The organism is Shewanella sp. 125m-7, from assembly GCF_052977045.1.
Map to the genome: position 1 here is coordinate 1 of NZ_JBRILQ010000016.1, position 84551 is coordinate 84551.

Sequence of the window (84551 nt, forward strand, 5' to 3'; positions counted from 1 at the left end):
TCTCTACTTAAATGACGAGTTTAAATGAGCGCATCAATAAGCTGTTAACCGCGTTTATCTAAGTCGACAAAGTCACGCTTAGCATCACCGGTATAGAGCTGGCGAGGACGACTGATCTTATGACCAGGCTGATCTAGCATCTCTTTCCAGTGAGCAATCCAACCGACTGTACGCGCTAACGCAAACAATACCGTGAACATACTTGTTGGAATACCAATCGCTTTCATGATGATCCCTGAGTAGAAATCAACATTTGGATAAAGCTTCTTAGAGACGAAGTACTCGTCTTCCAGTGCTATACGCTCTAGCTCCATTGCCACATCTAGCAGCGGATCGTTCACTTTTAGTTCAGCAAGCACTTCATGACAGGTCTCACGCATTACCTTAGCGCGAGGGTCGAAGTTCTTGTAAACGCGGTGACCGAAGCCCATTAGACGGAATGGATCTTCTTTGTCTTTAGCACGTGCAATAAACTCAGGAATGCGATCAACAGTGCCGATTTCTTCCAGCATATTTAAGCATGCTTCATTAGCGCCACCGTGTGCGGGCCCCCATAGTGATGCGATACCTGCAGCAATACATGCAAACGGGTTAGCACCTGAAGAACCGGCTAAACGAACGGTAGACGTTGACGCGTTTTGCTCGTGGTCAGCGTGTAGGATGAAAATACGATCCATTGCGCGTTCTACGATTGGGTTAACCTTGTATTCTTCACATGGTACAGCGAACATCATGCTTAAGAAGTTACCCGCATAGCTTAACTCGTTACGTGGATAGACAAACGGCTGGCCGATTGAATATTTGTAACACATCGCGGCAATTGTTGGCATTTTTGACACCAAACGATAGGCCGCAATTTCACGGTGACGCTCGTCATTTACATCCAAAGAGTCTTGGTAAAATGCCGATAAAGCCCCTGTTACACCACATAGCATTGCCATTGGATGAGCATCAGGTCTGAAGCCTGCAAAGAAAGCAGACAACTGCTCATTCACCATGGTGTGCGTTTTTACTGTGTATACGAATTCATCGTATTGTGCTTTATTTGGAAGCTCACCATAAAGCAATAAATAACATAAATCTAAGTAACTAGATTCTACCGCCAGCTGGTCAATTGGGTAACCGCGGTGAAGCAGTATTCCTTGTTCGCCGTCGATATAAGTAATTGCAGATTCACAAGATCCGGTCGCTAGAAATCCTGGATCGAAAGTAAAGTAACCTTTGCTACCTAGCTTACTGATGTCGATTACATCAAAACCTGCCGTACCTTCTTTAATAGGCAGTTCGATTGAATCATTCCCTGGTAGTTCTAATGTGGCTATATTATCAGCCATACCCCATTCTCCTTACTTCATTCTTATTGAGTGCGGCTTATCAAACGTCAACACTTTACAGTGAATCTAGATCACATTTCAATTTAAATAAGCGTTTAAATTTGTTAGACCATGGTCTTAAATCATCTTAAGTACTTGTGTGAACAGCGGCTTGGCAGATTTTTTTACCAAAAAAACAATTTTTGCATAATGTGATGTTTGTATTTGACATTTCACCCACGTATACTTGCCGCAGCTCAGAAGAGCTGCATACATTGGCGATTAGTTATCACTAGTTTGCATGCTTAATTAGTGATTGCTAAAACTGTTAAATGTTTGTTTAAGTTTTCTTTTGTAAAAGTTCTAAACCGTGATCTAAATCACTGATTAGAATTTAAGCAAAAGCGGTTCGTATAACAAAAATTAGCTCAATTGAGCAGAGTGAGCAGAACGTGAAAAAGCAAAGACCTGTCCATTTAGATCTGCAGACCATACGCTTCCCTGCAACAGCGATCGCGTCGATCCTCCATCGTGTATCGGGTGTCATCATGCTGTTTGCCGTCGCTATTCTTATCTGGTTGCTTAATGAATCATTAGCATCAGCCGAGAGTTTCGCTGGCGTCCAATCTCTTTTTGATAACTTTGTTGTTAAGTTCATCGTTTGGGGAATTCTTACCGCGCTGGGTTATCACTTAATAGTGGGTATTCGCCACTTAGTGATGGATGCTGGCTACTGGGAAGAACTTTCTTCTGGTGTAACTTCGGCTAAAGTCGCTATTGCCTTGTCAGTAGTGTTTTCAATCATTGCGGGGATTTGGGTATGGTAACTAACGCAGCAAGTCTTGGACGCAGCGGTGTCCATGACTTTATTCTTATACGTGCAAGTGCAGTAATCCTAGCCTGTTATACCATTTTCTTGGTTGGGTTTATCGCATGTAGCTCTCCACTAACTTATGACGCATGGCATGGCTTATTTAGCACATTGCCAATGAAAGTCTTCACCGTACTCGCGCTAGTAGCAGTGTTGATACATGCCTGGATTGGGATCTGGCAGGTGCTGACTGATTATGTAAAGTGTGTTTCTCTACGTGGTGTACTTCAGTTTGTTTTTGTCGTAGCAGCCTTCAGTTATTTGGTCGCAGGCATTTTGATTGTGTGGGGTGTTTAAGTGGGTATTCCAGTTCGCGAATTTGACGCGGTTGTAATCGGTGCTGGTGGCGCCGGTATGCGTGCCGCTCTACAGATTTCTAAAGAAGGTAAGAGCTGTGCGCTGTTATCTAAAGTATTCCCAACTCGTTCTCATACGGTATCAGCACAGGGTGGTATTACTGTAGCCCTTGGTAATGCGCACGAAGATCACTGGGAACAACACATGTACGATACCGTGAAAGGTTCCGATTTTATCGGTGACCAAGAAGCGATTGAGTTTATGTGTAAGACCGGTCCTGAAGCCGTTATTGAGCTTGAGCATATGGGTTTACCTTTCTCGCGTTTCGAAAACGGCACTATCTATCAGCGCCCATTTGGCGGCCAATCTAGAAACTTTGGTGGCGAGCAAGCGGCGCGTACCGCAGCTGCAGCAGACCGTACCGGTCACGCATTATTGCATTGCCTTTACCAGCAAAACGTTAAACATAAGACTGAAGTCTTCTCTGAGTGGTATGCACTCGACTTGGTTAAAAATGAAGACGGTGTGATTGTTGGTTGTACAGCCATTGAAATTGAAACCGGCGAAATTGTTTACTTTAAAGCGAAAGCAACAGTGCTAGCGACCGGTGGAGCAGGGCGTATTTACGCCTCTACTACTAACGCTCATATTAACACTGGCGACGGTGTGGGTATGGCAATGCGCGCTGGCGTGCAGATGCAAGACATGGAAATGTGGCAGTTCCACCCAACGGGTATCGCTGGCGCAGGTGTTTTGGTTACTGAAGGCTGTCGTGGTGAAGGCGGATACCTGCTTAATAAAGACGGCGAACGTTTCATGGAGCGTTACGCACCTAATGCAAAAGATTTGGCATCTCGTGACGTGGTAGCACGTTCAATGATGACTGAAATTCGCGAAGGTCGTGGTCTCGATGGCCCATTAGGCCCGCACTGTTTACTTAAGCTTGATCACTTAGGTAAAGAAACCCTTGAAGCACGTCTTCCAGGTGTTTGTGAATTGTCTCGCACGTTCGCACATATCGATCCAGCTGATGGTCCAATCCCCGTTTTGCCGACTTGTCACTACATGATGGGTGGCTTACCAGCTAAAGTCAGTGGTCAAGTTGTTCGTCAAAATAGCGATGGCAGCGAAGAAGAAGTCACCGGTCTTTTTGCCGTTGGCGAAATAGCGTGCGTATCGGTGCATGGTGCTAACCGATTGGGTGGTAACTCATTGTTAGATCTTGTAGTATTTGGTCGAGCAGCGGGGCAACACCTAGGTAAAGCATTGGACGAAACGCCAATCGCTAAAGATGCAACACAAGCTGATATTGATGCGTCACTTGCTCGCCTAAATCGCTGGGAAAGCAACAAAGATGGTGAAGACCCAACGGTTATCCGTAAAGACTTACAGCTTTGTATGCAGCTTAATTTCTCAGTATTTAGAAGTGGTGATGCGATGGCTGAGGGCTTGAAAGAGCTTAAAGCCATTCGTGAACGTTTAGCTAATGCAAAACTATCTGACAACTCCACTGAATTTAATACTCAACGTATTGAATGTTTAGAGTTAGATAACTTGATGGCGACAGCGATTGCCACGGCAACGGCGGCTAACTTCCGTACCGAAAGCCGCGGCGCGCATTCACGTGAAGATTACTTAGAGCGTGATGATGAAAACTGGTTATGTCACAGTATTTATGACCCAGTAACCGAGCTTATGACTAAGCGTGATGTGAACATGGAGCCTAAACTCCGCGCCGCATTCCCGCCAATCAAGCGTACCTACTAAGGAGAAGCCCCGATGAAATTGGAATTTGCAGTTTATCGCTACAATCCCGATGTAGACACTAAGCCATACATGAAGGATTACAGTTTAGAAGTGGATGAAGGTACCGATATGATGGTCCTTGATGCACTGCTTAAGCTAAAAGAGTTAGATCCAACACTCGCGTTTAGACGTTCATGCCGTGAAGGTGTATGTGGCAGTGATGGTATCAACATGAATGGTAAAAATGGTCTAGCGTGTATCACGCCCGTTTCTACCTTCAAAGGTAAGAAAATCGAAATCCGTCCGTTACCAGGCATGCCTGTGGTGCGTGACTTGATTGTCGACCTAACTCAGTTCTATACCCAGTACGAGAAGATTAAGCCTTTCTTGATTAACGATGAAAAAACACCTGCGCGTGAACATCTGCAATCACCAGAAGAGCGTGAGCATTTAGATGGACTCTATGAGTGTATTATGTGTGCATGTTGTTCTACGGCTTGTCCTTCATTCTGGTGGAACCCAGACAAGTTCATCGGTCCAAGTGGTTTGCTACATGCTTATCGCTTCTTGATTGACAGTCGTGATACGGCGACTGAAGAGCGTTTATCTGGGCTTGATGACGCTTACAGCGTGTTCCGCTGTCACGGCATTATGAACTGTGTTGACGTTTGTCCTAAAGGGCTTAATCCGACAAAAGCAATTGGACACATTAAGTCTATGCTTCTGCAGAGAGCCGTTTAGATGCAGTACCAAGAGCCGATATTGATATAGCTCTATATGAGCCACTTCTCTAGTGGAGAGTGGCTCTTTTTTGTGTCATGGAAGACAAATATAACGATAATCTGGAACTCTAGGGGCTACAGAGATTACAAATCCTTTGAGGTTTGCTCAAAGAATCTGTATTTATGACTTTGGCTAAGCACGTGTATACAGTTTGAAAGGAATAGAAATGCACCAAGGCATCATGAAAGCCTGGCTCGAATCGTCACACCTTAATGGCGCGAATTCGACCTATGTAGAAGAGATGTATGAAGCCTATCAAGTCGATCCACAGTCGGTTACTGAAGACTGGCGTGTCGTGTTTGATAACCTCCCTCTAGTTAATGGTTCATCAGCGGATGTACCAGAAGCTGCCCACTCTAAAGTACGCGACTATTTTCGTAGTCTTGCATTAGATGGACGTCAGAAAGGCTCACCTAAGGTGACCGATCATGAAGTCGATGCAAAACAAGTTAAGGTCCTACAGTTAATTAACGCTCACCGTTTCCGTGGTCATCAGAATGCCAATTTAGATCCGCTTGATATTTGGAAGCGCGTTAAGGTATCTGAGTTAGACCCAGCATTTCACGGCTTAGATAGCGATGATATGCAGCGTCAATTTAACACGGGTTCATTTGCTCATGGTGGCGAAACCATGAAGCTGGTGGATCTCGTTAAAGCACTAAAGGCCACCTATTGTGGTTCTATCGGTGCTGAGTATATGCACATTACCGATACGGATGAGAAACGTTGGATCCAACAACGTCTTGAACCATCTCTGGGTGCTGCACAATACTCAAAAGAAGATAAGACACGAATTCTTGAAGGGCTCAACGCCGCTGAAGGTATGGAAAAATACCTAGGTGCTAAGTTCCCTGGAGCAAAGCGCTTCTCGCTAGAAGGCGGTGATGCACTGGTTCCTATGATGCGTGAAATTATTTATCGCGCAGGTGATGCCGGCACTAAAGAAGTCGTTATTGGTATGGCGCACCGTGGCCGTTTGAACGTACTCGTTAACATTCTTGGTAAGAAGCCATCAGAATTGTTTGACGAATTCGCTGGCAAGCACAGCGATGAGCTAAATGGCTCGGGTGACGTTAAATATCACCAAGGTTTCTCGTCTGATTTCGAAACGCCAGGTGGCAACGTTCACCTAGCTCTCGCCTTTAACCCATCTCACCTTGAAATCGTTAACCCTGTAGTTATCGGTTCTGTGCGTGCGCGTCTTGACCGTCGCGGTTGCGATACGGGTCTGCAGGTGATGCCAATTACCATTCATGGTGACTCGGCAATTACCGGGCAGGGCATTGTGCAAGAAACCTTTAACATGTCACAGACCCGTGGCTTTAAGGTTGGCGGCAGTATCCGCATTGTAGTCAACAACCAAGTTGGTTTTACCACTAACTTAACCGAAGACGTACGCTCTACAGAGTACTGTACTGATATCGCTAAGATGGTACAGGCACCGATTTTCCACGTGAATGCCGATGACCCAGAAGCGGTCACGTTTGTTTCACAGTTGGCTGTTGATTACCGTAACGAATTCAAGCGCGATGTGGTTATCGATTTGGTTTGTTATCGTCGTCATGGCCATAACGAAGCCGATGAGCCGAGTGCCACTCAGCCATTGATGTACGCGAAAATCAAGAAGCATCCAACACCTAGAAAAATCTACGCTGACAGACTCATTGCTGAAAATGCAATGGGTAGCGAAGACGTAACGTCTATGGTGAATGCTTATCGTGATGCACTTGATGACGGTGATTGCGTTGTTAAAGAATGGCGCCCAATGACATTGCATTCAGTCGACTGGAGCCCTTATATCGGTGCCGAGTGGAATGATGAATACGATGCACATATGTCGCTTGACCGCATCAAGAATCTAGCCGATAAAATCAGTTATGTGCCTGAAAGCCATAAGCTGCAATCACGAGTAGCTAAGATTTATAATGATCGTTTAGCCATGGCAGCGGGTGAAAAACTACTGGATTGGGGCTTTGCCGAGACATTGGCTTATGCATCGATATTAGAAGATAACAAGCGTATTCGCATTACTGGTCAAGATTCTGGTCGCGGTACCTTCTTCCATCGTCATGCAGTGCTTCATAATCAAAATGATGCCACGGCTTACATGCCGCTACGCAACATTGCTGAAGAGCAGGGACCAATTGATTTAATTGACTCTGTGTTATCTGAAGCATCGGTGCTGGCGTTTGAATATGGTTATGCAACGGCAGAACCTGGTGGACTGACACTATGGGAAGCACAGTTTGGTGATTTCGCTAACTGCGCTCAAGTGGTAATCGATCAGTTCTTATCATCGGGTGAGCAGAAGTGGGGCCGTTTATGTGGTCTAACTATGCTATTGCCACATGGTTACGAAGGCCAAGGCCCAGAGCATTCAAGTGCACGTTTAGAGCGCTTCTTGCAGCTTTGTGCTAACCACAACATGCAAGTGTGTGTGCCGTCGACGCCAGCTCAGGTTTACCATATGTTGCGTCGCCAAGTTGTACGTCCTATGCGTCGTCCACTTGTGGTGATGTCACCTAAGTCTTTACTGCGTCATCCGTTAGCGGTTTCAAGCTTAGAAGAGTTAGCCCAAGGTACGTTCCAAAATGTAATTGGCGAAATCGATGAATTGAATGCAACTAACGTCGATAGAGTCGTATTTTGTAGCGGAAAAGTTTACTTTGAGCTACTTGAGCGTCGTCGCAAAGAAGGCTTAGAAAACGTTGCGTTAATTCGTGTTGAACAATTGTACCCGTTCCCACATGAAGAAGCGGCTGCGGCACTTCGCGATTATGCTCACGTTACAGATTTTGTTTGGTGCCAAGAAGAGCCACAAAACCAAGGTGCTTGGTATTGTAGTCAGCACCATTTCTGGAACGTCATTCCGTCTGGAGCTCAATTGAGCTACGCCGGACGTGAAGCGTCAGCTGCACCAGCATGCGGTTACCCTGCATTGCACGCTCAGCAACAAGAATCATTAATCAGCAGTGCGTTAAAACTGTAGTAATAGACATTATATAAAAGGATCGTAATCCATGAGTATCGAAATTAAGGTACCCGTTTTGCCAGAATCAGTTGCTGATGCAACTATTGCTACATGGCATGTTCAAGCTGGCGAGCAAGTTTCTCGTGATCAAATCCTTGTTGATATTGAAACTGATAAAGTTGTACTAGAAGTTGTTGCACCAGAAGATGGCCAAATTGCTGAGTTTTTAGCTCAGGAAGGCGACACCGTTCTAGGTGAAGCTGTTATCGCAAGCTTCGTGGCAGGCGCTGTAGCCGGTCAAGAAGTCACCAAAGCAGAAGCAGAAGCGGCTGCACCAGCAGGTGATGCATCTGACGAGTCAAATGACGCACTAAGCCCATCAGTTCGTCGTTTAATTGCAGAGCACAATGTTGATGCTAATGCTGTTAAAGGGTCGGGTGTTGGTGGACGCATCACTAAAGAAGACGTTGAGGCTTTTGTGAAAAATAAGCCTGCGGCTTCAGCTCCTGCTGCGAGCGTTCCTGCTGTGGTTGCTCCATTAGCTGAACGCAGCGAAAAGCGTGTGCCAATGACACGCCTTCGTAAAACGATTGCTAATCGTCTGCTAGAAGCGAAAAACTCGACGGCTATGCTAACGACGTTTAACGAAGTTAACATGAAGCCAATTATGGATATCCGTAAGCAATATCAAGAGATTTTTGAGAAGCGCCACGGCATTCGTCTAGGTTTCATGTCTTTCTATGTTAAGGCTGTTACTGAAGCGCTTAAGCGTTTCCCGGAAGTTAACGCTTCAATAGATGGTGATGAGATTGTTTATCATAACTATTTCGACATCAGCATTGCAGTATCGACACCGCGTGGTCTAGTGACACCTGTTCTGCGTGACACTGACAAAATGAGCCTTGCTGATATCGAGCGTAACGTTCGTGAATTAGCGATTAAGGGCCGTGACGGTAAGTTAACGGTTGAAGACATGACGGGTGGTAACTTCACCGTGACTAACGGTGGTGTATTTGGCTCATTGATGTCAACTCCAATTCTGAATTTGCCACAAAGCGCAATCTTAGGCATGCATGCCATTAAAGATCGCCCAATGGCAGTAAATGGTCAGGTTGAAATCCTGCCTATGATGTACCTCGCACTTTCTTACGATCACCGTATTGTAGATGGTCGTGAATCAGTTGGTTACTTGGTTGCTATTAAAGACTTCCTTGAAGATCCAACTCGTCTGTTACTTGACCTTTAGGTCAAGGCAGGCAATACCCTCGTTGCAGGCCCTTTTGGGCCTGTTGAAAAATTTATAAGAAGTAGAATGGATAGATCATCATGAATTTGCATGAGTATCAGGCAAAAGCTCTATTTGCCGAATATGGTTTACCAGTGTCAGAAGGTTTTGCATGTGATACTGCCCAAGAAGCAGTTGAAGCAGCAGGCCATATTGGCGGTGATATGTGGGTTGTTAAGTGTCAAGTACACGCTGGCGGCCGTGGTAAAGCAGGTGGCGTTAAAGTCACCGGTGATAAAGAAGAGATCCGCGCTTTCGCTGAACATTGGTTAGGTAAGAACCTTGTTACTTACCAAACTGATGAGAAAGGTCAGCCAGTAGCTAAAATCTTAGTTGAAAGCTGTACTGACATTGCAAATGAATTGTACTTAGGTGCAGTTGTAGACCGTTCAACACGACGCGTTGTGTTTATGGCATCTACTGAAGGCGGTGTTGAAATTGAAACTGTGGCTGAAGAAACGCCAGAGCTGATTCACAAAGCTATCATCGATCCGCTAACGGGTCCTCAACCATACCAGGCTCGCGATCTTGGCTTCAAGTTGGGTCTAAACCCGACTCAAATGAAGCAGTTCACTAAGGTCTTTATGGGCTTAGCGAAGATGTTTGAAGATCATGATTTCGCGCTACTTGAAATCAACCCTCTTGTTATCACTGAAGAAGGCAACATTCACTGTCTAGATGGCAAGATTGGTATCGACGGCAACGCACTGTTCCGTCAGCCTAAAATCCGTGAAATGCACGACCCATCACAAGATGATGCTCGTGAAGCTCACGCGGCTAAGTTTGAGCTTAACTATGTTGCACTAGACGGCAACGTTGGCTGCATGGTTAACGGTGCTGGCCTTGCAATGGGTACGATGGATATCGTAAACCTTCATGGTGGCAAGCCTGCTAACTTCCTAGACGTTGGCGGCGGAGCAACCAAAGAGCGTGTAGCTGAAGCATTTAAGATCATCTTGTCTGATTCTAACGTTAAAGCGGTTCTTGTTAACATCTTTGGCGGTATCGTTCGCTGTGACATGATTGCTGAAGGCATCATTGGCGCAGTTAAAGAAGTGGGTGTACAAGTACCGGTTGTTGTTCGTCTTGAAGGTACAAACGCTGATCTTGGTCGTGAAGTTCTTGCAAACTCAGATCTAGATATTATCGCTGCTACAAGTCTAACTGACGCGGCTGAGCAAGTAGTTAAAGCTGCGGAGGGCAAATAATGTCTGTATTAATTAACAAAGATACCAAAGTTATCTGTCAAGGTTTTACTGGTGGTCAAGGTACGTTCCACTCTGAGCAAGCCATCGCTTACGGCACTAAGATGGTTGGTGGTGTTTCTCCAGGAAAAGGTGGTCAAATTCACCTAGGTCTTCCAGTATTCAATACTGTTAAAGACGCGGTTGAAGTAACCGGTGCTACAGCATCAGTTATCTATGTACCTGCACCTTTCTGTAAAGATGCAATCCTAGAAGCAATCGACGGTGGCATCGAGCTAATCGTATGTATTACTGAAGGGATCCCAACGTTAGATATGCTTCAAGTTAAAGTTAAACTTGAAGAAACTGGCGTACGCATGATTGGTCCAAACTGCCCAGGTGTTATCACTCCTGGTGAGTGTAAGATTGGTATCATGCCTGGTCACATTCATAAGCCAGGTAAAGTCGGTATTGTTTCTCGTTCAGGTACGTTGACGTACGAAGCGGTTAAGCAGACGACTGACGAAGGCTTTGGCCAATCAACTTGTGTTGGTATTGGTGGTGACCCAATTCCTGGTACGAACTTCATCGACGTATTGGAAATGTTCCAAAACGATCCGCAAACAGAAGCTATCGTTATGATTGGTGAAATTGGCGGTACTGCTGAAGAAGAAGCGGCTGATTACATCAAGGCTAACGTAACTAAGCCTGTTGTTTCATACATTGCTGGTGTAACTGCACCTGAAGGCAAGCGTATGGGCCATGCTGGCGCAATTATCGCTGGTGGTAAAGGTACGGCAGAAGATAAGTTTGCAGCGCTAGAAGCCGCAGGCGTAACGACTGTACGTTCACTTGCTGATATCGGTAAGGCACTACGCACTAAAACAGGTTGGTAATTTCTAACCTTGTTTAAAAAAGGCGCTTTTAGCGCCTTTTTTGTTGCCTGCTCTTCATGCTTACAATAAAGGTAAGTGTAATTTTTCAATTTTGTCAGTTTGTTTTTAGAGTTTAATTCTACCAAGAGGGGCAAAACTAGAACTATTGGCGATAAATTCGCCTTATTTTGTCAAAAATATGGCGTAGTTTTAACAATCTGTTATACCTAATTTATCTATAGGGAACTTGTAGGTAACTTTTATGTCGATGGTTAGTGCAAAAGAATTTTCTGATTGGCTGCGAATGAGGTTTGGTGAACTCAACGAAGGTGTTTCGCTCACCCGTAAAGATATCAATCAGTTAACGGGTCGCCAAAACTTTTCTGCGGATTTTGTTAACGATATCCACTTTGAGCTAATGCGTCATGGGTTAGCCTTTGTAACAGATACGTCTAGAGAGCATTTTTACCTAGTGCCAATTAACAAGCAGTCATGGCGCGATCGCTTAGAGCAGCAGTTCGAGAAGGAGATCTTCTGTAATATTATTCCGCTTAATGTGTCTAGTAAGTAGTATGCTCTTGCTTTAAAGTTCTGCTTTTTATATCTGAATATCTTTATGTTAGGGACTAAGTTATTTCGATGTGGCTAACGCTTCGAGATGACATGGTGTCGCTATGATTTTTATTTGGTGTCAATTTAGCTTTGCCGGTAAAAGGTTTTAGATACATTTTTGACCTAAAAACCAAGAAGTTCCAATCTTGTTAACACAACCACCTGTACTCTGCTATTATCCCTGCGCTCAATCTCGCTCTAGCTTTCTTTATAGCGATCGCTATTCTCCACGCTAGCAAGCCTTTATTTATAAAGGTATTAATTTGTTAAGGGATTTAACTTGATGTCGACGATTACTATCATCTTTCCATTACTTTTTATGGCGAGCTTAGGCTATTTGCTGACGGCCAAGGGGCCGTTGACTAAAGAAAGTATCGGTGGCATAAGCCTATTTACCTTTTATCTATCCATACCGGCTTTTTTGTTCATTAATATGTACCAAGCCGATCTGGCTAAGAGTTTTGAGCTTAAAAACTTAATGGCTTTTTATCTGCCTGTGCTTGGGGTTTATGGGGTCGGTGCGGGATTATATTGCTGGCTAATGCGAGGGCGTAAAGCTTTACTCACAAGTAGTGCTGTTTATGGATTAGGGTGTAGCTATTCCAACACGATTCTTGTTGGTTTGCCCGTTATCGTAGGCGCGCTGGGTGAGAAGATGATGGGCAACGTGTTTGCGATTATCACCTTTCATAGCGCCATGCTTTTCTCATTAACCTTTCTTTTGAGTTATAAGCAAAATACCTCTGGATTCAATGGATGGCAGTTTATAAAAGGCATAGTGTTCAACCCGATTGTATTGGGGATTTCTGCGGGATTACTGTTAAATTTACTCGCGATTAAAGTAGAAGATAACTTATTTAATGGTTTGCGCCTGCTCAGTGAGCCGGCTTTGGCATGTGCCTTGTTTGTGCTTGGGGCAAACCTGAGTTTTTATAAGATAACCAGTCATTGGCAATTAGCACTTGTCGCATCGATGGTCAAACTCTTGCTACTGCCATTTTTAGTATTTTTATGTGGATCTAAGCTGTTGTCGATCGATGGTGATAATTTAGCGGTCTTGGTTCTACTCAGTGCTTCACCTTTGGGGGTTAATGCCTATCTAGTTGCGATGCAAGTTCAAGCGCAACAGGCTGTAATCGCCAGTACCGTAGTGTTATCTACGGTACTGTCTGTATTAAGCATGAGCTTGTGGTTGGCGGTGTTACTGTAATCGATTATTAAATGTCACTAAACAGCATTTCTAGGTCGCGACAGCTCCGCTGGCGACAGTATATAAATATCTTCAGAATAGAAGTCCTCAGTCTGTGCCATGCGCCACCATTCACTCCATGGTCCCTCTATTTGATTTTCATTGATAAGGTCATTAGCTTGTAGCGGCTCAATTAAGCTGCCAACCGACATCAGTAAGCCGTAGGGGGTACGACGTTTCAGCATATGAGGCTGAAGCTTTTCTGGTGTGTCGAGCCCCATACTTCCGACGAGTTCAAAAAAGCTGTTAAGCGTATTATTATGGTAGTTCTTTACCCGTTCACTCTTATTGGGCACATCGACCGCTTTACTTCTAGCAGGATCTTGGGTAGCGATACCTGTTGGGCACATATTGGTGTTGCAATGCCTAGATTGAATGCAGCCTAACGACATCATCATGGTTCTAGCGGCGTTCACAGTATCGGCGCCCATGGCAATTTTAGCTAACAGGTCGAAACTTGAGGCCGTTTTTCCAGATGCGATAATCTTAATCCTGTCTCTTAGACCCGCACCGATTAAGGCATTATGTACAAAATAAACACCTTCTAGGCACATCATGCCAAGGCGGTTGCTAAATTCTACTGGTGCTGCACCTGTCCCCCCTTCGGCGCCATCGACAGTAATAAAGTCAGGTGTTATGCCGGTTTCAATCATCGCCTTACATAGGCCTAAGAATTCAACGGGGTTACCAATACAAAGTTTAAAGCCAACAGGTTTACCTCCGCTAAGATCACGCAGAGTGTTGACAAAGTTGAGTAGATCTTTGGGGGTTGTACACTCAGGATTAACCGCTGGAGAGACACAGTCCCTGTCTTTGGATATATGGCGGATTGCGGCAATCTCGTCGGTAATTTTAGCGGCAGGCAATACCCCTCCATGGCCCGGTTTAGCGCCTTGAGACAGCTTTATCTCAATCATTTTTATTTGTGGGCGACTAGCCATGGCTTTAAAAGTAACAGGATTAAAATTACCAGCATCATCACGACAACCAAATAAACCAGAGCCGATTTGCCAAACAATGTCACCTTGATGTTTTAGATGATAAGGGCTAACTCCGCCTTCGCCTGTATTGTGGTAACAACCTGATTTTAATGCCCCAAGATTAAGAGATTCGATTGCGTTGGCGCTAAGAGAGCCAAAACTCATGGCTGAAATGTTAAAATAGGATGCCTGATAAGGTTTTAAACAGTCTGGCCCACCAATGAGTACACGTTTAGCACTGTCATCAATCTCTTTTGGGTGAAGTGATTGCCAAAGACTTAAATAGTTTTCTTCAAGTAGGTTTCTTTGGGTACCAAAAGCGATGGTGTCGCGTACGTTTTTTGCACGTTGATAGACCAAGGAGCGTTGTTCACGATTGAAGGGGGTTTCTTCGGTATCATTTGCAATGAAGTACTGCTGGATCTCGACTCGGTAGGATTCTAGAAAGTAACGTAAGTAAGCGACTACGGGGTAGAGTCGGTTAAGTGTGTGTGGGCTGTGGTAGATATCAAAATAACCGACCGCAGTATAGAAAATGGTAAAAATCAAGACTAAGCTTGGGAGCAGCCCAGTTTGGTTTAGCACATAATTGATGGCAAGTAGGTTACCTAAGGTTGCGATAACCCAATAGACCTTTTGCATAATAGTCATAAAGCATTCCTTTGTTATTGACTCTATTACTTTATTGAACGCTATCGGCGTCATTTAAGCAAACATGTTTTAATACTTTCTAAATTAGACGAAATATGGGTATATTAGTGAGTTATTGGGGCCAGAATAGAAGGGGTTAATTGTGATTATTACTGAGACTGACAGGCTGATATTAAGGCATTTTGAGCCTAAAGATACCAAAGCTATCTTCTTATTGAATAGTATTCCTGAAGTCCTAACTTATATTCCTGGCGAACCCATGACGACAATATCTCAGGCCACGCAGATTCTTGAAAACGTTATTTTACCGAGTTATCAGCAAAGGGGCTACGGCCGCTGGGCTGTAGAGCATAAAGCCGATGCCAAAGTCATTGGTTTTTGTGGACCAACCTTTATTACTGAATTTAATGAGGTGGAGTTGGGATATCGGTATTTACCACAATATTGGGGTAAGGGTATAGGCTTTGAAGCGGGGGCTGCTGCACTTGAACGGTTCAAGGATTATGACATTCATGAAGCAATCGCACTTATATTGCTGGGTAACAAAGGCTCCGAGGCGTTGGCGCGTAAAGTGGGTATGAAACAGCGTAACCGCGATAAATTTATGGGACACAAAGTGAATGTGTTTCATAAAGTGTTATAGATTTTAAAATAGGCACAAAAAAACCAGCATAAAGCTGGTTTTTTAGTGTTGAACGCATAGTTTATGCGTCGCCGTGTTCGCACTCATCGTTGGTGCAAACTCCGTATAGATACAAACTGTGATTGGTCAGCTTGATATTATGTTTCATGGCGATTTCGTCTTGACGACGTTCTATCATCTCATCAGAGAACTCGATAACTTTACCACATGTTAAGCAAACTAAATGGTCATGATGATGTTGAGATGAAAGTTCGAAAACGGCTTTACCGCTTTCAAAGTGATGGCGCGTCACAATACCGGCATCGTCAAACTGGTTAAGTACACGATAGACAGTTGCAAGACCGATCTCTTCACCTATTTCGAGTAATTTCTTATAGAGATCCTCAGCACTGATGTGTTGATTCTCTGGCGCTTGCATCAATTCTAAAATTTTGACTCGTGGTAAGGTCACTTTCAAACCCGCTTTCTTTAGTGCTTGATTTCCATCTGTCATTATTGGTCTCTTGATTGCAGAACGATTAGCTATAAGTTAATCAGTTCATTTGTGGGTATTGAAGCCATTATATGTGCACAAATTGAAAACTTAAACCTTTGATCTTGCAATAAAGCATCTTAAGTAAATAAAAGCTATTAACTAGATATAAAACAAGCAATTTAAGCATACTTTTTGTATTGTTATTGCCCATTTATACTAACGCCTAATGTCATATATAACTATAAAAAGGCAAAATAATAAAAAGACCAATAAAAAAGGACTGTAGATGTACAAGCAGATTGTAATACTGACCGGGGCAGGGATCTCTGCTGAATCTGGGTTACGTACCTTTAGAGATCAAGATGGTTTATGGGAAGAACATAAAATTGAAGAGGTTGCGACTCCTGAAGGCTATGCCAATAACCCACTACTAGTAGAGGGCTTCTATAATGAACGGTGGCAACAATTTCATAATGGCTCTATCGAACCCAATGCCGGCCATATTGCACTCGCTAAGCTTGAAACAGAGTTTAAAGGCGAGCTGTTAGTCGTAACACAAAATATTGATGACTTGCACGAAAGAGCGGGCTCAAGGCGCTTGCTTCATATGCATGGTGAACTCTCTAAGGGGCGTTGCCCGCGCTCTCAACAGACTTTTTTGTTAAGAGAACCCTTCGGTCCGGGGCATACCTGTACTTGTTGTATTCCGGCACAAAGACTCAGGCCACATGTCGTTTGGTTTGGTGAAATGCCTTTTGGTTTAGATAGAATTCAACACGCGTTAGACACGTGCGATCTGTTTATCGCCATCGGGACATCGGGCACCGTTTATCCGGCGGCAGGTTTTGTTGATACGGCCAATCATCATGGCGCTCAAACGATTGAGGTTAATCTAGTCGCAGCAGATCGCCACAGTCAATTTCAATATCATTTAGAGGGCAAAGCCAGTGAGTTAGTGCCAAAGCTTATTGATGACATTCTCAGTGGGAAAATAGTGAGCAATATACTTTAGCAAATTTATACCAATCATATATTTAGTACGATTGGTATTACTTGGGTGTTTGATACCAAGCGGTATTATTCACCTTGACGCGATTAATCGAGTTAAGGGAACTGTAAATGCAAAAGAATATAGAGATTGGCGGCACAGCCATAATTATGCGTGGCTTGCCTGGAAGTGGTAAAAGTTACTGGGTCGAACAGTACACCAAGACATTACCGAAATCTAATAGCGATGAGCAGTTTAAAGTCTGTTCGACGGATGAGTTCTTTTATAGCGATGGTGAGTATCATTTTAACCCAAAAGACTTGTCTAAGTACCATCAACTTAACTTAACGCGATTTATCCACGCAATTGCCAGTAAGGTTCCTGTGGTCATTTGTGATAACACGAATATGGCACTGTGGGAGTTTGAGGGATATTGTGCTGCAGCGAGAGCGGAAGGTTATCAAATACAGATCCAACAGATTGGTGAGCCAAAGGATAAGACACATCAATTGCTATGCGCTGATCGCAATAAGCACAGAGTGCCGCTGGCTAGCATAATGAGAATGGCTAAGGCGTTTGAGTCAAAACAAACTGATTAGAACCGATCTAATACTGATCACATCTTGAGTTCGATTGCTATTATCTCCTCGTTCAAATCACTTTTGCTAATGCCTATGTATCGTTAATAAAAAAGCCTATAGATTTTCATCTATAGGCTTTTTTTAACGTTTAGAACTCAAAGAGTCATAACTAAATAACTAGTTACTTCTTAGCGGCTTCTGCTGCTTTTCTCTCTTTAACTTGAGCGATAACTTTCTCTGAAACGCTGTTAGGACATAGGCTGTAATGAGCAAATTCCATAGAGAATTGACCACGACCAGATGTCATAGTACGTAGTGAACTGATGTAACCGAACATTTCTGATAACGGTACGTCAGCCTTAATACGAACACCTGAAACGCCAGCCATTTGATCTTTGATCATGCCACGACGACGGTTAAGGTCACCAATTACGTCACCAACGTTGTCATCTGGGCTGAATACGTCAACAGCCATGATAGGCTCAAGAAGCTTAGGATCAGCCTTTGGAATTGACTGACGGAAAGCGCCTTTAGCAGCGATTTCGAACGCGATAGCTGACGAGTCAACTGCGTGGAAAGCACCATCAAGAAGTTCAAGTTCAACGTCAAGTACTGGGAAGCCAGCAAGTGTACCCGTATCCATCAAGCTCTTGAAACCTTTCTCAACAGCAGGCCAGAATTCTTTAGGAACGTTACCGCCAACAACTTTAGACGTAAATACGAAACCAGTGTTAGCTTCACCTGGCTTGATCACATAGTCAATCTTACCAAACTGACCTGAACCACCAGACTGCTTCTTATGTGTGTAACTATCTTCAACTACTTTAGTGATAGTTTCACGGTATGCAACTTGAGGCTCACCAACAATTAGGTCAACGCCGTAAGTACGCTTAAGGATATCAACCTTAATGTCTAGGTGAAGCTCACCCATACCTCTAAGAATTGTTTCACCTGAATCTTCATCAGTTTCAACACGGAAAGTAGGATCTTCAGCAATCATCTTACCGATAGCTACGCCCATCTTCTCAGATCCACCTTTATCTTTTGGTGTAACAGAGATAGAGATAACTGGCTCTGGGAATACCATGGCTTCTAGAGTACAAGGGTGCTTAACATCACACAAAGTGTGACCAGTTTGCACGTTCTTCATACCCACGATAGCGATAATGTCACCCGCTTGTGCAGTATTTAGTTCTGTACGCTCATCCGCTTGCATCTCAACCATACGACCAATACGCTCAGTCTTACCGGTAAAGCTGTTTAGGATGGTATCACCTTTGTTGATGCGACCAGCATAAATACGTACGAAAGTAAGAGCACCGAAACGGTCATCCATGATCTTAAATGCAAGTGCTTTTAATGGCGCTTCAGGGTCAACGATAGCGAATTCACCAGTAGGCTCGCCTTCTTCGTCTGTAAGCGGCTGTGGATCAACTTCTTGTGGTGCTGGTAAGTAGTCAACAACAGCGTCAAGAAGAAGCTGCATACCTTTGTTCTTGAACGCAGAACCACAGTATGTTGGGAAGATTTCAATCTTACGAGTACCAATACGGATACAACGCTTGATGTCTTCGATAGATGGCTCTTCGCCTTCCATGTACTTTTCTAGCAAATCATCGTCTTGCTCAAGAGCAGTTTCGATTAGCATTTCACGGTATTCTTCAACTAGGTCAACCATGTCAGCAGGTACATCTTCGATTACGTAGTTCTCAGCTTGACCAGAGTCATCCCACTTCCAAGCCTTACGAGTTAGCAGGTCAACAACACCTGAGAATTCGTCTTCGATACCGATAGGTAATACCATGATGATTGGGTTAGCACCAAGTACGTCTTGAGTTTGCTTAACAACACGTAAGAAGTCAGCACCCATACGGTCTAACTTGTTTACGAAGATGATACGAGCAACTTCTGATTCGTTCGCATAACGCCAGTTAGTTTCTGATTGTGGCTCAACACCACCAGAACCACAGAATACACCGATACCGCCATCAAGCACTTTAAGAGAACGGTAAACTTCTACTGTAAAGTCAACGTGGCCAGGGGTGTCAATAACGTTAAAACGGTGATCGTTCCAAAAACAACTTACAGCAGCAGACTGAATGGTAATACCACGCTCAGCTTCCTGTTCCATGAAGTCAGTTGTTGATTCGCCGTCATGCACTTCACCGATCTTATGGATCTTACCGGTAAGCTTTAGGATACGCTCAGTTGTAGTAGTCTTACCCGCGTCAACGTGAGCAAAGATACCAATGTTTCTGTACTTTGATAAATCAGTCATTTTTCTACTCTATTGGAGTTACGTTCTAAAATTCCGCGCAAGTATAGCAATACTTTTCGATTTATTTTATCGATTTTTGTCATTCAGGGCTAAATTAGGCGAAATATCATAAAAAAATCACATTTTATAGCCAAATCTAAGGTTGCTAATTAGTCAACAAGTCGCAGGTTTTAGTGAAACGCGCTTTTATAGGCGTCAGATGGTATACCGCTGCTATGTCTCTATATTTGATTTGCAGCGATTTATACCCGTAAGGTAGATTTCATTACGTTTATAGAGAGATGCAAAAAGGTGAAGGCTTTAGGCTAGAGCTTATGATTAGGAATGGGGCGCTTGTCGAAAGTAAAAGTCGGTGGGGTTGGAAATGCGAACTGAGTCTGTTTGAAGTCGGGGTGAAACGGCGTCCGAACCGTTATCAGTAAGTCGAATTCGGACATTCCGGTTATTTAGGGCTGTGGCAGGTTTATTGTTATCGATTATCCGTGACTAATAAATGCATTTGAATCCTTTGGTAGACTGACTTGCTTGGCGACGGCTTTCATCGCATTAGTCAATTTACTTAGCTGGCTTGAAGTAATGCAATAGGGCGGCATGATATAGATAAGATTAGAAAAGGGCCTTATCCATACACCTAAGTCGACGAATTGCTGTTGCAGCTCTGCGGTATTTAACGTGGCACTCATCTCTAACACACCGATACTACCTAACACGCGAACATCTTTGACATTTGGATAGTGGATTGCTTCAGTCAGTTCATTTTTCAGTTGTGCTTCGATAGCGCTTACTTGTTGTTGCCAACGATTTTCTTTAATGAGTTCTATGCTTGCAATCGCTGCGGAGCAGGCGAGTGGGTTACCCATAAAGGTAGGACCGTGCATAAACACTCCTGCCGGAGAATCACTCACACCTTTTGCGACTTCATCGGTGCACATCGTCGCGGCTAACGAGATATAGCCACCGGTTAATGCCTTGCCTAAACATAAAATATCGGCTTCGATGTTACTGTGCTCATAGGCAAACAATTTGCCAGTACGACCAAAGCCTGTGGCGATTTCATCAAGGATAAGCAACACATCATATTTATCACAAAGCTTACGAAGTGTGGCTAAATAATCAGGGTGATAGAAGCGCATGCCGCCGGCACCTTGCATAATAGGTTCGAGCAATAATGCGGCTATTTGTTGGTGTTGATCTTCAAAAATGCTGGCTATCTCGTTGAGCTCTTCAGGATCAAAGTTGCCATCAAAGCGAGACCTAGGAGCGGGCGCAAACAATTGCTTGGTCACCAATTCGCCAAACATGGTGTGCATGCCGCCTTCAGGATCGCACACACTCATGGCCGCAAAGGTATCACCGTGATAGCCATTTTTGACCGTTAGAATTTTTTGCTTAGTCGTGTTAGAACGACCTTGCCAGTACTGTAATGCCATTTTCATGGCGACTTCGACAGCGATAGATCCAGAATCGGCCAAGAACACTTTGGTCAGCTTAGGGCTGGTTATCTCGATCAGCAGACGCGCAAGTTCAACGGCTGGGCGATGGGTGATCCCCCCAAACATAACATGGCTTAACTGTGCTGTTTGTTGCTGCATGGCGCTAACAATTTTTGGGTGGCTATAACCGTGGACACAAGCCCACCAAGAGCTTGTTCCATCAATGAGTTTACTTCCATCTTGTAATTGCAGCTCAACGCCTTCAGCCGCAACAACACCAAAGGCGGGGAGGGCATTAGCCATAGATGTATACGGATGCCACACGTGCTCTTTATCAAATTGAAGATCGATACTGTCTGTAGTAAATTGATTATCGCTGCGCATAAATTAACCGTTAGTAAACCTTCTGATCCGAGTGACGTTGACAGGTTACGGCTTGCAGGTATCCTAAGCAAGTAAATATTTGCTAAATGAGCCCGCTAAAAAGTTGTAATGGCTTGTTTTTAATATAAAATAGTTTTCCTTCTACATAATATCTAGAAAAATAAAGCGCTTACTTTGTTAAACAAAGTGATGGTGCCATGATAAGAAAGCAGCATAAATAGTTAACTGTGTGAGCAAAAGGGAACAGCATGTCTGAAGTACAGCTAAGAAATAACTGGAAGCGTGAAGAGATTGAAGCCCTATTTGCACTACCGATGAACGATCTCCTATTTCAGGCGCATAGCATTCATCGCCAAGAATTTGATCCAAATGAAGTACAGATAAGCCGTCTACTGTCGATTAAAACCGGTGCGTGCCCTGAAGACTGTAAATACTGCCCTCAAAGCGCACGCTATGATACTGGTCTTGAAAAAGAGCGTTTACTCGCGATGGAAACTGTTTTAACCGAAGCACGCAGTGCGAAAGCAGCCGGCGCTTCACGTTTCTGTATGGGCGCTGCTTGGCGTAACCCAAAAGAGCGCGATATGCCTTACTTAAAGACCATGGTTGAAGAAGTTAAAGCATTGGGTATGGAAACCTGTATGACGCTTGGCATGTTGTCTGCTGAGCAAGCTAACACGCTCGCCGATGCAGGCTTAGATTATTACAACCATAATCTAGATACATCGCCTGAATATTATGGTGATGTGATCACGACGCGCACTTATCAGAGTCGCTTAGATACCTTATCAAATGTGCGCGCATCAGGTATGAAAGTCTGTTCTGGCGGCATTGTCGGTATGGGCGAGAAAGCGACTGATCGTGCAGGCCTGCTTCAACAATTGGCAAATTTAGACCAGCACCCAGATTCAGTGCCAATTAATATGTTGGTTAAGGTTGAGGGAACGCCGTTTGAAAAGCTCGATGATCTTGACCCATTAGAATTTGTGCGTACCATTGCCGTAGCGCGAATTACTATGCCTAAGTCGCGAGTACGTTTGTCCGCAGGTCGTGAAAATATGACCGATGAACTGCAGGCTATGTGCTTCTTTGCGGGGGCAAACTCTATCTTTTACGGTTGTAAGTTATTAACTACGGCAAACCCAGAAGAAAATGATGATATGACCTTATTTAAAAGGTTAGGTCTACACCCTGAACAAGGTATCGCTTCAACCAAAGAACAAGATGAAGCTATGTTAGCTAAAGCTGCCGCTCAGCAAGATAAAAAAGCATCAGCGTTTTATGATGCTGGCGCACTCTAACGGATATAAAGTCCCCTTATTGAACGGGGGCATGCATAGCATTATTGCTTTGATTATGCCCCAATTTAAAGCCAAATTAGATACAAGCCCACTTTAGGTATAGGCCCGTTAAAGTGCAAACCCGTTAATATAAAAACAGCGGTTGTTGGCTGTCTAAGCCTTTTATACTGAGCATAATGAATGTCAGAAAACTCCCAAAACCAGCCATTAGCAGAATCCTTGAACGCTAGGATTACCAATAAAAACCGAGCGTTAGAACAACAAGGCCTCCTAAGGCGACGTACTAATATTGTGCTGGATCCTAATCAATCGAACTACTTTGAAGTCGATGCGCTTCCTTATGTGAACTTCAGTAGTAATGACTATCTAGGTTTGTCGACCTCAGCTGAATTAGCTGAGGCGCTTTATCAAGGTGCTAAAGATTTCGGTGTCGGCAGCAGTGCTTCGCCGTTAGTTGTTGGTTATAGCGAAGCACATCTAAAACTTGAGCAAGCATTATGTGAAGTCACTGGGCATGAAGCTGCATTGCTATTTTGCTCCGGTTTTAGCGCCAATAACGCATTGATGAAAACGTTATTCAATGAAAGTGATGTGGTGCTCGCTGATAAATTGATCCACGCCTCTGTTATTGATGGAGTCAAAGACAGTGGTGCAAAACTGAAACGTTTTAGCCATAACGATATGGAGAGTGCGAAGAGCTATCTTGAGCGATTTAGTCCAAGTGCCTTATTGACGGAAAGCATATTTAGCATGGACGGGGACGTTGCTCCCTTAGCTGAATTGTCGACACTTTGTCAGCAACATAATACTTGGTTGATAGTCGATGACGCCCATGGTTTTGGGGTGCTAGGTGAAAACGGCTTCGGTGCGACAGATATAACCACTGATATTAAGGTTGATGCCCAACTCGTCACCTTTGGTAAGGCGATGGGGGGCCAAGGTGCAGCAATTCTTGGAAGCCAAGCATTAATAGATTTTTTAGTCGCTAATGCCCGTCACTATATCTATTCAACTGCGCTGTCACCTGCTTGCGTTGCGGCGGCCTATGCCGCAATAAATATGATTAAGCTGCAACCAGAGCGCCGGCAAAAGTTGCATGACAATATTGCCACTTTTAGAGCCGCGTGTTCAGACTGTAATATTGAGCTTTCTGACTCGCAAACTGCGATTCAGCCTATTTTACTTGGTGATGCAGCTAAGAGCATGGCCGTGGCTAAAAGATTAAAAGAACACGGTTTCTGGTTAAGTGCCATTCGACCTCCAACCGTGCCACAAGGGGAAGCTAGATTGAGATTAACCCTCAATGCTAACCACTGTGAAAGAGATATTCTTGCGTTAGTAGAAGTGTTGGCGACAATCTTACATGACGATTAAGCTTAACCACCAAGTTGCAGCTCGCTTTTCGGCAGCGGCTGCTCATTATCATAGTTACGATGTACTACAAAAACGCACCGCAGAGCGTTTGGTGCGTCAGCAGACGTCAAGCGGTCGCATATTAGATATAGGCGCGGGGCCTGGAACCTGTTTCGCCCATATGCACGGGATTGAACAAGTGTTTTGCCTAGATATTGCTGAGGGGATGCTCAAAACCCTTAGCGACAATTTTCCCCATTACATTCCCGTTTGTGGTGATGCACAAAGCTTGCCCTTTGCTACCGCCACAATCGAGGGTATTTATTCCAATGTCGCGCTGCAATGGTGTGAAGATCTTCCATTAGCCATAAGTGAAGCCAGCAGAGTGCTTAAAGGTGATGGAGAACTCAACATGAGCATAGTGGCACAGGGCAGTCTTCATCAACTCGCGCAACTTGGCTTTAAGATAAATACGTTTATCGATGAGGAATCGCTGCGCGCTTGTTTTAAGCAAGACAACTGGGAGATTGAGACATTTGACACTCAAGCGGTAACGGTTCATTTTGCAGATCTTAAAGCCATGCTGCAGTCGATTAAAGGCGTTGGTGCATCGATAGTAAAACAAGATCAAGATGTTAACTTGCCTCAAGTCACATTGAGAGGACGTAACGATTGGCAAGCTTTACAAGCTCTGGCAGAGTTGAGTCGAGCCCCAGAGGGCCTTCCTTTAACTTACAACATTAGCTTTATTAAGGCGCGTAAAAAGCGCTAACCCAGCTTGGAGTGGAAATGACATTTTTTGTAACGGGTACCGATACCGATTGCGGTAAGACACTGATTTCATCTGCTATGCTGACAGCCGCAACGGGAGAGACTGTAGGTTTTAAGCCTATCGCCTCGGGTTGTGTAGAAACAGACAAGGGACTTCGTAATAGCGACGCATTAGCCTTGATGGCTGCATCGACGATTAAACTGCCTTATGAGGATATCAACCCTTTTGCTTTTTTACCGGCCATTGCTCCGCATATTGCGGCGAAGCAAAAAGGCGTACAGCTGCTCCCAAGTCGAATTGAAGCTCAGCTTAAAATGGCTGAATATGTCGGTGCCGATTTCTGTTTGATAGAAGGTGCGGGTGGCTGGCGTTTACCGCTTGGGGAGGGGCATTACCTTTCTGACGTCGTGCAATCAATGAAGTTGCCGGTGATCTTAGTGGTGGGAATGAAACTGGGCTGCTTAAACCATGCATTATTAACAGCTGAAGCGATTAAGGCTGATGGGCTTGAAGTCGTGGCTTGGGTGGCAAATCAAGTGGACTCAGAAATGGCTAATCAAGATGAAAATCTAGCCACGCTAAAAGAGATGATGTCAGCGCCTTTCCTAGGTTATGTGCCGTTTCTTAGTGCTCCAAGCGCTGAAGCTGCGGCTCGCTATATAGACCTTACTGCTTTGACAAAAGGATAGGTAGCCAAAACAATAACAGTTTAGCTTTTATTAGCTGATGCTCACCTGCTGAATTAATCGGTTAAAATCATCGCCCAGTTTTAGGTAAATTTAATGCCGAAAATTGGGCTTATCTTTTTGTTAAAAAAGATTAACCTCAAGTCTTCTATAATTATCGTGCTTTACTGATTAAATTAATCTTAGATTAATGAAGTCGACCTAGACTTTGCCGACTTGATATAAAGTGGAGCTCAGTCGTCTATTATTGAAACAATAAGAGATATATTGAAGCGACAAGGCATAAATTTTACTGTCTCCCCTTGAAATCTCGTTTTTTGGACATATTATGTCTTTTATAGAGTGTATATCAGGTACTTTGTATCCTACAGGAGCTTAAATGAAGCGTATATTTTTACTGATTGCCACTAACATGGCGATCTTATTAGTGGCATCAATTGTGATGTCAATTCTAGGGGTTAATACCTCAACCATGGGCGGCTTACTTGTGTTCGCTGCAATATTTGGTTTTGGTGGTGCATTTATTAGCTTGGCAATCTCTAAGTGGATGGCCAAGAAAACAATGGGCTGTGAAGTGATCACAACGCCCCGTGACAATACTGAACGTTGGTTAGTTGAAACGGTTGCTCGTCAAGCTGAGCAAGCGGGTATTAAAATGCCAGAAGTGGCTATCTATCAGTCGCCAGAGCTAAATGCATTTGCAACCGGTCCTAGCAAAAACAACGCATTGGTCGCAGTGAGTAGTGGCCTGTTATACGGCATGAGCCAAGATGAAATTGAAGCTGTGCTTGCCCACGAAGTGAGCCACGTTGCTAACGGTGATATGGTGACTTTGACGCTTATCCAAGGCGTGGTAAACACCTTTGTTATCTTCGCTGCACGTGTAGTGGCTGGCATCATCAATAACTTCGTTTCTAGTAACGATGAAGAAGGTGAAGGCCTAGGCATGTTTGCTTATATGGCAGTGGTTTTTGTACTGGATATGTTGTTTGGTATCTTAGCATCCATTATCGTCGCTTACTTCTCACGTATTCGTGAATTTAGAGCAGACGAAGGCGCAGCACGTCTAGCGGGTAAAGAGAAGATGATTGCGGCACTTGAGAGATTACGTCAAGGTCCTGAAACAGGCGCAATGCCAGCATCTATGTCTGCACTTGGCATTAACGGTAAAAAATCTATGGCGGAATTGATGATGAGTCACCCACCATTAGAAAAGCGGATTGCAGCACTTAGAACTCACTAAATCAGCTAATACTAAACAAAGCGATTCGAAGTTAATATTTCGAATCGCTTTTTTATTGTCCAAAATCAAGGTGGTAAAAGGTTAGTTATGTGGTATTCCAAGGTGTAATTTGATTAAGCGCACATTTTGATAATTTCCACAATGATATGATCTTCCTCCTAAATTAGTTGCGAATTAGTTAATGCTTAGCTAAATTAACCTAAGTCGTGCTAAAAATATTGCTCGCAAGATGAAAACAACCTGACATATTGAGTTTTCACTATGCGAGCATCAAATGAGGATACAATTGTGAGCAATAAACTACTAAGTGCAATCTTTGGTGCGGCATTCGCAGCACTCGCTTTATCACCTGCAGCGTTTGCTGAAGGTCAAGAACTTGCCGAAATGCATGCTGAAATGGACGGTTGTGAAGCGTGTCACGCTGACGGTTCTCCATCTGCAGACGGTGAGTACGAGTTTGAGCAGTGCCAGGCATGTCACGGTACATTGGCTGAAATGGACGCTGTTCACCAACCCCATGACGGCATGCTAATGTGTGCAGATTGCCACGCACCACACGAAATGAACGTAGGTGACAAGCCAACATGTGACAGCTGTCACGATGATGGCCGTACAGCAGAGTCTGCACTTCAGTAATTTACGTTAATTTAAATGGCTAAAAAAGCCAGCCTAGAACTAATGCCGATCATGTAGTGATTTATCGAACGCTTGACTGATCTTCTAGATGCTTCAGAATCCGAGTCCTACTCATAGGCCTCGGATTTTTTATGGACGTTTCTCAAGCTCTTAATATCCCCAAGGGTATGCCAGAAATAAAAAGGCTGCCCACCTTGAGTGAACGGCATTACCTAACCTGGTGTCGATTTTGATAGAAAAAAGCCGAAGTCAGCCTTGTATTATTTGACGGAATACTTAGATGGCCTGACCTTGAGTCAATGGATGCAAGTTAACCCTAAGCCTTAATTACAGCAGGTATTAAGAATACTAAATCAACTTAACTTAACTTAACTCAACTCAACTCTAATCGGGGTTTAAGAGCCTTTCATCGTAAAGAAACATTCCATCAGGATCTTAAGCCTGACAATATCCATACAGATAAAAATGGCCAGGTTCAGATTATTGATTTCGGAGCTTGTTATATTAAGGGCATTGCAGAAATTACTTCTCCCTTAGTGCATGGTACCCCCTTGGGGACTGCTGATTATTTTGCTCCTGAAACATATTGCTGTATGGCGTTAATCATCAAGCCTATCCGTTTTACTCGGGCTGATTATCCTTATTTTATTGTTGTTTTTACCTTCAAACTCAATTCGCTTAAAACAGCGAACACCATTTTCTGATTATTTAGTATGACGAGTAAATTTAGCGCTACCGTTAGCAGTTTTAACGCATTTTTTACATTATGCTTTTAAAACAGTTAGTTGAGAAAGCGATTTTGTGATGATTGTTTCTTGTTGAGTAAATAAGCCCTAGTAATAAAGTCTAGTTTCTTTTGGGGTGATAGTCATTTGGGTGTGTCGCTTTTAATACTCTAGGCTGATGATGGCTTACCACTTTCTCGACATAATGAGCGCGTTAATTTTATAAGGTCATTAAAGGTCGGTAATTGAGTATGGATACTACTAAGATGGCGGATAGCTGCTCTAATCTTCAACCCAACAGTTTTTGGCGTTATACCCCAGCGCTACTCCTTGCCTTTGTGCCTCAGGTGCACGCTCAAGACCTTAGCCCATTTGATGAACTCAATAGCTATGATAACCGAGCATCGATTTCTCAAAGTGGTAACAGTTTAGATGCCAATGTGAGTCAGCAAGGTGTTTCAAATCGAGTGACAGTTAGCCAGTCTGGCGTGTTGACTCAGATAGATGTCAAGCAGCTTGGGGGGAGTAACCGAGTTGCTGCCTACCAAAATGGAGCAGATATTGAGGCGAGCATTCTTCAAAGCGGCTTCGGTAATATCGTACTATCTTCCCAACAAGGCGCTTACCTGGATCTGGATATTAACCAGCAGGGAAGTAATAACTTGGCTTCTGTTCTACAGGTGGGGAATGAAAGCTCTGTAATTATTTATCAAAATGGTACAGGTCATGGTGTATCTGTTGTGCAGTACGGTCAGGGACAATCTGCACAGGTTACTCAAGGTTACGTTGCGAATTGATGCTTATGTGGCGATTTGTGTTGGTTGTGAATAATTTTGTGGTTTATTTTGGGGGTAAGTATATTACAATCAAGAGCACACGGACGGTGATATAGAGTCAACACGGAGTTAGTTTATGTTTAAAGTGACACATTGGGTTTTAGTAACCCGCTCGCATCTATTTGCAGATCTTCTTAATACCAGATGGCCTCAAGAGTTCCTCGTTAAATTACATCGGATGTCTCCTGAACATTTTAATGCCGATTTATTGGAAAGCCGTATCACCATTATTCTAATTGACTTAGCAAGTGTAGATGTTCAGAGCGCATATCAAATTCAAAAGCGCATCGAGAAAGGCAGCAATATCGCTCGTGTCGTGTTTTTGCATTTTCCTAAACAAGTCGATGCCAAATTTCTAATCCAGCCTTCAGTGACAGCTGGGGTATTTGATGCCGATGCTTCACTAGAAAAGATTGGAAGTGGTATGGCTGACATCGTAAAAGGTAAAGTGGTTATTCCTCAAAGTTTTATACAGGGTAATGCCAAAAATGATGCCATGGTCGATGATGTTGAGACCCTAACTATTCGAGAGCGTGAAGTGTTGCAGGTTTTACGCAGTGGAAGTACCAATATTGATATCGCAAATAAACTTTTTGTCAGTGAAAGTACAATCAAAACGCATCTTTATCGAGCCTTTAGAAAGATAGGTGTATCGAGTCGTGGTCAAGCGATAGCTTGGGCTCAGACTCATATGCATGAAGTGATACAATGAGGCGAGTATGGTTCTGCTTGTTACTTTTTCAGCCAAGCTTGGCTGCAGAGGAGATAGTATTAGATAAGCAGCAAACGCCTTTAGCTAAAAATACCAGCGATCAACCTCCGAAGATAGAAACCGACCTTATCGATGGTCTTATTCTAAATCGTGCGATGACGCGTTTTGGTCATCGTTTTTATCGTGAGTTTGTTGCTGCTTATCGAGATATAGGAGGGATGGCTGAACACTCTGGTTTGACCATTGTTGAGCAAGCGACAGCAAGGAGTGGTAGTAAAATAAGTATATTACATAACCGCAAACCTATTTATATCACCGTTGTATCGCCTGCGAGTCGCAATATTGATGAGCAAGCTTTAGGGGCGGCAAAATATGTTAATCAAAAATTGAAACAAAATCGAAAGCAAGCTGGCTGGAGTCAGTTTTTGGATCCTGATTTAGCATCGGATGAGTTTTAACAAGGAATGTCCATGACAATAATTTTAAAAATAGCAAGTGGGGCATCACTGGCTTTACTGGTGGGGTCTGTTCAGGCTACACAGCTAACCTATACACCGGTAAATCCCAATTTTGGTGGCAGTTACTTAAACGGTTCCTATTTACTGTCAAACGCTTCAGCACAAAACAAACACACAGGTGGCTCAAGTTACGTGCCTCCTTCAGCGCTTGACCGTTTGGCAAGTTCACTAGAATCTCGTCTGATGAGTCAACTGTTTAATGATGCGGCAAACGGTGGTGAAGGGTACTTAAAAACTGATGACTTCGAGATCCAAGTCGTTAACCAAGATGGTGCCTTAGTGGTTCATATTACCGATATTGTTACGGGAGAAACCACAATTATTGAGGTCGGTGGCATTGTTGATAATAGTACTGGAGCGGGCTAGTCATGAAAAAAATATTGCCATTGCTGGTTTTATGGCTTGTCAGCGCCTGCTCAACGACATCAGAACTTGAGCAGATAACACCATCGTCTAGCTTAATGCCAAAAGGCGGTACTTATTACGACCTTGTTGGCTTGCCTGCCCCCCAAGGAAGCATGGTTGCTGCTGTGTATGATTTTAGAGATCAAACAGGGCAATACAAGCCGATCCCATCAAGTAATTTCTCAACAGCAGTACCGCAAAGTGGCACTGCATTTTTAGCTCAGGCGCTTAATGACTCTAGCTGGTTTATTCCAGTTGAGCGAGAAGGGTTACAAAACTTGTTAACTGAGCGAAAAATCGTTCGTGCGGGCCTTAAAGGCGACGCAGCAAGTTTGACTCAACTAAATTCTGCGCAGATTTTGATGGAAGGCGGCATTGTTGCTTACGATACTAATATTCGTACCGGTGGAGCGGGGGCGCGTTATTTAGGCATAGGTGCTTCAACTCAATTTCGTGTTGATAGCATTACAGTAAACTTAAGAGCGGTAGATATCCGTACTGGGCGCCTACTGAGTAGCGTAACAACCACAAAGTCGGTATTGTCTAAAGAGCTGACTGCAGGTGTGTTTAAGTTTATTGATGCTCAAGAGTTACTCGAGTCTGAAATAGGTTATACCTCTAATGAACCTGTGAGTTTGTGTGTAGCACAAGCCATTGAAAGTGCCGTTGTGCATATGATTGCCGATGGGATCTGGAAAGGTGCATGGAATTTAGCCGATAGTCAGCTTGGGTTACAAAATCCGGTGCTGAAAAAGTATTGGTTAGAAGCTCACCCTGTTGAGCGAGTTCAAGCTCGATTAAATCAGGGCTAACCTAGATAGTGATGGGGTAGCAGATTAAATTTTGAATATTAAAGGCGCATTGTATTGCGCCTTTTTTGTGGACGTAGCCACCAAGGTAGTGCAGGGTGTACGGGTCGGTGTATACATGTGTCTATTTTTGCTTTATGATCACCTCAAATTAGATAGACTTGAAAAAGAGAGCTGATTATGAAATTGATACCGAGTGCGTTGCTCACTTCTGCATTAACTATTTTGTCCCTGGGGGCATTTTCGGTCAATGCTGCAACAGTGGGTTGTGAGCGTGCTGGTGGGATAAAATGTCAGAAAGTTAACCAGCCATATAGCCGTACGAAAGTGATTGTTGTGCCAAAGAAGCACCGACATTATCATGCCTATCGCTCTCCTCTAATCACTGCCCTTGGTGTCGCCATTGTATTGGACGCCGCAGGGAATGCGGTTACCGATACTGGTCATAAAGTGGTGGTGTTGGGGGAAGGTAATGAAGTTAAAAATGTTTACCAGAAAGACGGTGTAGTCTATCTGATTAAAGAGCTGGGTTAACATGTTTAACCACCTTGAATTTAAGGCTCAGCTACCATTAATTAATAAAGCACTAACGTTTCTAGCCACAGTGATGTGTGTCTCAGGTTTACTGTTTGTTATTAAATCCAATGCATCAGAGCTCAGTGTTATGATGATGTTCGCCAGTGCTGTCATCGCCTTATCCATTTATCTGTTCAAGGTGTTAGCAATCGGTTTAAGTCTGAGTATTGCTGACTTGTCAGCTGATGTGCAAGTGAAGCCAGCAGCGAGAAAGCCAAAGATATCGCTTGAACAAAAGAAAGTGGCTCATTTTGGTTTATGTACTTTCTGTAATCAGTTCGAGACTAAGAATACGTTATCGGGACGTTATGTTTGTTCCGATTGTTATCAAGTTTTCTTGAAGGTGAAATGTCAGGTATTAGTGCCAAATATAAGCCCAGTATCTAGCATTAAAAAGTAAGTTAACTAGCGCTATAAAGCGCTGACAAGATTATGTTGTCAAGCTCATAGTTAGGGCTGTGATATGAACTGTTGCTAGATAAAGAGTCGGCGTTACTGACTCTTTTTAATAGTGTAAGCAGTGATGCAGGTTACCCAGAGAATCTAAGACTTAGTCATTTCACGTTCTTTATTTAAGAACTCAAATCCACTCTTTAAGAAACTTAAGCTTTCATCGTCTGGCAATAATCGAACTTGAGTCAGCATCAGGCGAAAGGCTGAATCAATCATTAACCTGTCAGATAGCTTTAAGTAGCTATATACCACAGGTCTGAGAACAACAGTGAAATCACCTGTTAACTCATCAAAACGTTTTTCTTCGATCGCCAGAGTATTATTGACGAGTTCGCGCATGCTGAGGGCTGCAAGAAGAGCATTTTTATCGCTGAATGACTGGTATTGGGCTGCACGCGAGTAACCCGCTTTTTTATGTACGTCAGACATATTTAAAGCAATCATGCCTTTTTCTTTAACTAACGCACTTGCAGCGTCAAGCAGTGCAGTTTCTTTTTCAGTAAGCATTGTTATATTCTCGAAAATATTTGTCTCATTAGAAGTGGTTATTTATTTAAAGTCAACCACCATGTATATACACATGTTTAAAGAGTGTACGGTGAGGCTTACATACTTGAATGATTTACATCGCTAATCGTCCATCGCCTTGTCTATTTTTTCGAGTATACTATGGCTAGTTATTTCCTTTTGAGGGCAGAAAAATGGCCGAAGAAACCATATTTAGCAAAATTATTCGACGTGAAATTCCAGCAGATATTTTATACCAAGATGATCTTGTTACTGCATTTAGAGATATCACACCCAAAGCACCGACACACGTGTTAATCATCCCTAATCACCTGATCCCAACTGCAAACGAGATTAAGGCCTCTGACGAGAAAGCCTTGGGCCGTATGATGTCGGTGGCGGCAAAGCTCGCTGAAGAGGCCGGTATTGCAGAAGATGGTTATCGTCTTATCATGAATTGTAACCAACACGGTGGCCAAGAAGTTTTCCACATTCATATGCATTTATTGGGTGGATGCCCACTCGGGCCAATGTTGAGCTTGAGTGAATGAGTTCAGGCAATGAGGACAACTCATTAACTGGGATGGCAAGTCGATTTGTCGAGCAGTTAACGCAATGCCGTAAGCTTAAATTGAAGGTGCTAGAAGGTAGCGGAAAGCATGTTCTGATCGAGCTTCCTTATGATCAACAACTCGTTGGCTACCCCGACACAGGGGTTATTCATGGTGGAGTGATCACAACATTAATGGATACCGCCAGTGGCTGTGCGGTTGTGTGTTCAATTTTTGATAAACATCGTTTACTTGAGATCTCGCCAACGCTAGATTTACGCGTAGATTATATGAAGCCAGCACAGCCCCATAAGCCAGTTTATGGGTTTGCCCAGTGTTATAAGTTGTCATCTAGCGTTGCCTTTACACGTGCTATTGCCTATCAAGATTCAATTGATGATCCTATTGCTCACGCCGTAGGCTCATTTATGCGTATTAGCCCTGAGATGGTCGGGGAAGAGTTTAGGCAGGCTTTAATGGGAGGCGATGAATATGCATGATGAATCGCAGCTATCAGTTGAGTTGTTGCCTGACACGACAAAGTTAGACGTCAAGAGCATAATAAAAAAAGCCACTGAGCTTAATGACTTTGGCCATCTTTTAGAGCACGTACCTTATGCAAAGTTTATTGGCATGGCGGTAGAGCGATTTGGTGATGAACTGGTTTTCAAATTACCGGCTAAAGATGACAACATAGGTAATCCAATTTTGCCTGCGTTACATGGCGGTGTGATCGCGGGGTTTATGGAAATGTCGGCGATTGTGCAATTGATGGTGTTTATGCAAACCACAAAAGTGCCAAAGGTCGTCGACTTTTCAATTGATTACCTAAGGGCGGGTTACCATAAAGACAGTTTCGCCGAGTGTAAAATCACACGGCAAGGCCGCCGAGTCGCCAATGTCAGCATTAATTGTTGGCAAACTAATCGTAAACATTTGATCGCGACCGCGAGAGCACATTTTTTGGTCGATTAATTTGACGATAGATTGTATAAACACAATAGACGTTGCCGCGAAGAAGGGGATAAATATGAGAAAGGTTTTATTAGGACTGTTTACTGCATTTGTCATCACGGCATGTGCTCCACATACTGCCGGTGTAATGGCTGGCTCAAATGGGGAAGTGCGAATCGATAGCAATAGCTTCGGTAAAGAGGTTCAAGTAAGCAATATCATGACTCTTCCAGAGGGTGGTTTTTTGCGTGGGACAGGCACTCTCGTCAGTCAGGTATCAACCGATCTCAGGCTGCAATATAAGTTCACTTGGTTTGATGTCAATGGCATGACAATCGATGATGAAGGCGTCAGTTGGAAAGCGGTTAAGTTACATGGTAAGCAGCATCTGCAGGTGAGCGCAGTTGCCCCTAATGCTAATGCAACACGATTTGAACTCTATGTTAGAAAAGCTTTTTCAAATTAATTAAGCGGAGCTTTGCTTAATTTCAAGCTCTGAAATCCTAAATAGTTAAAAAACGTCAGCTAAACTGACGTTTTTTTATGCATAAAGAAGCTGGTTTTTTAAGAAGTCTGTCATCAATTTGTAAATTTCATGTATAATCGCGCTCGCCAAGGGGTGTTAAAGTCTATAAATCGAAAGTTGGATTTACAGGTTTTGACTGAGATGTTGCAAAACGAACCCTTTGAACCTGATCCGGCTAATACCGGCGTAGGAATGGGCCACAATTCATTTTCCGATCGCTTCTTTACTGATGCCGGATCTCAAAATTTTACTTTGAGGTCCTATGTTAAGTCTTAAATCTTATTCGCCAATAGCCCTTGCGGTTATTGCTGCAATCTCGTCTTCTAATACTTTTGCAAACAACGATACTGTAACGGCTAATGATGATATCGAAGTCATGGTAGTGACATCTGATTTTCGTGGTTCACCATTAGAAAAAATGCCATCAAGTGTCACCGTTATCGATCAGCAACAAATTGAAGATGAAGGGGCGCAGCATTTTGAAGATATCCTAAATACTATCGCTAACTTTAACTGGTCTGGTGGTAGCTCTCGCCCTAAATACTTCCAAATTCGTGGTGTCGGTGAACAAGAAGAGTATCAGGGTGCACCCAACTCTTCGGTGGGCTTTGTCGTAGACGATATCGATCTATCAGGTTTGGGCATGGTCTCAAGCATGTATGACCTACAACAAGTCGAAGTGCTTCGTGGTCCACAAGGTACCCGCTATGGCGCGAATGCCTTGGCGGGTCTGATCTACCTTAAGAGTAATGATCCGACAGACGTTTTTGAGCACGGAGCTGAAGTCTCATTAGGTGACGATAACCTGCAAACCTTTAGTGGTTTTAGCTCTGGCCCGCTAACCGATTCAGGTAATTTACTTTACCGTGTCTCACTACAGCAGCATCAACAAGACGGTTATCGAGATAACCTCTATCTTGGTCGCAGTGATACCAATAATCGTGATGAATTTACAGGTCGCGCTAAATTGCGCTGGTACGCAACGGAAGATCTAGAAATAGATTTAACCTTGTTACATGCCAACTATGATAATGGCTATGATGCCTGGACGCTTGACAATAATGGCTTCGATACCCTAACCGACGCTCCCGGCGTTGATAAGCAGCGTACGACAGGTTCATCTGTTAAGTTTATTTACACAGGTTCTGAGAACGTTGTGCTGACATCATTGACCTCGTTAGCGCAATCTGATACTCGTCACAATTACGATGGTGACTGGGCAAACCCTGATTATTGGGCTGGCCGTGATTGCGGTGGTATCCCATGTGAGTACGAATATAACTGGGACAAAAAAGGTGAGCGAAAAACGTTGACCCAGGAATTTAGATTATCCTCTACTGAGTCAGGGCGCATTCTCGCTGACAGTACAGATTGGCTGATCGGTGTTTACGCCATGGACTTACAGGAAGATAACGACACCCTTGATAGTTATAATCAGTTATCCGCCGAGTATGAAGCACAAAACTATGCCGTATTTGGCCAGCTGGATTCAGATTTAGGTGCCAGTTATGCGCTCTCTGTAGGCTTGCGTGTTGAACGTCGAGATAGCGATTATAGCGATTCTGCTGGTGACCATTTTGGACCAAGTGAAACCATGTGGGGCGGTCATATCGCGTTAAGTAAAGCGTTAAGCGAGAACCATGAGTCATATATTCGTGTGGCACGTGGTTATAAAGCAGGTGGCTTTAATATGTCGCTTCCTGTGGAACTTGCAGATAAGAAAGAGTACGACACCGAGATTCTTTATAACTATGAAATCGGCTTAAAGTCGAGCTGGTTAGACGGACAAGCGACCACTAATCTTGCCGTTTTTTATATGGATAGACAAGATCAGCAAGTGGCAGCATCGCAGCAGTCAACGGTTCCGGGAGAAGAGGGCAACTTCATTCTATTTACCGAAAACGCTGGTAGCTCGCATAATTACGGTGCCGAGCTAGAGGGTAATTGGTATGCCACAGATAACTTGAATCTATACGGTAGCCTTGGCTGGTTAGAAACCGCTTATGGTGATTATCAATATGAAGATAAGTATGGCGCCTTAGTCGATCTTTCAGGCCGAGAGCTTGCGCATTCGCCCAACTATACTTTTAGTATTGGTGCCACCTATCGTAGCGACAATGGCTGGTTTGCAAACCTCAATACCAGCGGTAAGAGTGATTTCTACTATTCAGACAGCAATGAATCTAAATCAGATGCTTACCAAACGGTAAACACAAAAGTGGGTTATGAGGCCGATATCTGGTCTGTTTACCTGTGGGGACGTAACCTATTTGATGAAAAATACGGCGTTCGTGGCTTCTACTTTGGTAATGAGCCTGATTTAGACTGGGAAGATAAGCAATATATACGCTATGGTGATCCACGCCAAATAGGGGTCACACTTAACGTTAAGTTTTTGTAATTAAACAGTATTACCTTAATTAATCAAATTAACACTATTATTGTGCCGTTAAAGTAACGGCAGAGGTCAAAATATGAAATTAACAGCAGAGATCAGTTGCTACCCACTACAAGATAACTACTTAGATCCGATTAAGTGGTTTATCGCCCGGGTTGATTCGTACGACAACATCCAGCGAGTCACCAATGCTATGGCCACGCAGGTGGTTGGTGAATATAGCGACGTTATGTCGATGCTTGCTATCGAAATGCAGGCCGCCCACGAGAAATGGGGCAAAGCCGTTTTCGTGTGTAAGTTTATTGGTGGTGAGCTAAATTTAAGTCACAGCGAATAATTTAACCTGATAGCAGAGTCACAGAGTTGCCTCTGCTATTTTGTGACCATTTTACATTAACTTTCTATGATAACGATTTAGGGCAAGCGCTTTTTGTACTAAATATAAGGCCCTGTATATGTCTGACTTTTGGCTAGTGTTAGTCAATAATTTTACTGCCGCTTTTAGTGAAGCAGAAGCCTTAACGGCTTGGGAGGCGGTAGCGGTATTACTGGCTTTGGCTTATCTTATATTTGCCATGAAAGGCAGCATTTGGTGTTGGGCTGCTGCGTTTATCAGCACAGCGATTTATACGGTGCTGTTTTGGAAAGTCTCCTTGTTGATGGAGTCGGTGCTCAATATCTACTACATGGCCATGGCGGTTTATGGTTATTGGATGTGGACTCGAGGAGGTAACAAGCATGATGGAGTAAATATTGTGTCGTGGCGACTTTCAACCCATCTCAAGCTTATCGGCATCACAACATTAATTGCACTGGCGATTGGTCATTTCATGGCGACTCAAACTCAAGCCGCTTTTCCTTACTTAGATGCAGCAACGACCTGTTTTGCGGTCATGACAACGTATTTAGTCGCCAAGAAGGTGCTCGAAAATTGGATTTATTGGTTTATCATTGATGCGGTTTCTATTTATCTGTACGTCAGTAAAGGCCTGATGTTGACTGCCGGTTTATTTATACTGTATCTAGGCATGGTGGTGTTTGGTTATTACATGTGGCGCAGTAAAATGAAAAGCCAGCAAACCACGACAAATATAGACTTAACGGTTGGTGCAGCGTAAATGTCTCACGCTAAAATTGAGTCGATGACCGAGCCTAAATCTGAGCCTAAAGCTGAGGCTAAGGCTGAGATTGAAGCCGATATTAAATCTGACGTTGCTCCTCAAACTTTAGTGCAGAGTTTAGCCTCTTATCTTGAGCAATCAGGGCTGACAAAAGTCAGCCTGATAGCGCCTTTAACCCAAGGTTTAAGCAATCAAAATTACTACATTCGCGGTTTACACCCAAGTAAAGCGGGTGAAGCAGAATGGGTGTTAAGACTCAATAGCTGGGCAAGTTCGCAGATCTGTAATCGAGACGATGAAGTGGCAAATTGGCAACTGGCAAACCAGGGCAATCTAGCACCCAGTATGGTCTATGTTAGCCCTGATAATAGCTTCTATTTGAGTGAGTTTTTTTCACAAAATGAGCAACACTGCTGGAATGACCTTATTAGCGCAAACGGCTCTCAACCCATTACAACTACCCACAATCTCTGGCCTGAAGCCGAGAAGAAACTGCTTGAATTATTAAACGGCTTAACACAATTACCGCCGCCAACGAATGTCATGAGTATAGATAATCAGTGGCAACAATATCTTAAGCGCTTAACTGAAATGCATCAGCAGTTGAATCGTTCGCAGATGAGTTTAGCTAGCGGCCTCAATACAGCTAACAAAACAGCAGAACAGGGTAGAGCTGATGTTGCTTTACTAAAGCGTTGGCAACATATTTATCATCAACTCATTGCTAAGTCTGAGGGGGTGGACGAGATGCTGCATCGTTTAGCAGGCTGCTTATTGAACCTGCAATTTAGTCATCGAGATCTTAATCCCAACAATATCTTAGTCGTCGACGATAAGCTTAAATGTATCGACTTTGAATACGCTTGTCGCTCTCATCCTTTATGTGATCTCGCGGCAGTGATTGCAAGTCACTCTCTGTCGTCTCAGCAGCGGCATTGGCTGATTAGCAATTACTTACTTGGACATCCAAATCTAAATAACTATGCAAAAGATGCGGTCGTCTCTGCGGTGGACCTTTACTGGGTATTTGCTGTGTGCTGGGCGTTACAAATGGCGTTCGATCATCTCGTTAAAGATGGCTGTATGGTTAGTTTACAAGTAAGCGGTACATCAAGCGTGGTTGAAGACTACTTAAATTGTGCAGAGCAATATCACGAGTTAATTGCCAGCTGTTAACTATCGCGAGCCTATCCAGAACGATTTCCTTTCTCTATTCTCTCTATTCTCTTTGCAAAAAGCACTCTATAACGGCGGCTACTATGTAAAAGACCCTGTAACGCTAGGTTTCAAGACTACCGGGCTAATGAGTTTAACATTTTGTAATCGCGCGAATTCCTGCCTATGTTCTATGCTAGTTTAGAGTCGCAAATTATCGCAAATTATCGCAATTAGAGGTGAACAATGAATAAAGTCTGGCTATGGGCTCTGCTTATTCTCTCTCTAGCGGGGTGCTCAACTAAAATGGGATATTACTTTTTAGATTGGGCAATCGAGTGGAAACTCGACGAATATGTCACCCTAAACGATTTGCAACAGACACAGTTTGATGCTGCACTTAACGGCTTTTTGATATGGCACCGCAAAGAGGAACTCGTTCGCTATGAACAGCAGCTGTCCCAATTATCAACAGCAATTAATGATAACTCATTAACGCCTACCTTATGGGCTAATCATGTTCAGCAGGCAAAAAACCATTGGTCGCGTGTTTTTGAATTTATAAAACCGTCACTTGTTCCCATTATTAGCTCTTTTAGTGACGAGCAAGTCAAGCAGGTTATTGCTCAGCTTAGGCTCGATGAGAAAGAGTTGAATCAGAAGTACTTAGGTAAAGATCAACAAGCATTAATTGCAATGGCCGACAAGCGTACGAATAAACGTATAAAAAAATGGTTAGGCAGGCTAACTGAACAGCAGAAGTACACAATACATGAATATAATCTGGGGCGAGCCTCTACTTTAGATATGTGGCTTGAGTATCGTCATGAATGGATCCGCTTGTTTCAACAGGCGCTGAAGAATCGGCATAACCAAGCGGCATTGTCTCACAGTCTCACGGTTTTGATGACTCAACCTGACAGCCTAAAATCGGATACTTATAAAGCTTCATTAGATGCCAATACCGAAAAGTTTGGCGCTATGCTGATCTCGCTTAATCAGCAAGCTACTGATAAGCAAAAGCGCCATTTTCAAAAAAAATTAGCTGCACTACAAGAAGATCTTATAGAGCTTAGTCGAGATGGTTAATTATATACCCAAGCTACTTCAAGATGCTCGTTTCAGCGAGAATTAATTGGCTGCTAATCAAGGCGCAGATTTGTAAGCATAGTCGCTCTACGTTAAAAATCGTCAACGCAGAGTAGAAGCCAATAAAACTCGCCCTTCGGGAGTGACTCAGCGTATCTACTTCTGTGTCAAATAAGTTTAAAAGGGAATGCCATTCCAGCACTCATTTTCCTTGAATTAAACACGCTGAGATCACTCTGAATCCTGCATCTTGAGGTAACTTGGGTATAGAAGAGTGGTTTATTTTTCATTTTCATGAAAGATAGTGTCAGCAGCTAAGGTCTTTATAGCTAAATAAATGATCAAATCAAAAATCTATCGTTTTTAACATTTACGCACTTTTCCTCATCGGTGACCACACGTGTAGTAGGGAAGATGCAGGACGCTTTGGTGGTTAATTTATAGAGGGAACAATATGCAACTCGTTAAATTTTATCAAAAACTATTGGACTTACTTAAATATGGCGAAGGGATTGCTCCGCTAGCGCTACGTTTATATTTGGCGCCTGTTTTGATGCAAGCGGGATACAACAAACTATCCAATTTTAGTGACACAGCGGCTTGGTTTGGTAATCCGGATTGGGGATTAGGCCTACCTTTCCCTGAGGTGATGGTTGCTTTAGCCGCTGGCACAGAGTTTTTTGGTGGCGCATTACTGGTTATAGGTTTTGCTACTCGTCTGATCTCGATTCCGTTAGCCTTTACCATGCTCGTCGCGGCCTTTAGTGTTCATATCCATAATGGTTGGTTAGCGATTGCCGATGCAAGCTCTTGGTTGGCCAATGAGAACGTATTGGCTTCAGCTGAAAAGCTACAACGAGCAAAAGAGATTCTACAAGCCAATGGCGACTACGAATGGCTGACGAGCTCAGGTAATTTCGTTATTTTGAATAACGGAATTGAATTCGCTATCACCTACTTATTGATGTTGTTAGCCTTGGTGTTTATGGGCGGAGGGCGATATACGAGCCTTGATTATTACATTGCCAAGCGTAATGGTTTGGCTTGAGGCTGTTAAAGCTTCAGGTAAATCGATGAAGCTTTGCTCCGCATTTAAAGCATTTTCCGGAATGAATAAACGGTTTAACGGTTAAATCCCACTAAATAGGTGGGATTTTGTGTGTGTGCTTGATACTCTCAATACCTGTTCGTAGATAATTTATGCTAATTTTAAGCGGTAAGTAAATATTTAAGTTAGTATGATTATTTATAAAAATAGTTATTAAGGACAATCAGTTGGACGCATTAGAATTATTATTAACTCGACAATCTACCCCAAGACTGACAACCCCAGCACCGACGCAGCAGCAATTGCAGCATATTCTCGATGCAGCGACCCGAGCACCAGATCATGCAGGTCTTACACCCTGGGAATTTATTATTGCTGAAGGGGATGGCTTAGCACGCTTAGGTGATATTTTCGTTGCTGCGCTTAAAGCAAAAGGCGCCGATAGTGACTTTATCGCTAAAGCTAAAAATATGCCTCTTAGAGCTCCAATGGTGATAACCGTTGTTGCTAAAGTGACGGCACACGCCAAGGTTCCTGAGTTTGAACAGCATTTATCCGCCGGTTGTGCAGTAATGGCTATGCAGCAAGCCGCTTTTGCTCAAGGCTTAGGAGGAATTTGGCGAACGGGTGAACTGGCGTTTGACGCTAATGTGCATCACTCTCTGGGGCTTAATGAAAACGATCAAATTGTCGGTTTTCTCTATCTAGGAACCCCAATGCTGGACGCCCCAACAAAAGCGCTAAAAGATGGAATGAGCTTCGCGCGTTATTTGTAAGTCTTTTGCTGGTAAGTGGTTGGTAGCTTGAAGCAATTTCATTCATAGCTCGCTTAAAATATGCTCGCCAACGTGCTAGCTTAGAACAATAAAAAGACAGGAGGTTGTTGTGAACGCAGACGTTAAAGAAACCAGTTTGGTTGGTGAATATGTTGTCCTAGAACCATTAACGATGGAGCATCAAGCAGCGTTAAGTATCGCGGTCGCAGATGGAAATTTATGGGAACTTTGGTTTACTGATACTCCACACCCTGATGATATGAAAGCTTATATCACATCAGCGTTAGAAGCAGAGCAACGTGGTGCGGCGTTAGCCTTTGTCGTTCGTTGTCGTCACTCTGGTGAAGTGGTTGGTTGTACTCGTATTTGTAATTGGCAACAACAACACCGTCGACTTGAGGTGGGTTACACCTGGTATGCAAAAAGTGCGCAGCGCACGGCGGTTAATACCGAAACAAAATTACTCCTGCTGACTTATGCCTTTGAGACACTGGACGTGATGGCGGTAGAGTTTAGGACTCATGTGCAAAACCAAGCGTCACGCGAGGCTATTTGTAGGCTAGGTGCTAATCAAGACGGAATTTTACGTAATCATCAGATTTTGGAAAATGCTACGATTAGAGACACAGTAGTGTATTCAATCATTGATACTGAATGGCCTAAAGTTAAACAGGGCTTAAAAGATAAGTTGTTTAATCATTAAATGTAACTTAAAAAAGATAATGAGTTTTTTAGCTATACGCTTGATATTTAACATGGTCTAAAGTAGAACTAAATAAGATACAGTCAATGCAGTGATTGGATAATAAATAAAAGGAATACTTTCGATGTTTGCAAAGATTAACCTCGCAATATTTGTGCTTAGTGCTAGTACATTGTCTTTTAACAGTTTTGCAGGAGAAGCTGAAGAGGCGTTTGTTAGCGAACTTGCCGATTGTGCTGCCTATTATCATATTGCTTCTGATGCCATATCCGAGATGAATTCACCTCAGATGGCAGCAGTGGTTGACCGTTTAACGGTCTCGGGTGAACAAGCTAAGCAACTCGCTCAACAATTTAAAACACAAGACCAAGTGTCAGCGGCAATAACCGCGGCGGCCGAAAAGCATAGAGCCTCAATGCCAAATGCGAAAAGCTTAGGCCCACTAATGGGCAAATATAAAGAAACCTGCAAGAGCATTTTAGCTGAGCCAGAGAAACGTCTTGATTATTGGACTATGGTGACCATGTAATTTGTGTTTACGCCTACGCTCATTTTGGACCTGAGTTCGATTATTCGCTTAGGAGATAGCTTGTAGGAGATGGTTTGTAAGAGACTGTTTGCCGGTGACAGTTTGCCGGTTATGTCGAGAATCTCGGAAGCAGTAGGGAAGGCATGATACTCACTTGGTATTAGTATCAGGTATTAGTACCAGCTATTTGTAGCAAGTATTTGTATTAGCAGATCAGCATTCGCGAAATACTACTGGGCTTAAATGGAGCCGCTAAATTACGTTTAGTTGCTCTTTTGAGACTGTCACTAACTTTGTTTAATCGTGCGTATTTATTGCAACAATACCTGTTAACGTCCTGTCTATTATCCTATTAACGGTTTATGAAGCATTTAGCTGCTAGGTCACTATCTACAAGTATTCGTATTCGTGGTGCTGTGGAGTCATGGGTTTGTTTAGTCATAGGAGTCTTTTGTGAATGTCTATCTTCTGATTGCAGGGGTTGTTGCTACCATGACGACTGTCGGTCATTTTACTTACGGCTTGAAACATTTTTTACAGCCTACGCTGGCTGCCGACTTTGATCCTATTGCTAAAGCTGCCATGCATGGTGTATTTCATTATGTTTCAGTTTTTTTACTCTTGTCCAGTGCAGTTCTGCTCGCGTGTTCGCTTGAGGCCATCTCATACATGCACAGTTTTGGTATGTTGATTTTTATTGCGCTTAACTTCGGTTTGTTTGCGATATGGCAAATCTATATCGGTTTTATGGGGGATCTAGAATCGCCATTTAAGCATTTATTCCAATGGGTCTTTTTTATAGCTATTGCCGTCTTTACCTTAGCAGGGGCAGTTCTCGGATAACTAAATTGTTAACTCAGCCTAACGACTTTTGGATGCTTATCAGAGGCAGACTCATGAAAAATGTCATCTAAGTAAGTCCCAAGCTCATTGTCGGCGAAATCGGTTGGAATGACGATGTCATAGACCCTTACACGAATGCCTGTTCCTGATTCAATAAATAGGTGCATTCTTGCTCTTTTTTTATCACTGACATTAACTTGCCGAATACGTCTAACCTAAGAATCATTATTGGCATCTCCTTGTGCGATCACACGTTTGTTTGGTCTGTTATATTTCAAAATATTAGCGGCGCGAACGGTAATGATTAAGAACATCCAATTTCTGGTCATCACAGAGATAGGCCTAAGCTCACTTGGGCGAAGTGGTAAGCAGGCAGTCAAAAAAAGTTTATTGAACTCATGCTAAATACTCGGCGGAGTATGGCAAGCGGACCTTTGTTTAGTTTATTTAGTTTGGCTTAATAAGCGAGGGCGATAGTGGAAACTCGTAGCAGACATATTGTCCATCTCAATTTTTGTGTATCCTTGCATTCAGTTATGAACTTGCGTAAATTGTATAAAGTATTTCAAATGGATTGGAATGACTGAAGCAAGGAAGAAAAATGCAGCTTAATCAAAACCCACCAGTTTTTAACATCACTCGATGTCCATTCCTCTCTAAACGACTGATTTAATAAAACCTCGTCGAACAATTTGTAAAAAATGCTGTCGGATAATTAATTACTTTGTAATGCCTATAAAATGCGATTATTTACAGTTTTTTGCAGTCCAACTTATCAGAGAATAGTCACTTATCTGTATGATAGAGCGGTATCTATGATTGTTATTAACCCATGCCACATGAGCACGTTATGATAAAAGTTAATCAATTAGCTAAAGAATATCCCATGGGAGAGAGTTGCGTTAAAGCACTCAATGGGGTGAGCTTTTCTATCGCAAGAAATGAGTTTGTTGCGATTATGGGACCTTCAGGGTCTGGTAAATCAACTTTAATGAATATTATTGGTTGTCTCGATAAGCCGACCTCTGGAAGCTATAGCCTGAATGAGCAAGAAGTTGCAGAGTTAGATGATGATGCATTGTCGGCGGTACGGAATAAAGAGATTGGTTTTGTGTTTCAAAGTTTTCATTTGTTACCCCGCTTATCTGCCTTGCAAAATGTGTTGCTGCCACTGCGTTTCTCTGATGAAGCGGCGCAAGATACAGATCATGCCCATGAACTGCTTAAGCGAGTTGGCTTAGGGGCGAGGCACGAACATAGACCTAACCAGTTATCGGGTGGCCAAAGACAACGTGTGGCCATTGCACGCTCTTTAGTGAATCGACCCGCCATCTTATTAGCCGATGAGCCCACTGGCGCGTTGGACAGCAAAACCTCAGTAGAGATCATGGCGCTGTTTACAGAGCTACATCAAGCAGGGCAAACCATCATTTTAGTGACTCACGAAGAAGAGGTTGCGGCGTATGCTCAGCGCATTATTCGTATGCGTGATGGCGATATTATCGAAATTGAAAATCGAGGTGAAAATCGAGGTGAAAATCGAGGTGAAAATGCAGCTTAATGGGGTTAATTATTCCTTCGCGAATGGTTTCACTAACGGCGTCAATAAGGCTTTTGTTCGTCGTGATGCTTTTATTGCTGTGACCAAGCAGCGGACTCATTTGACTAATTTGACTATGTTTACGTTGATGTCAGTGTCGCTTGCGATGTTAATCAGTGCAGGAGTCCAAGCAAATGTGAGTGCCGATGTTAATACAGTGGCCCGCGATATAGTGAGCACTGTGAACACAGCGGACTCAGAAGTTTCAAAGGCGGCGTTAACGATACACAAAGCGGAATTAATACCGCTATTGCTGACTGGCCAAGTCGCTTCTGTGGTGTCTCAACCTTTTATCGTGCCTAAGGCCGGTGACTCCTGGCGCTATCAAATTCAATGGATGATGCCAGAAGGCAGCTTGGCAGAGCCGGGTCAGGTGGTGGTTATTTTTGATAAAAGTGAAATCGATAACCGCATTGAACAGCTAGAAGGCAGCTTGTTACGAGTCACTGCCCAAGAGCAGAGCCAATCAATAGAGTTAACTGCGCAGTTGTTACAGGCTGAGTTCGATCTTAAGCAAGCTAAGCTCGAATTAGAAAAGGCGCAATTAGATGCAGCGATTCCAGTAGACTTTATTGCCGCTAAAGATTATGCCGATAATCAATTTAATAAGTTAAAAGCAGAATCGGAACTTTCAAAGAAACACCAGGTATTGTCTGAGGTTCAGGATAAGCGTACGGCGTCTTTATCTCAGCTAGCGATTGATAAAAAGCGCGCAGAACTTGAGTTGTCACAAGCATTATCGGGTCTTGAACAACTGGAACTTCGTGCCGATATTGCAGGTCCAGTACTTTATGGTCGTGACCCTTGGTCGGATAAAAAGTATTCGGTAGGTGATAACGCGCAAATAGGCAGACAAGTGGCCAATATTCCAGCGTTAAATGAGCTAGAAGTCATTGCTTGGGTGAATGAGGTCGATGTGGATCGTGTCGTTATCGGCGAACCCGTGCGTCTAAGGCTTGATTCTCAATCAAGTGTAACACTCAATGGCAGCATTGAAGATATTAGCCGTCAAGCTCGAAGACAGGCAGCTTGGGGTAACAGTAACTGGTTTAAATTGTCGATTAAGTTTGACCGTGATGAACGTGTAGAAATTATTCCTGGTATGAGCGTGTTAATTGAAACGGGAGTGACCTCTTCATGAGAAAAAAACTAATCAGTACGTTAATGCTCACTGCCTCGCTTATGGGCTGTAGTCAAAACGTGGTGACAAGCGCACAGTCTGGACTGTTAGACCAGCAAATTGAGGTAACAGGTGAGCTTGTTTCTGCCAATACAGTTAACTTAAAGCCGCCTGCGCTGCGTCGAGTCTGGCAGTATCAGGTAAAAATGTTGGCACCAGAGGGCAGTGAAGTGAAGAAGGGCGATAGAGTCGCTCAGCTTGATACGTCAACCTTAACGCAAAGGCTGTCGGTAAAATCGGCAGAGCTTGCCACTACGGTTCAAGATATTGAAACGTCAAAATTGCGTAATGCTAAAAAGCTAGAAGAGCTAAAGCTTCAACTGGCAGAAGCCAAAATGACTCAAGAAAAGAGTCAACTCAAGGTCGATATTTCTGATGAGACCGTTTCGGTTATCGATCAACAAAAATACTTAAGAGACGCGGTAATTGCTAACGCTCGGCTGGAATTGATTAATCGGAAAATCCAGCTTGAAATAGACAGTGCAAAACAGCGAATGAAGATGTTAGCGGGCGATCAGCAGAAGTTTTCCGCAGAAGTCGCCGCGCTTGAAAAAGGGATTAAGTCGTTAACCTTAATCGCCCCACGAGATGGCATGGTGGTATATGGCAATGATCAACAAGGAAATAAAGTGGCTGAAGGTCAAAATATTTTTTCTGGAGATTCAGTGTTAAGTATTCCTGACTTGCGCCACATGCAGGTCAACATGACTATTCCTGAAGTTGAAGCGGGGCGAGTTAAAGTCGGTCAAGTGTTAAAAATACGACTCGACGCCAACCCTGAAAAAAGCTTTGACGGAAAAATTACCGAATTAGGTGCGGTGTTTAGAATTAAAAATCAAGACGTTCCATTGGTTGTTTTTGATGCCGTTGCCAGTATAGAAGATGCAGATACCGCCATGATGCGTCCGGGAATGACGGCTAAAATAAGCATAGATATCGCCAATAAATCACCGCAGTTGCTACTTTCTTTAGACGCAGTACATTACGAACGAGGTAAGGCCTACGTATTAAAGCCTAGTTTGTTTAGTGACGCGAAGCAATATGTCGTTCTAGGTGCAATGGGTAAAGAGCAAGTTGCGATTACCTCAGGTTTGAATGAGGGAGAGGAGGTGTTATTACCATGATAAATATTAATGCTGTAAGTCAATCGCGCCATGGCATTCCTGCATTGAGTGCACTCATAGCCACGGTTATGCTGGTCATGACGGGTTGCAGTGATGCCTCTAGCAATGGGGTACTTACTGTTGATGTTAAACGGTCAGAATTTAAAGTTGATATCCCTGCCATCGGTGAATTAGAGGCCAGTAACTCGACTACCGTTAATGTACCCACAGGCCTACGTGGGCCACAATCACTTGCTTGGATAATCGATAACTTTAGTTTTGTTAAAACCGGTGAAGTGGTTGCCAGAATGGATGGAACTCGAGAGCGTTTTCGTCTAGAAATGGAAGTGTTAGATTATGACCGCTTAGGGTTTGATAGCCAGATCCAAACCCAAAAAGATAACACTATCGATAAAAGCTTAACGACCGACACTAGGCTTACGGCACAAGAGCAGGATTTAGCCGATCGCTTCTATAGTGAAGATGAGCGAGTTTATACCAAAATCGATATTATTGATCAGATGCGCAATCAAGATTATCTAGAAGCAAAAATGGATTTTTACGATTGGGGTCTAAGTCAGCATGGGTCTCAAGCCCAAGCTGAGCAAGAGCTAATCAAGTTAAAGCAAAAAGGTCATAAGAGTAAAATGAATCGTTACTCCAACAACTTAAAGCAGATGGAGATAGTTGCGCCTCATGACGGTTTGTTTGTTGCTCAGCCTGGATGGAACGGTGCATTACCCGTAGCTGGCGATATGATGTGGTCGGGAATGACGATAGGATTGTTGCCAGATACCTCCAAGATGCAGGCGAAGTTGTATGTTCTTGAATCTGAAGCGCTAGGATTGGCCATAGGTAAACCTGTGACACTCTATTTGGATGCTTATCCCGAGTTGGCATTAGTCGGTAGCTTGACGCAACTTGACGCATTAGCAAAAGCCAAAGAGCAAGATAGCCCAGTTAATTACTTTCAAGTTACTGTCACTCTCGATAAAACCTTAGTCGAGATCATGCAGCCTGGGCGCCAAGTTAACGCTATGGTGCACGCGTTAGATCTTAAAGATGTGATAACAGTGCCAAACCAAGCCCTATTTCAAAAATCTGGTGAGTATTGGGTTTACCTTAAAACGTCAGCAGGGTTTACTAAGCAAAACGTCACACTGGGGAATCGTAGCCTAAATCGCACCGTTATCACGGAAGGCTTAAAGCAGGGCGATACGATAGCGTTAACGGCACCGCCGAAAAGGAATCGAGTATGACGATTAATAGAGCCGCGGTGGACCTGACTAAACCGCTTAAAAAAAATAACATGAAAAAATCATCCGTTCCTCTCGCGGTTTATTGGGAAGGAGTGAAACAAGCTTTTGATGAAATGCGGCATCACAAACTACGGACATCGTTAACCTTACTCGGGATGATTTTTGGTGTCGGTGCTGTGATAGCCATGCTTAGTGTTGGTGAAGGCGCCGAGCGAGAAGCGCTGAAAATGATTGAGTCTATGGGCGTTAAAAACTTAGTGGTAAATGCGCGTAATGCTGAAGGCGAAGCACTTAAATCTGTACGAGAGCATAGCATTGGCCTCAGCCTTAGAGATATTGAAAGTGCTCGTGATACGCTGCCGTTTGTTGAAAACTGGAGCGCAGAAAAGAACGTTAAAGTATTTAGCCTCTTCAGTTTAAAAGGGCGCAGTGATGCGCGAGTTATGGGCGTAACACCAAGTTATTTTGACTTGAGCTCTTTGCCGCTAGGAGAGGGCAGAACGCTTAATGAAAACGATGAAGCCTACTATCAACAAGTCGCGGTATTAGGGCCTGAAGCGGCGCGAAGCTTGTTCCCCCAAGGCAAAGCGATTAACAGCTTAGTTAAAGTAAACCACCAGTGGTTTACTGTTGTAGGGGTGTTGTCAGAAAAAGAGGGCAGTAAGTCGAGCATTCAAGGTGTTAAGTTGGGCGGTGAGCGTAATCAGGTGTTTATCCCTTTAACGACCGCGCTTAAAAAAATGCAGTTTAAGAGTCTAGAGAATGAGCTCGATGCCTTTAAGTTGGCGTTGGCAGATGGAATCGAGCCGTCTTTAGCCGCTAAAAGTTTGCAGCATCTATTAAATAGGCGACATGGCGGAGAGAAAGATTTTGATGTGGTGGTGCCAGCAGATTTGCTTGCCCAACATCAAAAAACGCAGCAGATTTTTAATATTGTCATGGCATGCGTAGCGGGAATTTCCCTACTGGTGGGCGGCATTGGCATTATGAATATTATGCTAGCAACTATCTTAGAGCGCACCGGTGAAATTGGTCTGCTACGCGCATTAGGGGCTAAACGTAAAGATATTGCTCGCCAGTTTTTGATTGAAAGTATCGCGATATCAGCGACTGGCGGCATTATCGGCATCGGTGTCGGTTTATTGCTGGCTTTGGTTATTTCGTCGGCGGCAGGCTGGCCGGTTGCATGGTCACCCTTTGCCATATTGTTAGCTCTTGGCGTATGTATGACCATAGGTGTCGGCTTTGGTTTATACCCCGCCAACAAGGCCGCTAAGTTGGACCCCATCGTGGCGCTGCAACGAGATTAAGCCTGCTCTTTTCAATATCTCTATCGATATTTTTGTCTAAACATAATCCGCGATTTTTATTGCGGATTATTTTTTCATACTATCTCTTTAATGACAGTGTTGCTTTAGTGATACAGACTGTTAACTACGACGGTTAACTACGACTGTTAACTACGACTGTTGCCTCGCGACATTGGATAGAGCGGGTTGTTAAAAAACAAAGGTTGCGATGGCAAAATCTTTGCAAAGATGTAAAAAACAATCTGCATTGGAAGATAAACTAAGCTATTGTATTAGAAGCATTAGCGAAACGAGTTTATTCATTTTACGCAGCCGATAAATGATAATTACCAAGGACTTGCCAGTTTGATCCAAAAAAAAATAACTAAACTAAATAACTTTTACTATATGACAGCGGCATTAGTGGTCTTGCTGCTAAGTGCTTCTTTAGTCAAATCTGTGGCGGGTGGCATGTTGGAGTCCTTATTAGAAGGGATTATCGCCGTGACATTTTTAGTGTGTGTGGTGAGTCTAGGAGTTGATAAAAGTTGGAAGCGTTTTATGCAAGGGCTGATTGTGGTTTGGCTTATCTCTGCGATAGTTAAACGCTTTACGGCAATTCCGCATATAGATTTGTTTATGCTTGGTCTGATGTTCGCTTTTTTCTGGGGAACCTTCAGCTCTATCGCAAAACAAATCCTTTTTTCTGGGTCAGTTAATGGCAATAAGGTCGTTGGCTCTATCGCGCTTTTTTTGTTGTTAGGTTTGATGTGGGCCTTAGTATATCTATTGATCTTAGCATTATCACCTAAGGCATTTTCAGGTATAGAGTACAGTGTCTGGGGAGAGAATTTCTCTCAGATGGCTTACTTTAGTTTTGTAACATTGACGACATTAGGCTATGGCGATATCAGTCCCAATACGCCTTTTGCTCAGGTCGCGGTCTATTTGGAGGCGATTGCCGGTGTGTTTTATATGGCGATTGTCGTTGCTAGTTTGGTGAGTGCAGGATTGGCTCAAAAGGAAACCTCACAGGAAGATTAATATGGAAAACCCAATGCAACATAGTCAAAGTAAATTATTCATCAATAATATGATGGAATCGGCCATTAGAATAGGTTTGCTGTTTATCTTAGTTGTTTGGACCTTTGATATTATCAAGCCGTTTGTTATTCCAGTGCTCTGGGGCGCGATTATCGCCGTTGCATTAATGCCGATGACAGAAAAACTTGAGCGAGCGTTAAAAGGTCGCAGAGGACTTGCTGCCAGCATATTGGCACTAGCAGGCATTGTCTTACTTATCGCACCATTTTGGATTGTCTCAAGCTCTATTTTTGAAGGTGTTTCACACTTAATTACAGTGTTGCAATCAGGTGAGGTAGACATTCCTGGCCCGACTCAGAAAGTGGCAGATATCCCACTTATCGGCGATAAGCTTTATGATATTTGGGCATTATTTGCGACAAACTTGGAAAAGGCGGTGCTGCATTTTTTACCGCAAATCAAAACTGGCGTTAGCGCCGCTGCGGGAATGTTAGGTAGCAGCCTAGGTTCTTTAGTTATGTTTATTATTTCACTGGCTATTGCCGGTGGATTTATGGCTCATGCTGAAAAGTCTGCTGAGGCGGTGAGTACTGTGGCTGTAAAAGTCGTTGGTAAGTATGGCGAAGAGTGGACGACTTTAATCGCGGCAACTATTCGCAGTGTGTTACTCGGTGTGGTTGGTGTGGCCTTTATTCAGAGTATCTTGATTGGTTCTGCGTTGTTTACTTTTAGTATCCCTGCAGCAGGTATATTTACCCTTGCTGTGTTTATTTTAGGTATTGCCCAGCTTCCGCCACTCTTGGTTGTGCTACCGCTTATTTTTTATGTGTTTTCTACGCATGACACAACTCCTGCGACCATCTTTACTGTGTGGGTATTAATCGCAGGTATTTCTGATAGTTTCTTAAAGCCAATGCTGATGGGGCGGGGAGTCGATGTACCCATGCCCGTTATTCTCATTGGTGCTATTGGCGGTATGATCGCCGCAGGCATAATCGGTTTGTTTTTAGGGGCGGTTATTTTGGCTATTTGGTATGAGTTATTTATGACGTGGTTGAAAACGGAAGAGGAGCTGGTGACCCTGTCACAAGCCGCTAATGAGGCACCGCCTACTCATGACGGTGCGGATGATTAATCCCCATTTTATGCCAATTGCTTTCGGGATAATTTATTAAGAGTTATCACTCGTTAAATTAGCTAAGAAAAGGTGCCTTAAGTGCACTAATGCCGTTCACTTAAGGACGTTACTCAGAGAAAATTTGATGACTTAGAAAGATAAGAATGGACCACTGAGGACACGAAGAGCACGAAGAGCACGCAGAAAAGCTCCCCCTAGCTTTTTCTTTTCTTCGTGTCCTCTGTGTAGCAAACGAAGTGAGCGCTTCGTGGTTTAGAGTTTTAAAGCAAAGAACCCAGTTTGTGCTGGGTTCTTATTTTTTTGTTTATTAATCAGGTTTGGGCTTAACTTACCAACATTAGCCGTAGTGCCCCCTTTTTATTTGGGACATGACTTAACTTGTGTTATCTGTAAGTGTCTGTTAAATATTGGCTTGTTGGCTGAAATTAATCGATATGACAAGTATTAAGTCAGTCTGTAACAGCGTGAAACAAACCATTAGGGAATCAATGCGTGAACAATCTTAAATCTGCGGTATGGCGCTGGTTTGAACAAAAGGAAATAACAAAAGATGAACTTGGAGCAGCCTTATCGTTAGCGTGTGAAGGTAAAAGTAATCATCCGAGTAAAGCACAGTGGTATACGTTGAGTGAAGTATTACTCACGTGGCTTGCAATGCTGCTTTTAGGGGCTGGAGTTATCTTTTTTGTAGCAGCCAATTGGCAAAGTATGAGTAAAATGGCGCGCTTTGCCATGGTCGAAAGTGCTCTCATCGGCTCTTTGCTCTCTTATGTTGTCATACGATTACAAGCCATTAAACGTGGCGATTTACATGGCTTTGGTTATACCACTGCCAACGCCATATTGTTGGTTGCGGCGATAATTATGGGTAGCCTGCTAGCTCTGGTTGGGCAAACTTACCAAACAGGCGCTGATCCTTGGCAACTTTTTGCGCTTTGGGCTCTGTTTACATTGCCTCTTGCTTGGGTTGCTGGTGCTGAGTTGCTATGGCTGCTATTTGGCCTCTTGGTTAATGTAGCGTTGCTTCTTTACTACCAAACCTTTCCCGGCATGTTTGCTCATTTATTCCTGTATGACTTAGCACTAGAGGCTCTGCTGGTGTTAAATCTACTGCTGCATGTTTGTAGCTTATTACTAAGCGGTCAGCTCGGTCTATTAGCTCAAAGGGCTGTGCAGCTACGTCGACGATATCAAACTCCCATTTTTCAGCAACTAACAATATTAATCAGCATAACGCTGGTTACGGTATTAGCCATAGAAAGCCTATTTGATTGGCATAGCGGATTTTGGCTCTTTGTTTATGCCCTATTTATAGTGGCGGGGTTTTATATTTATAACGTGCTACTTAAAGATATATTTGTCTTAGCAGTCGGCGGCTTTAGTCTTGTTGCTGTCATTAATAGTTTACTTATCCGTATCGTGCTGGAGGGCAATGAGCCTATTGGCCTATTATTGCTGCTGGGTCTGAGTATTATTGGTTCAACAACTGCCGTGACGTTGTGGTTAAAGCAACGTCATAAAGCGTTTAGCCTTGAGGGGCGCTCGTCATGTTAGATCTCTTGTTTACAGAACGATTTTCGCCTAAAAATGGAGTGACAGAGAGTGAGCTTTGGTCTGTATTAGTTGAGAAAAATCTAGTTGCTCAAAAAGCGTTGCCTGTGTCTGCGACATCAACCCCTTGGTATATTCAATTTATGCAGTCGATTGCGGCCTGGGTTGCGTCGTTATTTATTCTGGCATTTACCATCAGCTTTTTCAGTTTGTTTTTTGATGATCTTGATACGTTATTCGCCACCCTTGTGGGGTTGCTGTATAGCGGTGTCGCTATTTACATATATCGGGCTGCTCCCAAACAACTGTTTTTAAACCAGATGGCCCTTGCCTTGAGTCTGTGTGGATTACTGTCTCTAGGATATGGAATGACTGGCTGGTTTGTGGATGATTTTGGCGCGAGTTGGTTTTTAGGTTTTGGGGCCGTATTACTGCTAAATTGGTTTTTAGTTGAGCACTATAGTCACCAATATATTATGAGTTTTGGCATGCTTGCTTGTTTTATAGGGCTTGGCTATGAGTTGCATCTGCTCGAATTGATGCCGGTGATTATCAGCATTATGTTTGTGACGCTTTGGCTCACACATGCTAAAACGGCGCAGCATTTTGCCAGAATGAGCGCTCTTGGTTATATGCTTGGGCTTTGGTTAGTGTTGATCCAATTACCATTACTGGCTAGTCAAACCTCGTTGGCGTTGCAAGATGACGTTCGGTTAATCGCCAGTTGGTCAAATCCTCTTGCAGTGATGGTTACGCTTATTCTTGCGGTTGTATTGATTATCAATATTTGCCGTTCTTTATCGGTATCACCCTCGAGTAAACAAGGTGTTATAGCGATTATAGCTATGGTAGTACTTGCGATATCGGCCATTGCTATGACAGGGTTATTGAGCGCGGTATTGATTTTGATTGTCGGCTTCTATGTTGGCGAAAGGCGACTCTTTGCCTTAGGGGGAATTGGAATATTGAGTTTTATTGCTTGGTACTATTACAGCCTTCAAGCCACGTTGCTGGATAAATCTATTTGGTTATTGGCACTGGGCTTAGTATTGCTACTGGCTAAGTTACTCATGGCTAAGATACTCATCGCTAAGTACTAGGGCTAAGTACTAGGGCTAAGTACTAGGGCTAAGTACTAGGGCTAAGTACTAGGGCAATGTAGCAGGCGATAACCAAGGCTAATGCAACATGCGATACAGACTGCAGTGAAATAGTCGATGACATGAGAGGGCGCGGTGACAAACAACACAATAAAAAATAATCAACAAAGCAATCAACCTAATACTCAAAAAAGCAGCAAGCGACCCTTAAGCGTTTATGTGGTTATAGTGACAGTTTTAGCGTTTATTGGCCTTATTAATTGGGATATCTACCAAAAAGAGCTGCATTTAGAGCTGGGGGAGGTAGTGCGTTTGCAGCTTGCGCCCGTTGATCCTCGCTCACTCATACAGGGCGACTATATGGCGCTGAACTATGCTATTGCCGCCAAGCTTAACGTGCTTACTGATAGGGAGTCGAGTAGTGGTCTGTTACAAGTAAAACTCGATAAAAATCAAGTGGCACAATTAGTGTCAGTCGATAAGGAAGGCAAATCATCGACAGAGAATAGCCAACTCATCGATATTCAATATCGCGTACGCAACCATCACATTAAGTTTGCGAGTAATGCTTACTTTTTCGAAGAGGGCAAAGCGAGCAGGTTTGAAGCGGCTAAATATGGGCAGTTTAGGGTGAATGAAAACGGCGCGCTACTGCTAGAGTCCATGCTGGATAAAGACTTCAAACCGCTTTAGTCTGCCGTTTTGCTGTTATATAGGCTTAACTAATAGCGTGATTTTAAGCCGCTCATTTGCATTTACCAAGCATGATAGCGGCTCGCATGGAGATAAGTTAACCTCTTGTTGCCCGTTAAAAGCCTCCCCATTGAGGCGGCACTTAATCTGACATTTAAGATTAAGCAGGCTGGAAGTGGTAGGCGCTGAATTTCTGGAGCTAGAGCTTTTGGAGCTAGAGCTTAATCTATCTGAGTCTAGAAAAGCGCTGTCAACCGTAATAGAGGCATTGTCGGTAATCAGCGTTTGCGTTTCCTCGACGTAGAAGCAACGGTTTTGGGCGATGAGCACCTGTCCATCACCCTCTAAAGTGATATCAAGTAAGACTCGTACACGACTCGATAAATCGAATTTTTTTTGTTTGTCACGATTAATCGAACTGATATAAAAACCGCCCAGTGGACTACTCATATGTTAAGACCCTATCTACGATTAAACTCAGGCTAAAAATTTTAGACATATTGACCCCGAACGACACAATATTTGGTGATTACATTTTGGGTTCGGGCAGTACCGCCGGCGTGCTATCCACATAAGTGAGAAAGTTGCCCCAGACCTCATGTGTACGCTGTCTAGTCAGTTTAGTTTTACATGAAATCGTCATTACGCCTCGAATGGTACCGTCACGCCACTGGGTATATATCGAATCGCAATGTGACTGTAAATATTGTTGCCAATCGACTTGAGCGAGTTTAATCGCGCTGACCAGTTCAGGATCGTAGCTCTTGTGCTGGTATATTTTGGCAAGATAGGTTTGCAACTCAATGTTAGCTGCATCTAAGGTCTGCGCTGCACACTGGTTTAGCGCTATAGTCGAATAAGCGTTCTGGCAATCAAGCTCCTTTGCCAGTGATGCGTTAGAAAATAAAGCTAAAGCTAAAAGGCCGTACTTTTTCATAAAAATCTCATTTTTATTGTTGAAGAGCCAATACAAGTTGGCTGTTAACTTTATTATTCGAGTCGTTAGTTGAAGGAAGATGGATTACCGAGACACTTTAGTTGGTTGATAAGGCTGCCAAAGCTAAACTTTGTTCTTGTTTACTAATATCGTTGAAATTAATTGTCGCAGCTTCTAATGGAACTTTACCTTGGTGAACTGCAACATCTCGGGCTCCAGCGCCTAAAGCCATCTCTCGAAATGCCCTAATTTCTATCATGGTTAACCCACCCTCCGTTTTTTCCATTGGATGGATAATGATGGTAGGCGCGGGGGGAATGAATTTCTTGCCAACCATTTGTTTCATTATTTCTTTAAGCAAACGCTCAGCAACAAAAAAATCACTCAGTAGTGCTCTGGGGTGGGAAAATGGGTTTAACGGATTAATATACGCCTTGTTGCCAAAAGCGGTTATGGCTTTGATGCCATTTATACCCGTTTCAACTTGTAATAGAGGCTTTTCATCAAAGACATTATTGGTTTCGATATCGATAACCCGAATACGGTTTTCCCATATCTGGACATACAAAGTAGAGCCAAATTTATTGATCAAACTACGGAGCATCGCTTTCTTTTCCATTATCATTATCATTAATGCACTGCTGAAGCTATTTTACCTAATGGCCGCAAAATAACTGCGGCCAACTCGCGATAAAAATTACTTTTTAACCCATTTTCCTGAGCTGTTTTGAATATAATGACCGGTTTTTGTGGCTTCAATGGCTTTCTCTGCGGCAAGTTTAGCCACATCACTAACTGAGATATTGTTCTGCTTCGCTATTTTCTCATAGTATGATTTTCGCTTTGCATTGACTTCGCTTGCGACAGCATTTGCCGCAGAAGAGCTTTTCACGACACCCAAGTAGCCATTAAGCTGTTCACCAACGAGACCTTGGACTTTGGCATCTTGCAGTGAAATAGCAAAGGCATTAAAGCTCAGTAATAGGCTTGTAAAAAGTACAAGTAATTTTGACTTCATCATGTTCCCCTTTATTGCTTTGCTTAAAACAGTTCGTCATTGGTAAGAAGCTGATCTAACTGTTTATCGACTTTGATTTTAATTTCGTGCTCAATCTTCACATTTAGATTAATCACAATCGGTTTATCTGGTGGTTCAATCTTAACCGTTGGGGTACAACCAACTAAAGCATAGAGCGCGAGCATCACGCTTAAAAATACTTTTGGATTATGCAATATTTTCATTGGCTTATCCTTTACTTAACAAGTTAGCTTATCTTGAGGTTCTAATCGGCTTTCAGTGGTGCCAGCAAAAGAGTCGTCGATGATCTTGTGACACCTTTTGGGCTATTTTATAGCACGCTCAATTTGATTCTGTAAATTATCGCCTATCTGTAAACTTCTGAGTAACTGTAACATGTTCTCCTCTTGAGAGTAGTTGAAGTGAATAGGCCGCTCAACTCCTCGACTATGTCCTTTTACATGCACTTTTAGTATGGCATCCCCTAAGGCGTTCATATCGAAGGTGCTTGATAGCTCCGAATAATTTAAATGTTCAAGTGCTGAAAATGCAAATTCTAAGTAGGGTTCGCGTTGTCGCATCTTATCAACGGCGGGGTTATCGCCGATGGCGATTACTCCTCCAGGTGCTCTTGCGGCAAGCCTTCCGCCACTGACACTGGCTTTGCCTTTTTCGATACTGACAGGTAGTACGCCATCGAAAATACCATCAGCAGATATCCCCACCATAGGATGAATAGCTAATACCTTTTTTAAATCAATATGCTGCAGTACAAAGTAGGCCGATGATGGTTTTTTAAGATTTAATTGAAATTGCGGGATCAGCAGTTGACCACCTAAGAGATCGCCCTTGGCCGTTAGCCCAACAGACGCTTGTTTGATCCCAAATAGCTGCTGCGCTAACGCTAAGTTCTGTTTGCTGTCTTGAGCTGGGGTTAATGACTCTAGTGTGGACTCTGTACTGAATGACACTGCCGCTTCAGCGTTGATATCGGTGATGAGTATGCCGGGATTGAAGGCCTGTAGTGAAAGTTTTATATTGTCACAGTTAAAAGCACTCGCGCGCATTTTTGCACTGTCTTGTTGCCAACTAAACTGACACAGCGTATCGATATTACCGCCTTCAAAAGGTAAGTCATATAGTGTTCCTTGGATATTTGATACGCGGGGAACGAGTGATAAATCAAAGGCAACTTGTTGCTCTCGGCTTAGTTTATAGTGCATTGCCAGTTCAGTATTGCCTTGTATATCGAGCGATTTAGGCAAGCTGTCAGTTTGGCTGAGAAAAGCAATAATAGGGGCAAACTTACTGCTAAATTGCCAGTTTCCAGTTAAGTTGAAACGGCTTAAATCGTGTAAATTTGGCGTGAATTGGTGCTGACTCGTTAGAGTAAGATCGTTTACCTGCCAGCTTTCATCGCTGTTAATCTGCTGGCGTTTGAGGCTTAACTTTTGGGTTAACTCAACGCTGTCGAGTAGAGCAAGCTTTTGCTTATTGAGGCGCTTGTTATGCTGCCTGCTTTTTGTGTGCTCGGCTGGGCTGTAGCTTGATTTATCGAGGCTCAGCTTGGCAAGGCTTAAGCTTATTTTATTACTTAGTTGCTGGGTTAGGAGTTCAGCAAAAAACGATTGGTTTTGAGCGCGGTTGTTATCACCATCACCACTACTGTTGCTTACACTGGCGTTATCTGAGCCAAAGTTATTTGAGCTTAAGTTATTTGAGCTTAAGTTATTTGAGCTTAAGTTATCTGAGCTTAAGTTATTTGAGCTTAAGTTGACTAGCATAGGCTGCTCAAGCACCAAGTTAACGTTATTAAGCTGGAGCAGATAGCGATCGTCTAGCGCATTATTAAGCTGTAAATCTCCTTCAATACCCGTTACCTGATAGCTAAACCTAGGAAGTGTAAGCTCGGTTGCTCCAGAATGATAATGGTACTCGATAGCAGAGTGGGTAGAGAGCTTCGTTTGTGCAATAAGGGCATTCAGCTGAGGAGCCGCAGGCTCACCTGATACTGTATTTAGTGCAAGTGTGTTTAGTGCAAGTGTGTGTGCGTCAGTCATGCTTAGAACCGCTGTTTTTAGCTCATGGCTGCGGATCCGTAGACCATTAGTCATCTGAGTGCCATTACTGGCGACTTTGATGTTATAGCGAGTCTGTTGCTCAAATTCTTTTATTGCTAATTCACCCTGCAAATTTAATGCAGCCTTGTCAATTTCAATAAGGTAGGGGAGAGTGCTTAGCGTTGGCCACAGTTTATTGAGTGTCACAGTTTGAGTATGTTGGGCTTCAAGTTGCCAGTCGGCATTGATCTGATAGTTATTAGTCGTCGCCGGTGATGGGGTTACAGGTGTTTGGTAACTCAGCGATGAAACCAAAATGCTTGCATCGAGTTTACTGTTTTTCAGCGTCAGTGACAGTTTAGGTACGAGTATCTGCGGCGAAGCTTGCACTTGTTGGCCTATATGGTAGCGCAAACCGTTTTCTAGCTTGAGTAACAGACTTGGGCGTTTATGCTTGTTCTGTGTATTAAGGCTTAACTCTTGATATAATTCTCTTAATGCATTCTCGAAAGGCTTGTCGTTGAGCTGATGCAGTAAGCGTTCAAACTGGCTATCATTTTCAGCCAAGTTGAGCGGCAGTTCAAAGGGCTTAACTACCAAGGTTGGCGTGGCAATATGGCCATTAATATCAAAGTTAAGGGTGCCTAATTGCTTTTGCGCCTCTTGCTTGGTAACGATATTCTGCCCAAGGCTTATAGGCTGTAGGGTAAAGTTTGCAAAGTTGTTTAAGACTAACTTAGTGCCATGTAAGCTGTGCTCCGACGTTAACATAGCGGTTTTTAAATCCAGTTTGAGTGTTGAGTCTAGCGTGGCATCAAAGCTAATGTTTTTGGCTTCTAACGCTTGAGTGAGCCGGTAAAGTGGTGCTAAGAGGCTGACATTGTGGCCGTGAGACTGAGCGTGAGCCTTAGATTTAGCTTGGTTTGCTGCAAGTGTTTGTTCCGTTGCGGCCAGACGTCGACTAAAAGATTGCAGCAGTGTTAAATCAATATTGGTTTTCGCATCCCATTGTTTAGGGGTTAGTTTGGCAGTAAGGCTTAGTAACTGATTATTATCTATCTTTATTTGGCTCTTGAGTTCTCCGAGCTTATTTAAGCTCAGGTTGTTCAATTCAAAGCTTGGCGCGCTTGCATCTGCGCCTTTAAGGATGATATGTATCTGCTTAAGGTCAATATTGGGGAAACCATCAAAGGTGAGGCCTATCGTCGGTCCTGCTTCATTGTTGTTCTGGCTTGATATGGTTAACGCGCTTGGCGCAAGTTGTACCTCTACCTTGTCGACAGATAAAGCCTGTAAATCGCTGACCTTAAATGCCCATGGTTTAGTGTTTTTATCGAACTGCAGGTCAATACCTGTGATCTCAATATCACTGTCATCAACGGTCAATTTAGCGTTTGAAACATGCCATTGCGTTAAGCTGGAGAGTTTATAATTAAGCTGATGGATTTGCGTGTTGTATGGGGCTAGAAACTGATTGGCGAAATAGATAGTAAGCCGCTGGTATTGCCAAAGAGCGACCATAGCAGCGATGGCCACAAGCGTAACTAGGCTTAATAGCGAGAGTAATGTATAGCGCGCGGCTTTTCGTCGCCAAGTTGTCTGCACTGCTTGTTGCACTAGTCGGGTTCCATCTGTAGTGGGTTAAAGAATTTGTTTGGCTGCTCGCTATCATTATAGTCCGAGGATTCTAACATCTTAACTAAAGAGCTGAATAGGCGAAGAATTAGCAAGTCGGTTTTCAATGCGGTTCCATGAAGTGGATGAACAGCTTGATGCTGGTGTCGACGCTAGGTGTGCAGCGTGTGATTAGCTAATGTTGAATATTCTCTAATATTAAAGATTTGCTATAGCTGCTCACTAAGAAACACCTAAATGCTGGCCTAATTATCCTTTGGTTTATTAGGCCACCATTTTTTTCCTAAATTGAGCAAGAACAAGCTGATTGCGACCCAAACACAACCGATCAGAGTATCTATAAAGCGCCAACGGATCAGAAATCTATCTCCTCCTTGTTGTGACATGATCAAATCGACAATCAGTAATATCAATAACGTCATTAACCCGCTAAAAAGTAGATAGTTTTGTCGTAAAAAGGTGGGTATAAAAAATGCTAGAGTCATAATAATTAAAGGTAAGCTCCAACCTGGTAAGTAGACGACACCAATATAAGCACAGATGACTCCGAGCAAGGTGCCTGTAACTCGCATCCAGACTTTTTTCCAAGCATTTGCCACATCTACATGCATAACAAACAGGACCGTTATCCCCACCCACGATGCATGTTGTACGTTTAGCCAGTCAGCCGTTAACATTGCTGCTAGGATAGTGATTGGTAGGGTCAATCCATAGAGAGGACCATTTAAATGACCAGATCTAAGTTCGCGCCATTCATTAGCAGGAGACCAACTTTTCGCTTGAGTAGGTAAAAACCGGGTTTGCATCAGGGTTAGCATAAAGGCCAGCATAGCGCCGAAAAGGTAGGCTAGCGCGGTATTGAATGTCGCAGAGAAACCCATTTCTTCAAGCATTAAGGCGGCAGCGACAAACTTCCCTAATAAACTAAAGTAACTCTGCTCGGGTGTAGGTTGACCCGCAATAAAACTGATAATGAGAAGTGCGGTAATCGCCAGGTTATGGTGTTTGACTAATAGTGTTCCAAGCATCGCAGATAGGATTATTAATACCATCCCACCAACCATTGCTACGAGTTGATATTTGGGATTACTGCGGGGATCGAGTCGTAATGTAAACATGGCCCCAAGTGCAATAAATGCAGATATTTGTAGGGAAAGCCATTGTTGTAACAAAAATGGCGTCCCCATAGCTAGGGCATAGACAGTGCCACGGATCCAATCATCCTTGTTTGGGACTGTTAGCACTAGGACGTTCCAAACGGGTTAGCATTATTTTGCGACATAGGCTGGTCTGCTTGGGTATTATTTTAGATTGTGTATCAATAGTTTCAGTGTATTTGATACAGGCAAGAGACTGAAAAGTCTGGATGTGCAACTGCGTGAATAAATGCATCCAGACTTATTCATTTTATTTAGTTTTTTTGACGGCAGCACTGGCTTTAGCTGTTGGGTTCTTTTGGCAAAAATCAATAATATCATCAACATCGACATCATCAAGTGCATCGATTTCAATCATATCAAAATCTCCCGTTGATTCATTGTAACTATATAAGTAGCCAACAACGACGGGGATGGTTTCATAATCAACCTCTAAAAATTGAGCACAAGTCATATCTTTAGCTTTTGTCCCTTTTGCAGCATCTGCCTGAGCTATTGGGGCTATTGATAACGCAAGAGCGATCAATGCTAAATTTTTCAGAAACATAATGTCACCTCTATTGTATGAGGCTTATGCCAGAGCGCATCAGCCTTCGAGTTAGAGTGTAGACTATGATTTTGTTCGCTGTATTAGGGGCTTCTTTGTTGTGTTTCGGTGTTTGTGTAATGGTCACTGTGAAGTGTCAGTGTCAGTGTCAGTGTCAGTGTCTGTGTCTGTGTCTGTGTCTGAGTTTGAATATGAATAATAGCGTGAGCAAAGTGAGGGCTATAAACTCAGCAGGAATATGAATTCAGCAGGATTATGAATTCAATAGGATTATGAATTCAATAGGTTTATTAACTCAGAACTCAATAGGGGCTACGGACTCATTGAGAAGTATGAGCGTAAGTAAGAGAGAAGATCTGTGGTTAGACCTTCTCATGTTAAACGTTTACGCTTTCCAAGCGATATGGGTTGTCAATGTATGGCTCTCGTTAGGCGCCAATATCACTTTATCTTCTAATACATTTGCCGCTTCTAAACATACCATCGTCAGATAGTCATCACTGTTGAATCGAGATAAACGCTCAGACTTCTCTATCCAAGGGTTCCAAAGCACGGCGCTCTTGCTGTTTTCGCGGCGCACTTCAATTACACCATCTGGTGTATGTAGCTGCTGGCACTCGCTTAAATCTGTATAAACCCGGTCAGTTTCACGGGTAAAATCAACGCTATCACCTTCTTGTGGGAAGGGGCCTTTAGCAAATTCAATATACTTAGACGCACTAAAGCCTGTCGCTTTTAATTGATGAATATCGCGTATTGGAAAATAGCTGTGCAACGCCTGAGTTAGACTGACATCGTAATCACCATGATTGGTGTTGACTAGACTTACCGACAAAGTATCACCTAACGTAAATAGCATTGTGACTTCGGTGTTGTGTGGCCAATAGAGTTTATCTTCGTCACTAATTTTCAAGGTAAACTTTAAATCAACCAATTGATTGCGCATCTGTACCGATTCAAGTGACCAAATACGGGTACGAGCAAATCCGTGCTGAGGAAAGTCTGGGTTATCACTCATACCAAACCAAGGCCAACACACTGGAATACCGCCCCGAATACCATTACCTGGTTCATAGTCGTCGGCGCCGGACACCCAAAGTAATGGCTTTTTGCCTACAGGCTCGAAGTAGTCAATTTGTGCGCCTTGCATAAAAATTCTGGCCTTACACAAGGGGGTGTTGACGTCTACATATTCCAAACCATTAGCATGTTTATTAGTGGTGACTGAACCCATGAGGTGGTGTCCTTTCAAAGCGTTAGCACGATTATTTGATTTAGCTTACCCGTTTTTCAATATCGAGATAAGCATTCTTTTGACTGTATTTACGGTAATGCTGTTCTGTTGAACAAACAAAGTCATATTGTTGCTGAGTTTTTGGTCAAACTTAGTTATGGTGGTCAGAGCACCGACCATTACTAATAACTATTAATAAGAGATGAAAGGGACGACATTATGCCTATTTACCAAGCGCCAATACGAGACTATCAATTTGTTCTAGGCGAACTTCTCAATGTTTATCAACAAGAAAACCTAACTGGCTTTGATGAATTTGACCCGGAATTGATTGATGCCGTTCTGCAAGGCGTCGCAGACTTTACCACTGATATTATGCTTCCATTAAATGGCAGTGGGGATGTGGAAGGCTGCCGCTTGGTTGATGGTAAAGTGGTCACACCTAAAGGCTTTATCGATGCTTATCAGCAGTATGTGGATAATGGATGGGCAACGTTAACCTGCGATCCTGAGTATGGTGGCCAAGGTTTACCCGAGGTCGTAGGCGTTTTCGCCACTGAAATGAAAACGGCTACCAATATGGCATTTGCTATGTACCCAGGACTTACTCATGGGGCTTATGCTGCTATTCACGCTCATGGTAGTGATGTATTAAAAGCTAAATACTTAGAAAAGCTGGTGAGTGGTGAGTGGACCGGTACCATGAATCTAACCGAATCTCACGCGGGCACAGACTTAGCACTGCTACGAACTAAAGCACTGCCTGTAGGCAATGATAGCTACTCGATCACTGGTGAAAAGATTTTTATCTCGTCAGGCGATCACGACTTAACTGACAATATCGTTCACTTGGTTTTAGCCAAGCTTCCCGATGCGCCGGAGGGCGTAAAAGGGATCTCTTTGTTTGTCGTGCCTAAGGTTATGATTAATGACGATGGTAGTTTAGGTGAACTCAATAAACTTTGCGCATCAAGCCTTGAGCATAAAATGGGGATCCATGGTAACTCGACCTGTGTAATGAATTTTGATGGGGCGATTGGTGAACTCGTCGGCGAGCCGCATCAAGGGCTGCGAGCTATGTTCACCATGATGAACCAAGCAAGGCTTGGCGTTGGGGTGCAAGGTTTGGGCGTATCTGAAATCGCCTATCAAAATGCATTAGCTTATGCCAAAGATCGTGTTCAAGGGCGAGCACTCAGTGGCGCGAAACAGCCAGAACAGGCTGCAGACTCCATCTTGGTGCATGGTGATATTCGCCGAATGTTGTTGTCACAAAAAGCCTTTAACGAAGGCACTCGAGCATTGATGGGGCAGCAAGCACTTTGGCTTGATGAAGCCGAGAGACACCAAGACCCTGAGCAAGCTAAAGCGGCGTCAAAGCTTGCAGCATTGTTTACTCCAATAGTGAAAGGTTTTGTTACTGATCAAGGTTTTAAGGCGTGTGTTGACGCTCAACAAGTCTTTGGCGGGCACGGTTATATTCACGAATGGGGCATGGAGCAGTTTGTGCGTGATAGCCGTATTGCGATGATCTATGAAGGCACCAATGGTGTGCAGGCGCTTGATCTTGTCGGGCGAAAAATACTATCAGATAAAGGCGCCACCTTGCAGGCATGGTCTGAGCAGGTTAAAGGCCTTATTCAGCATAATATGTCTAATGATGCGATGAAGCCTTATATTACCGGCTTGATGGATGCAGCGGGCGATCTTGAAAAAGCCACGGGCTACATAGCCGCGAATGCGCCAAAAAATCCCGATATAATTGGCGCGGCGTCTATGGCTTATATGCAAATATTGGGTATAACAGCGTTAGCATGGATGTGGACTCGAACAGCCGAGAAGGCGTTACAAGCTTTAGCCAGTGGTACTGATGAAAGTACATTTTATCAAGATAAGTTGAGCACAGCGCAATTTTATATGAACTACTGGGCAGTGCAGACTCGGAGCTTACGTAAGCAAATTCAAGCGGCAAGTGAAGGTATTATGGCCTTTGATGACAGTGCGTTTTTAACGCGTAAAATGGCTTTAACGGAGCACTCCTGACTGCCATAGCGGGAAGGAGTGTTTTCGATATCAAGGTCTAGATTGAATAACCTCACAATAATACCAGTCAGTATAAGAAGTTGATCTACTCAGAACGTTTTTGGGCAAACTAATTCAAGGCGAATAACTGAAAGAATGGTTGCTCCCTTGTGAAGTTGTTCAACGCAGAAGTAGGCAGCCAAAAACGCTCCAGAATGGCGAGTTTTAGCGGCTCTGATACTGTGAATCTTATGGAACAAGAGGGAGCTTAAACGTAGAATTACTATGCTCTTCACTCGTTGCCTTGTCTCAGTGCCGCTAAACTCTCGCTGAGCGACCAAATCTTTATACTGATTGGTATAACCAATCCTCATCCCTTCGCCGTAGATTAGTTTGTCAAAAAATACGCTAAGTCGATCACCTTTTATTAGGCTTGCGATAGTGACTGAGATAGTGATTGCGATTAGACAACAGCACCGCTACTGCGCTAATCTTGCCGCACTTTACCGACTGCACTTTTCAATTGATTGCAATATTCACAATTGATTGCAGTATTCACAACAGTATTTAGCAGCGATGGCTGTATTCATTTAATAGGATAAACATGCAGTATAAATGGGTACTTTTTGACGCAGACGAGACCTTGTTTCACTTTGATGCTTTTCAAGGCTTACAATTAATGTTCTCCCGTTTTGATGTGGATTTTACCCGTCAAGACTTCCTTCAGTATCAAACGGTAAATCAACCGCTTTGGGTTGACTATCAAGACGGTAAGTTAACCGCTCAAGAGTTGCAGAATATTCGTTTTGAATCATGGGCAGACAAGCTCACCGTTTCAACACAAAGACTTAATAATGATTTTCTTGCTGCAATGGCTGAAATTTGTCAGCTGCTACCAGGTGCTCAAGCGTTAATTGACTCGCTAACGGGGCGCGTCAATATGGGGATTATTACCAATGGATTTACCCAATTACAAACCATACGTTTAGAAAAAGTGGGCTTAGCTGATCGTTTTTCGCCTTTGGTGATCTCTGAAGAGGTTGGCGTAGCTAAACCGGATGTGGGGATCTTTAATCATGCATTGCAGTTGATGGGCAATCCCGATAAGGACTCTGTACTGATGGTGGGTGATAACCCGCATTCAGATATCTTAGGCGGCATTAATGCGGGTCTTCATACCTGTTGGCTTAATAGCAATGGAGCAGAGAAGCCTGACGGTATTAACCCGCATTATCAAGTGGGCTCTTTGTGCGAACTTCGCCAGATATTAGCGGCAAAGCTGGTGGCTTAAAGCTTATTAACGCGTTAGCTTTGCTTTTCAAAATGCAGCAGACGGTTATTAGCAGGCATGGGGTAATCAGTGATTAACACTAGCCCCTGTTTTGCTGCGAGTTCAATAATCCATTCAATATCTCGAATTGCGCTTTGTGGGTTTTGCTCAAACAACCACTGATCGAAGTTGCGATTACTGTCGCTGCTGTATTGTCTGTGATAGTTAAACGGGCCATAAACGCAAAATTGTCCGTTAAGCGCCAAATGCTTCCCTAGTCCGTCAAATAAATCTTCGACCATAGACTTAGCCATAATATGCAAGGTATTGGCGGTAAACACTGCATCAATCTGGCCCTTTTCGCGTTTATCTATTGGCCAATCTTGTGTGACATCAAGTACCAATGGGGCGTGTAAATTGTCGCTTGGTTCTTGGGTTAACCAGGCATTGATCCCTGCGTGATAACAGAGTTGATCGCTGGTTTGCCAGGTGACATGGGGCAAGAGCTTGGCAAAGTAGACCGCATGCTGCCCCGTGCCACTGCCAATTTCGAGTACTTGGCTGGCTTGGCTAAAGCTATGCTCTAACACTGCACCTATAGCTGTTTTATTGTTTTCACAAGATTGAGAGTAAGGTAATGAGCTCACTGTTGATGCTTAGTTATCGAATTAGGCTTACTGTTTTACCGCGTCTATTAACTAAATTCAATGATTTGCTTAAGAAAGCGCTCTGCTCAATAAATCATGCTGTTAACACACAATATCCCCCGCAATAACCCTTAGGCGTTGTAGATAAAAAGCGTTAATATCTAAGCACAATTTTGAGGTTAACAGGCATTATTTTGGCTATAGAACAAAATGAGATCGTTTCACTCTTGAGTGAACTTGAGTGCAGAACTAATTTTTCAATCAAGAAAGTTACCGAGTACATGCTTCCTAAGTTGAAAGAACCGTTTTATCTGTATGTGGATGGCAAACAAGCACAACTGGTGATCCGTCCCGCTTATGAAGTGTTTAAAGCTGACTTTAGCGCGATTGAAGGCGTGAATGCCAAAGACCAGTATTGTCATTACTCTGAGATGACGCGATTCCCTAAACGAGTGCAAAAGAGCGTGAATGGTATTCACTATGGGTTAGCCTTTAGCTTCGACTCTAAAGACGCTCTAAAAGCCTTTATTAAGAAACTGATAGCGATTAATCAAGGTCAGTAATCGTTACAGCGGGAAAGGAGACTGAGTTGAGAAAAACCGATAAAAAAATTGATAACACGATTCGCATTATCCTGACTCAGGTTTGTGAGGCCGCTAAGGAGCAAGTTGCAGGGTTTATGTGGGTGACTCACCAAGTTAATTTTGCAAAAATGCCAGACAGCTTGATGATAAGTTTTATATTTGAGTCACAAATCTTATTGGATAGGGCGATCAGCAGCGGTGAGACTGCACGAATACAGACATTGACCCAAAAGCTCTTGCAAGCAGAGGGCATAACCTTGAGCAAAGTCAGTAAACAGTGTCGATTTCACGTTGCGCCGGCTAAATAAAGCGTGCTTATGGCGTGTTCACGGGCGTGATTTTACGTATTAGCAGTCGTTCGTTGAAGTATTAGCTTACGTATTAGCTTACGCATTAGCTTGGCTGCCCAGCTTTGTATCAGCACTTATTTTAGCCGTTGCATTATCTTTTTTAGACCAGACACACCAATGGATGTTTGACTCAGTATGGAATGTTTAGAAACATTCTTATACTAAAATCTATATCTGCAGTTAACTTAATATGGTTTACACTGTTACATAATAAGTGATGAATAGGACAAGGAGTCGAATAGACATGGAGCCTAATAAGGTAAGGTCTCAAGAATCGATGCATGATTCTGATATTGAAGCGCTTTTATCTGACTTGAATCATAAGAGACTGAAGTTTTTTGCGTTAATGGTTGCCATTATCGCAGGCATTCCAGCAGGGTTTTATGGTGCACGCTGGGTCTACCAATTGTTTTTTCCCGCAAACTAGTGGCTGGCTTAAGTTAAAAGCTTAAGCATTTGTTTCAGTCTAAAAGAAGCGCCTAGTGATTGAGTATAAAAAACCCTACTTATCGCTAAGTAGGGTTTTTAGTTTATTAGAGCTTGTATTTAAGTTTTAATTTAACTTACTTTAAAGGCGCCTTATTCACTTTGTGTTAGCTACTTTGTGTTAACTACTTGGCTTTAGCCGCGCAGTTGAACTCACCGTTGTAGTCAAAGTTAAAGTTGAACTTAGTAAAGCCTTCAGTACCCGCTTTAGTGTCTTCTTCTTTCTCTGTAGAAAGACCTGTGATGCCACTGTCAACACAGCGGAACGCTTCATCAAGTGTTGCCGAGGTAAACCAAACGCTGTCTGTGTTTGGTGCTACAAGCTTAAACACTTCAGCATTCGGGAAGGCCAATGATGCATCACCTTGGTTGTCTGCTAGCGAGTCTTCTAGGTAGTATTGCACTAACTCACGGTTATTAAATGCCGCTTCTTCTTTAACTAGAACGGCTTTATCAACACCTGGCATTTTCACGTTAGACGCGCGGTAGTTGTTAGTGATGACATAGATTTCTGCATCATCAGCAATTTCAACGCCGTTATAAGTTAGGCTGTCAATCTGCTCACTAGTGGTAGTCTCATACTCAAAGCCATTAATCTTGATGTACTTTGATTCGTTTTCTACGTTTACAGTGTACTTCAGTAGGCCTTCACCAGCTTGGCTGAAACCACCAAAGAATACGTCAAAGTTATAGCCTGGGAATGATTCATTTAGGAAGCGTTCATCAGCTGCTAAAGGTAGGCTGTTGTATGCGTTTGAGTTAACCCACTCAATCCAGTTCTTCATATCAGAACCCGTCATCTTCAATACAGCTGGTGTATTGTTATCAAATACATAGATATCAGCAACAGATGCGTTAGTTAGCTCGCCTTCTTGGATGTTGGTAAAGTCTTGTGGACCGTTACGGCCAGACTTGAAAGGTGCAGAAACTGACAAGAAGATAGCGTCGTCAGCAGCATCTTTAAACTCACCTTCAGCTTTCCACTTCATTAACTGGTGCAGTTGCGCTTCGTTAACAACCTGAATAGATAAATCAGGTACCACTTGTGGGAAGAAACTGTTCATGTTCACATCGATTGAAGCAATAGATGTAGACATGTAATCAATCGTGCCTTGGTGCTCTTTAGCCACTAAGTCTTCGATGATTGGGTCAGAGCTGTTTGGTACTAGTGAACGAAGCTCTGAAGTTGACTGAGTATGGTCAACGCTCCAGCTTTCGCCGTTATCTTTAGTTGTTAGGGTTAAGTCGATAACACCTAACTTAGCGCCCCAGAAACCAGGCATAACAGCTGGAACACCATTAATTAGACCAAGCTTAGCATCGACACCTTCGATTTCACCGTATTCACCCGTTGTATTTGGGAATTCACGATGATCGTGGCCAAACATGATTGCATCAATATTATCGACATAGGCAAGGTGTAATGTTGCGTTTTCAGCAAACTCATTGTCATTGTCATTTAGACCTGAGTGAGGAATCGCAACAATAATGTCTGCGCCTTCAGCTTTCATCTTAGGCACATAATGTTCAGCAGTTTTCTTGATGTCAGACACCATCACATTACATTTAAGTAATGATGCATCCCAGCCCATAATGTTTGGCGGGGTAAAGCCAATTACACCCACTTTAATTAAGTAAGACTCGCCGTTACTGCTCTTAAATTCACGATCTAAGATCACATATGGCTCATACTTATGCTCAGCTTGGTCGTAGAACTCTTCAGTAATGCGAACTTCACACTCTTGTGCAGCATTGCTTACTTTCTCTAGCGAGTTATCAACTTTCCATACGTTAGCGCTCACATAAGGGAAGTCTGAACCTTTAAGTGACTCATCAAGGAACTCTAGGCCGTAGTTAAACTCATGGTTACCCAAGTTAGCGGCATCGTATTGCAATTCATTCATTGCTTTGTAAACAGGGTGAGTATTTTCTTTAACGTGCTCAGTACCCAGCGACGCCATATAGTCGCCCATTGGGCTACCTTGGATTAAATCACCATTATCAAACAGCATGCTGTTTTGAACTTCATCACGCGTTGCTTCGATAACCAAAGATGTACGTGCTAAGCCCCATTCAGGTAACTTAGTTTCGTTGACTTCTTCGCTGACAAAGTAATTGTACGGCATCACGTTGGTGTGGATGTCAGTCGTCTCCATCAGGCGAACGCTGATGGTATTGTCTTTATTATTGTCATCATCATTATCGAGCCAATCACAGCCAGTGAGTCCCAGTGATGAAGCGATAACAACGGCTAGCACTTTCTTATTTAACATATCCATAACTCTTATATTTGTTTAGACCCCGAGAAGGAGTGCTCCTTCCCAAAAAACTAATAGGTTTATTTTTGGCATAACTCACTATTAGCGGGGTCAGAGTATAAAGATAATTGATGAGAGATTTGTGATCTTGACTGGGTTTCGCTTGTATCAATTTGTTGCGCTACGTTCTACTGGCTGGTTGCCTTGTTGGTGGTTTAAACGTCTGCTTTTAAGGTGTTTTTTAGATGTTGCAGCTGGCAGAAATAATGGCGAACGACATTTTTATGGCACAAAAAAGACACGCAAAATGCGTGTCTTTTTATTGAACATTAACGCGTTACTTAGCTAAAAGACCACGGCTGCGAAGTAGTGGGTCAATGCCAGCTTCTTTACCACGGAACTGCTTGTAAAGTTGCATAGGATCTTCACTGCCGCCTTGAGAAAGAATGTTATTTCTAAATGCATCCGCTGTTGCTTTATCGAAAATACCATTCTCTTTAAAGGCCTCAAACGCATCGGCGCCTAAAATATCAGACCAGATATAGCTGTAGTAACCCGCAGAGTAACCGCCAGAGAAGATGTGTGAGAAGTAAGTACTGCGATAGCGAGGTGCTATCTCAGAGATGAGTCCCATCTTGTTTAACGAATCGGCTTCAAACTTAGCCGCATCTTTTGGCGTGAAGTCAGTTACTGTGTGCCAATCTAAATCAAGCTTAGTCGCAGCCATATATTCAACGGTAGCAAAACCTTGGTTGAACTTGCTTGCGGCTTGAATTTTCTCCACTAGCTCTTGCGGGATCACTTCGCCAGTTTTGTAGTGCTTAGCAAATTGCGCTAATACTTCTGGTTGTGTCATCCAGTTTTCCATCACTTGTGACGGGAACTCTACATAGTCCCGTGGTACAGAGGTACCCGCTTGTGAGCGATACTCAACGTCCGACATCATGCCGTGCAGCGCATGGCCAAACTCATGGAATAGCGTGCTAGCTTCATCGAATGTTAACAATGCAGGCTCATCACCGACTGGGCGAGGGTAGTTAAGTACGTTGACGATGATTGGCATAGAGTCAGTGCCATCCATGTTGTACTGTTGGCGATATGAGTTCATCCATGCACCGCCACGCTTGCTGTCGCGAACGAAGTAGTCACCCATAAAGATAGCCATTAGCTCGCCATTTTTGTCATACACTTCCCAAGTTCGCACTTCATCATGGTACTTAGGTAGATCAGTACGCTCTTTTACTGTGATGCCAAATAGACGATTTGCAGTATAAAACACTCCTTGAAGTGTGCTTTCCAAAGAGAAGTATGGCCGAGTTTGCTGCTCATTAAAGCTGTATTTAGCTACGCGGATCTTATCTGAGTAATACCACCAATCCCATCCAGCCACTTTAAATTCATCGCCTTGTGAGTAGATAAGCGCTTGCATGTCAGCCACTTCAGCTTCTGCTTGTGACAATGCTGCTGGCCATACTTTGTTGAGTAGGTCATAGACGTTTTCAGGTGTTTGTGCTGTACCCTCTTCAAGCACAAAGTGTGCATGAGTTTTGTAACCCATAAGCTGAGCACGTTCTGCACGCAGTGCCGCCATCTTCGCTAAAATCTTCTTGTTGTCATTAGCGTTATCGTTATTTCCACGCTCAACATACCCCTTGTAGAGGGTTTCACGCAGATCACGGTTATCAGCATAAGTTAAGAAAGGGGTAATCGATGGGCGTGAAGTGGTAAATACCCATTTGCCGTCGTGACCACGTTTTGTTGCGGTTTGTGCTGCGGTATTTATCACGTCATCAGGTAGGCCAGCTAAGTCAGCTTTGCTATCAATCACTAACTCAAATGCGTTGGTTTCAGCGAGTAGGTTATCGCCAAACTCTAGGCTTAGCTTGCCAATTTGTTCGTTAAGCGCTCTAAGCTGGGTCTTGTCTGTTTCGCTCAAGTTAGCGCCACCACGAGTAAATGACTTGTATGTGTCTTCTAACAGTTTTGCCTGAGCAACATTAAGAGACAAGCTGTCGCGTTGGTTATAAACGGCTTTTACTTTTTGAAAGAGGGCATCATTAAGCAAGATATCGTCACTGGCTGATGACAGCATCGGCGAGACTTCCTTAGAAATTGCCTGCAACTGCTCATTAGTATCTGCACCCGTTAGGTTATAAAATACGCTAGCCACTTTAGTGGTCAAATTACCTGAAAACTCCATCGCCTCGATAGTGTTCGCAAAGTTTGGCTTTTCAGGGTTATCAATAATCACCTGAATTTCGGCCTGGTGCTGAGCAATACCCGCTTTAAAAGCGGGTAAATAATGTTCAGGTTTGATTTTAGAAAAATCAGGAATGCCGAAATAAGTATCATACGGCTTGAAAAATGGATTGCTGGCATTACTTTCAATGATTTGCTGTGCAACAACATTTGGAGCGACTTGTGTATCAGTGCTCGTGTTAGTTGTTGAAGCGCTACATGCGCTAAGTGCTAAAGCTAGAGCAACTGCAGTAACGACTGGTTTGAGGGTTAATCCCTTCATATTTATGTCCCCGAATGTACTTGTTTAAAAATATCGCCAATTAGATTGCGTTGGTGTTAACTTCTTTAAGTATCACGCTTTAATGGGGTGAATCTATTAAAAAACCGTATTGTTTGTAACAAACCGTGCGTTTAGCGATTTTTTACACATTTATGGGGGATTTTTATGGCAAACTGCTGTGGATTAATAGCGTTAACGTTTAATTGATAATAATAAATGGAATACCATGAAACCTTTACCTTACCTATTGATACCGCTCCTGGCATTGGCATTACTTTCTACTGCCGCGCAGGCTGTCACACCAGCTTCTGAAAAAGTGGCTAAATATGCCGTTGATACCTATTCAAACCAGATGGTCGACGATTTAGCGACATTAGTTGCCTTTAATACTCAAGCGATAGCAGGGTTAACACCCGATACAAATCCAGAATTTATTGGCTTTAAAAGCGAACTTAAATCACTAAGCCAAGCGCTAGGTTTAGATTATAGCGACCATGGTTATCTTGTGTTGATTGGGCTTGGCCAAAGCGAAGATAAACTCGGCGTTATCACCCATGGCGATGTACAACCGGCCACACCATCACTTTGGCAACAGAGTCCCTATATATTGGATACTCAATCAGAACCGGGTAAATTAATTGGTCGAGGTACAGAGGACGATAAAGGCCCCATCGTTACCGCTATGTACGCAATGAAGTCGATTAAAGATAACAATGTCCAATTAAACAAACGCATAGAGTTAATGGTTTATATGGCTGAAGAGTCTGATTGGCAGCCGCTGAGAGACTTTTTACAAACCTATACCCCTGCAGATATTAATATCACCATTGATGCCCAATATCCGGTTGTGACTGCCGAGAAAGGCTGGAGTCAAATTAAATTTACCATCCCAACAATGGCTAATCCGCTCGCTAAAACACCACAATTAATTAGCTTTAAAGGGGGCGCTTTTTCAAGTCAGGTCCCGCAACAAGCAAGTGCAGAACTCGCTCATATTGACAGCGCTCTGTTAGCAAAACTTGAAGCCGAGTCTTTGGCTCAAAAGGGGATGAGTTATCGCTTTCAAGCAAAAGGCGAACGGGTCACTATTTTTGCAGATGGCAAGTCTACTCATTCATCAACCCCTGAAGATGGTGTCAACGCAGTGACCCATCTGGCCCGGTTGTTATCTGGATATCACTGGCCAAAATCTACCGCAGCGCTGACCCATTCATTTATTGATGAAATGGTTGGTTTAGGGATTTACGCAGAGCAATTTGGTGAAATCGCATATAAAGATGACTTTATGGGAGAGATGACCTTAGCACCTACTGTGGTTAAACAAACGGATAAGGGCACAGAAATAACCATTAACTTAAGACGGCCAAAAGGCAAGACTGCAGAGCTTCTTGAGCAGCAAACATTGGCTGCTATGGCGCAGTGGCAACAACAACATCAGGTATCAGTGATTGAACTTGAAAGCTACTGGGGCAAACCTATGGTGATGGAAGGAGCACCGCATGTAGAGACATTACTCGATGTGTTTGGCCACTTTTCTGGCGTAAAAGATCCTAAGCCAGTTGCCATTGGTGGCTCGACTAATAGTAAACTATTTCCTAATGCCCTGAGTTTTGGCCCGACTATGCCGGGTGTGGAATATACTGGCCACAGTGAAAATGAGTTTATTACTTACGATCAATTAATGCTGAATTTAAGGATGTACACGGCCGCCTTTATTGAGCTTGCGGGTCAATAATGTTGGTTAATAAAAGGCGTTAATCTAGGTTAGCGCTTTTTAAATCTGTGCATCTATATCTCTTTCAAGCTGAAATGAACACGTTTTTTATCGATTTTGCTATTGGTGACTAACTCATGACTTTCCCTTTAACTCATGATTGTGATCTTAAACCGAATTTATCCAAGTGCTTGTTTAATTTCGTGATAATAATCAATCCCTTTTGAATATTATTTTGTCAGAATAATCGCTGATGTTTATCCGCGAAAAGACTTAAAATAATGCGAAACAACCAACCGATTACCCAAACAGAAAAGACCCTAACCGATAATTGCATTTTGCTATCGACCACCAATCTCGATGGCAATATCAAATACGCCAATGAAGGATTTATTCAGGTTAGCGGCTACAGTTTCGATGAGTTACAACGCCAGCCCCATAATGTCGTTCGCCATCCTGATATGCCAGAGGCAGCATTTAAATCACTTTGGGAGCGAATTAAACAAGGTAAGCCATGGGTCGGCATCGTTAAAAATCGCACCAAAAACGGTGACCATTATTGGGTGAATGCATATATCGCCCCCGTCTATGAAAACGGCAAGATCCACGAGTACCAATCGGTGCGCCGTAAAGCCACTCCAGAGCAAATAAGCCGTGCCCAAGGGATCTATCAGGGGATTCAAGCGGGTAAAACGCCTCAAGCATTACGTAAACCCTTGTTAGGTTTTAGCGCAAAACTGTACGCATGGTTAATGTTGTCTGTTTGTTGTGCCGTGCTACTTGCTAGCTATTCGCCAGTAATGGCAGCGATAGTCGTAGGCGGGGCTGCCGTTGTTGGTCTTAAGCTAATCCTAAAACCCTTTAATCTCTTGGTGGCGCAGGCAACCAAAACGGTTGAAGATCCATTAGCAACAGGGGTGTTTACTGGGCGACAAGATGAAATCGGTAAAGTGAGTTTTGCTCTGCAATTTCTACTGACCGAAACCGGTGGTGTGGTTGGACGTATGGCAGATTCTGCAGGCGCTATTGAGTCCTTAAGCGGAAGCTTAAACGACACTATAGCCAATACTCGCCAGCGTGCAGATAGCCAGAGCCAACAAACGAGCCAAGCAGCAACCGCAATGGAAGAGATGAGCGCCAGCTTTAATGAGGTGAGCCAAAACATTCATAATGCGGCTCGTGAAATGTCGATGAGTAACCAGTCGGCTGAAAAAGGCCATGAGTTACTCGTGCGCGTTATCGACTCTATCAATCAACTTAAAGAAGAGGTGGGCAATTTTGCCTCCGTTGTCGCATCTATCGAACAAGATAGCCAAGATATTAATAAGGTATTGGATGTTATTCGTGGCATTGCCGAGCAAACAAACCTGCTGGCATTAAATGCAGCCATTGAGGCCGCAAGAGCTGGGGAGTCAGGACGAGGCTTTGCCGTCGTTGCCGATGAAGTGCGTCAACTTTCAAGCCGAACTAGCGAGTCGACATCGCATATTGAAGCGATTGTGAGTAAATTTAGAGACAGCACTGAAAGGGCTGGTATAACAATGGCAGCAGGGCAACAAAAGGCTGAGCAGTCAGTAGAACTCGCTAAGCAAGTCGATGAGTCTTTTGAAGCGTTGCGAGAGTCAATAATCAAGATGAATCTGATGAGTGATGAAAATGCCTGTGCAATGACACAGCAAACAACCGTAGCCAATGATATTAGTCACTCGATACAGGTGATCAGTGAACTGTCATTAGAAAGCTTAGAGCAAACGATGGATGCTACAGAACGGGGCGAGCAGGTATCGCGTCTATCGACCAAGACCCATAATTTGTCGAAGCAGTTTTGGGAGCAAAGCGTACAGAGAAAGATATGATTTAAAAGAAGGAAGAGCAGGTCTTAGGTTCTAGGACCTAGGTTCGAGGAAAAGTTGAGACGGTTAGGGCTAAGACGGTATAAGCTGAGACGGATAATGCTGCTTTGTTTAGGTTGGGCTTTAGGCCATCGTTCCTGTGATTTAGATTAAGATTAAGATGGTACAAGCTGGTGGATGAACCGTAGTGCTAATCGCTACGGTTCAGCCTAACGTGTATCACTAACTTGGATGTTTGCTGGCTCGATACTTATGCTTCATATTTTTTAGCACAGGAAGGGCCTCGAGTGAACATAACAGTAGCCCGGTCCATATCAGGGCAAAACTTACCGCTTTAACCTGATCAAAAACTTCATTAAATAAAATAACAGCAATAAGGAATTGCAAGCTAGGTTCGATATATTGCATTAGCCCTATCATCGAAAGGCTTGTTGCTCTGATGGCAAGCGCAAAGAAGACTAGAGGCATTAACGTCACAGGAGCTGAGCCAATATACAGCAGCAATACCGATGTCTGTCCTGATAACGCTGAAGATATTGCCACACTTTGATCTGAACTCCACAACCAGACTAAATAGATCGCGGCAAATGGCATTAATAGAGCGGCTTCAACAGTGACAGAGGTCAGTGAGTCAAAGCGAATAAATTTTTTGCACAAGCCGTATAGCGCAAAAAAGCTGCCCATACTGAGTGCAAGCCATGGAAGTTCTCCATAGCTATAGACCATGTAGCTGATACCGCAGAACCCCAAAAATACCGCCATTTTTTGTGCTGCAGTTAATTTATCCCCAAGAAACAGTACACCCAAGCCGATAGCAAAAAGTGGGTTAATAAAAAACCCTAAGCTGGCGGCAAGCACTTGTCCATGGGTGATAGCCCAAGTAAAGCTGTACCAAGAAACGCACATAATCAGTGATGCCAACCCACACAACAGCACAGACTTTTTGTCGGCTTTAAGCTGTGAAATAGAAGGCATCTTGCGACCCATAAGTAGGAATACCACTATCATAAAAGGGACTGAGAACAAGATCCTAAACGCCAATAATTCATTAATATTCGCACCAGGAAGGAAGTGATAATAGAGCGGCATCAAGCCCCAAAGTAAAAATGAGAAAGCCGCAAGCGCATTTCCCTGGAATGAAGAGGCGTTGTTTGGTGTTGTAGCATGCATATAAAATTAATTGAAAGGGTTAGCGAGTAAGGAGATATATTTTCTCATTAGCAGGGCGCAAAGAGTGTGATGTGAATCACTCTGTTTATCTATATGCCCATAGTGCTGTTATTTACCATGACAGTACTATTTATTTAATAGTTTGAGATTGGTCATTGTTTAAGCATTTACCGTTTGAGTCCTTTATTTATATCTCCGTATTCTTCGTGAAAGCGCAGCGCTTCGTGGTGAAAAACAACATGGCCATCCATATTTATTCCACTTTAATTGAAAAAAACATGGCCATCCATATTTATTCCACTTTAATAGAGTCTACAAAATAATCGGGGTGACTGACATACAGTCCCAAGCCGTAAAACCATATTTCTGTGGTGGTACACTAACATTAAGCGTAGAACCGTTTTCAATCACTTAAATTTCGGCTATTTCACCAGTAAGCAAGTAACAAAAATGCCGAACATAGGTTCGGAAGCTTTTTTCTAAATATTGAGTTTTGGCCATTAAGCGGCTTTGCTAAGCGCTATCTAACCATCGTCGACAATTAGCGGCGCCTTGTCTTCGTTTACGCTCTAGATGTTCGCAGTACGCATCGAGTTCTTCAAGCGTGCCGACTGGACCTTTGAATAATCGACTAAAATCACTCGTAAGCTTTATCCAGTTTGCTTGTGGAATATTAAGCCTTTGGAGTATTGTCAAAGAGGTAGCACTTATCGCTCCACGCTTATCATTTCGAATTACTCTCCCGGTATCATCAACCAGTTGCAGGTAATCTTTGGCACTGAACATCAGCCCTTTGGGCATATCCTTGCGTTCGTTACCAACAAAAGGCAGTAACGTACTGGGTTGCTCACCATTTAGGGCGGATTTAATTCTAAGCTGAATACTCGTGTGGTCTGAGGTTTCTGGGGTCTCAGCCATTTTTGCGCGAACAGGATTGAGGTCAACATAAGCCATACAAGCCAACACGGCCGCTTCATCAAGCAAGGCTTGAGATTTGAACCTTCCTTCCCAGAAACGACCGGTGCAGTTATCTTCCTTATTAGCCATGCGAGCAATGGGCTCATTCAGTGCCCGCATAAACCATGAGATATCACTTAATCTGCTGCGAAACAAAGCAATGGAGTGCTTTAGGCTCGTCACCTCAACACTTTCAATGACGTCACCTTTGGCAAATTTTTGAGTAATGTCTGTGCCTTTAAACAGTTGATGCCAATGTTCTACAACCTCTCTATCTGACCAACTGTTCGCTTCAAAAATATCCACCCTCAGCACCAAGTGGAGGTGATTAGACATCACCGCATATGCAGCAACATCTATCGCAAATACATTCGCTAACTCAAGAAGCCTTGATTCAACCCAATCACGACGATGCTCATAAGACTGGCCCGTATATTTATCGACGCCTGTTAGCCAGGATTTTCGCACGCATCTAGATGTGCAGTGGTAAAAAGGAGTGTCTTCCATGCTAACTAAGGTACTTCTTGGTCTGGCCATAACAACCTCTGTTCGATTGTGGTTATTAAAGCTTAGTCAGAGGTTGAAAATCCAGCCAATAATCATGGGTGTCACTGTTAATTTGCCAGGAGCGTCCATATATGTCACTGTTAATTTGCCACTTGAACGAGAGGTCTGGATACCGAGCTGGCCTTTTAACAAGGATGTTTTTTATTTCGTTGAGTCTACAGGGACGTACTTGAGGCGAGCCTCTGCAGTATCTGCACATTCCTCCGCTGGAAGCGATTTGCTTCACCATTATTCCAAGAGGTACACAATTTTAGATAAAGCGTAAAAAGAACCGTTGATAAAGTCATCTGCCACCCGCTAATTTTCGGGTTTTTATTTAGTACATTTGCTAGAATCCCTCATTATTTTTTTGGCTGCGCTTTTTGCTGCCACACTCTTTATAAACTGATGGCATTTACTGAAGCTATTTAGTGGCGGGTGTAACGGAAGCTTAGTGACCGTTTTCACTGATGGCTTTCATAGGCCAACTTTACGGACTTATCACAGTCCCGTTGTCACCGATACGTTTTCCAATGGACTGTTGCATCAAACCGTTCAGTTTCTAACAGAGTATTCAAGTTTTACTATTTAAAGGCAGGCTATGACCGTTCTTCTAATGACTCCACCTATGACCCAGCTCAATACGCCTTATCCGGCAACAGCGTATTTAACGGGTTTTTTACGCTCTCGAGGTTATGAGGCGGTGCAGCGAGATCCTGCTATTGAGCTTTTCCTAGAGATGATGACAGCGCCCGCGCTGGAGATTATTCGTCAACATGTGGAAGAAAACTACGAGCACTTTGAAGACGATCAGCTGCCTGATGTTATTTTCAATTTTCTAGCCGAGTATGACCGCTATCACCTTGCCGTTGAACCTGCTATTCGCTTTTTACAAGGAAAAGATCCCAGCCTTGCACTGCGTATTAACTCGCGCCGTTTTTTACCTGAAGGCCCTGCGTTTGACACGATTGCCCAGATGGAAGCGGTATCTGGCGATGTGTTGCAAGCGGCTTTTGGTAATCTTGGTGTACAAGATAAAGCCAAATATTTAGCCACGCTGTTTATTAACGACTTATCGAACGTTATCACTCAAGGGGTTGATCCTTACTTTGAGGTGAGCCGTTATGGCGAGAAGCTTGCTGCGGCCAACCCAAGCTTTGATAACCTTTACGATACCTTGATGGACGAGCCAAGTTTTAGCTCAGAAATTCTAGAACAGTTAGTCGAGCAATATTTAGAAGAAACCCAGCCTAGCGTGGTCGCATTAACCGTGCCTTTCCCGGGCAATATGCTGGGCGCGCTGCGTATTGCACAAACCTGTAAAGCCATCAATCCAGAGCTTCCTATTGTAATGGGCGGCGGTTTTATCAACACCGAGCTACGTGCGCTTAAAGATCCCCGTGTGTTTGAGTTTGTTGATTTTATCTGTCTTGATGATGGCGAGCGCCCATTTATTACCTTGCTTGAATATTTCCAAGGACAGCGTGAGATTGATGATTTGGTGCGTACCTATTTCCTTGCTGAGGATGAAAATGGCGAGCCTTACGTACACTTTAACGAAAACACTGAGCTGCACGATATCCCGCAAACCGATGTGGGTGCACCTGTGTATGACGGCCTGCCATTAGGTGAATATCTATCTTTGTGTGAAATGCTTAACCCAATGCACCGCATTTGGAGCGATGGACGCTGGAATAAACTTACCATCGCCCACGGCTGTTACTGGCGTAAATGTAGCTTTTGTGATGTCAGCTTAGATTATATCGACCGTTTTGATGCCGCTAGCGCCGATGTGTTGGTGGATAGAATAGAGCAATTGATTGAAGAAACTGGCGAGACAGGTTTCCACTTTGTCGATGAAGCGTTACCGCCAAAGCTTTTGTTTACACTCGCTAAGCGTTTAATTGAGCGCAATGTCGTGATCAGCTGGTGGGGCAACATTCGTTTTGAGAGAACCTTTAGCCAAGCGCGTTGCCAGTTACTCGCTGATTCTGGCTGTATCGCAGTGAGTGGTGGCCTTGAGGTGGCGTCAGATCGTCTGTTGAAACTGATGAAAAAAGGCGTGAGCGTTGAGCGCGTTGCCCAAGTCACCAAAGCCTTTAGTGATGCCGGCATATTGGTTCACGCTTATTTGATGTACGGTTTTCCGACTCAAACGGAGCAAGAAACGGTTGATTCGCTGGAAATGGTACGTCAGATGATGAGTCAGGGGTGTTTTCAGTCTGCATACTGGCACCGTTTTGTGGCGACTATCCATAGTCCTATCGGTATTAATCCTGAGCAGTTTGGTATTACGCTTTGCGAGCGTCCTGAGATTTTATTTGCTGAAAACGATGTCGACTTTACAGATCCAACGGGCACAGATCATGAAATGCTCGGCGAGGGGCTGCGTAAAGCGATTTACAACTATATGCACGGTATTGGTTTTGAGCAGCCGATGAGCTTTTGGTTTAATCAAAAAGTGACCAAAACGCAGATGAAGAAAGATCTGATCTCAAAAGCGATTAATAATCTAATTGAAACTAGCGAAGACTAATCGTCATTTTCTAGCTAAATAGCGATAAGTTTTAATGCTAAAAGGCCACTTTCTGCTGCAGAAAGTGGCCTTTTCATTTTTATAAATAAACGCTTATGAAGTTATAACCATAAATCTAGTGCTATCAATTTAGGACTATCAATATAGGACTATCAATATAGGACTATCAATATAGGACTATCAATTTAGTGCTATCAATATAGGACTATCAATATAGGACTATCAATATAGGACTATCAATATAGGACTATCAATATAGGACTATCAA

Annotated in this window: 79 protein-coding genes and 1 riboswitch; of the genes, 59 read left to right on the plus strand and 20 right to left on the minus strand. The window is 43.3% G+C overall.

Features of this window, described 5'->3' with window-relative positions; genetic code table 11:
* Positions 1–44: 44 nt before the first annotated feature.
* Complete coding sequence (locus ACVBIL_RS09450) at positions 45–1334, minus strand: citrate synthase (protein WP_447166729.1); 1290 nt, start codon at positions 1332–1334, stop codon at positions 45–47.
* 410 nt (positions 1335–1744) lie between these two features.
* Between ACVBIL_RS09450 and sdhC the strand changes: the two genes are divergently transcribed.
* The 10 genes from sdhC (at position 1745) to ACVBIL_RS09500 (ending at position 13147) form a co-directional block, all read left to right on the plus strand.
* Positions 1745–2140: a succinate dehydrogenase cytochrome b556 subunit gene (sdhC, locus tag ACVBIL_RS09455; RefSeq protein ID WP_447166801.1), complete on the plus strand. Its 396-nt coding sequence runs from the start codon at positions 1745–1747 to the stop codon at positions 2138–2140.
* The gene (gene sdhD, locus ACVBIL_RS09460) at positions 2134–2481 is read left to right on the plus strand and encodes a succinate dehydrogenase, hydrophobic membrane anchor protein (RefSeq protein ID WP_447166730.1); all 348 of its coding nucleotides are present in this window, start codon (positions 2134–2136) and stop codon (positions 2479–2481) included. Before sdhC ends, sdhD begins: the two co-directional genes overlap by 7 nt.
* Positions 2482–4248, plus strand: coding sequence for a succinate dehydrogenase flavoprotein subunit (sdhA, locus tag ACVBIL_RS09465; RefSeq protein WP_447166731.1), 1767 nt, complete (start codon positions 2482–2484; stop codon positions 4246–4248).
* Positions 4249–4260: 12 nt separating this feature from the next.
* Entirely contained in the window at positions 4261–4968 is a 708-nt protein-coding gene (locus ACVBIL_RS09470; protein WP_220781975.1) for a succinate dehydrogenase iron-sulfur subunit, read from the plus strand.
* Positions 4969–5176: 208 nt separating this feature from the next.
* Positions 5177–7999, plus strand: coding sequence for a 2-oxoglutarate dehydrogenase E1 component (sucA, locus tag ACVBIL_RS09475; RefSeq protein WP_447166732.1), 2823 nt, complete (start codon positions 5177–5179; stop codon positions 7997–7999).
* A 31-nt stretch (positions 8000–8030) separates the two neighbouring features.
* Positions 8031–9227, plus strand: a complete 1197-nt coding sequence (gene odhB / locus ACVBIL_RS09480; protein WP_447166733.1) for a 2-oxoglutarate dehydrogenase complex dihydrolipoyllysine-residue succinyltransferase — start codon at positions 8031–8033, stop codon at positions 9225–9227.
* Between the two features lie 80 nt (positions 9228–9307).
* Positions 9308–10474 (plus strand): ADP-forming succinate--CoA ligase subunit beta, encoded by a 1167-nt coding sequence (sucC, locus tag ACVBIL_RS09485; protein WP_447166734.1) that lies wholly within the window; start codon positions 9308–9310, stop codon positions 10472–10474.
* A complete protein-coding gene (sucD, locus tag ACVBIL_RS09490) occupies positions 10474–11346 on the plus strand; it encodes a succinate--CoA ligase subunit alpha (RefSeq protein ID WP_447166735.1) in 873 nt (290 codons plus the stop codon). The genes sucC and sucD overlap by 1 nt, the downstream gene beginning before the upstream one ends.
* A gap of 241 nt (positions 11347–11587) precedes the next feature.
* Positions 11588–11896: a hypothetical protein gene (locus ACVBIL_RS09495; RefSeq protein ID WP_447162228.1), complete on the plus strand. Its 309-nt coding sequence runs from the start codon at positions 11588–11590 to the stop codon at positions 11894–11896.
* Positions 11897–12220: 324 nt separating this feature from the next.
* Positions 12221–13147 (plus strand): AEC family transporter, encoded by a 927-nt coding sequence (locus tag ACVBIL_RS09500; protein ID WP_447166736.1) that lies wholly within the window; start codon positions 12221–12223, stop codon positions 13145–13147.
* Between the two features lie 17 nt (positions 13148–13164).
* Here the strand turns inward: ACVBIL_RS09500 and ACVBIL_RS09505 are convergent, their stop codons facing one another.
* The gene (locus ACVBIL_RS09505) at positions 13165–14817 is read right to left on the minus strand and encodes an FMN-binding glutamate synthase family protein (RefSeq protein ID WP_447166737.1); all 1653 of its coding nucleotides are present in this window, start codon (positions 14815–14817) and stop codon (positions 13165–13167) included.
* Positions 14818–14959: 142 nt separating this feature from the next.
* On the opposite strand from ACVBIL_RS09505, the gene ACVBIL_RS09510 reads away from it, so the two are divergent.
* Positions 14960–15460, plus strand: coding sequence for a GNAT family N-acetyltransferase (locus tag ACVBIL_RS09510; protein ID WP_447166738.1), 501 nt, complete (start codon positions 14960–14962; stop codon positions 15458–15460).
* 61 nt (positions 15461–15521) lie between these two features.
* On the opposite strand, the gene fur is transcribed toward ACVBIL_RS09510, so the two are convergent.
* Positions 15522–15953 carry a ferric iron uptake transcriptional regulator gene (gene fur / locus ACVBIL_RS09515; RefSeq protein WP_447166739.1) on the minus strand — a complete coding sequence of 144 codons (432 nt, stop codon included), beginning with the start codon at positions 15951–15953 and terminating at the stop codon, positions 15522–15524.
* A 268-nt stretch (positions 15954–16221) separates the two neighbouring features.
* Here fur and cobB point away from each other — a divergent pair, with 268 nt between their 5' ends.
* Together cobB and ACVBIL_RS09525 are read left to right on the plus strand one after the other, a co-directional pair.
* Positions 16222–16947 carry a Sir2 family NAD+-dependent deacetylase gene (gene cobB / locus ACVBIL_RS09520; RefSeq protein WP_447166740.1) on the plus strand — a complete coding sequence of 242 codons (726 nt, stop codon included), beginning with the start codon at positions 16222–16224 and terminating at the stop codon, positions 16945–16947.
* Positions 16948–17054: 107 nt separating this feature from the next.
* Positions 17055–17522, plus strand: a complete 468-nt coding sequence (locus ACVBIL_RS09525) for an AAA family ATPase (RefSeq protein WP_447166741.1) — start codon at positions 17055–17057, stop codon at positions 17520–17522.
* A gap of 163 nt (positions 17523–17685) precedes the next feature.
* Here ACVBIL_RS09525 and fusA read toward each other — a convergent pair whose 3' ends face one another.
* Positions 17686–19782 carry an elongation factor G gene (gene fusA / locus ACVBIL_RS09530; protein WP_447166742.1) on the minus strand — a complete coding sequence of 699 codons (2097 nt, stop codon included), beginning with the start codon at positions 19780–19782 and terminating at the stop codon, positions 17686–17688.
* A gap of 476 nt (positions 19783–20258) precedes the next feature.
* On the minus strand, positions 20259–21599 hold the full coding sequence (bioA, locus tag ACVBIL_RS09535) for an adenosylmethionine--8-amino-7-oxononanoate transaminase (RefSeq protein ID WP_447166743.1): 1341 nt from the start codon (positions 21597–21599) through the stop codon (positions 20259–20261).
* Positions 21600–21847: 248 nt separating this feature from the next.
* Here bioA and bioB point away from each other — a divergent pair, with 248 nt between their 5' ends.
* From bioB to ACVBIL_RS09605, 14 genes are all read left to right on the plus strand, one after another.
* Complete coding sequence (gene bioB, locus ACVBIL_RS09540) at positions 21848–22900, plus strand: biotin synthase BioB (protein WP_447166744.1); 1053 nt, start codon at positions 21848–21850, stop codon at positions 22898–22900.
* 180 nt (positions 22901–23080) lie between these two features.
* Positions 23081–24274: an 8-amino-7-oxononanoate synthase gene (bioF, locus tag ACVBIL_RS09545; protein WP_447166745.1), complete on the plus strand. Its 1194-nt coding sequence runs from the start codon at positions 23081–23083 to the stop codon at positions 24272–24274.
* The gene (locus ACVBIL_RS09550; protein WP_447166746.1) at positions 24264–25025 is read left to right on the plus strand and encodes a methyltransferase domain-containing protein; all 762 of its coding nucleotides are present in this window, start codon (positions 24264–24266) and stop codon (positions 25023–25025) included. Before bioF ends, ACVBIL_RS09550 begins: the two co-directional genes overlap by 11 nt.
* A gap of 17 nt (positions 25026–25042) precedes the next feature.
* The gene (gene bioD, locus ACVBIL_RS09555) at positions 25043–25714 is read left to right on the plus strand and encodes a dethiobiotin synthase (RefSeq protein WP_447166747.1); all 672 of its coding nucleotides are present in this window, start codon (positions 25043–25045) and stop codon (positions 25712–25714) included.
* A gap of 376 nt (positions 25715–26090) precedes the next feature.
* Complete coding sequence (gene htpX / locus ACVBIL_RS09560) at positions 26091–26954, plus strand: protease HtpX (protein ID WP_447166748.1); 864 nt, start codon at positions 26091–26093, stop codon at positions 26952–26954.
* 288 nt (positions 26955–27242) lie between these two features.
* The gene (gene cctA / locus ACVBIL_RS09565) at positions 27243–27590 is read left to right on the plus strand and encodes a tetraheme c-type cytochrome CctA (RefSeq protein WP_447166749.1); all 348 of its coding nucleotides are present in this window, start codon (positions 27243–27245) and stop codon (positions 27588–27590) included.
* 449 nt (positions 27591–28039) lie between these two features.
* The gene (locus ACVBIL_RS09570) at positions 28040–28294 is read left to right on the plus strand and encodes a hypothetical protein (RefSeq protein WP_447166802.1); all 255 of its coding nucleotides are present in this window, start codon (positions 28040–28042) and stop codon (positions 28292–28294) included.
* 272 nt (positions 28295–28566) lie between these two features.
* Positions 28567–29112 carry a curlin gene (locus tag ACVBIL_RS09575; protein ID WP_447166750.1) on the plus strand — a complete coding sequence of 182 codons (546 nt, stop codon included), beginning with the start codon at positions 28567–28569 and terminating at the stop codon, positions 29110–29112.
* Between the two features lie 115 nt (positions 29113–29227).
* On the plus strand, positions 29228–29863 hold the full coding sequence (locus ACVBIL_RS09580) for a LuxR C-terminal-related transcriptional regulator (RefSeq protein ID WP_447166751.1): 636 nt from the start codon (positions 29228–29230) through the stop codon (positions 29861–29863).
* Complete coding sequence (locus ACVBIL_RS09585) at positions 29860–30321, plus strand: curli production assembly/transport protein CsgE (protein WP_447166752.1); 462 nt, start codon at positions 29860–29862, stop codon at positions 30319–30321. Before ACVBIL_RS09580 ends, ACVBIL_RS09585 begins: the two co-directional genes overlap by 4 nt.
* Positions 30322–30333: 12 nt before the next feature.
* Positions 30334–30747 carry a curli assembly protein CsgF gene (locus ACVBIL_RS09590; RefSeq protein ID WP_447166753.1) on the plus strand — a complete coding sequence of 138 codons (414 nt, stop codon included), beginning with the start codon at positions 30334–30336 and terminating at the stop codon, positions 30745–30747.
* A 2-nt stretch (positions 30748–30749) separates the two neighbouring features.
* Positions 30750–31598 carry a CsgG/HfaB family protein gene (locus ACVBIL_RS09595; RefSeq protein WP_447166754.1) on the plus strand — a complete coding sequence of 283 codons (849 nt, stop codon included), beginning with the start codon at positions 30750–30752 and terminating at the stop codon, positions 31596–31598.
* 177 nt (positions 31599–31775) lie between these two features.
* Positions 31776–32129, plus strand: coding sequence for a hypothetical protein (locus tag ACVBIL_RS09600; protein WP_447166755.1), 354 nt, complete (start codon positions 31776–31778; stop codon positions 32127–32129).
* Position 32130: 1 nt separating this feature from the next.
* Positions 32131–32571 (plus strand): hypothetical protein, encoded by a 441-nt coding sequence (locus ACVBIL_RS09605; protein ID WP_447166756.1) that lies wholly within the window; start codon positions 32131–32133, stop codon positions 32569–32571.
* Between the two features lie 143 nt (positions 32572–32714).
* On the opposite strand, the gene ACVBIL_RS09610 is transcribed toward ACVBIL_RS09605, so the two are convergent.
* Entirely contained in the window at positions 32715–33131 is a 417-nt protein-coding gene (locus ACVBIL_RS09610; RefSeq protein WP_447166757.1) for a helix-turn-helix domain-containing protein, read from the minus strand.
* Between the two features lie 194 nt (positions 33132–33325).
* On the opposite strand from ACVBIL_RS09610, the gene hinT reads away from it, so the two are divergent.
* From hinT to ACVBIL_RS09680, 14 genes are all read left to right on the plus strand, one after another.
* Positions 33326–33682, plus strand: a complete 357-nt coding sequence (gene hinT / locus ACVBIL_RS09615; RefSeq protein ID WP_447166758.1) for a purine nucleoside phosphoramidase — start codon at positions 33326–33328, stop codon at positions 33680–33682.
* Positions 33679–34182: a PaaI family thioesterase gene (locus ACVBIL_RS09620; protein WP_447166759.1), complete on the plus strand. Its 504-nt coding sequence runs from the start codon at positions 33679–33681 to the stop codon at positions 34180–34182. The genes hinT and ACVBIL_RS09620 overlap by 4 nt, the downstream gene beginning before the upstream one ends.
* Positions 34175–34657, plus strand: a complete 483-nt coding sequence (locus ACVBIL_RS09625; protein ID WP_447166760.1) for a PaaI family thioesterase — start codon at positions 34175–34177, stop codon at positions 34655–34657. The genes ACVBIL_RS09620 and ACVBIL_RS09625 overlap by 8 nt, the downstream gene beginning before the upstream one ends.
* Before the next feature lie 55 nt (positions 34658–34712).
* The gene (locus tag ACVBIL_RS09630) at positions 34713–35102 is read left to right on the plus strand and encodes a YcfL family protein (protein WP_447166761.1); all 390 of its coding nucleotides are present in this window, start codon (positions 34713–34715) and stop codon (positions 35100–35102) included.
* 139 nt (positions 35103–35241) lie between these two features.
* A riboswitch (TPP riboswitch) is annotated at positions 35242–35372 on the plus strand.
* Positions 35373–35424: 52 nt separating this feature from the next.
* The gene (locus tag ACVBIL_RS09635; RefSeq protein WP_447166762.1) at positions 35425–37563 is read left to right on the plus strand and encodes a TonB-dependent receptor; all 2139 of its coding nucleotides are present in this window, start codon (positions 35425–35427) and stop codon (positions 37561–37563) included.
* A gap of 73 nt (positions 37564–37636) precedes the next feature.
* Entirely contained in the window at positions 37637–37897 is a 261-nt protein-coding gene (locus tag ACVBIL_RS09640) for a YkoF family thiamine/hydroxymethylpyrimidine-binding protein (RefSeq protein ID WP_447166763.1), read from the plus strand.
* Positions 37898–38015: 118 nt separating this feature from the next.
* Positions 38016–38678, plus strand: a complete 663-nt coding sequence (pnuC, locus tag ACVBIL_RS09645; RefSeq protein WP_447166764.1) for a nicotinamide riboside transporter PnuC — start codon at positions 38016–38018, stop codon at positions 38676–38678.
* Complete coding sequence (locus tag ACVBIL_RS09650; RefSeq protein WP_447166765.1) at positions 38679–39857, plus strand: phosphotransferase; 1179 nt, start codon at positions 38679–38681, stop codon at positions 39855–39857.
* Positions 39858–40082: 225 nt separating this feature from the next.
* Positions 40083–40925 (plus strand): DUF6279 family lipoprotein, encoded by an 843-nt coding sequence (locus ACVBIL_RS09655; RefSeq protein WP_447166766.1) that lies wholly within the window; start codon positions 40083–40085, stop codon positions 40923–40925.
* A gap of 454 nt (positions 40926–41379) precedes the next feature.
* A complete protein-coding gene (locus ACVBIL_RS09660; protein WP_447166767.1) occupies positions 41380–41973 on the plus strand; it encodes an HvfX family Cu-binding RiPP maturation protein in 594 nt (197 codons plus the stop codon).
* 227 nt (positions 41974–42200) lie between these two features.
* Positions 42201–42749 carry an NAD(P)H nitroreductase gene (locus ACVBIL_RS09665; RefSeq protein ID WP_447166768.1) on the plus strand — a complete coding sequence of 183 codons (549 nt, stop codon included), beginning with the start codon at positions 42201–42203 and terminating at the stop codon, positions 42747–42749.
* A gap of 109 nt (positions 42750–42858) precedes the next feature.
* Positions 42859–43452, plus strand: coding sequence for a GNAT family N-acetyltransferase (locus tag ACVBIL_RS09670; protein ID WP_447166769.1), 594 nt, complete (start codon positions 42859–42861; stop codon positions 43450–43452).
* Positions 43453–43576: 124 nt separating this feature from the next.
* Positions 43577–43981 (plus strand): hypothetical protein, encoded by a 405-nt coding sequence (locus ACVBIL_RS09675; RefSeq protein WP_447166770.1) that lies wholly within the window; start codon positions 43577–43579, stop codon positions 43979–43981.
* Positions 43982–44434: 453 nt separating this feature from the next.
* Positions 44435–44824 carry a hypothetical protein gene (locus ACVBIL_RS09680; RefSeq protein WP_447166771.1) on the plus strand — a complete coding sequence of 130 codons (390 nt, stop codon included), beginning with the start codon at positions 44435–44437 and terminating at the stop codon, positions 44822–44824.
* An 8-nt stretch (positions 44825–44832) separates the two neighbouring features.
* On the opposite strand, the gene ACVBIL_RS09685 is transcribed toward ACVBIL_RS09680, so the two are convergent.
* Positions 44833–44991 carry a DUF7661 family protein gene (locus ACVBIL_RS09685; protein ID WP_447166772.1) on the minus strand — a complete coding sequence of 53 codons (159 nt, stop codon included), beginning with the start codon at positions 44989–44991 and terminating at the stop codon, positions 44833–44835.
* A gap of 683 nt (positions 44992–45674) precedes the next feature.
* On the opposite strand from ACVBIL_RS09685, the gene ACVBIL_RS09690 reads away from it, so the two are divergent.
* From ACVBIL_RS09690 to ACVBIL_RS09735, 10 genes are all read left to right on the plus strand, one after another.
* Positions 45675–46385, plus strand: a complete 711-nt coding sequence (locus tag ACVBIL_RS09690; RefSeq protein WP_447166773.1) for an ABC transporter ATP-binding protein — start codon at positions 45675–45677, stop codon at positions 46383–46385.
* On the plus strand, positions 46375–47565 hold the full coding sequence (locus ACVBIL_RS09695; RefSeq protein WP_447166774.1) for an HlyD family secretion protein: 1191 nt from the start codon (positions 46375–46377) through the stop codon (positions 47563–47565). Before ACVBIL_RS09690 ends, ACVBIL_RS09695 begins: the two co-directional genes overlap by 11 nt.
* Positions 47562–48728, plus strand: coding sequence for an efflux RND transporter periplasmic adaptor subunit (locus ACVBIL_RS09700; RefSeq protein WP_447166775.1), 1167 nt, complete (start codon positions 47562–47564; stop codon positions 48726–48728). The genes ACVBIL_RS09695 and ACVBIL_RS09700 overlap by 4 nt, the downstream gene beginning before the upstream one ends.
* A gap of 68 nt (positions 48729–48796) precedes the next feature.
* Complete coding sequence (locus ACVBIL_RS09705; protein ID WP_447166803.1) at positions 48797–49966, plus strand: efflux RND transporter periplasmic adaptor subunit; 1170 nt, start codon at positions 48797–48799, stop codon at positions 49964–49966.
* 50 nt (positions 49967–50016) lie between these two features.
* Complete coding sequence (locus ACVBIL_RS09710; RefSeq protein WP_447166804.1) at positions 50017–51276, plus strand: ABC transporter permease; 1260 nt, start codon at positions 50017–50019, stop codon at positions 51274–51276.
* A 345-nt stretch (positions 51277–51621) separates the two neighbouring features.
* Positions 51622–52299: a potassium channel family protein gene (locus ACVBIL_RS09715; protein WP_447166776.1), complete on the plus strand. Its 678-nt coding sequence runs from the start codon at positions 51622–51624 to the stop codon at positions 52297–52299.
* A 13-nt stretch (positions 52300–52312) separates the two neighbouring features.
* Positions 52313–53434, plus strand: a complete 1122-nt coding sequence (locus tag ACVBIL_RS09720) for an AI-2E family transporter (RefSeq protein ID WP_447166777.1) — start codon at positions 52313–52315, stop codon at positions 53432–53434.
* Between the two features lie 495 nt (positions 53435–53929).
* Entirely contained in the window at positions 53930–54991 is a 1062-nt protein-coding gene (locus ACVBIL_RS09725; protein WP_447166778.1) for a DUF2157 domain-containing protein, read from the plus strand.
* Positions 54985–56088, plus strand: a complete 1104-nt coding sequence (locus ACVBIL_RS09730) for a DUF4401 domain-containing protein (RefSeq protein WP_447166779.1) — start codon at positions 54985–54987, stop codon at positions 56086–56088. The genes ACVBIL_RS09725 and ACVBIL_RS09730 overlap by 7 nt, the downstream gene beginning before the upstream one ends.
* A gap of 228 nt (positions 56089–56316) precedes the next feature.
* On the plus strand, positions 56317–56781 hold the full coding sequence (locus tag ACVBIL_RS09735) for a GDYXXLXY domain-containing protein (RefSeq protein ID WP_447166780.1): 465 nt from the start codon (positions 56317–56319) through the stop codon (positions 56779–56781).
* 529 nt (positions 56782–57310) lie between these two features.
* Here the strand turns inward: ACVBIL_RS09735 and ACVBIL_RS09740 are convergent.
* From ACVBIL_RS09740 to ACVBIL_RS09775, 8 genes are all read right to left on the minus strand, one after another.
* On the minus strand, positions 57311–57718 hold the full coding sequence (locus ACVBIL_RS09740; protein ID WP_447166781.1) for a lysozyme inhibitor LprI family protein: 408 nt from the start codon (positions 57716–57718) through the stop codon (positions 57311–57313).
* A 97-nt stretch (positions 57719–57815) separates the two neighbouring features.
* The gene (locus tag ACVBIL_RS09745) at positions 57816–58337 is read right to left on the minus strand and encodes a rod shape-determining protein MreB (RefSeq protein ID WP_447166782.1); all 522 of its coding nucleotides are present in this window, start codon (positions 58335–58337) and stop codon (positions 57816–57818) included.
* A 78-nt stretch (positions 58338–58415) separates the two neighbouring features.
* Complete coding sequence (locus ACVBIL_RS09750) at positions 58416–58736, minus strand: YdbL family protein (RefSeq protein WP_447166783.1); 321 nt, start codon at positions 58734–58736, stop codon at positions 58416–58418.
* A gap of 23 nt (positions 58737–58759) precedes the next feature.
* The gene (locus ACVBIL_RS09755) at positions 58760–58960 is read right to left on the minus strand and encodes a YnbE family lipoprotein (RefSeq protein WP_447166784.1); all 201 of its coding nucleotides are present in this window, start codon (positions 58958–58960) and stop codon (positions 58760–58762) included.
* A 102-nt stretch (positions 58961–59062) separates the two neighbouring features.
* Positions 59063–62413, minus strand: coding sequence for a YdbH domain-containing protein (locus ACVBIL_RS09760; protein WP_447166785.1), 3351 nt, complete (start codon positions 62411–62413; stop codon positions 59063–59065).
* A gap of 263 nt (positions 62414–62676) precedes the next feature.
* Positions 62677–63675, minus strand: coding sequence for an FUSC family protein (locus ACVBIL_RS09765; protein WP_447166786.1), 999 nt, complete (start codon positions 63673–63675; stop codon positions 62677–62679).
* A gap of 163 nt (positions 63676–63838) precedes the next feature.
* Positions 63839–64135 (minus strand): HdeA/HdeB family chaperone, encoded by a 297-nt coding sequence (locus ACVBIL_RS09770; RefSeq protein WP_447166787.1) that lies wholly within the window; start codon positions 64133–64135, stop codon positions 63839–63841.
* A 385-nt stretch (positions 64136–64520) separates the two neighbouring features.
* Complete coding sequence (locus tag ACVBIL_RS09775) at positions 64521–65369, minus strand: D-hexose-6-phosphate mutarotase (RefSeq protein WP_447166788.1); 849 nt, start codon at positions 65367–65369, stop codon at positions 64521–64523.
* A gap of 219 nt (positions 65370–65588) precedes the next feature.
* On the opposite strand from ACVBIL_RS09775, the gene ACVBIL_RS09780 reads away from it, so the two are divergent.
* Together ACVBIL_RS09780 and yjjG are read left to right on the plus strand one after the other, a co-directional pair.
* The gene (locus tag ACVBIL_RS09780; RefSeq protein ID WP_447166789.1) at positions 65589–67412 is read left to right on the plus strand and encodes an acyl-CoA dehydrogenase C-terminal domain-containing protein; all 1824 of its coding nucleotides are present in this window, start codon (positions 65589–65591) and stop codon (positions 67410–67412) included.
* Positions 67413–67995: 583 nt separating this feature from the next.
* Positions 67996–68682 carry a pyrimidine 5'-nucleotidase gene (gene yjjG / locus ACVBIL_RS09785; RefSeq protein ID WP_447166790.1) on the plus strand — a complete coding sequence of 229 codons (687 nt, stop codon included), beginning with the start codon at positions 67996–67998 and terminating at the stop codon, positions 68680–68682.
* A 14-nt stretch (positions 68683–68696) separates the two neighbouring features.
* Here yjjG and ACVBIL_RS09790 read toward each other — a convergent pair whose 3' ends face one another.
* Positions 68697–69308: a DUF938 domain-containing protein gene (locus ACVBIL_RS09790; RefSeq protein ID WP_447166791.1), complete on the minus strand. Its 612-nt coding sequence runs from the start codon at positions 69306–69308 to the stop codon at positions 68697–68699.
* A 194-nt stretch (positions 69309–69502) separates the two neighbouring features.
* On the opposite strand from ACVBIL_RS09790, the gene ACVBIL_RS09795 reads away from it, so the two are divergent.
* From ACVBIL_RS09795 to ACVBIL_RS09805, 3 genes are all read left to right on the plus strand, one after another.
* On the plus strand, positions 69503–69871 hold the full coding sequence (locus tag ACVBIL_RS09795; RefSeq protein ID WP_447166792.1) for a hypothetical protein: 369 nt from the start codon (positions 69503–69505) through the stop codon (positions 69869–69871).
* Between the two features lie 26 nt (positions 69872–69897).
* Positions 69898–70200 (plus strand): Fis family transcriptional regulator, encoded by a 303-nt coding sequence (locus ACVBIL_RS09800; RefSeq protein ID WP_447166793.1) that lies wholly within the window; start codon positions 69898–69900, stop codon positions 70198–70200.
* 286 nt (positions 70201–70486) lie between these two features.
* Positions 70487–70669 carry a hypothetical protein gene (locus ACVBIL_RS09805; RefSeq protein ID WP_447162868.1) on the plus strand — a complete coding sequence of 61 codons (183 nt, stop codon included), beginning with the start codon at positions 70487–70489 and terminating at the stop codon, positions 70667–70669.
* Positions 70670–70853: 184 nt separating this feature from the next.
* Here ACVBIL_RS09805 and ACVBIL_RS09810 read toward each other — a convergent pair whose 3' ends face one another.
* Both ACVBIL_RS09810 and ACVBIL_RS09815 read right to left on the minus strand, forming a co-directional pair.
* Positions 70854–73001, minus strand: a complete 2148-nt coding sequence (locus ACVBIL_RS09810) for a bifunctional 2',3'-cyclic-nucleotide 2'-phosphodiesterase/3'-nucleotidase (RefSeq protein WP_447166794.1) — start codon at positions 72999–73001, stop codon at positions 70854–70856.
* A gap of 322 nt (positions 73002–73323) precedes the next feature.
* Positions 73324–75507: a M3 family metallopeptidase gene (locus ACVBIL_RS09815; RefSeq protein WP_447166795.1), complete on the minus strand. Its 2184-nt coding sequence runs from the start codon at positions 75505–75507 to the stop codon at positions 73324–73326.
* Between the two features lie 226 nt (positions 75508–75733).
* Here ACVBIL_RS09815 and ACVBIL_RS09820 point away from each other — a divergent pair, with 226 nt between their 5' ends.
* Positions 75734–77242 (plus strand): dipeptidase, encoded by a 1509-nt coding sequence (locus ACVBIL_RS09820; RefSeq protein ID WP_447166796.1) that lies wholly within the window; start codon positions 75734–75736, stop codon positions 77240–77242.
* Positions 77243–77502: 260 nt separating this feature from the next.
* Positions 77503–79077, plus strand: a complete 1575-nt coding sequence (locus tag ACVBIL_RS09825; protein WP_447166797.1) for a methyl-accepting chemotaxis protein — start codon at positions 77503–77505, stop codon at positions 79075–79077.
* 219 nt (positions 79078–79296) lie between these two features.
* Here the strand turns inward: ACVBIL_RS09825 and rarD are convergent, their stop codons facing one another.
* Both rarD and ACVBIL_RS09835 read right to left on the minus strand, forming a co-directional pair.
* On the minus strand, positions 79297–80244 hold the full coding sequence (rarD, locus tag ACVBIL_RS09830) for an EamA family transporter RarD (RefSeq protein WP_447166798.1): 948 nt from the start codon (positions 80242–80244) through the stop codon (positions 79297–79299).
* A gap of 513 nt (positions 80245–80757) precedes the next feature.
* Positions 80758–81738, minus strand: a complete 981-nt coding sequence (locus tag ACVBIL_RS09835) for a transposase (RefSeq protein ID WP_447166799.1) — start codon at positions 81736–81738, stop codon at positions 80758–80760.
* Between the two features lie 610 nt (positions 81739–82348).
* Between ACVBIL_RS09835 and ACVBIL_RS09840 the strand changes: the two genes are divergently transcribed.
* Positions 82349–84283, plus strand: coding sequence for a B12-binding domain-containing radical SAM protein (locus ACVBIL_RS09840; RefSeq protein WP_447166800.1), 1935 nt, complete (start codon positions 82349–82351; stop codon positions 84281–84283).
* The last annotated feature ends 268 nt before the right edge of the window (positions 84284–84551 follow it).

Coding starts and splice junctions, on each gene's coding strand:
- ACVBIL_RS09450 (WP_447166729.1), bottom strand. CDS start 1,334: ATGGCTGATAATATAGCCACATTAGAACTACCAGGGAATGATTCAATC.
- sdhD (WP_447166730.1), top strand. CDS start 2,134: ATGGTAACTAACGCAGCAAGTCTTGGACGCAGCGGTGTCCATGACTTT.
- ACVBIL_RS09470 (WP_220781975.1), top strand. CDS start 4,261: ATGAAATTGGAATTTGCAGTTTATCGCTACAATCCCGATGTAGACACT.
- sucA (WP_447166732.1), top strand. CDS start 5,177: ATGCACCAAGGCATCATGAAAGCCTGGCTCGAATCGTCACACCTTAAT.
- odhB (WP_447166733.1), top strand. CDS start 8,031: ATGAGTATCGAAATTAAGGTACCCGTTTTGCCAGAATCAGTTGCTGAT.
- sucC (WP_447166734.1), top strand. CDS start 9,308: ATGAATTTGCATGAGTATCAGGCAAAAGCTCTATTTGCCGAATATGGT.
- sucD (WP_447166735.1), top strand. CDS start 10,474: ATGTCTGTATTAATTAACAAAGATACCAAAGTTATCTGTCAAGGTTTT.
- ACVBIL_RS09495 (WP_447162228.1), top strand. CDS start 11,588: ATGTCGATGGTTAGTGCAAAAGAATTTTCTGATTGGCTGCGAATGAGG.
- ACVBIL_RS09500 (WP_447166736.1), top strand. CDS start 12,221: ATGTCGACGATTACTATCATCTTTCCATTACTTTTTATGGCGAGCTTA.
- ACVBIL_RS09505 (WP_447166737.1), bottom strand. CDS start 14,817: ATGACTATTATGCAAAAGGTCTATTGGGTTATCGCAACCTTAGGTAAC.
- fur (WP_447166739.1), bottom strand. CDS start 15,953: ATGACAGATGGAAATCAAGCACTAAAGAAAGCGGGTTTGAAAGTGACC.
- cobB (WP_447166740.1), top strand. CDS start 16,222: ATGTACAAGCAGATTGTAATACTGACCGGGGCAGGGATCTCTGCTGAA.
- ACVBIL_RS09525 (WP_447166741.1), top strand. CDS start 17,055: ATGCAAAAGAATATAGAGATTGGCGGCACAGCCATAATTATGCGTGGC.
- fusA (WP_447166742.1), bottom strand. CDS start 19,782: ATGACTGATTTATCAAAGTACAGAAACATTGGTATCTTTGCTCACGTT.
- bioA (WP_447166743.1), bottom strand. CDS start 21,599: ATGCGCAGCGATAATCAATTTACTACAGACAGTATCGATCTTCAATTT.
- bioB (WP_447166744.1), top strand. CDS start 21,848: ATGTCTGAAGTACAGCTAAGAAATAACTGGAAGCGTGAAGAGATTGAA.
- bioF (WP_447166745.1), top strand. CDS start 23,081: ATGTCAGAAAACTCCCAAAACCAGCCATTAGCAGAATCCTTGAACGCT.
- ACVBIL_RS09550 (WP_447166746.1), top strand. CDS start 24,264: ATGACGATTAAGCTTAACCACCAAGTTGCAGCTCGCTTTTCGGCAGCG.
- bioD (WP_447166747.1), top strand. CDS start 25,043: ATGACATTTTTTGTAACGGGTACCGATACCGATTGCGGTAAGACACTG.
- htpX (WP_447166748.1), top strand. CDS start 26,091: ATGAAGCGTATATTTTTACTGATTGCCACTAACATGGCGATCTTATTA.
- ACVBIL_RS09575 (WP_447166750.1), top strand. CDS start 28,567: ATGGATACTACTAAGATGGCGGATAGCTGCTCTAATCTTCAACCCAAC.
- ACVBIL_RS09580 (WP_447166751.1), top strand. CDS start 29,228: ATGTTTAAAGTGACACATTGGGTTTTAGTAACCCGCTCGCATCTATTT.
- ACVBIL_RS09585 (WP_447166752.1), top strand. CDS start 29,860: ATGAGGCGAGTATGGTTCTGCTTGTTACTTTTTCAGCCAAGCTTGGCT.
- ACVBIL_RS09590 (WP_447166753.1), top strand. CDS start 30,334: ATGACAATAATTTTAAAAATAGCAAGTGGGGCATCACTGGCTTTACTG.
- ACVBIL_RS09595 (WP_447166754.1), top strand. CDS start 30,750: ATGAAAAAAATATTGCCATTGCTGGTTTTATGGCTTGTCAGCGCCTGC.
- ACVBIL_RS09600 (WP_447166755.1), top strand. CDS start 31,776: ATGAAATTGATACCGAGTGCGTTGCTCACTTCTGCATTAACTATTTTG.
- ACVBIL_RS09605 (WP_447166756.1), top strand. CDS start 32,131: ATGTTTAACCACCTTGAATTTAAGGCTCAGCTACCATTAATTAATAAA.
- ACVBIL_RS09610 (WP_447166757.1), bottom strand. CDS start 33,131: ATGCTTACTGAAAAAGAAACTGCACTGCTTGACGCTGCAAGTGCGTTA.
- hinT (WP_447166758.1), top strand. CDS start 33,326: ATGGCCGAAGAAACCATATTTAGCAAAATTATTCGACGTGAAATTCCA.
- ACVBIL_RS09620 (WP_447166759.1), top strand. CDS start 33,679: ATGAGTTCAGGCAATGAGGACAACTCATTAACTGGGATGGCAAGTCGA.
- ACVBIL_RS09625 (WP_447166760.1), top strand. CDS start 34,175: ATGCATGATGAATCGCAGCTATCAGTTGAGTTGTTGCCTGACACGACA.
- ACVBIL_RS09630 (WP_447166761.1), top strand. CDS start 34,713: ATGAGAAAGGTTTTATTAGGACTGTTTACTGCATTTGTCATCACGGCA.
- ACVBIL_RS09635 (WP_447166762.1), top strand. CDS start 35,425: ATGTTAAGTCTTAAATCTTATTCGCCAATAGCCCTTGCGGTTATTGCT.
- ACVBIL_RS09640 (WP_447166763.1), top strand. CDS start 37,637: ATGAAATTAACAGCAGAGATCAGTTGCTACCCACTACAAGATAACTAC.
- pnuC (WP_447166764.1), top strand. CDS start 38,016: ATGTCTGACTTTTGGCTAGTGTTAGTCAATAATTTTACTGCCGCTTTT.
- ACVBIL_RS09650 (WP_447166765.1), top strand. CDS start 38,679: ATGTCTCACGCTAAAATTGAGTCGATGACCGAGCCTAAATCTGAGCCT.
- ACVBIL_RS09655 (WP_447166766.1), top strand. CDS start 40,083: ATGAATAAAGTCTGGCTATGGGCTCTGCTTATTCTCTCTCTAGCGGGG.
- ACVBIL_RS09660 (WP_447166767.1), top strand. CDS start 41,380: ATGCAACTCGTTAAATTTTATCAAAAACTATTGGACTTACTTAAATAT.
- ACVBIL_RS09675 (WP_447166770.1), top strand. CDS start 43,577: ATGTTTGCAAAGATTAACCTCGCAATATTTGTGCTTAGTGCTAGTACA.
- ACVBIL_RS09685 (WP_447166772.1), bottom strand. CDS start 44,991: ATGCACCTATTTATTGAATCAGGAACAGGCATTCGTGTAAGGGTCTAT.
- ACVBIL_RS09690 (WP_447166773.1), top strand. CDS start 45,675: ATGATAAAAGTTAATCAATTAGCTAAAGAATATCCCATGGGAGAGAGT.
- ACVBIL_RS09695 (WP_447166774.1), top strand. CDS start 46,375: ATGCAGCTTAATGGGGTTAATTATTCCTTCGCGAATGGTTTCACTAAC.
- ACVBIL_RS09700 (WP_447166775.1), top strand. CDS start 47,562: ATGAGAAAAAAACTAATCAGTACGTTAATGCTCACTGCCTCGCTTATG.
- ACVBIL_RS09705 (WP_447166803.1), top strand. CDS start 48,797: ATGCTGGTCATGACGGGTTGCAGTGATGCCTCTAGCAATGGGGTACTT.
- ACVBIL_RS09710 (WP_447166804.1), top strand. CDS start 50,017: ATGAAAAAATCATCCGTTCCTCTCGCGGTTTATTGGGAAGGAGTGAAA.
- ACVBIL_RS09720 (WP_447166777.1), top strand. CDS start 52,313: ATGCAACATAGTCAAAGTAAATTATTCATCAATAATATGATGGAATCG.
- ACVBIL_RS09730 (WP_447166779.1), top strand. CDS start 54,985: ATGTTAGATCTCTTGTTTACAGAACGATTTTCGCCTAAAAATGGAGTG.
- ACVBIL_RS09740 (WP_447166781.1), bottom strand. CDS start 57,718: ATGAAAAAGTACGGCCTTTTAGCTTTAGCTTTATTTTCTAACGCATCA.
- ACVBIL_RS09745 (WP_447166782.1), bottom strand. CDS start 58,337: ATGGAAAAGAAAGCGATGCTCCGTAGTTTGATCAATAAATTTGGCTCT.
- ACVBIL_RS09750 (WP_447166783.1), bottom strand. CDS start 58,736: ATGAAGTCAAAATTACTTGTACTTTTTACAAGCCTATTACTGAGCTTT.
- ACVBIL_RS09755 (WP_447166784.1), bottom strand. CDS start 58,960: ATGAAAATATTGCATAATCCAAAAGTATTTTTAAGCGTGATGCTCGCG.
- ACVBIL_RS09770 (WP_447166787.1), bottom strand. CDS start 64,135: ATGTTTCTGAAAAATTTAGCATTGATCGCTCTTGCGTTATCAATAGCC.
- ACVBIL_RS09775 (WP_447166788.1), bottom strand. CDS start 65,369: ATGGGTTCAGTCACCACTAATAAACATGCTAATGGTTTGGAATATGTA.
- ACVBIL_RS09780 (WP_447166789.1), top strand. CDS start 65,589: ATGCCTATTTACCAAGCGCCAATACGAGACTATCAATTTGTTCTAGGC.
- yjjG (WP_447166790.1), top strand. CDS start 67,996: ATGCAGTATAAATGGGTACTTTTTGACGCAGACGAGACCTTGTTTCAC.
- ACVBIL_RS09805 (WP_447162868.1), top strand. CDS start 70,487: ATGGAGCCTAATAAGGTAAGGTCTCAAGAATCGATGCATGATTCTGAT.
- ACVBIL_RS09810 (WP_447166794.1), bottom strand. CDS start 73,001: ATGTTAAATAAGAAAGTGCTAGCCGTTGTTATCGCTTCATCACTGGGA.
- ACVBIL_RS09815 (WP_447166795.1), bottom strand. CDS start 75,507: ATGAAGGGATTAACCCTCAAACCAGTCGTTACTGCAGTTGCTCTAGCT.
- ACVBIL_RS09820 (WP_447166796.1), top strand. CDS start 75,734: ATGAAACCTTTACCTTACCTATTGATACCGCTCCTGGCATTGGCATTA.
- ACVBIL_RS09825 (WP_447166797.1), top strand. CDS start 77,503: ATGCGAAACAACCAACCGATTACCCAAACAGAAAAGACCCTAACCGAT.
- rarD (WP_447166798.1), bottom strand. CDS start 80,244: ATGCATGCTACAACACCAAACAACGCCTCTTCATTCCAGGGAAATGCG.
- ACVBIL_RS09835 (WP_447166799.1), bottom strand. CDS start 81,738: ATGGCCAGACCAAGAAGTACCTTAGTTAGCATGGAAGACACTCCTTTT.
- ACVBIL_RS09840 (WP_447166800.1), top strand. CDS start 82,349: ATGACCGTTCTTCTAATGACTCCACCTATGACCCAGCTCAATACGCCT.